Raw genomic sequence first — 110,670 nt, 5'->3', positions numbered from 1 at the left:
GGACCCTCGGAAGTTGGCCAGCAGGCGACGGCGGCCGGAGGCCACTTCGTGCACGTAGACCACGGGCTTGCGCGACTCGAACGACACGTAGGCGAGCTGGCTGCCGCTGGCCGACCAGGCCGGCGAGATGATCGGCTCGGGGCTGGCCAGCGCGGACTGCGCGTTCTCGCCGTCGGCATCGGCCACCCAGAGATTGTGGCGGCTGCCCTCGCGCGTGACGTAGGCGATGCGGGTGGAGAACACGCCCTTCTCGCCGGTGAGCTTCTCGTAGATGAAGTCGGCGACGCGGTGGGCCGCCAGCCGCAGGTCGCCCACGGTGACAGCGTAGCTCTGGCCGCCCAGGTCCTGGCCGCGCACCACGTCCCAGAGACGGAAGCGCACGTCGTAGCGGCCGTCGGCCAGGCGCGTGACGCTGCCGGCCGCGAGCGAATCGGCGCCAGCCGCCCGCCAGGGCGCGACGTCGGGCCGCGAAGCCTCGTCCATCACCACGATGCCGGGCGGGGCGACGGCGCGGAACTGGCCGCTGCGTTCCAGGTCGGCGCGCAGGATGGCCGAGATCTTCTGGGGCGCCGCTTCCTCGCCTCGGAAAGGCAGGATAGCGATGGGCAGCTGCGTCAGGCCGACGCCGGTGACCTCGACCCGGAACTGGGCCCAGGCGGGCACGGCGGCCGCGCCGAGAAGACCAATCAGGTGGCGCCGACGCCAGGGTGCGGAAAAAGTCATGGGGCTTAGTGTCTCCATGGAGCGGATCGGTTCAGTCATGTCGTGAGGTTTTTTGCACCCCCACGGCGAAGTGCGCATTCTTGCGCATCAGCGCGGCGGTGGGACCGGCGGCGAGCGTTGCAGCAGCCACAGTTTCAGATAGCGGTAATAGGTGCCTTCGGCGACAGACACCGCGAGCACGAATCCGAGCGACCCGTCCAGGAAGCCGCGGCGCAGCACGTAGGTGCGGAAGAACGCCCACAGGCCGTGCCCCAGCGCCTTGGCCAGCGAGCCGCGCTTGCCGCGCCGCTGCAGGTCGCGCGCACCGGCCGTGGAATAGCGATCGAGCTTGTCCAGCGACGACTCGAGGTCGCGCATGCTCTCGTGCAGCAGTTCGCCCGCCAGGCGCCCCACGGGGCCGTCGACCATCACTCGCTCGTGCACCAGGTCGTTGCTGAAGCGGCCGGCCTCGCGCCGGAAGAGGCGCACCACCCAATCGGGCGACCAACCCGAATGGTGCATGTACTGGCCGCAGAAACTGGAGCGCCGGTTGACGGCGAACGCGAGGTGCCCCGCGGGCGAGGCGATCGCCTGTTCGATGCGCTGGCGCAGCTGCGGCGTGATCCGCTCGTCGGCATCGATCGAGAGCACCCAGTCGCCGGTGGCCAGGGCCAGGGCGCGGTTCTTCTGCACGCCGAACCCCTGCCAGTCGGCCGCGACGCTCACCTTCGCGCCGGCCGCCCGCGCCAGGTCCACGGTGTCGTCCGTGCTGCCCGAATCCAGCACGATCACCTCGTCGGCGAAGGCCGCCGCGCGAACGCATTCGGCGATGTTGCGGGACTCGTTGCGGGCGATGAGGATGACGGAAAGCGTGGGCATCGAAGGCGAAAGGAAGAGCATGCCCCGCAGGCATAATCCCCTCCTTCTCGGATAGACCGATTATCCCACCCTCATCCATGTCCCCCATGCCCAACGTCGTCGTAGCGGGCGGCGCCGGCTACATCGGCTCGCACATGGTCCGGATGCTGCGCGAAAGCGGTTTCCGCCCGATCGTCGTCGACAACCTCGCCACCGGCCACCGCGATGCGGCAGGCCGTGAAGTGCTCGAGGTCGGCGACATCGGCGACAGCGCCTTCATGGGTGCGGTGCTTCGCGAATACCAGCCGCAGTGCGTGATGCACTTCGCCGCCTCCAGCCTGGTGGGCGAGTCGATGTCGCAGCCCGGCAAGTACTGGCGCAACAACCTGGTGCAGACGCTGAACCTGCTGGACACCATGCTCGAACAGGGCGTGCGGCAGTTCATCTTCTCCTCCACCGCCGCCACCTACGGCAACCCGCAGGAAGTGCCGATCCCCGAGCGCCACCCCACGCGCCCGATCAATCCCTATGGCCACAGCAAGCTGGCGGTGGAGTACGCGCTGGAGGACTACGCCGTGGCCCACGGGCTGCGCTCGATCTCGCTGCGCTACTTCAACGCCGCGGGCGCGCATCCCGACGGCTCGCTGGGCGAGCGCCACGAACCCGAGACGCACCTGATCCCGCTGGTGCTGCAGGTGGCCTCGGGCCGGCGCGAGTTCATCTCGCGTTTCGGCTCCACGCACGCCACGCCCGACGGCTCCTGCCTGCGCGACTACATCCACGTGCAGGACCTGTGCGCGGCGCACCTGGCGGCGCTGCGCAAGCTCGAGGCCGGCGCCGAGACCGCGGTCTACAACCTGGGCAACGGCCGCGGCCATTCGGTGAATGAAGTGATCGAGACGGCCCGCCGCGTCACGGGCCATCCCATTCCCGTGCGCGACGACCCGCCGCGGGCCGGCGACCCGCCGGTGCTGGTGGCCGATGCCGCCAGGGCGAGGGCCGAGCTGGGCTGGACCCCGCAGTACGAGGACCTGGACACCATCATCGCCCACGCCTGGCAATGGGAGCGCCGGCTCCAGCAGGCCAAGCGGGCGGCGTGAGCCGTTCGGCCGCTCCGAAGGCGGACACCGCATCCGAAGGCGGAGGCTCTCCGATTTCCGGGATCGATTTCGCCGCCATCCGCTGGCTGGCGCCCTACTTCGGCGGCGCGAGCCGGCGCTTCTGGGCCATCGCGGCGCTCGCCACCGTGGTCTCGTCGGCCACCGAGCCGCTGGTGCCGGCCCTGATCAAGCCGCTGCTGGACCAGGGCTTCAAGCCCGGCGGCTTCGACCTGTGGATGGTGCCGGCCACCCTGCTGTTGCTGTTCGCCGTGCGCGGCACGGCCGGCTTCATCGCCGACCTGGCGCTGGCCCGCATCACGCAGGACGGCCTGCTCGCCCTGCGCAAGGCCATGTTCGCGCGGCTGCTGGACGCGCGCCTGTCGCTGTTCTCGCAGCAGAACGCCACCACCCTGTCGAACACCGTGGTGTTCGAGGTGCAGAACGGCGCCACGCTGCTGGTCAACTCGGTGATGGCGCTGGTCAAGGACAGCCTGGCGCTGCTGGCGCTGCTGGTCTACCTGCTCTACCTGAACTGGAAGCTCACGCTGATCGTGTTCGCCATCGTGCCCGGCGTGGCCTTCATCATGAGGACGGTCTCGCGGCGCCTCTACCGCATCGCCCGCAGCACGCAGACCGCCACCAACGACCTGGCCTACGTGGTCGAGGAGAACGTGCTGGCCGTGCGCGTGGTGCGCCTGCACGGCGCGCAGCAGGCCCAGGCCGGGCGCTTCGGCGGCCTGAGCACCTCGCTGCGCCGGCTGGCGATGAAGTCCGCCGTCGCGTCGGCCGCCATCACGCCGCTCACCCACATGATGGCCGCGGGGGCGCTGTCGGCCGTCATCTGCGTCGCGCTCTGGCAGTCCCGCGAGGGGCTGACGATCGGTACCTTCGCGTCCTTCATCACCGCCATGCTGATGCTGATCGCACCGATCAAGCGGCTGTCCGAGGCCGCCAGCCCGATCGCGCGCGGCCTGGCGGCCGTGCAGCGGGCGATCGACCTGGTCGAGCACACGCCGGCCGAGTCCGGCGGCCGCCATGCTCCCGGGCGCGCAACAGGCCACATCGAACTGCGCGACGTCACCGTGCGCTACCGCGGCGATGCCGCGCCGGCGCTGGACCGCGTGAGCCTGGTGCTTGAGCCCGGCCACACGGTGGCGCTGGTGGGTCCGTCCGGCTCGGGCAAGTCCACGCTGGCCAACCTGCTGCCCCGCTTCGTCATGCCGGACGAAGGCTCGGTGCGGCTGGACGGCCATGACGTCGCCGACTGGGACCTGCAGGCGCTGCGCGACCAGTTCGCCCTGGTGAGCCAGGACGTGGTCATGTTCAACGGCAGCCTGGCCACCAACATCACCATGGATGCGCCGGTCGATCCCGGCAAGCTGCGCCAATGCGTCCAGGCCGCCAACCTCGCGGACCTGGTGGACTCGCTGCCGCAGGGCCTGGACACGCCCACCGGCCACAACGCCACCGAACTGTCGGGCGGACAGCGGCAGCGCCTGGCCATCGCGCGGGCCCTGTACAAGGACGCGCCCATCCTGATCCTGGACGAGGCCACGTCGGCGCTGGATGCGGCATCCGAGCGCCTGGTGCAGGAAGCGCTGCAGCGGCTGATGGCCGGACGGACCACGGTGGTCATCGCCCACCGCCTCTCCACCATCGAACATGCGGACATGGTCGTCGTGCTGGAACAGGGCCGCGTGGCCGAGACGGGCACCCACCCGGAGCTGCTGGCGCGCGGCGGGCTGTACGCGCACCTGCATGCGCTCCAGCAGGGGGCGGGATGAGGGCTGCGCAGGCGTCGGCGGACACGCGGCCCTCCTCCGGGTGGCTGGACACGCTGCGACGTCCCGCGGTGCCAGCCTTCCCGCCGCTTCGCGGCTGGCGCGACACCGGGATGCAGGTCGCCCTGGCCGGGCTGGGGCTGGTCCTGCCCTTCTCGCCCGCGGGCGTGTCGATGCTGCTGGGGCTGGTGCTCGTGCTTGCGCTGTGTTCGGGCCGGACGCTGTGGGGCACCGCCGCCTGGCGTGAGCCCACGGCCGCCATCGGCCTGCTGCTGTTCGCCTACCTCGCGCTGCACACGGCATTGGCGGGCCCGTGGACGCTCCACGGGCTGAGCGCCGTCAACAAGTACCACGAGCTGCTGTTCCTGCCATTGCTGCTCGCGGCCTTCAGCGTGATCTCGCGGCCGCAGGCCTTCCTGGGGGGACTGGCGGCCGGCAGCCTCGCCTACGCCGTGGCGCACTGGCTGACACCCTGGGCGCCGCAACTGGCCATCGAGCTGGCACAGAAGCGGATTTCGGCCGGCTTCTGCCTGGCGCTGTCGGCCTACCTGCTGGTGCATGAACGGGGTCGCCTGGCCTGGCTGTGGCGGCTCATCGCTGCGGTGCTGGCGCTGACGGTGCTGTTCCGCATCGAAGGGCGCACCGGGCACGTGGTCCTGATGCTGCTGGCGATGGCGGCGGTCTGGAACCTGCGACCGGGGCGCTGGCGGCTGCCGGCCACCGTCGGTGCCTGCGTGGCCCTGGGGCTGATGGCGCTGGCCTCGCCGGCCGTGCAGAACCGCATGCAGGAGACCCTGAGCGGCCTGTCGGCCCCACGGCCGGACGCGAGCACTTCGACCGGCATCCGCATGGCGTTGCTCACCAACGGCTGGACCATCGCGGCCGCCCACCAGCCCTTCGGCGTGGGGTACGGCCGCTACGCCCAGGTCCACGAACCGGTGGCGCGCGAGCGGCTGTCACGCGAGCCGGGCTCGAAGCCGGACCCGGCGGGGTGGGAGGTGCTGGCGAACAACCCCCACAACGAGTACCTGATGCAACTGGCCTGCGGCGGCATCCCCGCGCTGGCCCTGCTGCTGGCCTGGATGGGTGCGGCCGCGCTGCGCCGCGACGCTTCGGGACGATCGCCGCCGGCGCTGGCGGGCCTGGTGCTGGCGTTCGCCATCGGCTGCGCGCTCAATTCGCTCCTGATGGACTTCGTCGAGGGCCACTTCTACATCGCGGTGCTGGCCTGGCTGCTCGCGCGGGAACGCCGCGCCACCGCCTCGAGCACGACCCCATGAACCGCATCCTGGTCGTCTGCACCCGCCAGATCGGCGACGTGCTGCTGACCACGCCGCTGGTGCGCGCCGCGCGGCGCCGCTGGCCGCAGGCGCAGGTCGACGTCCTGGGCTTCGCCGGCACGCTGGGCATGCTGCGCGGCAACCCGGATATCCATGAGCTGATCGAGACGCCGGCGCGGCTCGGCGGGCAGGACTTGCGTGCCCTGGTGAAGCGGCTCTGGCGCCGCTACGACCTGGCGTTGGTGGCGGAGGCGAGCGACCGCGCCCACCTGATGGCCTGGATGGCGGCCCGCCGGCGCAGCGGCCTGCTGCCGGCCCACGGCGGCAGCAACTGGTGGAAGCGCCTCCTGCTGGACCATGCGGTGACCAGCACCGGCGACGAGGGCAGCCGCCATGCCGTGACGGAAAAGCTGGAACTGATGGCGCCCTGGCGTGCGACCGATGAAGCGGCGGTGGTCACCGCGCCGCCCGGCGCGCCGCTGCCGCCCGAGCTGGCATCGATGCTGCGCGATCGACCGGTCGTGGTCCATGTACCCTCGATGTGGCCTTACAAGCAGTGGGCGCCGGAGAAATACGCGACCGTCGTTCGCATGCTGCTCGATCGCGGCCACCAGGTGGTGCTGACCGGGGGTCCGGGCGCGCGCGACCGCGAGTGCATCGCGCCGGTGCGAGAGGTGGCGGGGCCGCCGCGGTTGATCGACGCCTCGGGGCAGCTGGACTTCAACCAGCTGGTCACGCTGCTGCAGCTCGCCGCGCTCTACATCGGGCCGGACACGTCGGTATCGCACCTGGCGGCCGCGGCGGGCACCCCGACGCTGGCGATCTTCGGGCCCACCAATCCGCAGCGCTGGGCGCCCTGGCCGGGGCGGCCGGGCGAGCAGCCGGTGCACTTCCAGCGCGCGGTGCTCAAGCAGTCGGCCGGCAACGTCACGCTGCTGCAGGCCAGCCTGCCCTGCGTACCCTGCAGCAAGGCCGGCTGCGAGGACCACCGGCAAAGCCGCAGCGATTGCCTGGTGGCGATCACGCCGGAGCGGGTGATGGAGGCGGCGCTGGGGATTCTGGGGGAAGAGGAAAGCACGGGATCCCCGCCTGCGCTGGGATGATGGGCCACGGTGGGGGTGACGGGTCGCCTGCGCGTCAGAGCAACACGATGTCGTACTGCTCCTGCCCCATCGCGCTCTCGCTCTGCAACGAGATCGGCTTGCCGATGAAGTCCGACAGGCCGGCCAAGTGCTGGCTCTCCTCGTCCAGGAACAGCTCGACCACCTTGGGCGAGGCCACGATCCGGTATTCGCGCGGGTTGAACTGGCGGGCCTCGCGCAGGATCTCGCGTAGGACGTCGTAGGCCACGGTGCGGGCGGTGCGCACCTGCCCGGCCCCGCGGCATTGGGCACAGGGCTCGCACAGCATGTGCGCGAGCGACTCGCGGGTGCGCTTGCGCGTCATCTCCACCAGGCCCAGCTGCGAGAAGCCCCCGGCCATGGTCTTGACCCGGTCGCGCACCAGCTGCTTTCGGAACTCGGCCAGTACCGCCTCGCGGTGGTCCTCCCGCTGCATGTCGATGAAGTCGACGATGATGATCCCGCCCAGGTTGCGCAGGCGCAGCTGCCGGGCGATGGCGTGGGCCGCCTCCAGGTTGGTCTTGAAGATGGTGTCGTCGAAGTTGCGCGCGCCGACGAAGCCGCCGGTGTTGACGTCGATGGTCGTCAGCGCCTCGGTCTGGTCCACGATCAGGTAGCCGCCGGACTTCAGGTCCACGCGCCGGCCCAGGGCCTTGGCGATCTCCTCGTCCACGTTGAAGAGGTCGAAGATGGGCCGCTCGCCCTTGTACAGCTGCAGCCGCTCGGCCGCCTGCGGCATGAACTCGCGGCCGAAGGCCTGCAGCACCGCGAACTGCTCGCGCGAGTCCAGGCGGATGGTCTGCGTTTCCTCCGTCACCAGGTCGCGCAACACGCGCTGCAGCAGGCTCAGGTCCTGGTGCAGCAGCGAGCCCGAGGGCAGGCGAACGGCGGCCTCGCGGATACGAGACCAGGTCTTTCGCAGGTAGGCGATGTCCTCGGCCAGCTCGGCATCGGTCGAGTCCTCGCCGTTGGTGCGAAGGATGAAGCCGCCCCCGCCGCCGGCCTCGGCCGTGCCGACCAGCTTCTGCAGGCGCGAGCGCAACGCGTCGCGCTGCTCGCTGGGGATCTTCTGCGAAACCCCCACGTGATCGTCCTGCGGCAGGAACACCAGCAGGCGGCCCGCGATGCTGATCTGGGTCGACAGACGCGCGCCCTTGGTGCCGATCGGGTCCTTGATCACCTGCACCATCAGCGGCTGGCCCTCGAACACCTGTTTCTCGATCGGCACCGGCGGCTGGCCATGGCGCGGCGCGCCGTGCTCGTCCTGCCGGGCGCCGTGCAGGTCGGCCACGTGCAGGAACGCCGCGCGTTCCAGGCCGATGTCGATGAAGGCCGACTGCATCCCGGGCAGGACGCGCGCCACCTTGCCGAGGTACACGTTGCCGACCAGGCCACGCTCCAGCGTTCGCTCGACGTGCAGCTCCTGAACCGCGCCGCTTTCGATGATGGCCACCCGTGTCTCCTGTGGGGACCAGTTGATCAGGATGTCCTGCTGCATGTCTTGCTCCTCGGCGCGGACAGGATACCTCAGCGTCTTGCGCGGGCCGGCCTTGCGCGGCTCCGAGCTTCGCCTTGCGCCGATTTCCGATCGATTGCGAGTTCGTCTCGCGAAGCCCGGGGCGAGGGGAAGTGCCCCTGACCTTGGTCGTTGCGTACGGCCACCAAGCAGAAACACTGCACGCCGATGAGTTCACGCTGCAACGTCACAGGTGCATGGCAGGCCGAAACGGTCCGCCCGCGGCTTTCGAAGAAGCCTGCTCCCCTGCGCAAGAACATTCGGGGATTCACGCTCGTCGAGGTGATGGTCGTGGTTGCCCTGGTGGCGCTGATCCTGACTTTGGCGGCGCCTTCATTCACTCGTTTGTTCAACGCGGCGGCCATCTCCAGCGGAGTCAACCAGTTCCTGGCCGACATGAGGTTCGCCCGCAGCGAGGCCGTTCGGCGAGGCGGCGGTGTCGTTCTGTGCAGGAGCGAGGATCCCGAGTCGCCCTCCGCAGCGTGCGCCGCCAGCGCCGGCAGCCAGGGATGGGCGAGCGGCTGGATCGTGTTTCACGACCTGGACGGCAACGGTGCGCGAAACGGGCTCGAGTCCCTCCTTCGGGTCCAAGCCCCGAATTCGGGAATCCACACGATCGCGGCTGACGGCACGCCGACGATCTTCAGGTTCGGCGCCACCGGGCGCTTGCTGGCCCCCGGCTCGGCTGCCAGCTTGCACTTTGGAGGCCCGGAACTGGACGCCAGCCTTCGACGGGTGGTTTGTGTCAGCCCTGCCGGCCGCGCGCGCATTGCCGGGGACGGTACAGCCGCCTGCGGAGTGAACGGCTGATGAACCGTCCTAAATCAGGCCGAGCGGAATCGGGTGCGACGCTGCTGGAGGTGCTGGTCTCCGTGCTGATCCTGTCTCTCGGGATGCTAAGCCTCAGCAGCATGATGGCATTCACCGTGCAGATGCCCAAGCTGTCCGGCTATCGCGCGACGGCGGCAACCATCGCATCCAGCCACATCGAGCGGATCCGAGCCAACCGTGCTGGGTTTCTGGGAGGCGACTATTCCACCAACTCGAGCTACGACGGCTCGTTCAACCCGATCGTCCCCCAGATCTGCGACTACCCGAACTGCACTGCCACGTCGCTCGCGATGATGGACGATGCCGCGACGAAGCTTGCGGCGCGTGAAACGCTGCCCGCAGGAGGCGTCCTGACAACCTGCGACCCCCAGCCGTGCACGGCGAACTCGATGGGGAACATCTGGGTCATCTGGCAGGAGCCTGCTACGCGCGCGATCCTGGATCCTTCGTCCAGTGACAACTGCCCAACGGCTTACGGCAACCCGCGACCCCGATGCCTGTACGCGAGGTTCAAACCATGAGCACACAAGCGGCCGCAGCGCAGCGCATGAGAGGGTTGACGCTGGTCGAACTGCTCGTTTCGCTGACCTTGGGACTGCTGCTCGTTGTTGCCACCACTGCGGGGTACCTGGGTCTGTCCGAGGCCGCCAGGATGGCCGAAGCGCAGGCCCGGATGAATGAGGATGGGCAAGCCGCGCTCGAGGTGCTGACCGCGCATGTGCGCATGGCTGGCGGCAACCCTGACCGGCCCAGCAGATCGCCGGCGACGAGGCGCAATCCCGTCTACCCCAATCCCTTCGCCTTCGCGGTGCGCGGTTGCGATCGGACATTCGCGAACGTGGTCAGCGCCGCGTCGGTGCAGGACTTGACATGCGCGGGCGGAACTACCCCGGCCCCCGACTCCATCGCCGTGACCTACGAAGTCGATCGCTACAACACGGTCACTCAGGGTCCGAGCTGGGACCCGACAGACTGCCTCGGGCGGCCGCTGCCTGCACTCACTGCGACGGTCACCGTGATCGCCCCACCACCTGCGCCGCCCACCGACACGGACATCAGCTATCACGTCGCGGACAACCGTTTCTACATCGACGCTTTCGGGCCGACGGGTTCTCCCAGCCTCTTTTGCAAAGGCAATGGCATGAACAGCGATGCCAGCCCGCTTGTCGAGAACGTGGAAGACCTGCAACTCACTTACGGGACTGTGCCGCCGGGAACTGCCGTGACCAATACGGCCCACATCGCGGGATACCTGGGCGCATCGGACCTCACCGGCCATCCGGCGTTCGGGGGAGCGCCCGAGGCGGAGCGCTGGGGAAAAGTAGCTTCCGTGCGGATCTGCGTCGTCGTCCGCAGCAACAAGCCTGTCGTCCTCGGTGAGGGCTCTGCGCGCTACGTCAAGTGCGACGGGACCATCGACAGCAGCGTGTCCGATTCCTACTTGCGCCGTGCTTACTCCACGACGGTCGTGCTCAGAAACCGCCGCTGAACATGTCAATGATGAAGAGCGATCCAACCGTTCCCGCTCGTCGCACGGAAGCACTCCTTCTACGCGCGACACCTCGCCGCAAAAAGCAACACGGCATCGTGCTGATCGTCTCCATCGTCCTGCTGGTGATCGTGTCGGTCCTGGCCGCCTTCAGCACGAGAAATGCCGCATCCACGGAGAACATTTCAGGAAATGTCCGGCTGACTGAACTTGCTACGCAGGCGGCGGAACTCGCCTTGCGCCACTGCGAAGACTCCGTGGCGGAGGTCATCGCGGTAGGTGCGGGCGCAGCTGCCAGCTATGACACTACGTTCACGCTGGCGAACATCCTTCCTGCAGGGATGGAGGGAGCCTGGCAATCAGCTGCCCAGTGGGACAGTGCCACCTCCCCTGCTTACGTGGTGCCGCTTGCACGCGTGAACCAGTCTGACTTGACGACGACTTACAAGCGACCGCCGGAATGCATGGTGGCGCCGGTTCCCTTCGTGCTGCCGAACGGCTCGATCTCGACGACCGCTGCCTTCATTGTCACGGCTCGGGGTTTCGGTCCGGAAGTCTCGGCAGCCGACGCGGACCGCAGCCGTCCCGTGGGCACCGAGATCTGGCTGCAGTCCCAAATCGAGCTTCAGTAGGAGATCAGGCATGAGATGGAAATGGACCGTGCGCTTGCTTGTGGCCACCGCTCTGGCCGGCGTGGCACCTTGGGCTCTCCCCGAGATCGCGCAGGCACCACTCCTCAACCGCAGCAACTCGGTAGCGCCGAACTTGATGCTGCTCCTTGATACCTCCGGCTCGATGATCGGGACCTCCGGGAGCGGGATCTACGAACACGGCGACCCGAGTGACACTGGCCCGATCGGACCGGGTAGCGTTTGGGGCAGGAATTCTCCGGACATCAACAAGCTTCATTACGACCCCCGTGTTCGCTACTACCCTCGCGTGGCTTACGACGGCACGGCTCTGGCGGAGGATTCTCCGGACCCCAACAATTCAGCTCACCACAGGTGGGACGTCTATTTCCGCATCAACCCCGGACAGCCGTACACGACCGGCAACGATTCCATCGGCAACTACCACCCCTCGTATCAGCCGCACGTGGTGGCGCCAGCGAGCGTGGTGCCGGGCAGCACCGCGCCCTATCCCCAGAACATCGACGCGCGAGTGTCTCCACCACTCACCACGCTCATGCCCAAGTTCGTCAACCGGACCGATTGCGTGGGCGCCACTGCGTGCACCCTGTTCGAAGAACGTGCGAACTACATGAGGTGGAGGAAGTGGTACCGGTCCCGCGCCTTGATGGCCGAAACCGGTCTCGGTTTCGCCCTGCAACCTGTAGTGGCAGACTCCATCCGGCTGGGCTGGGGCGAAATCTACCAGGTCTACAACGCCGGTATGCTGACCGCCGGCGTCTCGAGCTACAGCGATGGCGGAGGCGGCGGCAAGGATCGCTTTTTCAACTGGTTGTACAGCCGTACGTACGCTAACGGCACGCCCAACAAATGGGCAGTCGCCAGAGCAGGGAACTACTTTCGCCGCACCGACAGTGACGGACCGTGGGCCACGACGCCAAACCCGAGTTCGATCACGGTGTCGAGCCCGTCAGGCGGACCGACCGGCCCCGGGGCGGCGGAACTGCCGACGGATCACGCCAGTTGCCGCCGCTCTTTCACCTTGCTGGTCACGGACGGGTACTGGAACATCGGTGGCCCCTCCAATATCGGGAACTTCGATTCCACGAGGATCAGCGTTCCGCAGGTGGCCGGTCCGGACTACACCCAGGACGCCACAGCGCCCTTTACCGATTCCGCGTCCAACACCCTAGCGGACATCGCGATGTATTACTGGGGCACCGACCTGCGCCAGGACCTGCCGAACCGAGTGCCGCAGGTGCAGACCGCCGCGGGACTGAATCCTTCGACGTGGCAGAACACATCCTTCTACGCGGTGACGCTCGGGCTGCTTGGCGACCTTCCGAGAACTGCGGCCGTCACGCAGAGTCTGTACAACGGAACCCAGAACTGGCCGACCCCGGTCTCCAACACACCCAGCACCATCGACGACACGTGGCACGCAACGATCAACGGTCGGGGCGAGTTGATCAATGCGAGGAACGCCCAGGAGCTGACGGATTCCATCTCGCGGGTGCTCAGCGGCGTGGCAGGCACGCCGCAGACGCAATCAGGGGTGGCGGTATCGGCTGTTTTCCTGCGCAACGGCACCCGCAAGTACAAGCCCGAGTACGTGCCGGGCATCTGGTCCGGCAGGCTGTCCGCGGTGGAACTGGATGCGGTGACCGGCAACGAGAAAAACCCCCGCTTGGTTCACTGGGAAGTCGAACGCGGCACCGACTCCAATGGCGATCCGATCAGCACGATTCCCTCCCACAGCGCTCGCAACATCGCCACCTGGACCGGAACCACCGGTGCCAACTTCGATGCAGCAGCGACGGGTTTGCCCGCGAGCCTGGTCAACTACATCCGGGGCGACACGAACCAGGAGATTCGCAAGGGCGGATTCATGCGCAACAGGACGGCGCGCCTGGGCGATATCGTCAACGCGAACCCGGTGTACGTACGCGACAACGTGGACCTGGGCTACGACTCCCTCGGCCTCGGCGACTACCGGGAATTCATGATCGTCAAGATGGCCCGCCCGGGCGTGCTCTTCGTCGGTGCGAACGACGGCATGCTGCACGCCTTCCGGGACAGCGACGGCGTGGAGATTTTCGCCTACGTTCCCAGGGCAGTCTGGCCGAATCTTCACAGGCTGGCAGAGCCCCCTCCGGGATTCCGGCATCGCTACTTCGTTGATGGTCCGCAGTCCGAGACCGACGCTTACCTGGGCGGCTCCTGGCGCAACCTGCTCGTCGGCAGCACGGGGGCCGGCGCGAAGGCGGTATATGCATTGGACGTGACCGATTCCGGCAATTTGCAGCCGGGCAACGTCCTGTGGGAGGTCAGCGATTCGACAACAGGATTCGCGAACCTCGGGCATGTTCTCAGCGAGGTTCAGACGGGCGTTACCGCCGGCGGGCACTGGATCGCTGTCTTCGGCAATGGGTTCGGCAGCGTCAACGGCTACGCGTCCTTGTTCGTCGTCAACCTTCACACCGGACAGTTGATGGCGGAGTTCATCACGCACACGGGCCCGGGTAACGGCATGGGCGGAGTGAGGCTGGTCCAAGATGGCAGCCGCCGGGTCATCGGTGCCTATGCAGGCGATCTGCTGGGCAATATCTGGAAGCTGGACCTGACCGGCGCCCCCGCCAACTGGCGGGTGGGACTGGGTGGCGCTCAACTGTACGCGGCCGGCAGCGGACAGCCGATCACCGCCCCACCAACGGTGGTGCCGCACCCGGACCGCGGTCATGTGGTCGTCTTCGGGACCGGCAAGTTCTTCGAAACCAGCGATGCGTCGTCGCCGTACACCCCCCAGCGGCTGTACGGGATCTGGGACGCGCAGCCGTTCGGCGCCACCAGCACACCTCCGGGGGCGTCGATCAGCGGCACCGGTCGCCTTGTGCAACGCACGATCACCACCACAACCATCGGACAGGCGCAGTACTTCACTGTCTCTTCCGGTCCGGTGGCATGGGGGGACGGCGCGGGGAGCGGCCTGCGCGGCTGGTACCTGGACCTGCCCAACGCCGGACAGAGGATGATCAACCCGCTGGAGCTGCTGGCGGGGACCTTCCTGCTGGCCAGCACCCTCTCTCCTGAGAGCTCCGCGCCTCCGGACGTCTGTGTCGCCACTGGCAGCGGGTCCGGCTGGGTCTACATCATTGACGGTGTCACCGGGTCGGGGCCGACCATCGCCGCGCTCGACACCAATAGTGATGGCCTGATCAATGACACGGATGTCGTTGTGGGCGGCTACCGCGATGCGGTAGACGGCAGGCCTTCCCCGATCCGTCTGCAGTCCCCAGCGAACAGCAACCGGCTGTGCATCGAAACCGCCCAGTCCATTTGCACGCAGATTCGCCTGCAGTGCGGACAGCTCGGCGCAGCGGCCTGCCCCGTCACCCCGACCGCCGGGATCAAGTCGCGCAGCTGGCGACAACTCTTCATGCGGTGATCGACATGCGTAACGGACACGAAGCACGAGTTTCACCCGCACCAGGCGTCCAGGCCCGCACGCATCCCTGCGCCGGTCTCACGCTCATCGAACTGATGGTGGTCGTTTCCATCGTGTCGATCCTGGTCGCGATTGCGCTGCCTTCGTATACCGAGCACGTTGCAAGGGCGAGACGAGCAGACGCACGAACGCAGCTGCTCCAGGTCGCCCAGTTCATGCAGCGGTTCTATGCGGCGAACGACGATTACCAGGCAGACCGGGCGAACAACGCCGTGCTCGACCAGGTTCCCGCCAACCTCAAGAAGTCGCCCGCCGACAGCGATGCCGTCTACACGCTGGAAATACCGCCGGGAACGCTGACGCGGACGAACTTCGAACTGCGCATGAAGCCGGTACCCGGCGGCCCCATGGCGGCCGACAAGTGCGGAACCTTCGCCATCGATTCGCTGGGCATGCGAAGCGTCATCGTCGGCGGCGTCACCCAGAACAGCCTGCGCGACCCCTGCTGGAAGTAGCCGCGGGCCAGCAGCTGCGTCCGGCCGGCGGTTGAGCCGATGAGTTTTGCAGGCCGAGACGGGAAGCCCGGCCCGCTACACTGGGCCGCTTCCGTCCGCCCGCCTTGAACCAGCCCGCCCGCGTCGAACTCGAATTTCTCCAGGGCGGCGGCGCCATGGGTGAGCGCATCCGCGCGTACGACTGGGCCCGGCATCCCCTGGGCCCGCCGGAACAGTGGCCCGGCGCCCTGCGCATGGCATTGAGCCTGTGCCTCAACTCCAGCTTCCCGACGGCCATCTACTGGGGCGAGGAGCTGCACATCCTCTACAACGATGCCTGGTCCGTGATCCCGGCCGAGAAGCATCCCGCGATTCTCGGGATGCCCGCGCGCGAGGGCTGGAGCGACATCTGGGACATCGTCGGCCCGCAGTTCCAGCGGGTGCTGCACACGGGCGAAGGCCTCGCGCTCTACGAGCAGATGCTGCCCATGGTGCGCGGCGGCCGCCCCGGCGAGACCTGGTGGAACTACAGCTTCACCGCCATCCGCCACGCCGACCATCGCATCGGCGGTGTCTTCAACCAGGGCCACGAGATCACCCACGTGATGCTGGCGCGGCGCGAGCGCGAAGATGAGCTTCGCCGCTGGCGCGAGTACTTCCGGCAGGCGCCGGCGGCGGTCGCCTTGCTGCGCGGTCCCCGCCACGTGTTCGAGTTCACCAACGATGCCTACCTGCGGCTGGTGGGCGGCCGCGACGTCACCGGCCTCGAAGTCGCGAAGGCGCTGCCGGAAGTTTCCGAGCAGGGCTTCGTGCGCCTGCTCGACTCGGTGTACGTCAGCGGCGCGCCGTACGTGGGCACCGGCGTGCCGGTGAAGCTGCGGCAGGGCTCGGGCGAAGGCGGCGAGGACCGCTTGGTGGACTTCGTTTACGAACCCGTGCGCGACCAGGCGGGCCGAGTGGACGGCGTCTTCGTGCTGGCCACCGACGTCACGGACCGCGCCCGGGCCGAGCACGCGCTGCGGCTGGCCAACTGGCAGCTGGGCGAGGAACGCGCGCGCCTGGCCGCCATGATCGAGGCCGAGAAGCGCAGCCAGCAGGCGCTGCGGCGCTTCAACGAAACGCTGGAAGCCCACGTGAAGCAGCGCACCGCGGAGCTGAGCCAGGCGCTGGACAAGGAAGCCGCCGTGGCGACGCGCCTGCGAGCGACCTTCGACACGGACCTGATCTTCCAGGGCTACCTCGACCCCGACGGCATGGTGCTGGACGCCAACCCCGCCTCACTGGCGGCGATCGGCTGTGCGTTGGGCGACGTCGTCGGCCGCGAGTTCAGCGAGACCCTCTGGTTCAGCGCCACGCCCGGCCTGGCGGAGATCGTCCGCGATGCGGTCCGGCAGGCGCGGGCGGGCCAGACGGTCCGCCTGGAACGAGAAGCCAACCTGCCCGGGGGCCGCCAGCTGTTCCGCTTCATCATCCGGCCGGTGTTCGACGCGCGTGGGCAGGTGGTCGGCCTCGTGCCCGAGGCGCTTCCGCTGGGTTCGCTGCGTCCCGAAGCGGACTAGAGGCGGAAACCGACGGCCCGCAGCAGCTGCGCCGTCTCGTAGAGCGGCAAGCCCATGATCCCGGGATAGGAGCCCCGGATCCCCGTGATGAAAGCGGCCGCACGTCCTTGCACCGCATAGGCGCCGGCCTTGCCCATCGGCTCGCCGCTGGCGACGTACTCGCGGATGCGGCGCGGCGAAAGGTCCGAGAAGCTCACCCGCGAATCGCTCAGGGCTTCGTGGCGACGCGCGCCCTTCTGCACGGCCACCGCGGTCAGCACGCGGTGCGTGTTGCCGGACAGCTCCCGCAGCATGCGCGCGGCATCGCGCTCGTTCGCCGGCTTGCCGTAGATGGAGCGGCCGAGCGCCACGGTGGTGTCGGAGCACAGCACGGGTGCGGGGGGCAAGCCGCGATCGCACAGGCGCCGCACCGCGGCGTCCAGCTTCAGGCCTGTGACGCGGCGCACGTAGCGCGCGGGGGCCTCGCCCGGCAGCACGGCTTCGATGGATTCCGCGTCCTCGTGGGCACCGGGCAGCAGCAGCTCGTAGCGCACGCCCAGCTGCTCCAGCAGCTGGCGGCGCCGCGGGCTCTGCGACGCCAGGTAGATGAAGTCACTCACGGTGGTAAGGGTGGCCCGCGTTGATCGACCAGGCGCGGTACAGCTGCTCGGCCAGCAGCACGCGCACCATGGCGTGCGGCAGCGTGAGGTCCGACAGGCGGATGCGCTCGTGCGCGCCGGCCCGGAAGGCGGGATCGAGTCCGTCCGGCCCGCCGATGACCAGCGCGACGTCGGCGGCGTCCAGCTGCCAGGCCTTGAGCTTGGCCGCCAGCGCCGTCGTGGCCAGGGACGTGCCGCGCTCATCGAGTGCCACCACCCGGGCGCCGCGCGGGATGGCGGCTTCGATGCGCTCGCGCTCGGCCGCCAGCAGCTGCTCGGTGGTGCGTGATGCGCGCGGCTCGGTCTTGACCGCCTTGAGCTCCAGCCGCAGCTCGGGCGGAAAGCGCTTCGCGTAGTCGTCCCAGGCCGTGGCCGCCCAGTCGGGCACGCGCTGGCCCACCGCGACCACGACCAGCCTCATGCCTTGCGCGAGGGGCTCTTGGCGGTCGTCTTCTTCGCCGCGGTCTTGGTGGGGGTTTTCTTGGCGGGCGCCTTGGCAGGCGTCTTGCCCGCGGGCTTCGCGGCGGCGCGCGGAGCGGCCTTCTTCGCGGGCGCTTTCGCAGGCGCCTTGGCAGCGGCCTTGGCGGGAGGCTTCGCAGGCGCCCTGCCCGGCGCCTTGGCCGCCGCCTTCGCGGCCGCCTTCACCGGGGCACGCACCTGCTCAGCCCGGTCCGCCTTCGCGGCGGCCTTGGCGGCGCTGCTGCGCCTGAGGCTGGTCTTGGCGGGCGCCTTCTTCGCCGCGGGAGCAGGATCGAGAGCGGCGTTGAGCGGCCTGGGCGCGCCGAACTTCAGGCGGATCGGCTTCTCGCCCCAGATTTCTTCCAGGTGGTAGTAGTGGCGGATCGCCGGCTGCATGATGTGCGCGACCGCGGCGCCGCAGTCCACGATGATCCATTCGCCGTTTTCCTCGCCTTCCACGCGCGGCTTGGGAAAACCCGCCTCGCGCACCGCATCGCGGACGCTGGCGGCCAGCGCCTTGGTCTGGCGGTTCGAGGTGCCCGAGGCCACGATCACTCGCTCGAACAATGGCGAGAGGTGCTCGGTGTTGAAAACCTGGATGTCCTGCGCTTTGACGTCCTCCAGTCCATCGACGATGGCTCGCTGGAGCCGCTGGGTGTCTTTCTTCGCGCTGCTTTCTTGGGTCATCAGGTCTTCGTATAGAGGTGGTGCCGGGCAATATAACTTGCGACGCCGGGGGGAACCAGATGGCCGACCCCTTCCCCGGCCGCGACCCGCGCGCGCACCTGGGTGGCGCTGACGGGCATGGACGGGAGCTCGACCGCGGCGACACGCGCGCCCGGCAGGCGGGTGGTGTCGAAGGGCAAGGCATCGGGATCGGGGCGCGCCCGGGCGGCCACGGCCACCGTGGCCAGCTTCAGGATCTCGCCGCTCTCGCGCCAGCTGTCCAGGGCTTCGGCCTGGTCGGCGCCGATCACCAGCACCAGTTCGGCCCGCGGGAATTCGCCCTTGAGCTGGCGCAGCGTATCGACGGTGTAGGTGGGACCGGCCCGGCGCAACTCGCGGTCATCGACCACGGCATGCGGCACTTCCCGGAAAGCTTCCCGCGCCATCGCCAGACGGTGCGTGCCCTCCGTGAGCGTGCGGGCCTTGTGCCAGGCCTGCCCCGTGGGCAGCACCCTCAGTTCGGTGAGGCCAAGTTGCTCGACCGCGGCGCGGGCGAGCGCGACATGGGCCAAGTGCGGCGGATCGAACGCCCCGCCGAAGATGCCCAGCCGCGGCGACGGGCCGTGGAGCGCGTTCAAACCCACTCCCGCGGCTGCAGGTACCGGGTGTAGAGCTGCGCCTCCGGCGTGCCGGCCGCCGGCTCCTGCCGGTAGGCCCAGCTGCACAGCGGCGGCATGGACAGCAGGATGGACTCCGTGCGCCCGCCCGACTGCAGGCCGAAGTGCGTGCCGCGGTCCCACACCAGGTTGAACTCGACGTAGCGTCCGCGCCGGTAGAGCTGGAAGTCCCGCTCGCGCTCACCGTAAGCCAGGTCCTTGCGCCGCTCCAGAATGGGCAGGTAGGCGCCCAGGAACGCATCGCCCACCGAGCGGATCAGCGCGAAGCCGCCCTCGAAGCCGAGCTCCGACACGTCGTCGAAGAAGATGCCGCCGATGCCGCGCTGCTCGTTGCGGTGCTTGAGGCAGAAGTAGTCGTCGCACCACTTCTTGAAGCGCGGATGCTTGTCCGCACCGAAGGGCTCCAGCGCCTGCCGGCAGGCCTCGTGAAAGTGGACGGCGTCCTCGTCGAAACCGTAGCTGGGCGTGAGGTCCATGCCGCCGCCGAACCAGAAAGCCGGCTCGCCGCCCGCCGGGGCGGCAGAAATCATGCGCACGTTCATGTGCACGGTGGGCGCGTACGGGTTGCGGGGATGGAACACCAGCGACACGCCGAGGGCCTCGAAAGGCGCGCCGGCCAGCTCGGGCCGGTGCTGCGTGGCCGAGGGCGGCAGGCGCGGCCCGCGCACGTGCGAGAAGCCGCAGCCGGCGCGCTCGAGCACCGGCCCCTGCTCCAGGATCATGGTGACGCCGTTGCCCTGCAGCGGCTCGCCCGGCGCCTTCTCCCACGCGTCGCGCAGGAAGGCCGTGCCGTCGATGGCGGTGCAGGCCGAGGTGATGCGCGCCTGCAGGTCCAGCAGGTAGGCGCGGACGGCGTCGACTTGCTGCATCAGCCGCGCACGGCCCGGTGGCCGATGTCCCGGCGGAACTGGGCGCCTTCGAAGCGGATGCCCTGCACCACCTCGTAGGCGCGCTGCTGGGCGGCCCTGACGGAGTCGGCCAGCGCGGTGACGCACAGCACCCGCCCGCCCGAGGTGACGACCTCCTTGTCGCGCGGCAGGGTGCCGGCATGGAAAACCACCGCGTCCTCCGCCTCGCGCGGCAGGCCGCTGACCACGTCGCCCTTGCGCGGGTTGAGCGGGTAGCCGGCGGCGGCCATCACCACGCCCAGCGCGGTGCGGCGGTCCCACTGCAGCTCGACCTGGTCGAGCGTGCCGGAGGTCGCGGCCATCATCACGTCGTACAGGTCGGACTTGAGCCGCAGCATGATGGGCTGGGTCTCGGGATCGCCCATGCGGCAGTTGAATTCCAGCGTCTTGACCTGGCCCTTGGGGTCGACCATCAGGCCGGCGTAGAGGAAGCCGGTGTAGGGGATGCCGTCCTTCTCCATCCCGCGCACGGTGGGCAGGATCACCTCGCGCATCGCGCGGGCGTGGACGGCCGGCGTCACCACCGGGGCCGGCGAATACGCGCCCATGCCGCCCGTGTTGGGGCCGGCATCGCCGTCCTGCAGGCGCTTGTGGTCCTGGCTGGTGGCCAGCGGCGTCACGTTGCGGCCGTCGCACAGGACGATGAAGCTGGCCTCCTCGCCCTGCAGGAACTCCTCGATCACCACGCGGGCGCCGCCTTCGTTGTGGGCCACGCCCAGCCGGTTGTCCAGCAGCATGAAGTCGATCGCTTCGTGCGCTTCGGCCGCCGTCATGGCCACCACCACGCCCTTGCCCGCCGCCAGGCCGTCGGCCTTGACCACGATGGGCGCCCCCTGGCGGTCCACGTAGGCGTGGGCCTCGGCGCGGTCGGTGAAGGTCTGGTAGGCCGCGGTCGGGATGCCGTGCCGCTGCATGAAGGCCTTGGAGAAGGCCTTGGAGCTCTCCAGCTGCGCCGCGGCCCGGGTCGGGCCGAACACGCGCAGCCCGTGGGCGCGGAAATCGTCCACCACGCCGGCCGCCAGCGGCGCTTCCGGCCCGACGACCGTCAGCGCGATCTTCTGGGCCAGCGCCCAGTCGCGCAGCGCGGCGACGTCGGTGATGGGGATGTTCTCCAGGCGCGGATCGAGCGCCGTGCCGCCGTTGCCCGGCGCCACGTAGATCTTCTGGATCTTCTTGGACTGCGCCAGCTTCCAGGCCAGCGCGTGTTCGCGGCCGCCGCCGCCGATGACCAGGACTTTCATGCGTAGGGCCGGCCGAACAGCAGCCAGCTCACGTAGCCCACCAGCACCACCAGGATCGGGATGATGGCGGTGACGATGCGGCGCGCCCGCCGCTGAAGCAGCAGCGCCTGGTCGTTGACCTGGGACGCCTTGGCCAGGTTGGCGCGCTGCTCGTCGATCAGCGAGCGCTGGGTGGCCAGGGCCTCCTGCTGCAGGGCGATGGCCTGGCCGCGCAGGCGATTGCCTTCCAGCAGGAGCTGCTCGATGCGCTCGAGCTGCGGGGAATGCTGCTGGTCCATCAGGCCTCCTGGATCGCCGCGTTGTGGAACACGTCCTGCACGTCGTCCAGGTCCTCCAGCATGTCGAGCAGCTTCTGCATGCGTGCCGCGTCGTCGCCGGCCAGCTCGACCGTGTTCTCCGCCCGCATGGTCACTTCCGCGATCTCGGGCTTGAGGCCGGCGGCCTCCAGCGCGTTCTTGACCTTTTCGAAGTCGGCCGGCGCGGTGATGACCTCGATGGCGCCGTCCTCATCGGTGACCACGTCCTCGGCACCGGCTTCCAGCGCGACTTCCATCACCTTGTCCTCGCTGTTGCCGGGCGCCAGGATGAGCTGGCCGCAGTGCTTGAATTGGAAGGCCACCGAGCCCTCGGTGCCCAGGTTGCCGCCGTACTTGCTGAACACGTGCCGCACCTCGGCCACCGTGCGCACCTTGTTGTCGGTCATGGTGTCCACGATCACCGCCGCGCCGCCGATGCCGTAGCCCTCGTAGCGGATCTCCTCGTAGTTCACGCCCTCGAGGTTGCCGGTGGCCTTGTCGATGTTGCGCTTGATCGTGTCGGCCGGCATGTTGGCCGCCTTGGCCTTGTCCACCGCCAGCCGCAGCCGGGGGTTGGCCGCCATGTCGCCGCCGCCCTGGCGGGCCGCGACCATGATCTCGCGGATCACGCGGGTCCAGATCTTCCCGCGCTTCTCATCCTGCCGGCCCTTGCGGTGCTGGATGTTCGCCCATTTGCTGTGTCCGGCCACTTCTTGCTTCCTTGTCGTCCCGCCGACGCGGGCGCGTTGCTATATTGCTCGGGACCGCATTTTACTTTTGACCTATGGCCGACCCGCTGCTGATCGCCCGAAACGGCAATACCGAGTGCTTCCTCCTCCCGGGGCTTGCCAACCGGCACGGGCTGATCACCGGCGCCACCGGCACCGGCAAGACGGTCACCCTGCAGACGCTGGCCGAGAACTTCTCCCGCATCGGCGTGCCGGTGTTCATGGCCGACGTCAAGGGCGACCTGACCGGCATCAGCCAGGCCGGCAGCCTGCCGCCCAAGCTGGCGCAGGTGCTCAAGGACCGCGGGCTGCCCGCGCCCGAGCCCGAGGCCTGCCCCACCACGCTGTGGGACGTGTTCGGCGAACAGGGCCACCCGGTGCGCGCGACGGTCTCCGACATGGGCCCCCTGCTGCTGGCCCGCATGCTCGACCTCAACGACACCCAGTCGGGCGTGCTCAACCTGGTGTTCAAGGTCGCCGACGACAACGGCCTGCTGCTGCTGGACCTGAAGGACCTGCGGGCCATGCTGCAGTACGTGGGCGACAACTCGTCCCAGTTCCGCACCCAGTACGGCAACGTCAGCGCGGCCAGCGTGGGCGCGATCCAGCGCGGGCTGATGCAGATCGAGTCCCAGGGCGGCGACCGCTTCTTCGGCGAGCCCATGCTGGACATCGCCGACCTGATGCAGGCCGCCGGCGGCAAGGGGGTGATCAACATCCTGGCGGCCGACAAGCTGCTGGCGTCCCCCCGCCTGTACGCCACCTTCCTGCTGTGGATGCTGTCCGAGCTGTTCGAGCAGCTGCCCGAGATCGGCGACCCCGAAAAGCCCAAGCTGGTGTTCTTCTTCGACGAGGCCCACCTGCTCTTCAAGGACGCGCCCACCGTGCTGGTCGAGCGCATCGAGCTGGTCGTGCGGCTGGTGCGCTCCAAGGGCGTGGGCGTCTATTTCGTCACCCAGAACCCGCTGGACATCCCCGACAGCGTGCTGGCCCAGCTGGGCAACCGGGTGCAGCACGCGCTGCGCGCCTTCACCCCGCGCGACCAGAAGGCGGTCAAGGCCACGGCCCAGACCATGCGGCAAAAGCCCGGGCTGGACATCGAGACCGCCATCACCGAACTCGCCGTGGGCGAAGCCCTGGTCAGCCTGCTCGACGAAAAGGGCCGACCCAGCATCACCGAGCGGGTCTACGTGCTGCCCCCGGGCAGCCAGATCGGGCCGATCACGGCCGAGCAGCGCAAGGCGCTGGTGGCCGGCTCGCTGGTGGCCGGCGTCTACGAGCAGGTGCAGGACCGCGAGTCGGCCTACGAGAAGCTCAAGGGCCGCGCCGAGCAGGCGCCCCCGGCCACCTCATCGGGCGGCGGCGGTGCCACCGACCAGGCCACGGGCTCGTCCATGGGCGGGCTGGGCGACATCCTGTTCGGATCCACCGGACCCCGCGGCGGCCGCCGCGAAGGCATGGTGGAAGCCATGGCCAAATCCGCCGTGCGCACCATCGGCAGCAGCGTGGGGCGCGAGATCGTGCGCGGGGTGTTGGGCAGCCTGCTTGGCGGCAAGAAGCGCTGAACGCGAAGCCCCCGCCGCGCACTCACATCGTGGCGCCTGCACACAACGCGTGATCGCCGCGCGGCCCACGGTCCGCAGCCCTCGCGCTAAAGTCCCCTCTTTGAGGAGACCTGCATGTCGCCCAACAGCACAGCGCCGCGGCACATCCGATTGACCTCGCACAGCGGGGGCATCGGTGCGCCGGCCCTCCGCTGGGACGCGGCCGATCCAGCCGAACGCGGCCCCATCGTGGGCACGACGACGTCGCGCGCGCACCGCAACGTGATCGGCACGCACAGCGGCTCCTACAGCGTGTACCGCGCGCTGGCGGTGGCGGCCGGGGCGCTTTCGCGCAGCCACCGGGCCGACCTCACCAACACGTCGCCCACCGACGTGATCGGCCCCTATCCGCAGTGGAGCGACCCCGGCCGCATCGTCAGCCTGGACCCCTGGGGCGCGATGGTGGCCGATGTCTTTTCGCAGGAGATCCAGGCCGGCATGGACATCCGCCCGACGATCGCCGTCACCAAGGCCCACGTCATCCTGCCCGAGGTGATCGAGGCGGTGCAGAAGGGCCGGCTCAAGCCGGACGGCCGGATGCTGCTGGCCAACGGCGCGGCCATGGTCACCAAGGCCGCCGTCGAGCCGGTGTGGCACCTGCCCGGCGTGGCGCGCCGCTTCGGCTGCACCGAGAACGACCTGCGCCGCGTGCTGTTCGAGGAGACCGGCGGCATGTACCCCGAGCTGGTCACGCGCGGCGACCTCGACGTGTTCCTGCCGCCCATCGGCGGTCAGACCATCTACATCTTCGGCGAGCCGCGCGACCTGGCCGACCCGCAGGTGGAACTCACCGCCCGCGTGCACGACGAGTGCAACGGCTCGGACGTGTTCGGCTCCGACATCTGCACCTGCCGGCCCTACCTCACCCACGCCATCGAGGAATGCATCCGCGGCGCGCAGCCGCCCGAGGCGGGCGGGCGCGGCGGCGTCGGCCTGATCGCCTATTCGCGCAAGGAAGGCCGCGCGCTGGGCGAAGTCACCAAGTTCCTGGTCTACAACGCCCGCAAGCGCCAGGTCGGCGGCGACACGGCGGACCAGTACTTCGCCCGCACCGAATGCGTGGCCGGCGTGCAGGACATGCGCTTCCAGGAGCTGATGCCCGACGTGCTGCACTGGCTGGGCGTGCGCCGCATCCACCGGCTGGTCTCCATGAGCAACATGAAGTTCGACGCCATCACCCAGTCGGGCATCGAGGTCGGCGAGCGCGTCAACATCCCCGACGAACTGATCCCGGCCGATGCGCGCGTGGAGATGGACGCCAAGATGGCCGCCGGCTACTTCACGCCCGGCGAAGTGCCCGATGCGCGCAAGCTCAAGGAGACCAAGGGACGGGGGCTGGGATGAGCACCGAGAACGACTTCATCCACGAACGCTCGCGCGGCGAGGTCGCCGCCGGCCTGCTGCGCTCCACGGTCGCCGTGCGCGAACGCTGCACGCAGCTGCTGGACCGGGCCCGCGTCGGCCAGTCGGCCTGGTTCACCGTCGACGAAAGCCGCCTGCGGGAGGCGGCCGGGGAAGTGGCGACCATCACGCGGCGCCGCTACCCGAAGCTGCACATCCCGTTCCACAGCCGCTGGCGCCATTTCGAGGCGGGCGGCGTGGACCGCCGCAAGCACCTGGAGGAGCGCCTGGGCCACGTCGCCCCGCAGACGCGGGTCCATGCGATGGTCGACCTCACGGTGGTCAGCGTGCTGCTGGACGCCGGCGCCGGTCCAGACTGGAAGTACACCGATCCCATCGACGGCCGCACCTACACGCGGTCCGAGGGCCTGGCCGTGGCCAGCTTCCACGCCTTCACCGCCGGCATGTTCTCCAGCGACAAGCTGCGGCCGCTGCAGGCCGACGCGCAGGGGCTGCGCTCGCTGGCCACCGACCGGCTGGCCCAGGCCTTCCAGGTGAGCGAATCCAACCCGCTGGTCGGCCTGGAAGGCCGCGCCGTCCTGCTGCGCCGCCTGGGCGAGGCGATGGCCGAGCAGCCGGAGGTGTTCACCGAGGTCGCCCGGCCCTCGGGCCTGTGCGACCTGCTGGTGGGCGACGAGGGCGGCATCACGCACACCGCCGAAGTGCAGGCGCACGACCTGCTGTCGCAGATCCTGGTGTCGCTGTCCGGCATCTGGCCGATGGGCACCAGCATCGGGGGCGTGCCGCTGGGCGACGTGTGGCGGCATGCCGCGGTGCGCGGAGACGGTCCGTCCGATGGCTGGGTGCCCTTCCACAAGCTGTCGCAGTGGCTCACCTACTCGCTGCTGGAGCCCCTGCAGTGGGCCGGCGTGAAGGTGCGCGGCATCGACAAGCTCACCGCCCTGCCCGAATACCGCAACGGCGGCCTGCTGATCGATTCGGGCGTGATCACGCTGCGCGAGCCGGCCACCGTCCACCAGGTCTGGCATCCCGGCGACGAGATCATCGTGGAGTGGCGCGCGCTCACGGTGGCGTTGCTGGACGAGCTGGCCGGGGCGGTCCGCCGCGAGCTCTCGCAGGACGAGGAGCATCTCCCGCTGGCCTGCGTGCTGGAAGGCGGCACCTGGGCCGCCGGCCGCGAGATGGCCCAGCGCACCCGCGGTGGCCTGCCGCCGCTGCAGGTGCACAGCGACGGCACGGTGTTCTAGGAGCTGTCCACCCCCGCTCGGGCTGACGGCGTGGCTATAGTGACGGCATGTCACAAGTCCACGTCGTCGACCACCCTCTCGTGCAGCACAAGCTGAGCCTCATGCGCAAGAAGGAGGCCAGCACCAACAGCTTCCGGCGCCTGCTGGGCGAGCTGGCTTCGCTCATGGCCTACGAGGTCACGCGCGACATGGCGATGCAGGACGTGGAGATCGAGACGCCGATGGAGAAGATGACCGCCCGGGTCATCGACGGCAAGAAGCTGGTGTTCGTCTCCATCCTGCGGGCCGGCACCGGCATCCTGGACGGCATGCTCAGCGTGGTGCCCGGCGCGCGCGTGGGCCACATCGGCCTGTACCGCGACCCCAAGACGCTGACCGCGGTGGAGTACTACTTCAAGATGCCGCAGGACATGCACGAGCGCGACGTGGTCGTGGTCGACCCCATGCTGGCCACCGGCAACAGCGCCATCGCGGCGGTGGAGCGCCTGAAGGAGCTGCAGCCCAAGTCGATCAAGTTCGTCTGCCTTTTGACCTGCCCCGAGGGCGTCGGCGCGATGCAGCGCGCCCACCCCGACGTGCCGATCTACACCGCCGCCATCGATCGCCAGCTCAACGAGCACGGCTACATCCTGCCGGGCCTGGGTGACGCCGGCGACCGGATCTTCGGGACCAAGTAGGCGTCGTCCCCGCGCCGGCGGGGACTCCGCGCAGCGCGCCCGCGTCCCCGCATGCTCGACCTCCTCATCACCAACGCCCGCCTGCCCGATGGCCGCGACGGCATGTCCGTCGCGATCCAGGACGGCCGCATCCGCGAAGTGGCGGCGGGCCTCGACGCCCCGGCGCACGAGACCATCGACGCCAACGGCTGGCTGCTCTCGCCGCCCTTTTGCGATCCGCACTTCCACATGGACGCGACGCTCAGCTACGGGCTGCCGCGGGTCAACGAGAGCGGCACGCTGCTGGAGGGCATCGCGCTGTGGGGCGAGCTCAAGCCGCTGCTCAAGGCCGAGGACCTGGTCGCGCGTGCCCTGGCCTACTGCGACTGGGCGGTGGCCCGCGGCCTGCTGGCGATCCGCAGCCACGTCGACACCAGCGACCCCAGCCTGCTGCCGGTGGAGGCCCTGCTGGAGGTGAAGAAGCGCGTCGCGCCCTACCTGGACCTGCAGCTGGTGGCCTTCCCGCAGGACGGCGTGCTTCGAACGAAAGGCGGCGTCGAGAACCTCGAGCGCGCCCTCGACCTGGGCGTGGACATCGTCGGCGGCATCCCGCACTTCGAGCGCACCATGGCCGAGGGTGCCGCCAGCGTGAAGCTGCTGTGCGAGCTGGCGGCCGAGCGTGGGAAGCGGGTCGACATGCACTGCGACGAGACCGACGACCCGCTCTCGCGCCACATCGAGACCCTGGCCTTCGAGGCGCAGCGGCTCGGCCTGCAGGGGCGGGTGAACGGCTCGCACTGCACCTCCATGCACAGCATGGACAACTACTACGCCAGCAAGCTGCTGCCGCTGATCGCCGAGTCGGGCGTGAGCGTGGTCGCCAACCCGCTGATCAACATCACGCTGCAGGGCCGGCACGACAGCTACCCCAAGCGCCGCGGCATGACGCGCGTGCCCGAACTCATGGCCGCGGGCGTCACCGTCGCCTTCGGGCACGACTGCGTGATGGACCCCTGGTACGGCATGGGCTCGGCCGACATGCTGGAGGTGGCGCACATGGGCCTGCACGTCGCGCAGATGACCAGCCAGCCCGGCATCCGCGCGTGCTTCGACGCCGTGACCACGAACGCCGCCAGGGTGATGGGCCTGCCGGGGTACGGGCTGGAGGCCGGTTGCGATGCCAGCTTCGTGCTGCTGCAGGCGCGCGACGTGACGGAGGCGATCCGCCTGAGGGCCAACCGGTTGAAGGTGTGGCGCAAGGGGAAGCTGCTGGCGGAGACGGCCGAGGTGGCGCCCCGGCTGCACCTCGAAGGTCGGCCGATGGACACCCGGTTCATCACCGTGCGCTGAAGCGCACCGATGAGCTGACACGCGCCGATGCCAGATGCGCTCCGCTCTGACGCGATGACGTCCACCGCCATGGCGTAATTTCCCCATGGCCCTCGCCCTCGCCCGCGTCCGCGCCCTCTGTTTCGACGTCGACGGAACCATCTCCGACACCGACGACCACCTCGTGTCCCAGCTGGCTGGCCTGATCGACGCCGTGCCCGGCGTCAGCGGCCGGCGGGCGGAGCGGCTGGCGCGGCAGACCGTGATGGCGCTGGAGACGCCGGTGCACGGAACCTACGCCCGGCTGGACCAGCTCGGCCTGGACGTGCCGCTCACGCGCCTGCGCGACCGCCTGCGGGCGATCAAGCGCCGCGAAGCGGACCCGGCCCACACGCGCAACCCGGAAGCCATCGACGAAGTGCCGCACGAGATGGTGGCCGGCGTCCAGGAGATGATCGAGACGCTCGCCAGCCACTACCCGATGTCCACCATCTCCACCGGCGGCGCACCGCGCGTCGAGCGCTTCCTGGAGCACTACGGCGTGCGCAAGCATTTCGCCGCCGTGGTCGGCGCGCAGACCACCCGCCGCATGAAGCCGCACCCCGAGCCGCTGTTCTTCGCCGCCCAGGCCATGGGCGTGCGGCCCGAGGAGTGCCTGATGGTCGGCGACACCACGATCGACATCCGCACCGGCGTGGCGGCCGGCGCGCAGACGGTCGGCGTGCTGTGCGGCTTCGGCACCGAGCGCGAGCTGCAACAGGCCGGCGCCGGCCTGATCCTGCTCACCACGTCCGACCTGCTGCGCGTGCTGCAGCCGGCCGACGATCCGCTGGGCAAGTCGGCGCAGCCGCAGGCGGCGTCCTGAGCCTGCGCGGCTCCGGCATTAGGCGAAATACTGCCGCTGGGCCTGGGGGATTCCGCACGAGAATCGCGGAATGCTCAACCGTAGAAAGTTCTCCCGCTCCCTCGTCGGCTCTGCCGCCCTGCTCGCCCTGCCGGCCGTGCGTGCCCAGGGCGAACGCATCCTGCTCGCCCAGTCGGCCCCGTTCTCCGGCCCGGCGGCGCAGCTGGGCATCCAGTTCCACAACGGCGCGAAGCTGTTCTTCGACCAGCTCAACGCCCAGGGCGGCATCCACCGCAAGCCGGTCGAGCTGGTGAAGCTGGACGACGGCTACGAGCCCGACCGCTGCGCCGAGAACACCCGCAAGCTGCTGGCCGACGACCCCGTCGCCCTCTTCGCCTACGTCGGCACGCCCACCAGCCTGGCGGCGCTGCCGCTGGCCACGGCGGCCAAGACCCCGTTCTACGCACCCTTCACCGGCGCCATGGGCCTGCGCGAACCGTTCAACCGCTACGCCTTCCACCTGCGCGCCTCGTACAACGACGAGACCGCGCTGATCGTCAACCAGCTGGTCCAGCTGGGGCGCCACAAGATCGCGGTGTTCCACCAGAACGACGCCTACGGCAAGGCCGGCCTCGACGGCGTGACGCTGGCGCTGGCGGCGCACAACAGCAAGCCGGCCGGCACCGCGACGGTGGAGCGCAACTCGGTCGAGGTGGCCGCGGCCGTCAAGACGCTGGTGGCGCTGCGCCCCGACGCCATCGTGCAGATCGGCGCCTACAAGGCCTGCGCCGCGTTCATCAAGGCGGCCAAGGCGGCCGGCTACGGCGGCACCTTCTACAACGTCTCCTTCGTGGGCACGCAGGCCCTGGCCGACGAGCTGGGCAAGGACGGCCTGGGCGTGGTGGTCTCGCAGGTGATGCCCTCGCCCTACAACCCGGCACGCGCCATCGCGCGCGAGTACGTGGAAGCGTCCAAGAAGGCCGGCGGCGAGAACGTGCCCAACTTCTCCAGCATGGAGGGCTACCTGGCCGCCAAGGTGCTGGCCGACGCCCTGCGACGCGGCCCCGCCCGCATCACCCGCGACAGCGTGGTGGCCAGCCTCGAAGGCCTGGGCCAGCAGGCCTACGGCGGCTTCAACGTCACCTTCTCGGGCAACGACCACGTCGCCTCGAAGTTCGTCGAGCTGTCGATGCTCACCGGCGACGGCCGCGTGCGCACCTGAAGCCGCTCAGGGGGCGCGCCCGCGTCCCCCGCGGTGCAGCAGCAGCTGCGCCGCCACCCCCAGCAAGGTCCACATCAGCATCAGGGCGCCCAGGTTCACCTGCGTCTCGTGCGGCACCATGCCGACGACGAAGCCGCCCAGCGCGCCCAGCAACTGCTGCGACAGGCCCGCGACGGCGGCCGCCGAGCCGGCCAACGCCGGGATCAGGCCCACCGTGCCGGTGAGCGTGGGTGGCACCAGCAGGCCGTGGCCCACGCCCAGCAGCATCAACGGCAGGGCCAGGGCCAGCGGGCTGCGCCAGCCGGCCCAGCCGAGCAGGAGCACCAGCGCCAGGCCCACGAGGATGAGCGCCTGGCCCCAGCCCATGATGAAGCGGTCGCTGCGGTGGTGCGCCATCCGCGTGGTGGCCAGGTTGCCGAAGATGTAGGCGATCGGGATCACGCCGATGTACCAGCCGATCCGGTCCGGCCCCACGCCATAGGCACGCAGCACCAGCGGCGTCCCGGCCAGGAAGCTGTAGAAGGTCGCCGTCGCCGACGACAGCAGCAGCACGTGCAGCAGGAAGGCCGGCTCGCGCGCCAGCCTCGCGTAGCTCGCGGTCAGCGAGCGCAGGCCCCCCGAAGCCGGCGCCGCCTGCGGCCGTCGCGCCGGCAATCCCCACCAGGCCGCGACCATGAGCACCAGCGCGAACACCGTCATCACCATGAAGCTGGACTGCCAGCCCACCCGCACGTGCAGGTGCCCGCCCAGCAGCGTGGCCAGCGGCGGGCACACGCCCATGCTCATGCCGATGAAGGCCATGACCCGCGTGCGCTCGGCGCCCTCGAACAGGTCCTGCACCATGGCGCGCGCGGTCACCATGCCCGCCGCGCTGCCGGCGCCCTGCAGCACCCGACCAAGGGTGAGCGTGGCCAGGTCGGGCGCCAGCGCCGCCAGCAGCGAGCCCGCGCAGGCGATCACCAGCCCGCACAGCAGCACCGGCTTGCGGCCGAACCGGTCGGACAGCGGGCCGTACACCAGCTGCATGCCGCCATAGGCCGCGACGAAGCCGCTGAAGGTGAGCTGCACCGCGGCCTGCGTGGCGCCGAACACGGTGGGCCAGTCCTGCATGGACGGCAGGCAGATCGTCATGGCCAGCAGGCCGAAGGCGAGCTGGGCCACCAGGTTGGCCATCAGCAGCGCGTGGCTGCGGGCCGGCGCGGCGTCGGGAAGGGGTGGCGCTTGCATCAGCTGTTCAACTGGGTCCAGACCTTTTCGAGGCGCTTGACGCTCACCGGCTGCGGCGTGCGCAGCTCCTGCGCGAACAGGCTCACCCGCAGTTCCTCCAGCAGCCAGCGCAGCTCCTGCATGCGGTCGTCGACCTGGCCCTTGCGTTCGGCCACCAGGCGCCAGTAGCGCTGCTCCTGCGGCTTCACGTCGGCCAGGCGGGCGGCATCGCGGGCGGGGTCGGCGCGCAGCTTGTCCAGGCGCAGCGTGACCGCCTTGAGGTAGCGCGGCAGGTGCTGCAGGGCCGCCCAGGGCGTCTGCGCGAGGAACAACCGGGGCACCAGGCGCTGCAGCTGCTGCGCGGCATCGGCCGTGGCGTCCGGATGGCCCTTGGTGTCCTTGACCTTGCGCGCCGCCGTCGCGTACTCGGCCAGGATGGTGGCCGCCAGGCGCGCCACCTCGTTGGCGATCAGCGTGAGCCGGCCGCGGCCTTCGTCGACGCGGCGCTTGAAGGAGGCTTCGTCGGACGGCAGCGGATCGAGCAGGAACGCGCGGTCCAGGGCGACGTCGATGATCTGCTGGCGAAGCTCCTCCTGCGTGCCCAGCGGCATGAAGGCCACCGCCATCTTCTGCAGGTCCGGGATGTTCTTCTCCAGGTACTTGAGCGCGTCCTTGAGCTGCAGCGCGAACAGGCGGCGCAGGCCGACGCGGTGCCGGGCGGCGGCGACCTCGGGTTCGTCGAAGACTTCGATGGCCACGGCATCGCCCTGGTCGATCAGGGCCGGGAAGCCGACCAGCGAGGTCGAGCCCTTGCGCACTTCCATCAGCTCGGGGAGTTCGCCGAAGGACCAGGTCGTGTGGCGGGTTCCTGCGCCTCCCCCCGCCGGGGGGAGGTTGGGAGGGGGGCGCTTCGAGGGCCGCTCGGTTTCACCGGGCTGCGGAGCGCCCCCACCCTGCCCTCCCCCGGGGGGGGAGGGTTCCGAAGACGGCACCTTCAGCCCCGCGAGCGCCTGGAAGGCGCCGCGCGCCTTCGCGCCGAGCTCCGCCTTCAGCGCCCCGAGATTGCGCCCCGTCCCCAGCTGCCGCCCGTGCTCGTCCACCACCCGGAAGTTCATGAACAGGTGGGCCGGCACCATGTCCAGCTTGAAGTCGGTGCGCCTGACGTCCAGCGAGGTCTGGTCGCGCACCATCTTCAGCAGCACCTCCACCAGCGACCCCACCGCCCAGCGCTGCGTCGTCGTCAGTTCCCCCGCCAGCCGCGCCGCCGATTCCGGCAGCGGCACGAACCGCGCGCGGGGCTTTTGCGGCAGGCTCTTGAGCAGCGCCTGGACCTTGTCGCGCAGCATGCCCGGCACCAGCCACTCGGCGCGCTCCTCGCTCACCTGGTTCAGCACGAACAGCGGCACGGTCACGGTCAGGCCGTCGCGGGCGTCGCCCGGCTCGTGCAGGTAGGTCGCCGCGCAGTCCACGCCGCCCAGGCGCAGGGTCTTGGGGAAGGCGTCGGTCGTGATGCCGGCGGCCTCGTGCCGCATCAGCTCGTCTCGCGAGAGCTTGAGCAGCTGCGGGTTCTGCCGGCTCTCCTGCCGGTACCAGCCCTCGAAGGTGTGGCCGTTGTAAACGTCGGCCGGGACCTGCTGGTCGTAGAAGGCGTAGATCAGCTCCTCGTCCACCAGCACGTCCTGCCGGCGCGACTTGTGCTCCAGCTCCTCCACCTGTCGCACCAGCTTGAGGTTGGCGGCCAGGAAAGGCAGCTTGGTTTCCCACTGCCCCGCGACCAGGCCTTCACGGATGAAAATCTCGCGAGCGCCCTGCTGGTCGACCTTGGCGAAGGGCACGCGGCGGCCGCTGTAGATCACCAGCCCGTACAGCGTGGCGCGCTCCAGCGCCATCACCTCGGCGCCCTTCTTCTCCCAGTGCGGATCGAGCAATTGCTTGCGCAGCAGGTGGCCGGCGACCTCCTCCACCCACTGCGGCTCGATGTTGGCGATGCCGCGGCCGAACAGGCGCGTGGTCTCCACCAGCTCGGCGCACACGATCCAGCGGCCCGGCCGCTTCTTCAGGTGCGCGCCCGGGTGGCGATGGAACTTGATACCGCGCGCCCCGAGGTACACGTCCTCGTCTTCCATCTTCCAGCCGATGTTGCCCAGCAGGCCCGCCAGCATCGACTTGTGCAGCGCCTCGTAGCCGGCCGGCTGCGCGTTCATGCGCCACTTGTGCTCGGCCACCACGGTGTGCAGCTGCGAATGGATGTCCTTCCACTCGCGCACCCGGCGCACGTTGATGAAGTTCTGGCGAAGGAGGGATTCGTACTGGCGATTGGAGAGCTTGTGCGCCGGTGCGCCCCCGGCCGGACCTTCCCCGCCACCCCTTGCCGCGTGGATCCATTCCCACAGGCGCAGGTAGCCGGAGAACTCGCTCTTCTCGTCGTCGAACTTGGCGTGCTGCTGGTCGGCCTGGGCCTGCAGCTCCAGCGGGCGGTCGCGCACGTCCTGCACCGACAGCGCGGAGGCGATCACCAGCACCTCGCCCAGCGCGCCGCGCTCGCGGCCCTCCAGGATCATGCGGGCCACGCGCGGGTCGAGCGGCAGGCGAGCCAGTTCGCGGCCGATGCCGGTGAGCTCGTTGGCGTCGTCCACCGCGCCCAGCTCGTTGAGCAGCTGGTAGCCGTCGGTGATGGCGCGGCGCTGCGGGGCCTCGATGAAGGGGAATTCCTCCACGCTGCCCAAGTGCAGCGCCTTCATGCGCAGGATCACGCCGGCCAGCGAGGAGCGCAGGATCTCGGGATCGGTGAAGCGCGGGCGCGAGAGGAAGTCGGGCTCGTCGTACAGCCGGATGCAGATGCCGTTGGCCACGCGGCCGCAGCGGCCGGCGCGCTGGTTGGCGGCGGCCTGGCTGACGGGCTCGACCAGCAGCTGCTCCACCTTGCTGCGGAAGCTGTAGCGCTTGACGCGGGCGGTGCCGGCGTCGACCACGTAGCGGATGCCGGGCACGGTGAGCGAGGTCTCCGCCACGTTGGTCGCCAGCACGATGCGCCGGCCCGCGTGCGTCTCGAAGATGCGGTCCTGCTCGGCCTGGGACAGGCGCGAGAACAGCGGCAGGACCTCGGCCGAACGCGTCAGCGGGCTGTGCGCGAGATGCCCGCGCAGGTGGGCCGCGGCTTCGCGGATCTCCCGCTCACCCGGCAGGAAGACCAGGATGTCGCCGGCGGCGTTGCCCTTCCACAGCTCGTCCACCGCGTCCGCGATGGCCTCGTCGAGCCCGTAGTCGCGCGTCTCCTCGAACGGCCGGTAGCGCTGCTCCACCGGGTACATGCGGCCCGAAACGTAGATCACCGGCGCCTTGCCCCGGGCCGAGGCGAAGTGCTCGGCGAAGCGCTCGGCGTCGATGGTGGCCGAGGTGACCACGATCTTCAGGTCGGGCCGGCGCGGCAGGATCTGCCGCAGGTAGCCCAGCAGGAAGTCGATGTTGAGGCTGCGCTCGTGGGCCTCGTCGATGATGAGCGTGTCGTAGGCCTGCAGCAGCGGGTCGGTCTGGGTCTCGGCCAGCAGGATGCCGTCGGTCATCAGCTTGACCGAGGCGTCGCGCGAGAGCCGGTCCTGGAAGCGCACCTTGTAGCCGACCACTTCGCCCAGCGGCGTCTCCAGCTCCTCGGCGATGCGCTTGGCCACGCTGGAGGCGGCGATCCGGCGCGGCTGCGTGTGGCCGATCAGCCGGCCCTTCTCGCCCGGCCGGGCGTTGAGCTTGCCGCGGCCCATGCCCAGGGCGATCTTGGGCAGCTGGGTCGTCTTGCCCGAGCCGGTTTCGCCGCAGACGATGACGACCTGGTGCTCGGCGATGGCGCGCGCGATCTCGTCCCGCTTGCCGGAGACGGGCAGCGATTCGGGAAAGGTGATGCGGGGAGCGACGGGCAAGGAGGGGACGGCTTCGGCGCCGCGGCGGCGCAAAGCCCCCGATTATCGGGCGGGTTCGGGCACCAGCTCGGCGATCTGCTTGGCCTGCTCGTCGTAGCAGGCCACGCGGCTGGCGTAGCTCCACGCCGTGCGCGACATGGCCTTGGCGGCCGCCACCGCGGTCGGCGCCCGCATCTGCGGTGGCGCCACCAGCACGCCGACGCCGATGTCGGCCACCCAGGTCGTGCGGCTGGCCTCCAGCTCGGCCAATTCCTTGCTGGTGCCCAGGGCCACCGCCCGCGTCAGCCGCTGCACCACCTGGTGCGCCAGCTCGATCAGCGGATCGGCGGCGTGCGGACGGGCCGCCAGCAGCAGGAAGGCGTCGTTGTCCAGCCGCCCCAGTTCCACCCCGGCCGGCAGCACCCGGCGCAGCCGGCTGGCGCAGATGAAGAGGCCATGGTTGTAGGCGGCGCGGCCGTGCAGGTGCTCCAGCGCGTCCAGGTTGGCGATGGAGACCACCAGCACGCCCAGCGGCCAGCCTTCGCGGTAGCCGCGCGCGAAGGCCTCGCCCACGATCAGGTGGGTCTCGTGGTGGGAAGCCAGCCGCGTCACGGGGTCGTAGCTCGGCCCGTGCACCATGGCCTGGCGCACGTCGATCAGGTAGGCGTAGCGCGCCCACATCGCGCTGGCCATGCAGGCGGTGTAGGCGATGGCGGCGAGCGCGCTGGCCGCGTGCACCGGCCACGGCGTGGATTCCGGCGCGAAGGCGTGACAGGTGACGCCGGCGATGGTCAGGGACATGAAGGAGACGCCAGCCACCGCCAGCCAGCCGGCCGAGGCGCCGCGACGGGCGCTGCGAAGCGCGGCCACCAGGCCCAGGACCGCCAGCAGCGCCTGCAGCGCCACGCCCAGCGCCAGCGCCTCGTGCGGCGGCAGCCACCAGCCCAGGGCGACCACCGCCGCCGTGGCCGCGGCCGTGGCGACGACGATGGAGCGGGCTCGCCCTCCCCGCAGCACGCCCAGCAGCCAGAACAGCATCAGCCCCAGCACCGCCGCCGCCAGGGCGGCGGCGTGGGCCTGCAGGCGCAGCAGCGCCTCGCCCGAGGCGCCCGGGATCCAGCCCAGGAAAACCAGCACGTACAGCGCGGACAGCAGGGCGGAGAGCGAGCCGGTGATGGCCACGCGGCGGGCCGAACGGCGGAAGGCCAGCACAGCCGCGACCAGCGACAGGCCGGTCGCGCCGAAGAAGGCTCCCCAGAATCCGATCGACACGCTGTCCATGCGCTTGGCGCTCCTCGATCCGCCGGCGGCGGCCGGACCGTACCTTACACTGTCCGGCTCGCGCCGCCCCTCCTCCCGCTGTCAGTTCTCACAGTCGATGTCCACGGTCTTCAACTTCACCTTCGTGCCCTGGTTCCGTTCGGTGGCGCCGTACATCCACATGCACCGGGGCAAGACCTTCGTGGTGGGCGTGGCCGGCGAGGCCATCGCCGCCGGCAAGCTGCAGTCGATCGCGCAGGACCTGGCGCTGATCCAGAGCATGGGCGTCAAGCTGGTGCTGGTGCACGGCTTCCGGCCGCAGGTCAACGAGCAGCTGCGGGCCAAGGGGCACGAGGCGCGCTACTCGCACGGCATCCGCATCACCGACGAGGTGGCGCTCGACTGCGCCCAGGAGGCCGCCGGCCAGCTGCGCTACGAGATCGAGGCCGCCTTCAGCATGGGCCTGCCCAACACGCCCATGGCCGGCTCCACCATCCGCGTGATCTCGGGCAACTTCATCACCGCGCGGCCGGTGGGCATCGTGGACGGCGTGGATTTCCAGCACTCCGGCGTGGTGCGCAAGGTCGACGTGGCCGGCATCAAGCGCACGCTGGACCACGGCGCCATGGTGCTGCTGTCGCCTTTCGGCTTCTCGCCCACGGGCGAGGCCTTCAACCTCACCATGGAAGAAGTCGCCACCAGCGTGGCCATCGCCCTGCAGGCCGACAAGCTGGTGTTCCTGGCCGAGGTGCCGGGCATCCGCATGAAGCCGGCCGAGCCGGACGCCGAGGACAACCCGATCGACACCGAGCTGCCCCTGGCCGCCGCCGAAAGGATCCTGGCCTCGCTGCCGCCCGCGCAGCAGCCCACCGACGTCGCCTTCTACCTGCAGCACTGCGTCAAGGCCTGCAAGGGCGGCGTGGAGCGCAGCCACATCATCCCGTTCGCGGTCGACGGCTCCATCCTGCTGGAGATCTACGTGCACGACGGCATCGGCACCATGGTCATCGACGAGAAGCTGGAGGAGCTGCGCGAGGCCACCGCCGACGACGTGGGGGGCATCCTGCAGCTGATCGAGCCGTTCGAGCGCGATGGCACGCTGGTGCGGCGCGAGCGCACGGAGATCGAGCGCGACATCGCCAACTACAGCATCGTCGAGCACGACGGCGTGATCTTCGCCTGTGCCGCGCTCTACCCCTACCCCGAAGGCAAGACCGGCGAGATGGCCGCGCTGACCGTGTCGCCCCAGAGCCAGGGGCAAGGCGACGGCGAGAAGATCCTCAAGCGCGTCGAGCAGCGTGCCAAGGCGATGGGGCTGGAGAGCATCTTCGTGCTCACCACGCGCACCATGCACTGGTTCTTGAAGCGCGGCTTCGTGCAGGTCGAGCCCGAATGGCTGCCGGAAGCGCGCAAGCGCAAGTACAACTGGGACCGGCGGTCGATGGTGTTCGTCAAGAAGCTGACGTAGCGGACATCCCCGCAAACCTGGGGAAGCGCATGCAACCAAAAGGCCTCGTTTCCGATTAGACTGGCGCCATGACCGACAACGTCTCGCTCCTCATCCTCGAGCACCTGAAGGCGCTGCGCAACGAGCTGCGCGACTTCAAGGCTGAACTCCGGTCGGAGCTGGAGTCGATCAAGGTCCGCCTGAGCTCCCTGGAAAAGCAGGTCGCGTTCATCCACGATGACATTGCCGGCATCCACAGCCGGCTGGACAGGTTCGACGGCCGGCTCGACCGCGTCGAACGCCGGCTCGACCTGGCCCACTGACCTCTTCAGGCCGCCGCGAACCGCGGCGAGCGCAGCTGCCGCGCGATGATCCCGACGAAGACGATCGCGAACGCCACGAAGGCGATGAACGACCAGTTGGCGATCGACAGCCCCAGGAAAGTCCAGTCGATCTTGGTGCAGTCGCCGCTGCCGCGGAAGATCATCGGGACCGCGCGCTTGAGCGGGAAGGTCTCGATCATCCCGTAGAAATCGCGCCCGCAGGACACGATCTCCGGCGGATTCCACTGCAGCCAGCTCTGGCGCGCCGCGACGAAGGCGCCGAAGCCGGAAGCCGCCAGGCCCAGCACGCTGCCGGTGATCCACGCGCCACGCCGCGGCAGCAGCGCCGCGATGCCGGCGACCAGGCCCACCAGGATCAGCGCATAGCGCTGCACGATGCACATGGGGCAAGGCTCCAGCCCCACGCCGTGCTGCAGGTACAGCGCGAAGGCCAGCATGCCGGCACAGGCGGCGAACACCAGGCCCAGCGTGCGGCGCGGCGCCGCGAACAACCAATCGAACAAGTCCTTCTCCCGATGCGGGGCCGGACCTTGCTCAGGCCGCCCCTTCCACGAACACGCGGGCCCGGCGTGGCGTCACCACCAGCGTCTCGCCCTCCCGGAACCCCAACTCCCTGAATTGTTGCGCAGGAATCTGGGCCTCGATGATCGGGTCCTGACCGCTGGGGTTGGCCGGTTGGGTGTCGTCGGCCGGGATTAGTTCCAGCCGGGCGATCGGCCCGACCACGATGGCGCGCGAAAGCTGCACCACGATGCCCTGGGCGCCAGGCGAATAGCGCTGCACGTCCAGGTCGTGCGGGCGCACGTAGGCGAAAGCCTTGGCGTTCTCCGCGTCGGCATGCTCGGGCGCCTGCAGCTGAAGGCCTTCCAGGTGCACCTCGCCCTGGTGGGCGCGGCCATGGAACATGTTGACGTCGCCCAGGAAGCCGTAGACGAAGGGGCTGGCCGGGTGGTCCCAGACCTCCTGCGGCGAGCCCACCTGCTCGATGCGGCCGGCGTTCATCAGCACCACCCGGTCGGCCACCTCCAGCGCCTCTTCCTGGTCGTGCGTCACGAAGATGCTGGTGACGTGCAGCTCGTCGTGCAGGCGGCGCAGCCAGCGGCGCAGCTCCTTGCGCACCTTGGCGTCGAGCGCGCCGAACGGCTCGTCCAGCAGCAGCACCTTGGGCTCCACCGCCAGCGCGCGGGCCAGGGCGATGCGCTGGCGCTGCCCGCCCGACAGCTGGGCGGGGAAGCGCTCGGCCAGCCAGTCCAGCTGCACCAGGCCCAGCAGCTCGTGGACCTTCTGCTTGATCTGCGCCTCGCTCGGCCGCTGGCCGCGCGGCTTGACGCGCAGGCCGAAGGCGACGTTCTCGAACACGGTCATGTGGCGGAACAGCGCGTAGTGCTGGAACACGAAGCCGACCTGGCGCTCGCGCACGTGCACGTCGGTCGTGTCCTCGCCCGCGAACAGGATGCTGCCGCTGTCGGCGGTCTCCAGCCCCGCGATGATGCGCAGCAGCGTGGTCTTGCCGCAGCCCGAGGGCCCCAGCAGCGCGAGCAGCTCGCCGGATGCGATGTCCAGCGACACGTTGCGCAGCGCGTGGAAGTCGCCGAACTGCTTGCTGACGTTGCGGATTTCGATGCTCATGACATGTCCTTCAGGCCGCGGCGGGCCGCTCCGGCGGCAGTTCCGCCGCCGCCTTCATCTGGCGCTCGTGCTGCCACTCGGCGACGCTCTTGATCGCCAGCGTCACCAGGGCCAGCAGCGCCAGCAGCGAGGCCACCGAGAAAGCGGCCACCGACTGGTATTCGTTGTAGAGGATCTCCACGTGCAGCGGCATGGTGTTGGTCTGGCCGCGGATGTGGCCCGACACCACCGAAACCGCCCCGAACTCGCCCATGGCCCGCGCGTTGCACAGGATCACGCCGTAGATCAGGCCCCACTTGATGTTGGGCAGGGTCACGTGCCAGAAGGTCTGCCAGCCGGTGGCCCCCAGCACGATGGCGGCCTGCTCCTCCTCGTTGCCCTGCGCCTGCATCAGCGGGATCAGCTCCCGCGCGATGAAGGGGAAGGTGACGAAGATGGTCGCCAGCACGATGCCGGGCACGGCGAAAACGATCTTGATGCCGTTGGCGGCCAGCCAGGGACCGAACCAGCCCTGCGCGCCGAACACCAGCACGTAGATCAGGCCGGCCACCACCGGCGACACCGAGAACGGCAGGTCCACCAGCGTGGTCAGGAAGGCCTTGCCGCGGAACTCGTACTTGGCGATGCACCAGGCCGCCGCGACGCCGAACACCAGGTTGAGCGGCACGGCGATCGCCGCCGTGATGAGCGTGAGGCGGATCGCCGACCAGGCGTCCGGCTCCTTCAGCCCCTCGAGGTAGGCGCCGAAGCCCTTGCGCAGCGCCTCGGTGAACACCGCGGCCAGCGGCAGCACCAGGAAGAGGAACAGGAACACGAGGGCCACCCCGATCAGCGTGCGCCGCACCCACGCCGATTCGGTGGTGATCACGCGCCTTTGCGCCAGGTTGCTCATGCCGCCCCCGAGCGCCGCTGCCAGGCCTGCAACCCGTTGATGACCAGCAGCAGCACGAACGAGAGGCCCAGCATCACCGTGGCCACCGCCGTGGCCCCGGCATAGTCGTACTGTTCCAGCTTGCCGATGATCACCAGCGGCGTGATCTCCGAGACCATGGGCATGTTGCCTGCGATGAAGATGACCGAGCCGTATTCCCCGACCGCGCGGGCGAAGGCCATCGCAAAGCCGGTCAGCAGCGCCGGCAGGATGGCCGGCAGGATCACGCGCCTGAAGGTCTGCAGGCGGGTCGCGCCCAGGCACATCGCGGCCTCTTCCAGCTCGCGCTCCGTGTCCTCCAGCACCGGCTGCACCGTGCGCACCACGAACGGCAGGCCGATGAAGATCAGTGCGATCACCACGCCATTGGGGTTGAAGGCCAGCTGGATGCCCAGAGGCTCCAGGTACTGGCCGATCCAGCCGTTGCCGGCCAGCAGCGCCGTCAGCGAGATGCCGGCCACGGCGGTGGGCAGCGCGAACGGCAGGTCCACCAGCGCGTCGACGATCTTCTTGCCGGGAAAGCTGTAGCGCACCAGCACCCACGCGACCAGCAGGCCGAAGAACACGTTGACCAGCGCGGCCAGGAAGGACGCACCGAACGTGAGCCGGTACGAGGCGACCACGCGCGGCGAACTCACCGCGGCCCAGAACTGCTCCCAGCTCAGGGTGAAGGTCTTGAACACCAGCGCCGACAGCGGGATGAGGACGATGAGGCTCAGGTACAGCACCGTGTACCCCAGCGTCAGGTTGAAGCCCGGAAGCACCTTGCGCCCGCCGCCGCGGCGGGCGGGCGACGTGGTGGCGGGGAGCGGCGCGCCCAGGGTGGCGGCGGACCCGGCCATCACTTGACGGTGTAGATCTTGTCGAACTGGCCGCCGTCGTTGAAGTGCACCTTCTGCGCTTCGGACAGTGAGCCGAACAGCTCCTGCACGGTGAACAGCTTCACCGGCTTGAAGGTCTGCGAGTGCCTGGCCAGCACCTTCTGGCTGCTCGGGCGGATCGAGTGCCTGGCGGCGATCTCCTGCGCCTCCTCGGTGTACAGGAAGTCCAGGTAGGCCTTGGCCAGGTCGCCCGTTCCCTTCTTGGCCACGGTGCGCTCGACGACGGCGACCGGGTTCTCGGCCACGATGCTGATGGACGGGTAGACCACGTCCACCTTGCCCTTGCCGAACTCGCGGTTGACCGACTCGACCTCCGACTCGAAGGTGATCAGCACGTCGCCGGTGTTGCGCTGCAGGAAGGCGGTGGTGGCGTCACGGCCGCCGCGGGCCAGCACGGGCACGTTCTTGTACAGCTTGGACAGGAACTCCTGCGCCTGGGCGTCGGTGCTGCCCTTCTTCTTGACGTAGCCCCAGGCCGCCAGGTAGGCGTAGCGGCCGTTGCCGCCGGTCTTGGGGTTCACCACCACGACCTTCACGTCGGGCCGGATGAGGTCTTCCCAGTCCTTGACGCCCTTGGGATTGCCCTCGCGCACCAGGAACAGCATGGTCGACGTGGTCGGGGCCGCGTTGGCCGGGAAGCGCTTGGCCCAGTCCTTGGCCACCACGCCGCGCTCGGCCAGGAACTCGATGTCGGTGGTGGTGTTCATGGTCACCACGTCGGCGTCCAGGCCGTCGGCCACGGCGCGCGCCTGCGCGCTGGAGCCGGCGTGCGACTGCTCGACCTTCACGTCCTTGCCGGCGGTCTTCTTGTAATACGGCACGAAGGCCGCGTTGATGTCCTTGTAGAACTCGCGCGCCACGTCGTAGGAGACGTTCAGCAGGCTCTGCTGGGCGGAGGCGAAGGAGCTGGCGGCAAGGGCCAGGGAAGCGAGGGCGATCTTGAGGGATTTCATGTGCAAATGAGAGCAGAGGCTGCCGGGCAGCCTCGTATCCGTCCGTTATTTGTTCGGCTGAGGTGTCAGGCGCAGGTAGGGCCTGACGGCCCGGAAGCCCTTGGGGAAACGCTGGGCCAGCTCCGCCGGGTCCTGCAGGCTGGGCAGGATCACGACGTCGTCGCCGTCCTTCCAGTTGGCCGGCGTCGCGACCTTGTGGCTGTCGGTCAGCTGCAGCGAATCGATGACCCGCAGGATCTCGTCGAAGTTGCGGCCCGTGCTCGCCGGGTAGGTGAGCGTCAGCCGCACCGTCTTCTTCGGATCGATGACGAACACGCTGCGCACGGTGGCGTTGACCAGCGAGTTCGGGTGGATCATGTCGTAGAGCGTCGCGACCTTCTTGTCCGCGTCGGCCAGGATCGGGAAGGTGACGGTGGTGTCCTGCGTCTCGTTGATGTCGCCCACCCACTCGTGGTGCGAATCGACCGGGTCCACGCTCACCGCGATCGGCTTGACGCCCCGCCTGGCGAACTCGCCGTTCAGCGCCGCCGTCTTGCCCAGCTCCGTGGTGCACACCGGCGTGAAGTCGGCCGGGTGCGAGAACAGCACGACCCAGTCGTTGCCCGCCCACTGGTGAAAGGAGATCGGGCCCTCGGTGGAGTCCTGCTGGAAATCCGGTGCGGTGTCGCCCAAGCGCAGCGTCGGCATTGCTTCTGATCCTGAATAAGAGGAGCAGAAATTGTGGTGGCTGGGTTATGAAAACCCAACGAATCTCTTGTTGTTTGCTTATTCCTGGCTCGTCACTCCCGCGAAGGCGGGAATCGATCCGGTGCTTGCGAAACCAGGCCTACAGCAGCGGCCGCAGCTCCCGCGCCGCGTCCTGCAGCAGCGGCAGCACCTCCCGCGCGAACACCGGCGGCTGCAGCCGCTCCAGCCGCGTCACCACGTTCAGCGCCGCGACCACCCGGCCCTCGAGGTTGCGCAGCGGCACGGCCGCGGCATGGACGCCGAGCTCGTGCTCTTCGCTGGCCACGCACCAGTCCTGCTGGCGGACCTGCTCGATGCGCTGCCTCAGCTGCTGGGGATCGATGGTCGTGTGGGCCGTCAGGCGCGGCAGTTCGCGCCCCTTGAGCCAGGCCGTGAACTCGGCCTTGGGTTTGGCGGCCAGCAGCACCCGGCCGGTGGAGGTGGCGTGCGCCGGCAACCGGGCGCCCAGGTGCAGGCCGTAGGCCAGCATCCGGGTCGGGCCGCTGCGGGCGACGATCACCACCTGGTCGCCATCGAGCACCACGGCCGAGAAGGCCTCGCCGGTGCGGGCGGCCAGCCGGTCCAGCGTGGGCTGGAGCGCCCGCGGCAGCCGGGCCGATGCCAGGTAGCTGCCGGAGAACCTCAGCACCTTGGGCGCCAGCCAGAAATGGCTGCCGTCCGTTTCCAGGTAGCCCAGGTGCGCCAGGGTCAGCAGGTGGCGCCGCGCGGCCGCGCGCGTGAGGCCGGCGCGCTGCGCCGCCAGCGTGGCGTTCAGGCGCTGGCGTTCGGTGTCGAAGCTCTCCAGCACGGCCAGGCCCTTGGCCATGCCTTCGATGAAATCGGCTCGGGCGATCATGCGTCGATGGGGCTGCGCGATGATCGCGCAAGCCGCGCAATGATCGCACAAAGGCCGCGCCCCGCCCTCGCCTCGCGCACCTCGCGCGCCTAAGCTTCGCCGGAACGAACACGCGTGGAGACGAAGCGATGCCCAAGACCCAGGTCGCCATCATCGGCGCAGGCCCCGCCGGCCTGCTGCTCGGCCAGTTGCTGCACAAGGCCGGCATCGAGAACGTGATCCTGGAGCGGCAGACCGCCGACTACGTGCTGGGCCGCATCCGCGCCGGCATCCTGGAGCAGGTGACGGTCGACCTGATGGACGAGGCCGGCGTCGGCCAGCGGCTGCACCACGACGGCATCGTCCACCACGCGATCGAACTGGTGTTCCGCGGCGAGCGGCACCCGATCCAGGTGGACAAGCTCACCGGCGGCAAGGTGGTCACGGCCTACGGCCAGACCGAGCTCACGCGCGATCTGATGGAAGCCCGCAAGGCGGCCGGCCTGCCCACGGTCTACGAGGCCGCGGACGTGAGCCCGCACGGCTTCGACGGCGACAAGCCCGTGGTGCGCTACCGCCATGGCGGCCAGGAGCACGAACTGCAGTGCGACTTCATCGCCGGTTGCGACGGCTTCCACGGCGTTTCGCGCGCCACGGTCAAGGACAAGGTCACCGAGTACGAGAAGGTCTATCCCTTCGGCTGGCTGGGCGTGCTGGCCGACGTGCCGCCGGTGTCGCCTCATGCCATCGTGTACGGCAACAGCGAACGCGGCTTCTCGCTGTGTTCCATGCGCAGCCTCACGCGCAGCCGCTACTACGTGCAGTGCCCGCTGGACGACAAGGTGGAGGACTGGTCGGACGAGCGCTTCTGGGACGAACTCAAGCGCCGCGTCGACCCGCACCTGGCCGCCAGCATCGTCACCGGCCCGTCGATCGAGAAGAGCATCGCGCCGCTGCGCAGCTTCGTCGCCGAGCCGATGCGGTTCGGCCGCATGTTCCTGGCCGGCGACGCCGCCCACATCGTGCCCCCCACCGGCGCCAAGGGCCTGAACCTCGCGGCCAGCGACGTGAAGTACCTGTCCTCGGCCCTCATCGAGCATTACCGCGAGCGCAGCGCGGCGGGCCTGGACCATTACTCCGACCGGGCGCTCCAGCGCGTGTGGAAGGCCGAGCGGTTCTCGTGGTGGCTGACCTCGCTGATGCACCGCTTCCCCGACACGGGTGCGTTCGAGCAGCGGCTGCAGGATGCGGAGCTGGAGTACCTGGTGCACTCGCAGGCGGCGTCGACGTCACTGGCGGAGAACTACGTGGGGCTGCCTTTGTGATCCGTCATCCCCGCGCAGGCGGGGATCCAGGGCGTCCCTCGAGGCCTGAAGGCGGAAGCACTGGATTCCCGCCTTCGCGGGAATGACGAATGAGGCTCGTGGTTTGCGCGCCCGCTCTGCTAGCCTCTGCGCCATGACCGCGCCCCGCCCGCTCGCCAGCGTCCGCATCCTCAGCCTCGCCCTCAACCTGCCCGGCCCGGCCGCCCTGATGCGCTGCCGCCGCATGGGCGCGACCTGCACCAAGCTCGAGCCGCCCTCCGGCGACCCGATGAAGCACTACAACGCGGCCGCGTACGCCGAGCTGCACGAAGGCATCGAGGTCCTCCAGGCCGACCTGAAGGCGGAAGAAGGCCAGTCCGTCCTGCACCGCGAACTGGCCCGCACCGACGTGCTGCTCACCTCGTTCCGGCCGTCCGCGATGAAGAAGCTGGGCCTGGACTGGCCGCAACTGCACAGCCGCTACCCATCGCTCTGCCAGGTGGCGATCGTGGGCGGCCCGGGCGAAGCCGCCGAGGTGCCGGGCCACGACCTGACCTACCTCGCCGAGAACGGCCTGGTGAACGGCACCGAGCTGCCTGCGACCCTGTTCGCCGACATGGGCGGCTCGCTGGCGGCCAGCGAGGCAGTGCTGCAGGCCGCGCTGCTGCAGTCCGAGCGCTACGACGGATCGGGCGACGTGCACCCGCAAGGCCGCCATTTCGAGGTCGCCCTGTCCGACGCCGCCGCCTACCTGGCGCTGCCGCGCCACTGGGGCCTGACGCACCCTTCAGGCGCCGTGGGCGGCGCGCACGCGGGCTACCGCGTCTATCCCTGCCGCGACGGCCGCGTCGCCGTGGCCGCCCTGGAGCCGCACTTCGCCGCCGCCCTGTGCGCGGCCGCGGGCGTGGCCGCATCGGACATCAAGGCCATGTTCGCGCCGGCGACGCACGAGGCGATCGCGCAGTTCATGGCGTCGAAGACGCGCGAGGAGCTGGATCGGATGGCGCTGGAGAAGGACCTGCCGCTGCACACGCTGCAGGGCTGAGGAAGCACTGGATTCCCGCCTTCGCGGGAATGACGGTGATCGCCCTCAGCGCGCCTTGCGCGCCACCGTCTTCCCACCCGTGACCCGAGGCGGCAGCCCCGTATGCTGGGTGAGCATCGCCCCGCGCTTCGGCTGCCCCGCCAGCGTGGAGTTCTTGCGGCGCGCGCTGGTGTAGCCGCCGTCGGTGACGGGCTGGAAGCTGGGCACCAGGTGGTGCTTGCCGTTGCCGATCAGGTCGGCGCGGCCCATGGCCTTGAGCGCGTCGCGCAGCACCGGCCAGTTGTTCGGGTCGTGGTAGCGCAGGAACGCCTTGTGCAGGCGGCGGCGCTTCTCGCCGCGCACGACGTCCACCGAATCCTCCTCGGTCGCCTCACGCCGCACCTTGCGCAGCGTGTTGCGGCCCGAGTGGTACATGGCGGTGGCCGTGGCCATCGGGCTGGGATAGAAGGTCTGGACCTGGTCGGCGCGGAAGCCGTTGCGCTTGAGCCAGATGGCGAGGTTCATCATGTCCTCGTCGCTGGTGCCCGGGTGCGCCGCGATGAAGTACGGGATCAGGTACTGCTTCTTGCCCGCCTCGGCCGAGAACTTCTCGAACATCTGCTTGAAGCGGTCGTAGCTGCCGATGCCCGGCTTCATCATCTTGGACAGCGGCCCGCCCTCGGTGTGCTCGGGCGCGATCTTCAGGTAGCCGCCCACGTGGTGCTGCACCAGCTCCTTGACGTACTCGGGCGACTGCACGGCCAGGTCGTAGCGCAGGCCGGAGCCGATCAGGATCTTCTTGATGCCCTTGAGCGCGCGGGCGCGCCGGTACATGGCGATCAGGTGCCGGTGGTCGGTGTTCAGGTTGGAGCAGATGCCCGGGTACACGCAGCTGGGCTTGCGGCAGGCGGCCTCGATCTCGGGCGACTTGCAGCCGATGCGGTACATGTTGGCGGTGGGCCCGCCCAGGTCGGAGATGACGCCGGTGAAGCCGGGCACCTTGTCGCGGATCTCCTCGATCTCGCGGATCACCGAGTCCTCGCTTCGGCTCTGGATGATCCGGCCTTCGTGTTCCGTGATGGAGCAGAAGGTGCAGCCGCCGAAGCAGCCGCGCATGATGTTCACGGAGAAGCGGATCATCTCCCACGCGGGGATCTTGGTCTCGCCATCGTGCGAGCCGGCCTGGTCGGCGTACGCCGGGTGCGGGCTGCGCGCATACGGCAGGCCGAACACGTGGTCCATCTCCGCCGTGGTGAGCGGGATCGGCGGCGGGTTCAGCCACACGTCGCGGTCCCCATGGGCCTGCACCAGCGCGCGGGCGTTGCCCGGGTTGGTCTCCAGGTGCAGCACGCGGTTGGCGTGGGCGTAGAGCACGGGGTCGGACTTCACCTGCTCGTACGACGGCAGGCGGATGACGGTGCGGTCGCGATTGAGCCTCAGGCGCGGGTTGGGCACGAAGGTCAGGGCCTGCGTGGCCGCCGGCGGTTGGCCGCCCTCCTCCTTCGCGCACGACGTCCCCTGGGCCTTGGCCTGGTCGGACGTCGTCATGTACGGATTGACGTGCTCCTCCACGCGCCCGGGCTGGTCGACCTCGGTCGAGTCGACCTGCAGCCAGCCTTCGGGCGTCTCGCGCCGGATGAAGGCGGTGCCGCGCACGTCGGTGATGCGCTCCACCGGCTCCTTGCCGGCCAGCCGGTGCGCGATCTCCACGATGGCGCGTTCGGCATTGCCGTACAGCAGCAGGTCGGCCTTGCTGTCGACCAGCACCGAGCGGCGCACCTTGTCCTGCCAGTAGTCGTAGTGCGCGATGCGGCGCAGGCTGCCCTCGATGCCGCCCAGCACGATGGGCGCCTCGGGGAAGGCCTCGCGGCAGCGCTGCGAATAGACCAGCGAAGCGCGGTCCGGCCGCTTGCCGCCCTCGTCGCCCGGCGTGTAGGCGTCGTCGCTGCGGATCTTCCGGTCGGCGGTGTACCGGTTGATCATCGAATCCATGTTGCCGGCCGTGACGCCGAAGAACAGGTTGGGCCTGCCCAGCGCCTTGAACGGCTCGGCCGACTGCCAGTCGGGCTGGGCGATGATGCCCACGCGGAAGCCCTGCGCCTCCAGCACGCGCCCGATCACCGCCATGCCGAAGCTAGGGTGGTCGACGTAGGCGTCGCCCGTGACCAGGACGATGTCGCAGCTGTCCCAGCCGAGCCTGTCCATCTCCTCGCGGCTCATCGGCAGGAAGGGCGCCGTGCCGAAGCGCGCAGCCCAGTACCGCCGATAGCTGGTGATCGGCTTGGCGGCGCGCGCGAACAGGGAAACGTCGACGGGGGCGTTCAAGGCAGTGGGTCCGGAGGGGAACCGCGTATTCTACTTTTCACCTCCACCCCGGGCGCGCCTGCGGCAGGGTGTCCTTACCGAATGGAGGACTCCTGTGGCCGCGCTTGCTTCATTTGTCTTGGGGCAAGTGGCCGCGCGCAGCCTCGAGTTCCCGCGGGCTGCGCTCGACAGTGGGCCGGACTTCGGGCGCGGCCTTGTCCAGCGCTTCGCTGCCGGCGGGGGCCTCTTCCTGCGACGCGCCTTCGCCCAGCGTGGTGTGGGTCGGGTCGCCGTCGTGGTTCTCGTTGCTGCCGTGGGCCGGACCGCGGCCGATGCTGGTGCTGCTGCTCATGTCGGGCTCCTTGCCTTGCGCTGCAGTTCCACTCTAGGAGCGGGACTGGCGCCCGGCTGTAGGCTCGCGCCGATACCATCCGTCCATGCCCGAGACGCAGGCCCTGGCCACCGCTGGCGAAGTCGTCCGTTTCTGGAGCGAAGCGGGGCCCGAGCACTGGTTCCGCAAGGACGATGCCTTCGACCGCGATTTCCGCGACCGCTTCCTCGCCACGCACGAAGCGGCGGCGCGGGGGGCACTGGACGACTGGCGGGACACGGCCGAGGGCTCGCTCGCCCTGCTGGTGCTGCTGGACCAGTTCCCGCGCAACGCCTTCCGGGGCTCGGGCCGCATGTACGCCACCGATGCCCTGGCGCGGCTGGTGGCGCAGCACGCCGCGGCGGCGGGACACCCGGCGCAGGTGGCGCAGGCGCTGCGCGCCTTCTTCCACCTGCCGTTTTCGCATTCGGAATGGTTGCCGGACCAGCAGCGGGCCCTGGAGCTGGCCCGCGACTGCGGGCCGGAGTCCGAACGCTGGGCGCGGCACCACCACGACGTCGTGGCCCGGTTCGGCCGGTTTCCCCACCGCAACGACCTGCTGGGCCGCGTGGGCACGGCGCAAGAACGGGCCTTCCTCGCGGATGGCGGCTTCTCGGGCTAGGGCCCGCTCAGTAGAGGGTGCCGAGGCCGGCGAAGGTGCTCAGGCCGCAGGCGCCGCGCTCGGGCGTGGCGGTGATCGAGGCCAGCGGCTGGTGCTGCGTGTCGAGTTCCTCGGCCAGCAGGCCGTGGTGGCTGTCCTCGTGCACCGCGTCGCGCACCAGCGCGTAGGTCGAGGGCGAGATCAGGATGCTGCCGCTGGACGCGCCGGCCGCCACCTGCGCCGCCAGCCCGCTCTCGGCCCCCAGCAGGGTGGCGAAGGCCTCGCCGCCGCGCGAGAAGCGCGCCAGCTGGCAGGAGGCGGTGGTGATGCCCATGCGCAGGCGCAGCGGTGCGGCGCCGTGCTGAAGCGCCATCGCCATGCGCACGCAGTCGACCGCGTCGTCGAAGAAGACCAGGGCGCCGCCCGATTGCGCCAGCCGGTCGCGGATGCCGTGGTGGCGCGCGGCCAGCCACTCCAGTTGCATCTCCAGCGCTTCGCTCGCGCCCTGGGGGTCGCTGCGCGAGCGGGTGTGCTCCACGAACAGCAGGGTCAGGGTGCGACGCTCCATCGAGAAGGGCTGGGTGCCCGCCGGGGCGCCCGCGCAGGCGGCTTCGTCGGCCATCGATTCGCGCGGCTGGGTCTCGGTGGTCATCGCTTCACGTCCTGCCATGTGTTGCCATGGGTAACAACTATGGCGAAACGCTGCCGTGAGCCCGGTAGGCAAATCCGGGGGAGCCTTACGGCATTTGCGTAGGCCCGGCGCGCGCTACTGCGGCCGCACCGCCGCCGCCTGCACGCCCACGCTGAAGGCACCGGCCTCCTTGAGCAGCGCCGCCGCCCGCTGCGCCAGGCCCGTGTCCGCCGTGCGGGCCACCAGCACGATGGCGCCCCGCTCCACCGCCTCGGTCACCACGTCCACGTGGTGGTGGTCGACATTGAGCTTGACCAGGTCGCCGAACACCCGTCCCAGCGCACCCAGCACCGAGGGGTCGCTCTGGCGCCGGGCCCGGCCCACCGTCTTCAGGCGCTCCAGGTCGTGCTCGATGTGCAGGTCGTCGCGCGAGATGCCTTCATGCGCCAGCCGGTGCAGCGCCATCTGGGCGGCGTGGCGATCGTCGAAGGCGGCGAGGATGGTGCTCATGCGATGCTCCTTGCGGGGTTGACGAATTCAGGTGCGGCGGCGCGCACGCGCCGGCTTCAGGCGTTCGAGGTCCAGCGTCACCCAGGTGGGCGCGTGGTCGCTGGCGTGGGGCTGGCCTCGCACCCAGGTATCGACTCCGGCGTCCTGCAGGCAGTTCGCCAGGACCGGGTTGAGCAGCAGGTGGTCGATGCGCAGGCCGGCATTGCGCTGCCAATGCTGGCGGAAGTAGTCCCAGAAAGTGAAGATCGCTTCCTCGGGGAAGCGATTTCGCAACGCATCGGTCCAGCCCTGGGCCAGCAGGCGCGAATAGCACTCGCGGCTCTGCGGCTGCAGCAGGGCGTCCTTGAGCCAGGAGCGCGGGTTGTAGATGTCGAAGTCGGTCGGCACGACGTTGTAGTCGCCCGCCATCACCACCGGGTGCGGGCTGGCGGCCAGGGTGGCGGCATGCTCGATCAGGCGCTCGAACCAGGCCAGCTTGTAGTCGAACTTGGGCCCCGGCTGTGGGTTGCCGTTGGGCAGGTAGAGGCAGCACACGACGATGCCGTCCACCGCCGCCTCCAGGTAGCGGCTGTGCGTGTCGTCGGGATCGCCCGGCAGTTCGCGCCGTACCTCGACCGGCGCGCCACCGCCGCTGAGGATGGCCACGCCGTTCCAGGAGCGCTGGCCCTTCCACAGCGACTGGTAGCCGGCCTCGCGAAGCTCGTTGACGGGAAAGGCGCCGTCCAGCGCCTTGAGCTCCTGCAGGCAAGCCACGTCCGGCTGCTCGCGTTCGAGCCACTCGAGCAGGTTGGGAAGTCGGCTCTTGATCCCGTTCACGTTGAAGGTGGCGATCTTCATCGGCGCCCGATGATGGCTCCGCCACCGAACCCCGGCCGTAGGACCGCGCCCCGTGGGAAGGCCACGTCCTGCGCGGGCCACGGCGTGGCTGGCCCTGCGAACCCGGGAGGGGATCAGGGAACGGGGTGCGGCCGCTCAGGCGGGTCGCGTCACTTCACGCGGCTTCGCCTGAAGGCCTCGGCCCCGCCGCTTCCGCCGCCATCGGGAAAGTCGTGCGGATCCAGGCGGCGCCGCGTCTTCATCGGCGCTTCGATCAGGGTGCTTGCGCTGTTCTCGCCGTGGTCCGGCTTGGCGGGCACGGACGAGGTGGTGTCCGCGCGCGGCTGCGCGTCGCGCGGGTGGCTGGGACGGGTCGGCATCTCGGGAGGCATGGGTCCATCTTGGTCGCGCAGCGCGCGCGCTGCGGTAGGTGCGCCTTGCGGCCAGGCGTAGGAACGCAACGGAAGAACTTTGACCGGCGCAGGACGTCCAACGGCCGCATGCGATCCCCCGGCCTCTTCCCGTGCCTCGCCCTCGCGGCCCTGCTGCCGTGGCAGTCGGCATCCGCCGACCCGCTCAAGTCCGAGGACTGCGGCGCCCGCCTCGCGCAGCTGGACACCGCGCGCAAGCAGGCGCCGGGCAGTGCCGAGGTGGAGACGCTGCGCCACCAGGCCACCCGTGCCTGCCTGGGCGGCGGAGGCGACGCGCGCCGGCCCGCACCCACCGCCCGGGCGCCACTCGTGGTGCCGCCCCCGGTCGTCACGGCCGAACCCGCCCAGCCGGTGCCGCCCGCGCCGCCGTCTCCGGCGATCGAGCGACCGCCCGTCGTGACCTCGTGCGATCCCGCCGGCTGCTGGGACAGCAACGGCACGCGCCTGAACCGCGCCGGCCCGCAGCTGATCGGTCCGCGCGGCGCCTGCACGACCGTGGGCACGACGGTCCACTGCCCCTAGCAGCGGCCTCGGCAGAGGCGACTGACAGCGATTGTGAGACACGGCCTACGCCAGGCACGGACGCGGCATGGCGCAATGCCCTCCCAGGAACACAGGAGCAGTCACACGATGGGTCGAAAAATCGTCACCGAAGCCGACCGCCAGCGGAGTCCCGCGCCCAAGGCCTCGGCGGACTACACGCCTCCGCGCAAATCGGTCGGCCAGAAGGTCAGCCTGGAGCGCGGCACGGCAACGCGCAACAAGAAGAACCCCGGAAAGCGCCCCCACCAGGGCGGCTGATCTTCAAGGAGCACGAATGAAACTGGACATCTATCGCCGGCCCGAGCCGGAGCACAAGCTCTCCTTCATCGCCGTGCCGGCGGGCCAGGAGATCCCCCAGGAAGCGATCAACGTCGACTGGCGGGTCGTGGCCAACAACGTCGAACTGAACGTGGACGGCAACATGCCGGACTACGGCATCGACGACCCCAAGGGCCAGATCAGCGAGAAGGGCTACGCGATCACCAGCGTCTACCACCAGGTCGAAGCGGGCGGCTGACACCGCCACGGCCGGGGTCCGCGCCGCCTGGCGGCGACAATCCCGGCCATGCAGTACACCGTCCCGGTCCGCGCGCTGTGCGAGTTCACCGCCAAGGCCGGTGACCTCGACCTGCGCTTCACGCCGGCGCCCACCGCCCTGGAGGGCATCGCCGGCCATGCGGCCGTCACCGCGCGACGCGGCGGGGGCTACGAACGGGAAGTGACCCTCGAAGGCGAGTTCGCTCGCCTGCGGGTGCGCGGGCGCGCCGACGGCTACGACCCGGGCCGCAACCGGCTCGAGGAGATCAAGACCCACCGCGGCGACCTGGCGCGCCAGCCCGCCAACCACCGGCACCTGCACTGGGCCCAGGCCCGGGTCTACGGCTCGCTGCTGTGCGAGGCGCGCGGCATCGACTCCCTGGTGGTGGCCCTCGTCTACTTCGACATCGCCTCGCAGAAGGAAACGGTGATCGAGGCGGTGCACACGCGCGCCGAACTGCGCGAATTCTTCGAAGCCCAGTGCTCGCGCTTCATCGCCTGGGCCGACCAGGAGCTGGCGCACCGGGGGCTGCGCGACGCAGCGCTCACCGCCCTCGCCTTTCCCCACCCCAGCTTCCGCGAGGGCCAGCGTGACCTGGCCGAAGCCGCCTGGCGCGCGGCGGCGCGCGGGCGCTGCCTGCTGGCCCAGGCGCCCACCGGCATCGGCAAGACCGTGGGCACGCTGTTCCCGGTGCTCAAGGCGCTGCCGGGGCGCGGCGTCGACAAGGTGTTCTTCCTGGCCGCCAAGACGCCGGGCCGCCAGCTCGCGCTGGACGCGCTGGACCGCATCGCCGCGCCGGGCACGCCGCTGCGCGTGCTGGAACTGACGGCCCGCGACAAGGCCTGCGAGCATCCGGACAAGGCCTGCCACGGCGACTCCTGCCCGCTGGCCAAGGGCTTCTACGACCGCCTGCCCGCGGCCCGCGCCGCCGCACTCGCGCAGTCGAAGATGGACCGGACCACCCTGCGCGAGACGGCGCTGGCCCACCAGGTCTGCCCCTACTACCTGTCGCAGGAACTCGCGCGCTGGACCGACGTGGTGGTGGGCGACTACCACTATTTCTTCGACGGCGCCGCGCTGCTTCATGCGCTCACGCAGGAGCACGCCTGGAAGGCCGCGCTGCTGGTCGACGAGGCGCACAACCTGCCGGACCGCGGGCGCGAGATGTACTCGGCGCGCATGGACCCGGCCGCGCTGAACGCCGTGCGCCGCAAGGCGCCGACGGCTGTGCGCCGGGCGATGGCGAGGCTGGCGCGCGAGTGGGACGCACTGGCCACGGCACAGTCCGACGAGTACGCGGCCTACGAGACGCTGCCGCAGGACTGGTTCGACGCCTTGCAGCGCACCGCGTCGGCCATTGGCGACCACCTGGCCGAGGCGCCGCACGAGCCCGCGCCGCAGCTGCAGCAGTTCTGGTTCGACGCGCTCGCCATGCTGCGGCTGGCCGAGACCTTCGGCGAACACTCGGTGTTCGACGTCACGCTGCGCCCCGGGCCGCGCGGCGCGCAGGCCCTGCCCTGCATCCGCAACCTGATCCCCGCGCCCTTCCTCGGGCCCCGCGTGCGCGACGCGAACTCGGCCATCCTGTTCTCGGCCACGCTCAACCCCTTCGACTTCTACCGCGACACCCTGGGCCTGCCCGAGGACACCGCGTGGGCCGACGTGGCCTCGCCGTTCTCGGCCGAGCAGCTGTCGGTGCGGCTGGTGCGCAGCATCTCCACGCGCTGGCAGGACCGCGACCGCTCGCTGGAGCCGATCGCCGGCCTGATCGCGCAGCACTACGCCGGGCAGCCGGGCAACTACCTGGCGTTCTTCAGCAGCTTCGACTACATGCGGCGGGTGTCGACCCTGCTTCGCGAACAGCATCCGGAGCTGCCGGTGTTCGAGCAGGCGCCCGGCATGCCCGAGGCGCAGCGGCGCGAGTTCCTGGATCGGTTTGCGCCGGGCGGGCGTGGCATCGGCTTCGCGGTGCTCGGTGGCTCGTTCGGCGAGGGCATCGACCTGCCGGGCGACCGGCTGGTCGGCGCGTTCATCGCGACGCTGGGGCTGCCGCAGGTCAATCCGGTCAACGAGGAGATGCGCCGGCGCATGGGCCGCGCGTTCGGCGCGGGCTACGACTACGCGTACCTCTACCCCGGCATCCGCAAGGTAGTGCAGGCCGCGGGACGGGTGATCCGCACGCGCGAGGACCGCGGCACGGTGGTGCTGATCGACGACCGGTTCGCCAAGCCCGAGGTCCGGGCCTTGCTGCCGGGGTGGTGGAAGGTCGAGGTTGAAGGCCTGCCGGGGAGCGTCAGCCGGGCTTTCTGACGGTAAAACCTGCCGCCCGGGACGCCTTGCCGTCCCGGGGAGACTCCTGCCCTCGCGGGGAAGTCCCCGCCGTCAGTGCAAGCTCAGCGCGTGCCGCCCGGGCTGCCCGCCGCCCCGCTGCCGCCTTCGGTGCCGCTGGGCGTTCCGCCGGTCGGATTGGGGGTCGTGGTCGTCGGGTTGGCCCGCGTGCTGGCGCCGGTGGGCGACGGCGTGTTCGCCATGGAACCGCTCGAGGTGCCGCTGCTGCCGCTGGTGCCCATGGAACTGCCACTGCTGCCCATCGAGCCGCTGCTGCCTCCCATGCTGGTGCGGCTGGCGCAGGCGGTGGCCAGGGCGGCGGCCAGGCACAGGCCCAGCAAGGCGGGAACACGGGCGTACTTCTTGGAAACCATTTTGCGAACTCCTGAGTTGGATGATGGAGCGCTGTCAATCGCGCCTTCATGCGAGGCAATCCCCATGCCCGACCGCACACGAAGCGGCCGCGCTGCGGAAGAATCTGTCCATGGATGAACCCAAGGTGAACACGCCCCGCCGCGGCTTGGCCGCACTGCTGATCTCGTCGCTGTTCGGTGCCCGCGCGACGGCACAGCCAGCGCCCGCGCCCGCGCCTGGCACCAGACCGGCCCGCATCGGCATCGTGCTGCTGCACGGCATCGGCGCCACCGGGTCCAGCATGGAGCCGCTGGCCGCGCGCTGGCGGCAGGCGGGCTGGACGGTGAGCACGCCCGACCTGCCCTATGGCGGGCCGGCCGCCTTCAGTCGCGACGTCGCCGCCGCCGAAGCCACCGTGCAGGCCGAACTGGACAAGCTGCGGCGCGGCGGCGCCGAGCGGCTGGTGCTGGCCGGCTTCAGCATCGGCGGCTTCTTCGCCGCGCACATGGCCGGCCGCACGCCGGTCGACGCGCTGGTGTCCATCGCCCCCAATGGCGGCTCCGACATGAAGAAGCTCGACGACCAGGTGGCCCGCGCCCGCGAACTGGTCGCCCAGGGCCGGGGCCAGGAGCGCACGATGCTGTACGACGCCGCCGTGGTGGGCTCGGAGCGCTACGAGCTGCCCAACGCGACCCCGGCTGCCTACGTGTCCTGGTACGACCCTGCCGGCGTGATGAACTGGCGCGCCGTGTGGCAGCGGCTGCGGCCCGGGACGCCCGTGTTCCTCGTCGTGCCCACCAAGGACCTGGCCAACCTGCGCAAGGTCAAGCGCGAGCTCTGGGAGGGACTGCCGCCGCACCCGGCCAATCGCCTGTACGAGCCGCGCTCGGATCACCTGGGCGCGTCCCTGGCCTCGGCGGACGAGGCTGCCGCCTGGCTGCGCGAGACGGTCGAGTCACGGGGCTGAACGCCGGTTCGGGGTCTCCTGTCGGAGCGGGCGGACGCGCAAGAGGGCCCTGCTCTTGCACGCGCGGGCCGGCTTGCGGCTTAACCTGCTTTCACCAACCCGTTTGGACAAAGGAGTACCTCCATGAACGAAGAGCAAGTCAAGGGCAAGATCAAGGAAGGCGTGGGCGAAGCCCAGGAGCACCTCGGCCGCGTGACCGGCAACCGCGAGCAGGAAGCCCGCGGCCATGCACGTGAGCAGGAAGGCAAGGTCCAGAAGAAGGTCGGCGACGTCGAAGAAGCCGTCGACAAGGTCGTTCGCAAGCCGTAACGCCTCTTCCGTCATTCCCGCCTAAGCGGGAATCCAGAGCCGTCCCCCTGCAGCCCCCCGCTGCAGGGGGACGTTCTTCATTCCGCCCCGTGCAACTGCGCCAGCAGCTGCAGCGCCAGCCGCTCCAGCCTTTCCGCCAGCCTCGTCTCCGCCGGCCCTGCGGGCTCGGCCCGCGTCTCCAGCCACAGCTGCCGCAGGACGGTAGCTTCCTCCTCGACCGCTGCCTCCGCCATCGCAGCCCAGCGCTGCGTCTCCGGCGCCGCGCGCCGCTCGTGCACCACCGCGAGGTAGCGCACCAGCGCCGACTGCACCAGCGCCTTCATCATCTCGTCGCCCAGCGCGACGCTGGTGAGCCCGGGCTCGGTGCGCCGGTTCTTCAGCGCCGCGCCCACCAGCCCGGCCCCGCCCCCGACCAGCGCACCGATGGCCGCGGCAGCCCCCAGCGTGAGTCCGCCCGTCATCAGGTCCACCGCGGCGCCCATGGCCGCGCCGCTGGCGGCACCGGCCAGGCCCGCCTGCGGCTCATGCACGGCCTGCTGCACGTCGAAGCGCTGCGGCAGCACAGGCTGCCAGCCGGTCGCCGGCAGCACGCCGTCCAGGCCGTGCAAGGACAGCAGCCGCGCATCGTTGGCGGCCTGCCGCTCGCGCAGCCGCGCCGCGATGGCCGCGGCCGCGTCGCGCCGGGCCTCGTGCTGCGCCTCGCGCTCGCCCCGCACCACCAGCTGCCGCACGCCCACCGGCTCGGCCGCGAGCTGGTGGGTCTCGCGCGCGGCCAGCAGCAGTTCGGCCGCGAGCAGGCACATCGATTCGGCCAGCCGTCCCTGCGCGCGCTGGCGCCACGCCTGGCCCAGGCGCTCCATGCCCGGCGCCTTGTAGGGCGGCAGCTGGCGCGCCAGGGCGGCGTGCAGCCGCCGGTCCTCGCGCCAGGTCGGCAGGGCGTGCGCGGGCAGCACCTCGCCCGCCAGGCCGGCGCGCCGCAGCATGGCCGAGGCCTCGGCTTCGTTGCCCTGCCCCAGCAGCCACACGACGGGCAACGCGGGTTCGCGGCAGGCGGCCAGCGCCGCGTCGGTCAACGGCAGGTCGGCGGCCAGCAGGACCAGGTCGACCGGCGCCCGCGGTCCCTTCGCCGGGGCGTCCGGCGCGAGCCAGCGGGACCAGAACGCGGGCTTCGAAGCGGCCGCGGGCCCATTGCCTCCTGCCGGGGCCGCCTGCGCCCTGCACTGCAGCACGTCGCCGCGCGCGGTCGAGAGCACGGTCCAGGCCTCGCGCGGGTCCGCCGGCGGTGGCACGCCCCCGGCCTGCCGCAAGGCTTGTTCGATCACCGTCGTGCGCGCATCGGCCGCGTCCACCAGCAGCAGCGACACACGCGCGGGCCGCACCCGGCCGAGCACGGGCGCGAACGACGCATCCCCCAGGTCGATCGCCAGGGCGCGCGCGCCCCAGCGTTCGCGCCACCACGCCACGGCGGCCAGCAGCAATCGCGGCAGCACCACCACCAGGCCGAGCAGCGCCAGGTAGAGGAAGACCCAGCGCCGCGCCTCCTCGCGCCCCACGCCGGAGCCGCTGGTGAAGTGCAGGCGCGCCAGTTCATCCATGCTGAACGGCTGCAGCGGCGTGAGCGCGACCACCGGCGCGAACAGCGCGCTGAGGAACGCGTGCACCTGGGGCAGGTCCAGCAGCGTGCTCTCCCAGCCGATGCGGTACTCCCGCACCAGCCCGCCCAGCACGATCGACAGCCCCACGCCGATGGCCCAGAAGGCGGCCGAGAGGTGCAGGATGCGCCGCCAGCGCTGAGCCTCCAGCGCGCCCGCGACCTGCCACCAGGCCTGGTGGAAGCGCCGCGCCACCTGGCCGCGCAGCCCGCCCTCGCGACGGGCGAACCAGCGCGGCCACCACCCGGCCCTCTCCTTGGCCGGGCCCGGCGTGCGCAGGGCCAGCACGACCAGCAGGACGTAGACGGCCAGGTTCCAGAACAGGAACGCGAGCAAGGGCGGCGACAGCAGGTTGACCTGCCGCGGGTTGTCGATGCGCTCGATCAGCGCGCCGGCGACCAGCGCGACCAGCGGCAAGGCCCAGGCGATCCAGGCCTGCCAGGCCGGCGGCTGCTGCAGGGAGGCCAGCGCGGGCTGGCGATGGGACAGGAGGTCCAGCAGCCGGTCGGTGCGCGCCAGCAGGTAGGCCTTGGGATCCAGCGGCTCGCCGCGGGCCGGGTCGCCGGTGGCGGCCAGCGCGTCGCGCTCGATCTGCTCGCGCTCCAGCCGGCCGACCAGCTTGCCTTCCGGGTCGCCCGCTTCGAGCGCCTGCGCCAGCACGAGCCGGCGCGCCTGCGCCTCGGGGAGGTGGATCAGTTCGGGGGAAGCGGCAGGGTCGTGCAAGGCTTCGATTCTAGGAAGCCTGGGACCCCACCGCCGGGCAGGCGTGGGCCTAGTGCTTGCCCTTCTCTTCGGCCAGTCGCCGCGCCTCGCGCATCACCACCACGCTGGGCTGCTTCTCGAACGGGGTGGGCGGCAGGCCGATCAAGGCTTGCAGGTAGGCGTGGGCCCGGTTCATGTCCGCGCCGATCATGGCCAGCGCGACCTCATGGTCGGGCTGCGTCTGCGCGATCTCCAGGTAGGCGGCGCGAAAGCGCGCGTAGTCGGCTTCGGCCCGCGCCACGCGGCGCTGCACAGCCTGCATGTTGGCGTACTCTTCACGGGTGTAGCGCATGAGACCCATGCTAGGCAGCAGCCCGCCGCGCAGGTGCAACACCGGTGAAACATCACACCACCGACTGCAACCGTGAAGGTCATCACGGCGCCGGGGGGCGCGAGAGGGCCTGCAGCAGCATCACGGGCGTGCAGGGCTTGGGCAGGACTTCCAGCCCCAGGCGGCCGATCGCGTCGAGCTGCTCCGCATAGCCGGTCATCAGCACCACGCGCAGGGCCGGCCAGCGCTCCCGCACCTCGCGCGCCAGCGCCACGCCATCCAGCTCGCCCGGCATCACCACGTCGCTGAGCAGCACGTCGGGCAGTGTGGCCTGTCGCGCGAGCCAGTCGCGCGCCGCGCGGGCGCGGTCGAAATGCGTGACCCGGCAGCCCATGCCTTCGAGCATCGGCACCAGGGCGTGCGCGACCTCGGCGTTGTCTTCCACGAGCAGCACATTGAGCGACAGCTCCTCCTGCACCGCGGGCAGCGTGTCGTCGCGCACCACCGGCGACGTGTCGGGCGGGAAGAACATCCGCACCGTGGTGCCGCTGTCCGGCGCGCTGGCGATGGTGGCCGTGCCGCCGGCGCGCTGGCACAGGGCGTAGACCTGGCTCAGCCCCAGCCCCGTGCCCTCGCCCACCGGCTTGGTGGTGAAGAACGGCTCGAACACGCGCGGCAGGATCTGCGCGGGGATGCCCGGCCCGTTGTCGGCCACCTCAACCAGCACCATCGGCCCGTCGACCAGCGGCGGGCATTCGTCGGGGGCGGCGTTGCGAGCGCGGATCGAGAGCCGGCCGTTCTGCCCAGTGGCATCGCGCGCGTTGATCGCCAGGTTGAGCAGGCCGAGCTCGAATTCCGCCGCGTCCACCCGGATCGGCCGGGTCGCGCCATCGACCTCGATCGACAGCTCCATGCGGCTGCCCAGCACCGGCCCGAGCAGGTCGCGCACCGCCGGCAGGCGCTGCTGCAACGGCACGTGCTCGGGCACCAGCGCCTGGCGGCGCGAGAACGCCAGCAGCTGCCGCGTGAGCTTGGTGGCCGAGTCCACCGCCCGTCCGATCGATTCGGTGTAGCGGCTGGACGTCTCCGGGTGCTTCCTCTGCAGCAGCACCAGGTTGTTGCTGATCACCATCAGCGCGTTGTTGAAATCGTGGGCCACGCCGCCGGTCAGCCGGCCCAGGGCCTCGAGCTTCTGCGCCTGCAGCAGCGCCTCCTCGACGTGCCTGCGCGCCTCGGTCTCCTGCCGCAGCCGACGGGCGGCCTCCAGCGCCTCGCGGCTGCGGCGCAGGGCCACGCGCGCCGCCCAGAACAGGCCCAGCACCGACGGCAGGCCAAAAGCCGCCAGCAGGCCCATCTCGCGCAGCCATCGCATGCGCATCTCGGCCAGGTCCATGCCGGTGCCCAGGTAGATCGGGTAGTCGCCGACGCGGCGGAAGGCCAGCAGCCGATCGCGGCCGTCCATCGACGACACGCCGCGCACCATGCCCGAGCGGGCGCCTGAGCGGATGCCCGCCATCACCGGGCTGCCCGGGGCCAGGCGCTCCGGCGCGCGCGCCAGCTGCGGCCAGCGCGTGTAGACCTGGCCGTCCTCGCGCAGCATGTTGATCGCCAGGCCGGGCTCGTCGGCCGCCAGGTCGCCGTGGAACTGGTGGAAGTAGTCCGGCCGCAGGCTGACCGACAGCACGCCGCCGAAGCTGCCGTCCGGCTCGGGGCGCGCCACGCTCACGTCGAAGAAGGGCTCGCCGGTGGAGCGCGACACCAGCGGCGCGGAGACGTACAGGCCGCCGCGGCCGTTGCGGTGCCACTGGAAGTAGTCGCGGTCGCTCGCGTCCACGTCCGGCGCGGGGAAGAAGCGGCTGGTGGCCCTGGGCCGCCCATCGGGTCCGAACACCAGGATGTCCTGCAGCTGCGGCTTGTTGGCCGCCATCGCGCGCAGCTGCACGTGGATGGCCGCCTCGTCGCGGCCGAGGCGGTCAGTAGGGCCGGCCGCGATGTCGCCGACGCGCGCCAGCAGCGCCTCGGTGGTGTCCATCACCCTGAGCGCATGCTCGGTGGCGATGCGCAGCGCGCGGTCGAGCCGCACTTCGGTCTCGGCTTGCAGCTGCTGGTAGCGGTACACGCCGACGGCCCCGTAGATGAGCAGCGGAAGGAGCAGGCACAGCCAGGGCAGCCACGCCAGCGTGTCCAGCGGGGGCTGCGCCGCCGGCGCTTGCGCGACATCGCCGCCTGCGGGCGGGCGGGCCGGTTCTACGTGGCGGTGGGGTGGCTCGGCGACGGACATCGGGGCGGATTGTGCGTCGGCGCACTGAACCCCTGAAGCCCGCGGGTCGGATGCGGCGGCCGTGCGGTCACGCTCGTCCGATTGCCGTCAGCTCATCGGTTCGGTGGCAGGCGGATGCGGCCGGTGCCGCCGGGGGCTCGTTCGGCCTGCTGGGCCTGGATGGCGCCGGGGCGCGGGTTCTGGGCCTGGCGGCGCAGCATCTCCTGCAGGGCGCTGCCGGAGCCCTGGCCGCTGCGGCGGTCGGAGCCGCCATCGCCCACGGGGGCGCCCCGGACGGATGCCTTGGATCTGCGCATGCGTGCTGTCCTTCCTCAACGAAAGGATGGACCGGCCACGCCAGGGCGGCTGTAGGCGGCGCAGGTGCGCACGGGTAGGAGACGCCGCTCAGGATGCGCTCCCGCACGCCCTTCGGCCGGGCTCCTACAGCCGCGCCACCCGCCTTCGCACTGCCGGGTCCGGCCGCGGCCGATGGCGGCGCTGCCGACGGCGGCCTACTGTCCATTCACCTCGAAGGGAGTACGCGATGTCCGAAGACAAGGGCCGGTACGGCAGCATGGATGAGCAGCTCATCTGCCTCGAACACGAATGGGAACGCCGCAACTGGATGCAGTGGCTCGGCTGCAGCGAGCGGGAGTTGCAGCATGCGGTGGAGTCGATCGGCGCCGATCCGGACAACGTGCGCCGCTTCCTGCGACAGGCGCGCTGAAAGCGCCCAAGGTGCGCCGGTTATGTGGGCGCGGTAGGCCGCGCGGGGGCGTCAGCCCTGCGCGACGCGCTGGCCGCTGCGGGCCAGCACCGCTTCCAGTGCCGGCAGTTCGACCGGCTTGGTGAGGTGGGCGTCGAAGCCGGCATCGGCGGTGCGGCGGCGGTCGTTGTCGGCGCCCCAGCCGGTCAGGGCCGCGATGAAGACGTCCTCGTAGCGCCGGTCCTGGCGAAGGGCCCGGGCCACCTCGTAGCCGTCCATCACGGGCAGGCCGAGGTCGAGCAGCACCACCTGGGGGCGGAACTGCGCGGCCTGCTGCAGGGCCTCGCGGCCGTCGGCGGCGCCGGCGACCTCGTGGCCGAGCATCTCGAGCAGCGCAACGAGGGTCTCCAGGCCGTCGGGGTTGTCCTCCACCACCAGCACGCGGCGGGAGCCGGCTTCGGCGGAGGGAGCGGTGGCCGCCATGGGGGGGGCGGGAGCGAATGAATCGAAGTTGGTGGGCATTGGCAAAACGGCGGCGATGATGCCACGCGGGCCAGCTCAACAGGAGCCGGAAAACAGGTAAAGACTCGGGTCTGGAGTCGCCACTCCATGCCGATGGGCTGGAGTGCCGACAACCTCACGGCGGCGTCTCCCGGGGGCACGAAACAAAAGGGCCGCAGATGCGGCCCTTTGTATGCATGCCAACCAGGATCAGGCCGCCGGCGCCAGTCCCACCTTGGAGTTGAAGGTGTAGCAGGCCGCCTCGAAGCTGCGGATCTCGTGCAGGGCTTCGCGCAGGCTCATCTCGCCGGCGTCCATCAGCTTGCCCGCCAGGTGCTCGGTCAGGGGCTTCAGGCGCGCCAGCAGGGCCTTGGTCTCGCCGTACAGGCGCTCGCTCTGGGCTTCCATGATGGAGCGGGTTTCCTCGTCCAGCGACTTGCCGCCGTGGCCGTCGTTGTGCAGCGCGCCGAAGTTCAGGCGGGTCTTGCGGTACATGCCCATCTCGCCCACCGCGTGGTGCAGCAGCTTGGTGACGCGCGTGATGTCGTTGTGCGCGCCGTTGGTCGTGCCTTCCTCGCCGAAGAATAGCTCCTCGTTGGCCATGCCGCCCAGCAGCACGCGCACGTCGTGCTCGATGTCGGACTTGGTCTTGAGCAGGTTGGCGCCCTGCTTGTGGAAGACGAAACCCAGCGCGTTGTTGCGCGGGTTGGCCTTGAGCGAGATCTTCAGGGTCTTCATCTCGGCCAGGATGCCGTCCCAGCTGCCGCCCGCCTTGCGGCGTTCCTGCTCGAAGTCGACCAGGAAGTGGCCCCACTCGTGGATGGCGATGACCCGGCGGTCGCGCTCGCGCTCCTTGGTGGTGTTGGTGTTGACGTTGCCCACCAGCACCCGCTCGGCGGCCTGCATCAGGGTGTCGGCACCGATCATGATGCCGGCCTGCACCGCGGTGATGCCCGCCTGGTTGACGATGGTCTCCAGGTCGGCCGGGCTGCGGCCTTCGGTGATCTCCACCAGGTGGCGCAGGTCCAGGTCGGGCAGCACCTTGTCGGCGCGCTGCGACAGGTAGTGCTGGATGATGGCCAGCCGCTCCTCGCGGTTGGGCAGGCGGAAGTCCACCTTCATCTGGAAGCGGCGCAGCATGGCTTCGTCCATCTGCATCTGCTCGCTGTTGAAGTTGGACGCCACGATCCAGATGATCTCGGCGTCGCTCTTGGTGCGCACGCCGTCCAGCACCGCCAGCAGCATGTTCTGCGTGTCGTCGTCGAACTTGCGGTGGCCGCCACGCTTCATGAACAGGTCCTGCGCCTCGTCCAGGAACACGATGCAGCGCTTGCGGCGCTTGGCCATGGCGACGATGCGGCCCAGGGTGTTGGCGCCGCCGCCCACGTAGCCGGTCTCCAGGTTCACGGCCGAGTGGAACAGGATGGGCAGGTTCAGTTCCTTGGCCAGGTAGCTGGCCAGCTTGGTCTTGCCGGTGCCGGCCGGGCCGCTGAACATGACGTTGAACGGCTTGTTGATGCCGTACTCCGCGTACTCGGCGCGGCGCATGTACTGGTCCTTGATCTGCGCCACTTCGCTCTTGATGTCGTCCATGCCGACCAGGTCGGTGAGGGAGCCGTGCACGTGCGAGGGCTCGATGAACTTGAGCGACTTGAACTGGCCCTTGAGCTGGAAGGCCAGGAAGCCCAGCAGGCCCAGGGTGAGCGCCGCCGACAGCACGCCGGACACGCCGGCCTTCCATGCGTCCTTCTCGGATTGCGGGCGCGCGTTGGCGAAGCCCTGGTCCAGGCGGTCGAGCATCTGCAGGCTGGTGGCGTTCAGGTCCGAACGGGGGACGAACGACAGCTTGCCGCTCCACGGGGCCGAGACGGCCTTGTCCGCGAAGATCTTGGTCTCCATGTCCGAGGGGTAGTAGGCGTACTGCTTGCCACCCGAGGACACCAGCACGAAACGCTCGGAGACGTTCCACATCAGCGGCTTGTAGATCACCGTGATGCGGTCGACCGGGTTGTTCTGCACGAAGCTGAGCACCGAGCCGCTGCCGAACACGACGGGTTGCTTGTCGTCGAACGCGGCGATGCCGTCGGCGGCGGCCATGGCCCGCACCTGTTCGGCGACGGCGGCCTGCTTTTGCCACAGCACGAAGGAGTAGATGCCGGTGGCCGGGATCATCAGCGCGACGGCGATGACCAGCAGCTTGACGGCGTTACTCTGGATGACGAACCAGTCCGACACGCGCGAAGCGGCCTTCTTGATGGACAGCCAAAGGCCGCCGTTGGGCTGCTCGTCCTCGCCGAAACCGGCTGCGGAGGTGGAACTGACGGATAGATCAGACATGCGCTTCCTCTCTTGTCAGTGCAATCCTACAGACGCACCCTTTTTCAAGCGAGCCAAAGGGACAAGAAAAGCCGATCCGCGGGGGTCCTCGTGATTTATTCACGAGAGGGGTCGCGAGGGTGGCCCAACCGTGGCGAAAGCGCATGTTTCCAGGGCGGCGGCGGGTGCGCGTTTTCCCTCTGAAAGGCGTGCCCTGACGCTCGCAAACTCGGCAGGAGGAACCGGACGGTGCCGCAGTCGCTCCAAGCAATTGGCCGGGTTTTTTTTCAAGTTTCTTCCCCCGGCTATTTCAGTCCCCCACTCCGCGAGGAGCGGGGGACTTTTTGTTGCCTGACTCATCTATACCGAGTGCCGTTACAACCAGTAGGCGGCGTCCTACCGTGTAACAGCGCCTGCTCCCAACCTCCGCAGTGGGCGGCCTTCCTAGCATCGCCACTCGCGTCGCAAGAACGGCGCTGCACAGGGGGGAAATCCATGTCTCAAGCGGGTCTGTTGATGGGGCTGGCGCCGGGCCAGGCGCTGGAGACGCTGCGCCAGCCGTTGCGCCAGCTGTTCAATGCACCGCGCGTTCGCCGCACCGCGCAGGGCCGGCTCTACGAGGGCGACGGCCAGCCGGCGATCGTCTTCCCCCGCCAGGGCACCGGCCCCGAAAGCACGGCCGCGCTGCGCCGCACGCTCGAGGAGGTCGGCTTCCGGGCCCACGACTGGGGCCACGGCCGAGACGTCGGCCCCCGCGGCATGGGCCTGCAGCGCTGGCTTCGCAAGCTCGAGGAATGCGTCATCGATGTGTTCGAGGTCACCCAGGCACCGGTCACCCTGATTGGCTGGGGCCTGTCGGGCATCTACGCCCGCGAGCTGGCCAAGCGCGCCAACCCGCTGGTGCGCCAGGTGATCACGCTAGGATCGCCCTTCAACACGGCGGCCGACCCGCAACGCCGCTGCCAGGTGGTGGGCCTGCTGGACGCCGGCCCCGAGCGCATGCCGCTGTCGCTGCGCAATGCCCTGCGGCAGCGCCCGCCCGTGCCCTGCACCGCCCTGTTCAGCAAGGACGACGGCGTGGTGCGCTGGGAGCAGTGCGTGGAACGCGAGGACGCCGAGTCCGAGAACATCGAGCTGCCCGGCGTGCGCCACGAGGAACTGGCCAGCCACCCGCAGGCGCTGGAGGTGATCACGCACCGGCTGGCGCAGCCCGAAGACAGCTGGAAGCCCTTCGAGCAGGCCCATCGCCTGTTCTCCTGATTCTTGACATAGTCAAGCAATTGATTGACGATGGGCCATGGCCCATCCGTCCGTCTCGGCCGCGCACGTCAAGGCGGTGCGCGGCTTCAACCGCTTCTACACCCAGCGCATCGGCGTGCTGGACCCTTACCTGGGCAGCGAGTTCTCGCTGACCGAGGTGCGGGTGATGTACGAGCTGGCGCACCGCGACCAGCCCACCGCCAGCGAACTCGGGCGCGACCTCTCGCTGGACGCCGGCTACCTCAGCCGCATCCTGCGCCGCTTCGAGAAGCAGGGCTGGCTGGAGCGCGTGCCCTCGCCCGCCGACGCCCGCCAGAGCCTGATGCGGCTGACGCCGGCCGGCCGCGACGCCTTCGAGCCGCTGCAGCAGCGCTCGCGTGACGAGGCGGCGGCCCTGCTGGCGCCCCTGCCGCCGGCCCAGCGCGACCGCGCCATCGCTGCCCTGCAGACCGTGCAACGGCTGCTCGCACCCGAGGAAGCACCCGCCCGCACGGTGCAGCTGCGCGACCCGCGGCCGGGCGACCTCGGCTGGGTGGTGATGCAGCACGGCGAGGTCTACGCCCGCGAATACGGCTACAGCAGCGAGTTCGAGGCGCTGGTGGCGGAGGTCGCCGCGGGCTATCTCAGGAACTTCGATCCGGATCAGGAGAAGGGCTGGATCGCCGAGCTCGACGGCGAGCGGGTCGGCTCGGTCTTCGTGGTGCGCAAGTCGGCCACGGTGGCGCAATTGCGGCTGCTGATCCTGTCGCCGCACGCGCGAGGCCTCGGGCTGGGCGGGCGGCTGGTGGACGAGTGCATCGCCTTCGCGCGCGACAAGGGCTACCGCAAGCTGGTGCTGTGGACCAACGGCCAGCTGGACGCCGCCCGCGCCATCTACGCCGGCCGCGGGTTCGAACTGGTGGAGACCGAGCCCCTGCAGGCCTACGGACTGGCGCTGGTGGGCGAGACCTGGTCGCTGGACCTGTGAGCGCATGAACCTCGCCCTGTGGGCCGCAGCTGCCACTGGCGTGCAGGTGGGCGCGGCCATCGTGGCCTCGCGCTTCGCGGTCGCCGAAGTGCCGCCGCTGACGCTGGCCATGCTGCGCTACGCGCTCGGCTTCGCCTGCCTGCTGCCGTTTGCCTGGCGGGTGCTGGCGCAGCAGCCGCCCGCGACGCCGCGACCGCCGACGCGCCACCTTGTCGCCATGGCCGCGCTGGGCATCGGCCAGTTCGGCGTGCTGATCGCGCTGCTCAATTTCGGGCTGGAGCGGGTGCCGGCGGCGCAGGCCGCGCTGATCTTCAGCCTGTTCCCGCTGCTCACGCTGGCGCTGGGCACCGCGCTGGGCCGCGAGAAGCCCACCGCGAGCCTGGCCGGCGGCGTGCTGCTGTCCATCGCCGGCGTGGCCTGCACCCTGGTGCCCAAGCTGGAGGCGCGGGGCGCGCTGGGCTGGTGGGGCGAGCTGGCCGTGCTGGGCGCCGCGGCCACGGGCGCGCTGTGCAGCGTGCTGTACCGGCCCTACCTGCAACGCTACCCGGTGGTGCCGGTGTCGGCCTACGCCATGCTGGCGTCGGTGATCGCCCTGGCGCTGCTGGCCTTGCCGGAGGCGTGGCCGGCGCGGGTCTCGGGCTTCGGCGCTCACGCGTGGGGAGCGATCGCCTTCATCGGCGTGTCCAGCGGCATCGGCTACTTCTGGTGGCTCTATGCGCTCAAGCACCTGCCGCCCACGCGGGTGACGGTGTTCCTGGCGCTCAATCCGGTGACGGCGGCCCTGCTCGGCTGGGCGTTCCTGGGCGAGCGGCCGCACGCCTGGACCTGGTTCGCGCTGCTGCTGATCGGCGCCGGTCTGTGGCTGGCCACGCGCGCCGCCGATAATCCGCGGCCATGACCTCCCCGCCCGCGCCGCCTGCCGGCGAGACGCGCCGGCCGCAGCCGGAATCGCTCACGGACCTGTTCCTCTCCTTCACCTTCCTGGCCCTGCAGGGCTTCGGCGGCGTGCTCGCCGTGGTCCAGCGCGAGCTGGTGGAGCGCAAGCGCTGGATGACGCGCGAGGAGTTCGTCGAGGAATGGGCGGTGGCGCAGATCATGCCGGGGCCCAACGTGGTGAACCTGGCGCTGATGATCGGCAGCCGCTACTTCGGGCTGCGCGGCGCGGTGGTGGCACTGGCCGGCATGCTGGCCGCGCCGATGGTGGTGGTGCTGGCCCTGGCGCTGCTGCACGCGCGCTTCGCCGGGCATCCGCAGCTCGCAGGAGCGTTACGCGGCATGGGCGCGGTGGCGGCCGGGCTGATCACCGCCACCGGGCTGAAGCTGTTCCCGGCGATGCGCAAGCACCCCCTGGGCATGACGTCCTGCCTGCTGTTCGGGGCGGCCAGCTTCGTGGGCATCGCAGTGCTGCGCCTGCCGCTGGCCTGGGTGCTGCTGGGCCTGGGCGGGCTGTCCTGCTGGTTCACCTGGCGGGCGCTGGAGCCGGCGCGATGAGCATCGTCATGACCGCGGCCGACTGGGCCAACCTGTTCTTCCACTACCTGGTGCTCTCGCTGCTTTCCGTGGGCGGCGCCATCACGACCGCGCCCGACATGCACCGCTACCTGGTGCAGGAGCGCAGCTGGCTGACCGACCCGCAGTTCAGCGCCTCCGTCGCCATCGCCCAGGCCGCCCCCGGGCCGAACGTGCTGTTCGTGGCCCTCATGGGCTGGAACGTGGGGCTGAACGCCGGCGGCGTCGGGCTGGCGGCGCTGGGGGTGGTGATCGCGATGGTCGGCATCCTGCTGCCCAGCTGCACCCTCACCTACCTGGCGTCGCAATGGGGCCACCGCAACCGTGAGCTGCGCGGCGTGCGCGCCTTCAAGCAGGGCATGGCGCCCATCGTCATCGCGCTGCTCGTGGCCACCGGCTGGGTGCTGGCGACGGGGGCGAAGCCGGACGTGCGCGACGCGCCGCTGTGGGCCCTGGCGCTGGCCGCGGCCCTCATCGTCTGGCGCACCCGCATCCACCTGCTGTGGCTGCTGGGCGCGGGGGCGGTGCTGGGGTGGTTCGGGCTGGTCTAGGCGCGCGCACCGTCATCCCTGCGGAGGCGGGGATCCAGTGCTTCCCTCACGAGGGCTGAATTCGGACGCCCTGGATTCCCGCCTTCGCGGGAATGACGGGAAGGGCTAGGTGTGCGCCAGCAATTGGGGCAGCAGCCCCGCCGCCGTGCCGCGAAGCACCACGTGGGCCGCATCGTCCAGGTCGCTGGGCTCGGGATTGACGACGACCATGCGGCCGTGCGCCGCGGCGGTCCGCGCCAGGCCGGCCGCCGGGTAGACCACGCCGCTGGTGCCGACCACCAGCATCAGGTCGCAGGCTTGCGCGGCCGCCTCCGCCGCCTCGAGCACGTCCACCGGCAGCATCTCGCCGAACCAGACGACCGCGGGCCGTCGCAGGTTGCCGCACACCGCGCAGCGCGGCGGACGGCCGTCGACCGGCGGCTGCGCCGTGCAGCAGCGCCGGGGCGCATCGAGCCACTTGTCCTGCGCGATGTTGCCGTGCAGGGCCAGCACGTCCGGGCTGCCGGCCCGCTGGTGGAGGCCGTCGACGTTCTGCGTGATGAGCGTGAGCCGGCCCGGGTGGCGCAGAGCGAACTCCGCCAGTGCGCGGTGCCCCGCGTTCGGCGCCACGCCCTTCAACTTCTCGCGCCGCATCGCGTACCAATCCCACACGTGGGCCGTGTTGGCGCGGAACGCGTTTTCGGTGGCGAGCTCCTCGGGCCGGAACTTCGCCCACAGGCCCGTCTGCGCGTCGCGGAAGGTCGGCACGCCCGATTCGGCGCTCATGCCGGCGCCGGTGAGCACGGCGAGGCGGCGCGCCGCCCCCACCCACTCGCGCACCTGCGCCAGGCTCATGTCCGTTGCCGCAGGGCCTCGTACAGGCAGATGCCGCTGGCCACCGAGACGTTCAGGCTCTCGACGGCGCCGCGCATGGGGATGGACACCAGCTCGTCGCAGGTCTTGCGAGTGAGCTGGCGCATGCCCGGCCCTTCGGCACCCAGCACCAGGGCCACGGGCGCCTTGAGGTCGGCCTGGTACACGGTGCGCGGCGCGTCGTCGCTGGTGCCTATGCACCAGATGTTGCGTTCCTTGAGCTCGCCCAGGGTGCGAGCGAGATTGGTCACCATGAAGTAGGGCACCGTCTCGGCGGCGCCGCTGGCCACCTTGGCCACGGTGGCGTTCAGGCCGACCGCATGGTCCTTGGGCGCGATGACGGCATGCGCGCCGGCACCGTCGGCCACCCGCAGGCAGGCGCCCAGGTTGTGAGGGTCGGTCACGCCGTCCAGCACCAGCAGCAGTGGCGGGCCCTGCACCTGGTCGAGCAGGTCGTCCAGCGACTTGGCGGCGGGAATGGGTTCCACCCGCGCGGCCACGCCCTGGTGGCCATGGCTGCCGGCCAGCTTGGCGATGCGAAGCGCGTCGGCTTCGATGAGGCGCACGCCGGCCTCGCGCGCGCGGTCGAGGAACTGCCGCATGCGCGCGTCGCGCCGGGCCACCTCGTAATACACCTCGATCACGGACTGCGGGGCGGTCTTCAACCGCACCCCGACCGCATGGAATCCGAACAGGACCTTGGCAGAAGACATCGCCGGATTATCCGGGCGCGCCGCCGAGCCTCGGGCGTTCAGGCCGCGACGCGCCCCGCCTCGATGGTGATGCGGCGTTCGCAGCGCTGCGCGATGCCCTGGTCGTGGGTGACCAGCACCAGCGTCGTGCCCAGCTCGCGGTTGAGCTCGAACATCAGGTCCATCACCCTCTCGCCGGTGGCGAAGTCCAGGCTGCCGGTGGGTTCGTCGGCCAGCAGCACGGCCGGCTCGACCACGAAGGCGCGGGCCAGCGCCACCCGCTGCTGCTCGCCCCCCGAGAGCACCTTGGGGTAGTGGCCCAGCCGCTCGGCCAGCCCCACCCGCTCGAGCATGGCGGCCGCGGCCTTGCGGGCATCGCGCCGCCCGGCCAGCTCCAGCGGCAGCATCACGTTTTCCAGCGCCGTCAGGTTGCCCAGCAGCTGGAAGCTCTGGAAGACGAAACCGACCTTGCGCGCGCGCAGCGCCGCCCGGTCGTCCTCGTCCAGCGCGAACAGGTCCTCGCCGGCCAGCCGCACGGTGCCGCGCGTGGGCGTGTCCAGCCCCGCGACGATGGACAGCAGCGTGCTCTTGCCCGAGCCGGAGGCCCCCACGACGGCGGCGGTCTCCCGCTCGGACAGGGTGAAATCGATATCGCGCAGAATGTCGAGCGTGCCCGTCGAATCGGTGACCGACTTGTGGACGTGTTCGACGGCGATGATGGGATCCGGCATGGAGATGGTTCAGTCTTGAGGCGCAGGCACTTTATCGCGGCAGGCTTAGCGGCAAGTTATGCCGGCGCCGCCTTCGCCGCCCCCGCCACGGTGCTGGTGGTGGGCGATTCGCTCAGTGCGGAGTATGGCCTGCGGCGCGGCAGCGGCTGGGTGGCCCTGCTCGAGCGCCGGATCGCCGGCGAGAAGCTCGACGCGCGCGTGGTCAACGCCAGCATCAGCGGCGACACCACGTCCGGTGGCCGCTCTCGCCTGGCGCCGCTGCTGGCGCAGCACCAGCCCACCCACGTGGTGATCGAGCTGGGCGGCAACGACGCCCTGCGCGGCCTGCCGCTGGAGATGACGCAGTCCAACCTGTCGGCCATGGTGCAGGCGGCCCAGAAGGCCGGCGCGCGGGTGCTGCTGGTGGGCATCCAGCTGCCGCCCAACTACGGCGCCGAGTATGGCAACCGGTTTGCGGCGCTCTACGAGAAGGTCGCGCGCGAGCACAAGGCCGCCCTGGTGCCGTTCCTGCTCAAGGGCGTGGCCGACATCGACGACCCCACGCGCCTCTTCCAGGCCGACCGCATCCATCCGAACGAGCAGGCCCAGGAGCGGATGCTGGCCAACGTCTGGCCGGAGCTGCGAAAGCTGCTGAAGTGAGCGTGCAGAACCTGCCGGCGGACGAGGCCGCCGCCCGGCTCGACGAGTTCGACGCCGTGATCGACGCGCGCAGCGAGGACGAGTACGCCGAGGACCGCCTGCCCGGCGCCGTCAACTGGCCGTCGCTGAACAACGAAGAGCGCGCGCTGGTCGGCACCATCTACAAGCAGGTCAACCCCTTCGAGGCGCGCAAGCGCGGCGCGGCCCTGGTGGCGGCCAACGTGGCCCGCCACCTCGAGCGCGAGGTGTTCGACAAGCCCAAGTCCTGGCAGCCGCTGGTCTACTGCTGGCGCGGGGGCAAGCGCAGCGGGTCGCTGTCGCTGGTGCTGGACCAGATCGGCTTTCGCGTCAGCCTCGTCGAGGGCGGCTACAAGGCCTTCCGCGGGGCCGTGCTGGCCCAGCTGCCGGGGCTGGCCCAGCGGCAGTCCTTCCGCGTGGTCTGCGGACCGACCGGCTCGGGCAAGACCAGGCTGCTGCACGCCTTGGCGGCAGCCGGCGCCCAGGTGCTGGACCTGGAGGGCCTGGCCCACCACCGCAGCTCGGTGCTCGGCCTGATCCCGGGCGAGCCGCAGCCGAGCCAGAAGGCCTTCGACACGCGCGTGTGGGACGCGCTGCGCCGCTTCGATCCGGCCCGGCCGGTGTACGTGGAAAGCGAAAGCCGCAAGGTCGGCAACGTCGCGGTGCACGAGTCGCTGATGGCCGCCATGCGGGCCAGCCCCTGCCTGCGCATCGAGCTTTCGGATGACGAGCGCGTCGCGCTGCTGCTGGAGGACTACGCCTTCTTCGTGCACGACCCCCAGCTGTTCAGCCGCCGTCTGGCGGCGCTCACGGAACTGCGGGGCAAGGCCGTGGTGGAGCGCTGGCAGGCGCTGGTGCAGCAAGGCGAGATGGAAACCGTGGTGCGGGAGTTGCTTCGGTCGCACTACGACCCCGGCTATGCGTCGTCGACGCGGCGGAATTTCGTGCAGTTCGAGCAGGCGCGGGCCTGCGTGCTGCCCGACCGCAGCGCGGCGAGCATGGAGCGGATGGCCCGCGAGATCGTGGCCGCGCCGGGCTGAAGCTCAGGGCTGGGGCGGCTGCTGGTTCGGCTCGGCAGGGCCGGCGGCCTGCCCTTCCCCGCCGTCGCTGCCGTCGTCCGCCGGCGCGCCGGTGCCGGACTTGCGGTCGGCCTTGGCCCGCAGCTTGTCTTCCTTCTTGCGCTTCTTGGCCAATTCCTTCTGCCGCTTCTCGTATCCGTAATTGGGTGTGGCCACAGCTCGTCCGTTCGTAAGAGGATGGGACCAATGTACGCCAAAAACTGGCGGGCACCGACGATGCCCGTGCGGCTCAGCCGAGGGCGGCCAGGGCCTGTTCCAGGTCGGCCTGCAGGTCGGCCGCGTGCTCCAGCCCGACCGAGAAGCGCGCCAGCACGCCGCGATGCTTCCAGGTGCCCAGCTCGGCGCTGCGCATGGACGGCAGGTCGTAGGGGACCACCAGGCTCACCGGCCCGCCCCAGGAGTAGCCGATCCTGAAGAGCTGGAGCGCGTCGCAGAAAGCGTCGACCTGCGCCGGCGAGTAGCGCTCGTGGAACACCACCGAGAACAGGCCGGCCGCCTGCCCGTCGTCGCCGCAAAGCGCACGCCAGTGCTCGTGGCCGGGCGAGCCTTCCAGCGCCGGATGCAGCACCTGCGCCACCTGGGGCTGCTGCTGGAGCCAGCGCGCCAGCGACCGCGCCGCGGCATCGTGCGCCTGGTAGCGCAGCGGCAGGCTGGCCAGCGAGCGCAGCACCGCCTCGACGTCGTTGCCGCCCACGCCGAAGCCGATGCGCATGTGGGTGAACTTCAGGCGCACGTGCAGCGCCTCGTCGCGCGTGGCGATGCTGCCCATCAGCACGTCGCCGCCGCCGCTGGGGTACTTGGTCAGGGCCTGCACCACGATGTCGGCGCCGCTGGTGGGCGTGAATCGATCACCTCGGCCCAGGTCGAAGCCGTTGAAGGCCAGGCCCGCGCCCCAGGTGTTGTCCAGCGCCGTCGTGATGCCGCGCTGGCGGCACAGGTGGGCCAGGTGCGCGAGCGGCGGGAACTCCATCGTCACCGAGCCCGGCGCCTCCAGCCACACGAGCCGGGTCCGCGGGCCCAGGCGCCGCTCCAGGTCGGCCGGGTCCATCGGGTCGTAGCGCTGGTGCGTGATGCCCCACTGGCGCAGCTCGTTCTCGGCCAGCGTCCGGTTGGGGCCGTAGGCGTTGTCCGGAAGCAGGACCTCGTCGCCCGAGGACAGCAGCGAGAAGTCGACGCAGGCGATCGCCGCCAGCCCGCTGGGCACCAGCAGGCAGTGCTTGGCGCCTTCCAGCGTGGCGATGCGTTCTTCCAGCGCGAACGTCGTCGGCGTGCCGTGCAGGCCGTACGTGTAGCCGGTCTTGTGCTTCCAGTCGCGCGCCCGCAGGGCCGCGACGTTGGGGAAGATGATGGTCGAGGCCTTGTAGACCCCGGGCTGCGGCGAGTCGAAGCCGGCGGGCGGCTTGTAGGGGTGGTGGATGAGGTCCGTCGACTTCAGGGTCATCCGACCATGGTAGCGCGCCACCCGGCCGCGACGTCGCGGCTCAGACCTTCCACTTCTCCAGCAGCTTCTCCGGCCCCATGGCGTCATAGCCTTCGAAGGGCTGGTGGATCCACGGGTTGGTGGGCAGGAACTCCACCGAGTAGTCGGCCGTGAAGGTGGACAGGCCCTTGGTCCAGATCACGGCGCTGCGCAGCTCGGTGATCGGCTCGTAGCTGTTCCTCAGCAGGTCCACCACCCGGTGCAGGGTGTGGCCCGAATCGGCCAGGTCGTCCACCAGCAGCACCTTGCCGGCGATCTCGCCCTTGGGCGTGGTGATGTAGCGGGCGATGTCCAGGTGGCCCTGGACCGTGCCGGCTTCGGCGCGGTAGGAGCTGGTGGACATGATGGCCAGCGGCTTGTCGAAGATGCGCGAGAGGATGTCCCCCGGCCGCATGCCCCCGCGCGCCAGGCACAGAATGGTGTCGAACTTCCAGCCCGACTGGTGCACCTTGATCGCGAGCTTCTCGATCAGGTTGTGGTACTCGTCGTAGCTCACGTACAGGTGCTTGCCGTCTTCCGTCAACATCGTCTTTTTCCTCGTGGGGCTCAGGCCAGGTACGGGTGCCGCATCATGATGGTGTGGTCGCGGTCCGGGCTGGTCGAGATGATATCGATGGGCACGCCCGTCACCTGCTCGATGCGCTGCAGGTACAGCCGCGCGTTGACCGGCAGCTTCTCGTACTGCGTCACGCCCACGGTGCTGTCGGTCCAGCCTTGCAGGGTCTCGTAGATCGGCTTGCAGCGCGCGATCTCGTCGGCGCCCAGCGGCAGGATGTCGACGTGCTCGCCATCCAGCTCGTAGCCGGTGCACAGCTGCAGCTCCTCGATGCCGTCCAGCACGTCCAGCTTGGTGATGCACAGGCCCGACAGGCCGTTGACCTGCGCGCTGCGCTTCAGGAGCGCCGCGTCGAACCAGCCGCAGCGGCGCGAGCGCCCCGTGGTCACGCCCTTCTCGGCGCCCACCGTCGACAGGTGGTAGCCCACCGTGCCCGGCGTCTCCCAGTCCAGCTCGGTCGGGAACGGCCCGCCGCCCACGCGCGTGCAGTACGCCTTGGTGATGCCCAGGATGTAGTGCAGCATGCCCGGCCCCACGCCCGCCCCGGCGGAGGCGTTGCCGGCCACGCAGTTGCTGGACGTCACGTACGGGTAGGTGCCGTGGTCCACGTCGAGCAGCGTGCCCTGCGCGCCCTCGAACAGGAGGTTGTCGCCGTGCCGGTGGGCCTCGTTCAGCTCGCGCGAGACGTCGGCCATCATCGGCCGCAGCTGCTTGCCCAGCTCGAGCGCCTCGTCCAGCACCGCCTGGAAGTCCACCGCGGGGGCGTGCAGGAAGGTGGTGAGCACGTGGTTGTGCAGCTCCAGCACCACCTTGAGCTTCTCGGCGAAGCGCTCGGGATGCTTGAGGTCCTGCACGCGCAGCGCGCGGCGCGCGATCTTGTCCTCGTAGGCCGGGCCGATGCCGCGGCCGGTGGTGCCGATCTTCTCGGTGCCGCCCTTCTCGCGCAGCGACTCGCGTGCCACGTCCAGCGCCGCGTGGAACGGCAGGATCAGCGGGCAGGCCTCGCTGATGCGAAGGCGCGATCGCACCTCGACGCCGGCCTTCTCCAGGCCCTCGATCTCCTCGAACAGCTTGGCGGCCGACAGCACCACGCCGTTGCCGATGTAGCAGCGCACGCCCGGCCGCATGATGCCGCTGGGGATCAGGTGCAGCGCGGTCTTCACGCCGTTGATCACCAGCGTGTGGCCGGCGTTGTGGCCGCCCTGGAAGCGCACCACGCCCTGCGCCATCTCGGTGAGCCAGTCGACCAGCTTGCCCTTGCCTTCGTCGCCCCACTGCGTGCCCACGACGACCACATTGCGACCCGTTGTCTTGTTCATGACGGAGAAACCCGGAAAAAAGTGAAATTCAGAGGGGGCGCACGGCCCACTGGCCGTGCTGGGCGACCAGCTCGCGGTCGCAGTGGAACTCGTCCACTTCGCTTTCGTGGCCCGGCAGCACGCACACCACCGTCTCGCCCTCGGCGCGCAGGCGCGAGATGGCGGCGCGCAGCTGCGGCTGCTCGCCCCAGGGCGCGCGGATGGCGGCCTTGAGCGGCCGCTTGGCCACCACGCCCACCAGTTCCTTGAGGTCGAGCGAGAAGCCCACCGCCGGCCGGTTGCGGCCGAACACGGCGCCGACCTCGTCGTAGCGGCCACCGCGCACCAGCGCGTCGCTCACGCCCGGCGTGTAGATGCCGAAGCGCATGCCGCTGTAGTAGGCGTAGCCGCGCAGGTCGGCCAGGTCGTAGGTGACCGCGGCGCCTTCGAGGTGGCGGCCGATCCACTCCAGCTGGTCGAGCGCCTGCGCGATGGCGGGCAGCGGCGGCAGCACGCGGCGAGCCTCGGCCAGCACGGTGGAGTCGCCATACAGGTTGATCAGCGCCGCCAGGCCTTCGCGCGACGCCGCCGGGAAGTCGCGCGTGAGCCGCGCGAGCGAGGACGCATCCTTGGCGGCGAGCGCCCCGTGGACGTCGCGCAGCACCTTCGGGTCGACCGAGGCGCCGTCGAACAGCGAGCGGACGATGCGGGCATCGGCCAGGTCCACCGTCAGCCACGAGACCTGCGTGGCCTTCAGGCAGTCGAGCGCGAGCAGCAGGACTTCGAGGTCGGCCTCCAGGCCCGCATGGCCGTAGATCTCGGCACCGAACTGCAGCGGCTCGCGGGTGGCGTGGGGCCGGTCGGGGCGGGTGTGCAGCACCGGGCCGCAGTAGCACAGGCGCGCGACGCCGGAGCGATTGAGCAGGTGGGCGTCGATGCGGGCGACCTGCGGCGTGGTGTCCGCGCGCAGGCCCATCATGCGGCCGGACAGCTGGTCCACCAGCTTGAAGGTCTGCAGGTCCAGCGCCTCGCCGGTGCCGGTGAGCAGCGACTCCAGGTGCTCCAGCAGCGGCGGCATCACCAGCTCGCAGCCGTAGCCGCGGGCGGTGTCGAGCAGCTGGCGCCGCAGTTCCTCGATGTGCCGGGCCTCGGACGGCAGGACATCGGCGATGTGATCCGGGAGGACCCAGGCGGACATGAAGAAGTGGGGGGCTGTTAAAAGCGGCATTTTACCGGGGCGGGTGCGGCGGCTGAGCTTCGGTCCCCCGACCGTCATTCCCGCGAAGGCGGAAATCCAGCGCTTGCGGCTTCTGCGGCCCTTCCCCGGACGCGCCTGGCTAGGTCGAGAACCAGAGCAGGACCAGCCCCAGCCCCACGCTGCACAACCCGAAGAACCGCAGCTGCCCGTCCTTCAGATCGAGCAGCTTGCGGAAGGTGTTGCGCCAGCCGCCTGGCGCCAGCAGGGGGAACAGTCCCTCGAACACCAGCACCAGGGCGAGGGCCGCCCAGAGCGTGTCGCTGTCCAACTCAGCGACGCGGGGCCGCCGGCTGTGCCGACGCGCCGGCCGGGGCGCCCGGCCCGCGGAAGGCACGGAAGAACTCCGACGCGCTCGGGTCCACCACCAGCACGTCGGCACGCTTGTTGAAGGTGGCGCGGTAGGCTTCGAGGCTGCGGTAGAACTGGGCGAACTGGGGGTCGCGCCCGAAGGCGTCGCCGTAGATGGCGGCGGCCTGGCCATCGCCCTCGCCCTTGATCTTCTGCGCGTCGCGGTAGGCGTTGGCGATGATCACTTCGCGCTGGCGGTCGGCATCGGCGCGGATCTTCTCGCTCTCGGCGGCGCCGGTGGACCGCAGCTCGTTGGCCACGCGGCGGCGCTCGGCTTCCATGCGGCGGTAGACCGACTCGGTGATGGCCTCGCTGTAGTCCACGCGGGTCACCCGCACGTCGATGACGTCGATGCCCCAGGGCTGCCCGCCCCGGACCTGCTCCAGCACCTCGGCCTTCACGTCGGCCATCAGCTGCTCGCGCTGCGACGACAGCAGGTCGCGCACCGTGCGCTTGTTGACCTCCTGGTTGAAGGCGCTGCGCACCACGTTGGAGAGGCGGTTGGCGCCGGTGGCCTCGTCCAGGCCCACGGTGCGGATGTACTGGGTGGGATCGGTGATGCGCCAGCGCACGAACCAGTCGATCACCACCGGCTGCTTCTCGGCGGTGAGCACCGGGGTGGTGTCGTTGCTGTCGAGGTTGAGCAGGCGCTTGTCGATGTAGCTGACGTTCTGGAACGGCGGCGGCAGCTTGAAGTTGAGGCCGGGCTCGGTGATCACTTCCTTGATCTGGCCGAGCGCGTAGACCACGCCGAACTGGCGCTGGTCGACGACGAAGAGCGTGGAGCTGAGCAGGGCCAGGGCCACGAGGGCCGCTGCGCCGATAAATCCGATTCGGTTCATTGCGTGGTGCTCCCGTCAGCGCGACTCGCGTTCGCGGCCGCGGGCATTGGTGTCCCGGTTGCGGACGTCCGGGGACGAACTGGTGCCGGCGCCGCCGCCCGCCGGGGGCGTGGGGGCCGCGGACGGATCGGGGGCCACGGCGGCGGCGCCGCCCTGCGACACCTGCTGCAGGATGCGGTCCAGCGGCAGGTACAGCAGGTTCGAGCCCTGGCGCGAATCGATCATCACCTTGGTGACGTTGGCGTAGATCTGCTGCATGGTCTCCAGGTACATGCGGTCGCGCGTGACCTGGGGGGCCTTCTGGTATTCGGTGAGCACCGAGCGGAAGCGCTGTGCATCGCCCTGGGCCTGGGCGACCACGCGGGACTTGTAGGCCTCGGACTCCTCGCGCAGGCGGGCGGCGGAACCGGCCGCGCGCGGGATCACGTCGTTGGCGTAGGCCGCGCCTTCGTTCTTCAGGCGCTCGCGCTCCTGGCCGGCCTTGTTGACGTCGTCGAACGCGGCCTGCACCTGCTCGGGCGCGCGCACGCCGCCCTGCTGCAGGTTGATGGCCACGACGTCGATGCCGACCTTGTAGCGGTCCAGGATGGTCTGCATCACCGTGCGCACGCGCGGGGCGATCTGCTCGCGCTCCTCGCCGAGCGCGGCGTTCATCTGCATCTTGCCGACCACCTCGCGCACGGCCGTCTCGGCGGCCTGCACCACGGTCTCGGCCGGGTTCTTGCTCTCGAACAGGTAGGCGCGCGCGTCCTTCAGGCGGTACTGCACGGAGAACTTGATGTCCAGGATGTTCTCGTCCTGGGTCAGCATCGCCGATTCCTTGAGGCCGGTCGCCTTGATGACCGTGTCGCGGCCGATGTCGACCGAGCGGATCTGGGTGACGTACACGACCTCGTGGCGCTGGATCGGGTACGGCAGGCGCCAGTTGAAGCCCGCGCCCACGGTCGACTTGTAGCGGCCGAACTGCGTGATCACGGCCTGCTGGCCTTCCTGCACGATGAAGAAGCCGGTGCCCAGCCAGATCAGCAGCAGCACCGCGGCGATCAGGCCGATGCCCACGCCCGCGCTCTTCATGTCGGGCTGGAAGCCGTTGTTGTTGTTGTTGTCGGGCCGGCGGCCGCGGCCGCCGCCGAACAGGCCGCCGAGGCGCCGGTTGAAATCGCGCCAGAGTTCGTCCAGGTCGGGCGGTCCCTGGTTGGGGCCCCGCTCAGGGCGCTGCGGGTCCGGACGGTTGTCCTTGCCGTCGTCGCCGCCGCGTCCCCACCGGGGATCGTTCAGGTTGAACATGCCTCTGAGGCGTCCGCCGAGGGCGGACCCGATGCCGGGCAGGGGGAGCTTCATTCGGGAGTGTTTCTCTTCGTTGTCTGGCTGGATTGTGCCCAATCAGGCGGCGGTATCGTGCAATTCGGGACTTGTCTGAAGGGATTGCGGACGCGCCGCCTCGGCGGCCCGCCCGGCGAGCTCCTGGCGCAGCGTGGGCAAGCCATCGGCGGTGCGGCTGCTGACGAACACGCGGCGCACCGGAGCGCCCTCGAGCTCGAAGACGTCGCTGCGCAGGCGTGGCCGCTGCGAGGGGTCCAGCGCGTCGAGCTTGTTGAACACCAGCAGCTGCGGAACCTGGTCGGCGCCGATCTCGTGCAGCACGCGCTGCACCTCGGCGATCTGCTCGGGGTGGTGCGGGTTGGCCGCGTCGACCACGTGCAGCAGCAGGTCGGCATCGGTCGCCTCCTGCAGCGTGGCTTGGAAGGCGTCGATCAGGCCGTGCGGCAGGTCGCGGATGAACCCGACCGTGTCGGACAGCGAGACGGAGCGGCCGCCCGAGCCGCCCTCGACGTCGTCGAGGTACATCCGGCGCGTGGTGGTGTCCAGCGTGGCGAACAGCTGGTCGGCCGCGTACGCCTGCGCCTTGACCAGCGCATTGAAGAGCGTCGACTTGCCGGCGTTGGTGTAGCCCACCAGCGAGATGTTGAAGGCGCCCTGCCGCTCGCGCTGGCGGCGCTGCGTGTGGCGCTGCTTTTTGACCTTATCCAGCCGGTCGCGCGTGCGCTTGATGGCGTCGCCGATCATCCGGCGGTCGAGTTCGATCTGCTTTTCGCCCGGGCCGCCGCGAACGCCGGCGCCGCCTGTCTGGCGCTCCAGGTGCGACCACCGCCGCACCAGCCGTGTGCTCACGTACTGCAGTCGCGCCAGTTCGACCTGCAGCTTGCCTTCGTGGCTGCGGGCGCGCTGCGCGAAGATCTCCAGGATCAGCAGCGTGCGGTCGTTGACCGGCAGGCCGAGGTGGCGTTCCAGGTTGCGCTGCTGGCCGGGGCTGAGCGACTGGTCGAACAGCACCTCGGTGGCGCCGGTCTCTTCGGCCAGCGCCTTGATCTCGTCGGCTTTGCCGCGCCCGACAAACAGCGCCGCATCGGGCGCCTTGCGCTTGGCGGTCATGCGCGCGACGGGCTCGAGGCCCGCTGTGCGCGCGAGTTCGCCGAGCTCCTGGAGTTCGGCGTCGAAATGCGGCAGGCCGAGGTCCACCCCGACGAGGATCGTGGGGGCGGCGGGTCTTGCTTGGGAGTCGGACAAAACGGGGAATCCGGGGGTATCAGGGATGGACACGCCCGGCGGGGAGCGCACGCACCGCGTGCTCGCGGTCAGCTGGCGGCGGCTTCGTTGCTCTCGGCCGTGGTGAAGTTCACGGCGCGACCGGGGACGATGGTGGAAATGGCGTGCTTGTAGACCATCTGCGTCACGGTGTTGCGCAGGAGGACCACGTACTGGTCGAAAGACTCGATCTGCCCCTGCAGCTTGATCCCGTTGACCAGGTAGATCGACACCGGCACATGCTCACGTCGCAGCGTGTTCAGGAACGGGTCTTGTAGAAGCTGCCCTTTGTTGCTCACGATATTCTCCGTGTTCGGGGTGTTGTTGGAAAACGCACCTTACCACAGCAACACAGCTGTGCAAGTAGTTTGCTTTCGATACGGCAGCACATGGGGACGGACCCATCCGCTTCAAGGGCGCGCTCCGCCGTGGAGCATCGCGCACGCCCTACTCCTTGTCGGCGTAAGGGTTCTTCGAGGTCTTCATCTCGATGCGCAGCGGCGTGCCGATGAGGTTGAATTCCTTGCGGAACCGGCCCTCCAGGAAGCGTTTGTACGCATCGGTGACGTGCTCCAGCGAGTTGCCGTGCACGATGATCACCGGCGGGTTCATGCCCCCCTGGTGCGCGTAGCGCAGCTTGGGGCGGAACATGCCCGCGCGCTTGGGCGACTGGAACTGCACGGCTTCCTGCAGCAGCCGCGTGAGCACCGGCGTGGGCATCTTGGTCATCGCCGACTTGTGCGCCTGCGCTATCGAGGTCCAGACCGGGCCCAGGCCCTGCCGCTTCCTGGCCGAGATCAGGTGCAGCGACGCGAATTTCAGGAAGGCCAGCCGCGCCTCGATCTGGCGCTGCAGCTGTTCGCGCTGGTACTCGTCCACCGCGTCCCACTTGTTGACCGCGAGCACCACCGCGCGGCCGCTCTCCAGGATGTAGCCGGCGATGTGCGCGTCCTGGTCGGTCACGCCCTGCGTGGCGTCCAGCAGCAGCAGCACGACGTTGGCCGACTCGATGGCCTGCAGCGTCTTGACCACCGAGAACTTCTCGATCGCCTCGAACACCTTGCCCTTGCGGCGCAGTCCGGCGGTGTCGATCAGCTCGTACTTCTGCCCGCCCCGCTCGAAGGGCACCGTGATCGCATCGCGCGTCGTGCCCGGCAGGTCGAAGGCGACCAGGCGCTCCTCGCCCAGCCAGGTGTTGATGAGGGTGGACTTGCCCACGTTGGGCCGGCCGGCCACGGCCAGCTTGATCACGCCCTCCTCGGCCTCGCCCGCTTCTTCCTCCTCGTCGGGCAGGTTCAGGGGCTCGAACGCGACCTCCACCAGGCTGCGGATGCCCTGGCCGTGCGCGGCCGAGACGGGATGCACCTCGCCCAGGCCCAGCTCGTAGAACTCGGACAGCTGCACGCCCTCGGTCATGCCCTCGGCCTTGTTGGCCGCCAGCACGGTGGGCTTGCCCAGCTTGCGCAGGTAGTTGCCGATGTCGTGGTCCTGCGCCGAGAGGCCGCCGCGCGCATCGACCACGAAGACCACGACGTCGGCTTCGGCCACCGCCTGCCGGGTCTGCTTGGCCATCTCCGAGTAGATGCCGCTCTCGGCCGTCGGCTCGAAGCCGCCGGTGTCGACCACGATGAACTCGTGCTTGCCGTGTTTGGCGTTGCCGTAGTGGCGGTCGCGCGTGAGGCCGGCGAAGTCGGCCACGATGGCGTCGCGCGACTTGGTCAGGCGGTTGAACAGCGTCGACTTGCCGACGTTCGGGCGGCCCACCAGGGCCATCACGGGTTTCATGGTGCCACCCGGTCTTTCAGTTATTGCGGAACGAAGGCGTGGACGCCGCCCGCGCGCGTGACCACGACCAGGGTGGTGCCCGCCACCACCGGCGCTGCCGCCACGGGGCTGCCGTCGGTGGTGACGCGGGTGCGCAGCGTGCCGTCGTCGCGCGAGAGCACGTGCAGGAGGCCGGTGCTGTCGCCCACGGCCACCGAGCTGCCCACCACGAGGGGCGTGCCCAACCCGCGGTACAGCAGTTTGTCGTGCACCCAGGCACGCTCGCCGGAATCGCGGCGCCAGGCGACGATGCGGCCGTCGGACTCGGTGCCGATGACCATGCGCTCGTCGCCGCTCACGCCTTCGCCGCCGTTGGCCGGCTTGGTCCAGGCCACCGTGCCGCGGTTGGCGTCGACGCAGCCCACCGAAGCCTGGAAGGCCCGCGCGCAGACCGAGTTGCCCACCCGGCTGACGCGGCCGACCAGATCGACCAGGCGCTCGACGTCGTTGGTGCCGCGCGGCGTGGCGATCGGCGCTTCCCAGCGGATGCTGCCGTTGGCCGGGTTCAGCCCCGCCAGGCGGCCGCCCTGCCCCGCCACCAGCGTGTCGCCCACAGCCAGCAGCACGCCGGCCTGGCGAAGCACCAGGGGCTCGCCGGGACGCGACTGGCTCCACAGGCGGCGGCCGGTCTGGCCGTCGAAGGCGATCACCGAACGGTCGGCGGCCAGCACGAAGACGCGGTTGCCCGCCACCAGCGGCGCGGTGTAGGCCTGGGCCGGGATCTTCTCGCGCCAGAGCACCTTGCCGCCCGAGAGCGCGACCACTTCATTGGCTTGCGTCACCACCGCCGCGGTGGTGCCGTCGCTGCCGACGCCGGCGGCGATCGGCGCGCCCACGCTGGCGCGCCACAGGTCGCCGCCGGTGGCCGCATCCAGCACGGCCACCGTGCCGTCGCTGCTGGCCACGGCGAGCTGGTTGCCGCTGACGTTGACGGCCAGCGGGAAGCCCACCTCGCCGACCTTGTTGTTCCACGCCGGCCGGATGCCGAGCGTGGCCGGGTTCGGCGGCAGCTCCGCCGCCTTGGGCTTGTCGGCGCCGCCGAAGAACGGCAGCGAGGAGCAGCCCGCCAGGACCAGGGCCACGGCCGCTGCGGCGATCCCGCGCTGGAACATCCCTTGCGTTGCCGCCCTCATGACTTGGCGGTCCCGGACGTGGCCTCCTTGGCCGGGGCCAGGCTCTTGGGATCCACGCCGAGCGCGGTGAGCTTGACCTCCAGCAGGCGCCGGTACTCGGCGCCTTCGGCCAGGCCCTGGTAGGCCTTGCTGTACTCGGCCTTGGCTTCGGCCTTCTTGCCCTGCAGGTTGTAGATGTCGCCGCGGCGGTCGGCCACCAGCGCCTTGAATTCCTCGGGCACCTCGGCGCCGAGCTGCTTGAGCGCCTCGTCGTAGGCCTTGGTCTCGACCAGCAGCCCCGCCAGGCGCAGGCGCGCCACCGCCTGCAGGCCTTCGTCGGAGGACTTGTCCGCCACCCACTGCAGGGCCGCCTTGGCCGCGTCGGGCTTGCCCTTGTCGGCCGCGGCCTGGGCCACCATCAGGCCGGCCTGCTGCGCGAACACCGTGCTGCCGTACTTGTCCTTGACGTCCGCGAAGCCCTGCTCGGCCCGCGCGAGGTCGCCACCGCGCACCGCGCGCTCCACCTCCTCGTACAGGCCCGAGGCCTTGGACGACTGGGTGCGCTGGTACCACTGCCAGCCGTTCATGGCGGCGATGGAGCCGAACACGACGATCAGCAGCCAGGAGATGAGGTTGCCGTAGGTCTTCCAGAAGTGCTTGATCTGGTCAAGCTGCTCCTGTTCTTCGAGGTCGAGATGCGAGGCCATGGGGTCCTTGTGCCCGGACGGGGCAACCGGGCATTGTAGTGACGAGGGAGATCAGCTCTTCAGGGTCTGGGCCCAGGCGGCCGCATCGGCCAGCGGGCGGCGCTGCTGCGCCCCCGAGCCGTCGCGCAGCGCCTTGACCGTGACGTCGCCGGCCGCGAGCTCGTCGCCGCCGAACACCAGCGCGTAGCGGGCGCCGCTCGCGTCGGCCTTCTTGAACTGCGACTTCAGGCTGCCCAGGCCGTCGGGCCCGGCGGCGTGCTGCAGTACCCGCACGCCGGCGGCGCGCAGCGCCTCCACCGTGGCGATCACCTTGGGCAGCGGCGCGTCGGCCGGCACCACCGCATAGGCATCGGGCGACGCGTCGGGCACGGGCAGGCCCAGCTCCTGGATCAGCAGCAGCAGGCGTTCGATGCCCAGGCCGAAGCCGACCGCCGGCGCCGGCTTGCCGCCCAGCTGGCCGATCAGGCCGTCGTAGCGGCCGCCGCCGCACACCGTGCCCTGGGAGCCGAGCTGGTCGGTCACCCACTCGAACACGGTGAGGTTGTAGTAGTCCATGCCGCGCACCAGGCGCGTGTTGACCCGGTACTCCAGGCCGACCGCGTCGAGCGTGGCGCGCACGGCGTCGAAGTGCGCTTTGGACGCTTCGCCGAGGAAGTCCATCAGCCGCGGCGCGTCTTCGATCAGCGCCTGCATCGCCGGGTTCTTGCTGTCCAGTATGCGCAGCGGGTTGCTGTGCAGGCGGCGCTGGGCGTCGGCATCCAGCGTCGCCGCGTTCTGCTCGAAGTGGCGCACCAGCGCGTCGCGGTGGGCGCGGCGCTCGTCGGGCTGGCCCAGGCTGTTGATCTCCAGCCGCACGTGGCGGCCCTCGACCAGGCCCAGCTCGCGCCAGAGCGAGCGCGCCATCAGGATCATCTCGGCGTCGACGTCCGGGCCGGCGTAGCCCAGGGCCTCCACGTCCAGCTGGTGGAACTGCCGGTAGCGGCCCTTCTGCGGGCGCTCGTGGCGGAACATCGGGCCCAGCGTCCAGATGCGAAGCGGCCCGTTGTACAGGGCGTTGTGCTCGATCATGGCGCGCACGATGCCGGCGGTGGCCTCGGGGCGCAGCGTGAGGCGGTCGCCGTTCATGGCGTCGACGAAGGAGTACATCTCCTTCTCGACGATGTCGGTGACCTCCCCGAGGCCGCGCACGAACAGCGCGGTGGGCTCGACGATGGGCGTCAGCAGGTACTGGTAGCCGTAGCGCGCGAGCACCGTGCGCACGGCCGACTCGAACCATTGCCACAGCGCCGAGTCCGGCAGCTTGTCCGTGCGCGGCACCGAGGCCGGCAGGATGTCGTTCATGCCTTTGACGGCACTGAGTTTGTCAGCCATGGGGGCTTGTCAATCCGGGGATCAGGCGGTTTCGGCGACGGAGCCGAAACGCTTGTCGATGTAGTCCTCGACGATGCGGTGGAATTCGGCGGCGATGTTCTCGCCGCGAAGCGTCAGGGCCTTCTGGCCGTCGATGAACACCGGCGCGGCCGGGGCCTCGCCGGTGCCGGGCAGGCTGATGCCGATGTCGGCATGCTTGCTCTCGCCCGGGCCGTTGACGATGCAGCCCATGACGGCGACCCGCAGGTTCTCGACGCCCGGGTACTTGCTGCGCCACAGCGGCATGTTGGCGCGCAGGTGGTCGTCGATCTGCTTGGCCAGTTCCTGGAAGGTGGTGCTGGTGGTGCGGCCGCAGCCCGGGCAGGCGGTCACGCTGGGCACGAACACCCGCAGGCCCAGCGCCTGCAGGATCTCGGAGGCGATCAGCACCTCCTGCGTGCGCGACTCGCCCGGCTGCGGCGTGAGCGACACGCGGATGGTGTCGCCGATGCCTTCCTGCAGCAGGATGCCCAGCGCGACGCTGGAGGCGACGGTTCCCTTGGTGGCCATGCCGGCCTCGGTCAGGCCCAGGTGCAGCGCGTAGTCGCAGCGGCGCGCCAGTTCGCGGTACACCGAGATCAGGTCCTGCACGCCGCTGACCTTGCACGACAGGATGATCTGGTGGCCGGGCATGCCCATCTCCTCGGCCCGTTTGGCCGATTCGATGGCCGACATGATCAGCGCCTCGTACATCACGCTGCGCGCTTCCCAGGGCTCGGCGCGCGCGTGGTTCTCGTCCATCAGCGAGGCGAGCAGCTCCTGGTCGAGGCTGCCCCAGTTGACGCCGATGCGCACCGGCTTGTTCCAGCGCATGGCGGCTTCGATCATCTGGCCGAACTGCCGGTCGCGCTTGTCGCCCTTGCCCACGTTGCCGGGGTTGATGCGGTACTTGGACAGCGCCTGCGCGCAGTCGGGAAATTCGGTCAGCAGCCGGTGGCCGTTGTAGTGGAAGTCGCCGATCAGCGGCACGTCGATGCCCATGCGGTCCAGCTGCTCGCGGATGTAGGGCACCTGCCTGGCGGCTTCGGGCGTGTTGACCGTGATGCGGACCACCTCGGAGCCGGCCACGGCCAGCTCCTTGACCTGGATGGCGGTGGCGATGGCGTCCTCGGTGTCGGTGTTGGTCATCGACTGCACGCGCACCGGGGCGTCGCCGCCCACGGTGACCACGCGCGAGCCCCAGGCGATGCTGGCCTGGCGGGTGCGTCGGGAAGCGGGAGCGGCCGGCAGGACCGGCAGGCAGGGAGTGGGGAGCATTACTTGATCTCGAAGCGGGCGACGTTGTCGCGCGACACCGGCCGCAGGTCGAACGGCTTGCCGCGCACCTCCACGGCAGTCGTGTTGACGCTGCCGATGGTGACGGCCAGCGGCAGCGTGCCCGTGGCGCCGGCGCTCTCGCCGGCGGCCAGCAGGCGGCGCAGCGAAACGTTGCCCTGCCGGTCGGTGACCTCGACCCAGGACGGCCCACTGGCCTTGAAGACGACGATGCCGGCGGCGGCTGCCGCGGCGGCGTTGGGGGAGGCCACCGGGGCGCTCGCAGGCGCGGCCGCAGGCGTGCCGACGGTGGTGGAGATGGTCGAAGGCTGGGAAGGAACGGTCACGGCGCCCGTGGACGGCACGGCGCCCGGCGCGGCGCCGGCCGGCCGGGGGATGTCCACCATGGTCGTGACCTGCCCTGCGGTGGCCGCGGGCACGACCACCGGTTCGGCCATGGGCACGGCCGGGGTCTCCGCGGCGGGCGCGGCCACCGGGACTTCGCTGCCGCGCAGGTTGGGCAGCAGCAGGATGGCGATGGCGCCCAGGAGCAGGCCGCCGACGGCCAGCGTCACCGGCCGCTTGAGGGATTCCTGCCAGCCCGGCGGGGCGGCGTCGCCAGGCGCCCGGAACGGCGCGCCGATGGCTTCGGTGTCGGGCACCAGGCGCGGCACGGCGCTCTGGGGCAGCCGGTCGAGGATCGGCTGGGCGTCGACCTTGAGCGTGCGGCAGACGCTGGAGGCCAGCGCGCGGGTGAACACCGCATCGGGCAGCTGGTCGTAGCGGTCGTTCTCCAGCGCCTCGAGCTTGCGCACCGGCACCTTGAGCGACACCGCCAGCGCGGCCACGTGCAGGCCGGCGGCCTCGCGCGCGCGGCGCAGCAGCGTGCCCGCGCTCGGGCCGGTGTCCAGGGCGGCGGCCTCACTCATCGAAGGCTCCGCGATCCAGGCGCCCGACCTCGCGCGATTGCGGGAAGCGGCGCTTGAGCTGGTCGGACAGCTGGGCCATGGCGACGCGGTCGCCGAGCTTGCGCTCGACCTTGATGCCCAGCCACAGCGTCTCGGCGTTGGCCAGCTGGCTGTTGTTCAGGCGGCGCACCAGGAACTGCGAGCGCTGCAGCTCGCCCCGGTCGTACAGCAGCGACGCGAGGTTGTAGCCGATGATGGGATTGCCCGCGTCGAGCTCGTAGGCGCGCGCCAGGCTCTTCTCCGCCTCGACCCGCTTGCCGGCGCGATTGAGGCACAGGCCCTGCGTCATGAGCGTCTTGGCACGGTCGCCGTACTGGGGATTGGTGATCGCCTGCTCGAACGCCTTGTCAGCCTCGTCGAAGCGGCGCTGCTGGCAGTACAACCAGCCGAGGTTGTGGACGCTGTTGCCATCGCGCGAGTTGAGCGAGACGGCGCGCTTGAAGCTGTCCTCCGCCTGGCGGACGTCGTTCAGGCGCATGTAGATCAGGCCGCGCAGGTTGTACGCGTCGGAAAAGCTCGGGTCCGCCGCGATCACGTGCTTGAGTTCGTCGAGGGCAACGGTGGTCTGGCCCTGCTCGAAGTAGCCGACCGCAAGCTCCATGCGGATGCGGGCTCGGCGGCGCTCGTCGGTTTCGTCGAAAGCCGTCTGGATCTCGGACGAACCGCCGCTGGCGCCGGTCGCGGCGCAGCCTCCCAGCACCAAGGCCGCGGACAACAGTCCCGCCCACGGCATGGCTGCCGCCAGCAGCCCCACCATCCCCACGCTGCGCTTCATGCTCAGGTCTCCTTGGAGCCGGCGCCGACGGGCACCGGTTTCAGCATCATGGTGCGCTGCTGGGCGATGCGTTGGCCCACGCGGGTGCGGTCCTTGATGTCGCCGGCCAGCTGGCCGCAGGCGGCATCGATGTCGTCCCCTCTCGTCTTGCGCACGGTGGTGACGATACCAGCATCACTCAGCAATTTCGCGAAGGCTGCCACCCGGGTGTTGGGCGATCGCGTCAGCCCGGACTGGGGAAATGGATTAAAGGGAATCAGGTTCAGCTTGCAGCTGACGCCGCGTCCGGCGTGGTGCCGCACCAGGTCGACCAGCTGCGCTGCGTGCTCCGGCTGGTCGTTGACCCCGTCCAGCATGCAGTACTCGAAGGTGATGAAGTCGCGCGGCGCGTGCTCCAGATAGCGGTTGCACGCGTCCAGCAGTTCGGCCAGCGGGTACTTGCGGTTCAGGGGGACGAGGTTGTCGCGCAGCGGGTCGTTCGGCGCATGCAGGGAGACGGCCAGCGCCACCGGGCAGTCCTCGCCCAGGCGGTCCATCATCGGCACGACCCCCGAGGTGGAGACGGTCACGCGCCGGCGCGACAGGCCGTAGCCGTGGTCGTCCAGCATGACGCGCAGCGCCGGAACGAGCGCCGAGTAGTTCTGCAGCGGCTCGCCCATGCCCATCATCACCACGTTGGAGATGACGCGCTCGCCGGTCTTGAGGTGGCCGCGCAGGAAGTGCTCGGCGAACCAGAGCTGGGCGACGATCTCGCCGGTGGTCAGGTTGCGCGAGAAGCCCTGGTGCCCGGTGGAGCAGAAGCGGCAACCCACGGCGCAGCCGGCCTGGGACGACACGCACAGCGTGCCGCGGTCGTCCTCGGGGATGAACACCGCTTCGACGGCGTTGCCGTCACGCACGTCGAACAGCCATTTGATGGTGCCGTCGGCGGACTCGTGCCGGGAGATGACCGGCAGGGCCTCCAGGGTGGCGACGGACTTGAGCTTTTCGCGCAACGACTTGGCCAGGTCGCTCATCTGGTCGAAATCGCGCGCGCCCCGCTGGTGGATCCAGCGGAACAACTGCGTGGCGCGGAAACGCTTCTCCCCCAGCGTCTCGCAGAACGCGGCCAGCCCTTCGAGATCGAATTCGAGGAGGTTGGCCCGGGGGCCAAGCTCAGGACTGGCCGTCATCGCATGCAGTCTCCCGTCAGCGGGAGTAGACGTTCATGCCCGGGAAGAAGAACGAGACTTCGACCTTGGCGGTTTCGGGAGCGTCGGAGCCGTGCACCGCGTTGGCGTCGATGCTGTCGGCGAAGTCGGCGCGGATGGTGCCCTTGTCGGCCTTCTTCGGGTCGGTGGCGCCCATCAGGTCACGGTTCTTGAGGATGGCGTTCTCGCCTTCCAGCACCTGGATCATCACCGGGCCGGAGATCATGAAGTCCACCAGGTCCTTGAAGAACGGGCGGGCCTTGTGCACGGCGTAGAACTGCTCGGCGTCCTGGCGGGACAGATGCGCCATCTTCGCGGCGATGACCTTCAGGCCGGCGGCCTCGAAGCGGGCGTAGATCTGGCCGATCACGTTCTTGGCCACGGCGTCCGGCTTGATGATGGAAAGAGTGCGTTCGATCGCCATTTGGAAGCTACCTGTCGATTTGTTGTGGGAAAGCGCGCCGTTGGTTCATGCCGAGGCGCGAAAGTTCGGCAAAGCCCGATATTTTAACCCGGAGGCAGTACGCCGCCCCCGCAACGAGGGCTTCAGCGGCCGCCGCGGCCGCCGCCGCGACGAGGACCGCCTTGGCCACCGCCGCCGCCGCCGCCGCCGCCACCGCCGCCACCACCTCCGCCGCCGCGGCGAGGGCCACCCCCGCCTCCGCCGCCTCCACCGCCGCCCGGTCCTTGCCGGTGGCGCATGAAGCTGTCGGCACCGATGTAGCCGAACGAGGTCTTCATCGGATCGGGCTGCGAGTTGTTGCCGCCACCGCCACCGCCACCCCCGCCGGAGCGGTCCTTGGACCGGCGCTGCTGCTGGGGCTGGCCGCCGGGACCGCCCCTGCCGCCGGGCTGGCCGTTGCCGCGGTTGCTGCCGTCCGGCCGCGGGCCGCCGCTGCGGTTGCCGCGCCGGCGGTTGTTGCGCGATTTGCCGCCGCCCTCGCCTTCACCCATGCGCTCGCCGGACAGCGGGCCGCCCGAGGCCTGCGTCAACGCGCGGATGTCGCGCTCGTCCAGCTCCAGCCAGGCGCCGCGCTTGAGGCCGCGCGGCAGCACCATGGCGCCGTAGCGGATGCGGATGAGGCGGCTGACCGCATGGCCGAGCGCCTCGAACAGGCGGCGCACCTCGCGGTTGCGGCCTTCCGAGATCGTCACGCGGTACCAGGTGTTGGCGCCCTCTCCGCCGCCATCCTCGATGGCGCCGAACTGGGCCCTGCCATCGTCCAGCTCGATGCCTTCCAGCAGCCGCGCCTTCTCGTCGGAGGAGAGCGCGCCCAGCACGCGCACCGCGTATTCGCGCTCCAGGCCGAAGCGCGGGTGCATCAGCCGGTTGGCCAGTTCGCCCGAGCTGGTGAAGAGCAGCAGCCCTTCGGTGTTCAAGTCCAGGCGGCCGACCGACTGCCACTTGCCCTGTTGCAGCCGGGGCAGCTTGCGGAACACGGTGGGACGGTTCTGCGGATCGTCGTGCGTCACCACCTCGCCCACCGGCTTGTGGTAGGCGATCACGCGGGCGGCGGGCGGCGCGATGCGCACCTTGATCGGCCGGCCGTTGACCTTGATCTGGTCGCCCCACTGGATGCGCTGGCCGATGTGGGCGGGCTCGTTGTTGACCGAGATCCGCCCTTCCATGATCAGCTGTTCCATCTCCAGCCGCGAGCCCAGGCCGGCCTGGGCCAGCACCTTGTGCAGCTTGGGCGTCTCGGCCTGCGGCGCCAGCACTCGCTTGGGCGCGGCGGCCTCGGTGCTGACCTCCTGCTCGTCGAAGCGGCCGGACACCACGTCCTCGAAGCGGATCGGCTCGGCCGGCGGCACCGGCGCGGGACGATCGCGCCGGCCCCTCGGCCGGTCCTCGTCGTCCTCGTCGTCCTCGTCGTCATCGTCACGGTCCTCGCCGTCATCCTCGTCCTCGTCCTCGTCGTCGGAGGAGTTGTCGACGCGCGGGTGGGGCTGGGGCTGTGGCTGGAGCTTGGGTTCGGCCTCGGCGCGAGGGCCGGCCTGCGCCGCGTCCTGCAGGTCCGCCGCGGTTTCGGGCGCGGCCTGCCGAGCCGCCTGTTCCTGGTCTTCCGGAGGAGCGGAGGAATCGTCCGCGGCGGGCTGGTCGGTGGGGTTCATGGGGACTTCAGGTCAGCGCGGCGGGGGCCGCATCGCCGGGTTCGCCCGGCGGAACATCATCGGAGGGGGAAGAGGTGTGGGTGGCGGCCGCGTCGGGGGCCGGCGGCTCGGTGGCAGCGTCGGACGCGGTGTCGGGGCCGTCGATGGCCAGGGCCGGCTGCAGCGAATCGTCGCCGGCGGCCAGGCCGGCCAGGGCGGCGACCTGCTGCGAGGGCGACTCCAGCATCGGCAACTGGTCCAGCGAGCCCAGGCCGAGGTCGTCGAGGAACTGCCGGGTGGTGGCGTAGAGCGCCGGGCGGCCGGCCGCCTCGCGGTGGCCGATCACCTCGACCCAGCCGCGGTCCTCGAGCTGCTTGAGGATCTGCGTGTTGATGGTGACGCCGCGGATGTCTTCCATGTCGCCGCGCGTGACCGGCTGCCGGTAGGCGATGATGGCCAGCGTCTCGAGCGTGGCGCGGGTGTAGCGCGGCGGTTTCTCGGGGTGGAGCCGGTCGAGGTACTCGCGCATCTCGGGGCGGCTCTGGAAGCGCCAGCCGCTGGCCACGCAGACCAGCTCGACGCCGCGCTGCGCCCAGTCGTGCTGCAGGTCCTCCAGCAGCGAGCGGACGGTGTCGGCGCCCAGCTCGTCGCTGAACAGCACGCGCAGCTCGCGCAGCGGCAGCGGCTGCTGCGAACAGATCAACGCGGTTTCGAGGACGCGCTTGGCATCCGCGGTATTCATGTTCTTGCGTACTTCCTGGCTGGATCGGGCGCCGGCGGCGCGCCAGTCATGGGCCCGGTGGGCGGGGCGGCGTCATCGCCGGGGCCGGCCTCCCGCAGGCTGTGCGGCAGGCCCGGCGGGCATGGCGGGAGGCGCCATCGCCGGAGCCGGATTGTAACGCAGCCCCCAGGACGACAGCCCGTGCACCAGGTCGGCCGGAAGGGCCGACGCGAAGTCCAGCGCCTCTCCCGTCATCGGGTGGCGGAAAGCGAGCCGGAAGGCGTGCAGCGCCTGCCGGCCCAGGCCGCTTTCCATGCTGCCGCCGTACAGGGCATCGCCCACAAGCGGGTGCCCCAGGTGCGCCATGTGCACGCGGATCTGGTGGGTCCGGCCGGTGTGCAGGCTGGCCCGCACCAGGCAGCCCTGGTCGGCCGCATCGAGCAGCTCGAAGGTGGTCATCGCGGGCTTGCCCGGATCGTTCGGACCGACCACCGCCATGCGCAGCCGGTTGCGCGGATCACGTCCGATCGGCGCCGTGACGACGCGGGTGGTGTCGCCGCGCCAGCGGCCCTGCGCCAGCGCGAGGTACTGCCGTGTCACCTCGCGCGCGGCGATCAACTTCACCAGGGCGTCCATCGTGGCGCGGGTGCGCGCCACCACCATCAGGCCGCTGGTGTCCTTGTCCAGGCGATGGACGATCCCCGCGCGAGGCAGCAGGCCGGCGCGTTCGTCGCGCGCCAGCAGGCCATTGAGCAGCGTGCCGGTCCAGTTGCCCGGCGCCGGATGCACGACCAGCCCCGGCGGCTTGTCGATCACGAGCAGGTGTTCGTCCTCGTGCACCACGGCCAGCGGCATGGGCTCGGGGCGGAAGGCCAGGCTCTGGGGCGTGGGCCGCAGTTCGACCGCGATCGCGTCGCCGGCCTTCACGCGGTGCGCGGCACGCGCCACGCGGCGGCCGTTCAGGAGGACGGCGCCGCCGTTCACCAGCTGCTGCAGGTAGCTGCGCGAGAACTCGGGCACCAGTTCGGCCAGCGCGTGGTCGAGGCGGCGGCCATGCCGCGCCTCGTCGACGGCGAACTGCCGCAGCTCGGACGCGGCTTCGCCTTCGGCCTCGTCGTCCGCCAGCGGCGGCGCGGGGTCCGGCCCGGGGGGCGCTTCTATAATCTTGTGGCCCTGTTTCAAGAAGGTCTGCGGTCCATGCTTCGTGCGAAATTATCCGGTGTCGTCGGCACCGCGCTCCTGCTGCTGGCGGCCTGCTCCTCCACCCCCGAGGACAAGACGGCGGCCTGGAGCCCGAACCGCATCTACGCCGAAGCGCGCGACGAACTCAACGCCGGCTCGTACGACAAGGCCGTGCCCCTGTTCGAGAAGCTGGAAGGCCGCGCCGCCGGCACCCCGCTGGCGCAGCAGGCCCAGCTGGAAAAGGCCTACGCGCAGTACAAGGCCGGCGAGCAGGCCCAGGCCATCGCCACGCTGGACCGCTTCATGAAGCTGCATCCGGCCAGCCCCGCGGTCGACTACGCGCTCTACCTCAAGGGCCTGGTCAACTTCAACGACAACCTGGGCATGTTCTCATGGCTGGCCCGCCAGGACCTGTCCGAGCGCGACCAGAAGGCGGCCAAGGAATCGTTCGAGGCCTTCCGCGAGCTGGTCGGCCGCTACCCCGAATCGCGCTACACGCCGGACGCGCGCGCCCGCATGACGTACATCGTCAACTCGCTGGCGCAGTCCGAGGTGCACGTGGCGCGCTACTACTACACCCGCGGCGCCTACGTGGCGGCGATCAACCGCGCCCAGTCGGCGCTGGCGGACTACCGCGACGTGCCGGCCCTCGAGGAGGCCCTCTTCATCCTGGTGCGCTCGTACGACGCGCTGGGCATGCCCGAGCTGCGCGACGACAGCCGCCGCGTGCTGGAGAAGAACTATCCCCAGAGCGAGTACCTGACCAAGGGCTCCAAGAGCGACCCTGACCGGCCCTGGTGGCGGATCTGGTGAAGCCCTCAGGCCGCCGCGGCTGAATCCCGCGCGCTGGCCAGCGCCTCGAGCGCTTCTTCGAAATCCTCCTGCGACGACAGCCGCCGCATCGGCGGCAGCGCGGCCAGCAGGCGGCGCCCGTAGCCCATCTGCGCCAGGCGGGTGTCGCACACCACCAGCACGCCGCGGTCGGACTCGCTGCGGATCAGCCGCCCCGCGCCCTGCTTGAGCGCCACCGCTGCCTCGGGCACGAAGTAGTCGTTGAACGGGTTGCGGCCCTGGGCCTGCAGCCGCTGCGAACGGGCCTCCACCAGCGGATCGCCCGGCGGCGGGAAAGGCAGCTTGTCGATCACCACCAGCTCGAGCGCGTCGCCCGGCACGTCCACGCCTTCCCAGAACGAGGCCGACGCCACCAGCAGGCAGCCCGGCCGGCCCGGCCCGGCGCCTTCGCGAAAGCGCTCGATCAGGCGGCGCTTGGGCCACTGGCCCTGCACCAGCACCTCCAGCGCCATCGAGCCCTGGAAGCGCCGCTGCAGCTCTTCGCCGATGCCGCGCAGCGCGCGCAGCGTGGTGGTCAGCACCATGGTGCGGCCGCCCAGGCGCTGGGCCGCCTGCGCCGCCAGCCGAGCCACCGCCAGGCTGTGGCCGGGATCGTTGGGCTTGGGCAGGTCGCGCGGCAGGTACAGCGCGGCCTGCTCGGGATAGTCGAACGGGCTGCCGACCCGCAGCACCTGCGCATCGTCGAGCCCGCAGGGCTCGGTGAACCAGCGCAGCCGCGCGTCGTCGCCCAGCGTGGCCGAGGTGAAGATCCAGGCGCGACCGCCGGGGGCAGAAGGCTCGTCGCCCTGCCCGACCTCGCCTTGCTCCGGCACAGGCGCGGCCTTGAGCAGCCGGGTGCGCACCGCCTGCGCGATGTCCAGCGGCGACTCCACCAGGCGCAGCTGCGGCCCCACGTCGAGCCAGCGCACGGCGTCGGGCGCGGCCGCGGCCAGGAAGCGGGCGCTGCGCTCGGCCAGCGTGGCCGCGCGCTCGTGCAGGCGCACGAAGTCGGGTGCGATCTCGCTCACGGTCGCCAGCGCCTTCATCGCCGTCTCGCAGGCGGCCTGCACGTCCTCCAGGGCATCCAGCCAGTCGTCCTGCGGCACGCCTTCGGGGGCCGGCCCGCTCCAGCGCAGCCGGTTGCCAGCCGTGGTGCGCCCGACCACCAGCCGCAGCTCGCGCGCCGAGCGGTCCAGAGCGGCCGCCACCTCCTGCCAGGGCGCGAGGCCGCGGGCAAGCTGCAGGCCGGCGGCCAGCAGGTCGCGCGTGAAGTCCAGCAGCTGGCCGGTGCCCAGCTGGGCGCCCAGGAACTGCACGCCGGTTTCATTGAGCTGGTGGGCCTCGTCGAACACCGCCACCTTCACGGTGGGCAGCAGTTCGGCCATGCCCGACTCGCGCACCGCCAGGTCGGCGAAGAACAGGTGGTGGTTGACCACCACCACGTCGGCGGCGAGAGCGTCCCGCCGGGCGCGGTTCACATGGCACTCGCGGAACTTCGGGCACTGCGCGCCCAGGCAGTTGTCGCGCGTGGACGTCACCAGCGGGATCACCGGCGAGCGTTCGTCCAGGCCGGGCAGCTCGGCGAGATCGCCGCTTCGCGTGGCCTGGGCCCATTGCTCGACCTTCGCGAGGGCCAGCGCGGCGCTGCGATCGGTGGCGCCCGGGTCGCGCCGGGCGATGTCCAGGCGGTGCAGGCACAGGTAGCTGCCGCGGCCCTTGAGCAGCGCGGTACGCACCGGCAGGCCGAGCGCCTCGACCAGGCGCGGCAGGTCGCGGCCGAACAGCTGGTCCTGCAGCGTCTTGGTGGCGGTGGACAGGAGCACGCGCTCGCCCGAAAGCAGCGCCGGCACCAGGTAGGAGAAGGTCTTGCCCACGCCCGTGCCGGCCTCGACCACCAGCGCGCCGCCCTCCTCGATGGTGCGGGCGACGGCCAGCGCCATGTCGGTCTGGGCGGCGCGGGGGCGGAAAGCGTCGGCCGCGCGCGGCAACGCGCCGTCGGCCTCGAAGGCGCGGCGGACCGCTTCAGTCAACGTCATCGGGGCGGGTTCAGGCAGGTTCCTTGGGGTCCAGGGCCAGCTCGAGCTGGGCGATCAGGTCGCGCAGCGCCAGCCGGCGCTTCTTGAGGCGGCGCAACATGAGTTCGTCCAGGGGCTGCTCCTGCGCCGCCGCGTCGATCAGGGCGTCGAGGTCGGCATGCTCGATGCGCAACTCGATCAGGCGCCGCTCGGGCGAATGCAGGTTGGATTCCACGTTCGATGGTTGCCTTCTCCGCGGAGGAGCTGGCGCGGGTTCACACGATAATAGGGCTCCGCAGTCAATTATCGCGCGCGGCCCGCCGACGCGCGCATCCCTCTCCAGCATGGGCAAAGGCTACCGACTCACCGCAGCGACGGGCATCCACCGGGGTGACCGCGAGTACCAGCAGGACCAGGTCTGCCTCATCGCCCACCCCCGCGTCAGCGGTTGCGTGCTGGCGGTGGTGGCCGACGGCATGGGCGGCCGCAGCGGCGGCCGCAAGGCGTCGGACCAGGTCATGCTCACGGCCCGGCAACTGTTCGAGCGCTACTCGCCCGACCACGACGACGCCGGCGTCCTCCTCAAGCAGGTGGCCCAGGAGGCGCACCTGGTCATCAAGCTCACCGCCATCGCCGCCGAGCAGGAGCCGCACAGCACGATCGCCGCTTTCCTGATCAACCCGGCCGGCGACTGCCACTGGGTGCATGCCGGCGATTCGCGCATCTACCACTTCCACGGCAGCAACATGGTCAAGCGCACGCTCGACCATTCCTACGTGCAGACCCTGGTGGACGCCGGGCAGCTCACCGAGGAAGAGGCCAACGTGCACCCGCAGTCCAACATCCTCATGGGGTGCCTGGGCGCCGAGGAGGACCCGCCGGCCACGCTGCACCACGTGGCGCAGCTGCGCCCCGGCGACTCGCTGATGGCCTGCAGCGACGGCGTGTGGCACTACTTCAGCCCGAACGAGCTGGGTTCGGTGCTGTCCTCGCTGTCCCCGCGCGAGGCCAGCGAGTTCCTGATCGAGAAGGCGCGCTCACGGGGCCGCGGGGGCGGCGACAACCTGTCGCTGGTGATCGTCAAGCTCGAGCCGCTCGAGGGCTGAGCCAGGCGCCCGCGCCGCGCGGGCTCAGGGCGGCACGGGCAGCGGCCGCACATCCTTCCTGGTGGACTCGGCCGCCTTCTTCTCGATCCTGGCCTTGTGTTCCTGCGCCTGCTGCACCCGCTGGTCGTGGCGGCGCTGGTTGGCCTGCGTGTCCGGCTGGGGCGGCGTGTTGGGCGTGCGCGGTGCGCGGGCAGCGCGCGCCGGAGCTGCCGCAGAAGCGGGACGCGAGGCAGGCGACGCCGCCTGCGCAGCCTCGCGGCCACCCTGCTCCTGTGCGGCCGAAGCCGGAGCCGCCGGGGGCGTGGCGGTGCGCTCACGCTGCTCGGCCTCCCGCTGCGCGAGGTCGCGCAACCGCTCTTCCGACTTGCGCTGGCGCTCCACCTCGTTGAGCGCCAGCTCCTGGCGCCGCAGCTGCGCCAGCACCTCGCGCCGCCGCACCTTGGCTTCGCCGATGCAGTCGTTGACCGCGAACTTGCGGTAGCAGGCCTTGTGCGCCTCCTCGAACTCGGCCTCGGCCTGGCGACGCCCCGCCGAAATGCGCGCGCGTTCGGCCGCGTCGTCGGCCGGCTGCTGGGCCCCGCCCGGCAGGGCCGCGCAGGCGGTGGCGAGGAGGAAGGCGATGCGTTTCATGTGAGGCGAGTGTCCACGGTCCGGTGTTCGAGCGCCAGGAATTCGGCCGACTGCATCTCGTTCAGGCGCGACACGGTGCGGGGGAATTCGTGGGCCAGCGGACCCTCCGTGTACAACGCCTCGGGCGGCACGGCGGCGGACAGGATCAGCTTGACCCGGCGGTCGTACAGCACGTCGACCAGCCAGGTGAAGCGGCGCGCCTCGGACGCCATGTTCACCGGCATGTACGGCACGCCGGACAGCAGCACGGTGTGGAACTGGGTGGCGATCTCCAGGTAGTCGTTCTGCGAGCGCGGCCCGCCGCACAGCGTGCGGAAGTCGAACCACACCACGCCGCCGGCCTTGCGGCGGGCGCGGATCTCGCGCTGCTCGATGTGCAGCACCGGGTCCTCGTCGTGGGCCTCGGCCAGCTCGCCGAAGGCCCGGTCCATCTCCGCGTCGGCCTGCGGCCCCAGCGGCGTGTGGTACAGCTTCAGGTGCTCCAGGGTGCGCCGGCGGTAGTCGATGCCGTGGTCCACGTTGACCACTTCCAGCTTCTCGTTGAGCAGCGCGATGGCCGGCAGGATGCGGTCGCGGTGCAGGCCGTTCGGGTACAGGTCGTCCGGCCGGAAGTTGGAGGTGGTGACGAACCCCACGCCGTTGTCGAAGAGGGCCTGCAGCAGCCGGTGCAGGATCATCGCGTCGGTGATGTCGGCGACGTGGAACTCGTCGAAGCAGATCAGGCGGAAGCGCTTGGCGATGCGCTCGCCCAGCGCGTCCAGCGGGTTGACCGTCCCCTGCAGCTCGGCGAGCTCGCGGTGCACCTCGCGCATGAACTCGTGGAAGTGCAGCCGCGTCTTCCGCCGCAGCGGGACCGCGTTGTAGAAGCAGTCCATCAGGAAGCTCTTGCCGCGCCCCACGCCGCCCCACATGTAGACGCCGCGCGGAACCTCCGGTCGGTTGATCAGCTTCTTGAAGACGTTGGAGCGCTGCTCCTTGAACTCCGCCCAGTCCCGCGCGCACCGGTCCAGGGCCTCGACGGCGCGCAACTGCGCGGGGTCGCTCTCGTAACCCCGCGTGGCCAGCTCGGCCTCGTAGGCCTCCCGGACCGAAGGCATCAGCCGCCGCAGGGCCGCCCCAAGGCGGCTGGGCCCCCTCGGGGGGCAGCGAGCCACACGAAGTGGGGGAGCGTGGGGGCCATGGACTAGAAGTTGAGCGTGCGCTTGTCGACTGCGAGCGCCGCTTCCTTCGTGGCCTCGGACAGCGACGGGTGCGCGTGGCAGATGCGGGCGATGTCCTCGGCGCTGGCACGGAACTCCATGGCCACCACGGCCTCGGAGATCAGCTCGCTGGCCATGGGGCCCACGATGTGCACGCCCAGGATCTCGTCGCTCTCGGCATGGGCCAGGAACTTGACCATGCCGGTCGTGTCGCCCAGCGCCCGCGCGCGGCCGTTGGCCATGAACGGGAAGGTTCCGGCCTTGTACTTGACACCGGCGGCCTTGAGCTGCTGCTCGGTCTGGCCCACCCAGGCGATCTCCGGGCTGGTGTAGATCACCCAGGGGATGGTGTTGAAGTTGACGTGCCCGTGCTGGCCGACGATGCGCTCGGCCACGGCCACGCCCTCCTCCTCCGCCTTGTGCGCCAGCATCGGGCCGCGCACCACGTCGCCGATGGCCCACACGTTGGGCAGGCTGGTGCGGCAGTCGTCGTCCACCACGATCGCCCCGCGCTCGTCGAGCTTGAGACCCACGGCCTCGGGGTTCAGGCCGACGGTGTTGGGCACGCGGCCGATCGAGACAATCAGCTTGTCCACCTGCAGCGTCTGCGCCCCGCCCTTGGCATCGGTCCAGGCGATGCTGACGCCCTTGGCGCCGTTGTTCTTGACCTCGCCGACCTTCACGCCCAGCTCGATCTTCAGGCCCTGCTTGGTGAAGGCCTTGTGCGCCTCCTTGGCGATCTGCTCGTCCACCGCGCCCAGGAAGGTGGGCAGCGCTTCGAGGACGGTGACCTCCGAGCCGAGGCGGCGCCACACCGAGCCCATCTCCAGGCCGATGACGCCGGAGCCGATCAGGCCCAGCTTCTTCGGGACCTGCGGGATGCGCAGCGCGCCGTCGTTGGACAGGATGTTCTCCTCGTCGAACGCGGCGCCGGGCAGAGCCCGCGGGTTGGAGCCGGTGGCCACGATCACGTGCTTGCCGGTGATCGTCTCCTCGGAGGCGCCGCTGACCTTGATCTCGTAGCCGGACCCATCGCCCTTCACGAAAGACCCGCGGCCGTGGAAGAAGCTGACCTTGTTCTTCTTGAACAGGTACAGGATGCCTTCGTTGTTCTGCTTCACGACGGCGTTCTTGCGGCCCAGCATCTTCGCCAGGTCCAGTCCCAGGCCCGAGACCTGGATGCCGTGGTCGCCGAAGTGCTTGCCGGCGTGCTCGAAGTGCTCGGACGACTGCAGCAACGCCTTGGACGGGATGCAGCCCACGTTGGTGCAGGTGCCGCCGGGCGCGGGCTTGCCGTCCTGGGTCTTCCACTCGTCGATGCAGGCCGCGGAAAGGCCCAGCTGGGCGGCGCGGATGGCCGCGATGTAGCCGCCGGGCCCCCCGCCGATGACCACGACGTCGAATTGCTTGCTCATGGCTGCTCCCGTCAGATGTCGAACAGGAGCCGCGCGGGATCTTCCAGCGCTTCCTTCATGGCCACCAGGCCCAGCACCGCCTCGCGGCCGTCGATGATGCGGTGGTCGTAGCTCATGGCCAGGTAGTTGATCGGGCGGACCACGACCTGCCCGTTCTCCACCACCGGGCGGTCCTTGGTGGCGTGCACGCCCAGGATGGCCGATTGCGGCGGGTTGATGATGGGCGTGGAGAGCATGGAGCCGAACACGCCGCCGTTGGAGATGGAGAACGTCCCGCCGGTCATCTCCTCGATGCCCAGCTTGCCGTCGCGCGCCTTGGCGCCGAACTCGGCGATCTTCTTCTCGATGTCGGCGAACGACATCTGGTCGGCATTGCGCAGGATCGGCACCACCAGGCCGCGCGGCGAGCCCACCGCGATGCCGATGTCGAAGTAGCCGTGGTAGACGATGTCGTTGCCGTCGACGCTGGCGTTGATCACCGGGTACTTCTTGAGCGCGTGCACCGCCGCCTTCACGAAGAAGGACATGAAGCCGATCTTGACGCCGTGCTCCTTCTCGAACTTCTCCTGGAAGCGCTTGCGCATCTCCATCACCGGGGCCATGTTGACCTCGTTGAAGGTGGTCAGGATGGCGTTGGTCGACTGCGACTGCAGCAGGCGCTCGGCCACGCGCGCGCGCAGGCGGCTCATGGGCACGCGCTGCTCGGGACGCTCGCCCAGCTCCTTGGCCCCCGGAGCGGCGACCTGCTGCAGCGCGGGCGCGGGCGGGCGGGCGGCGGGCACGGGCGCCGCCACGGCGGCCTTGGCCGTGCCGCCGGCGACGGCCTGCAGCACGTCGCCCTTGGTGACGCGGCCGTCGCGGCCGGTGCCGGGCACGGAGCCCGCGGCCAGCTGGTTGTCCGCCATCAGCTTGGCGGCGGCGGGCATCGCGATGTCCGACTTGGCGCCGCCGGCGGGGGCCGCGGCGGCAGCGGCCGGTGCGGGGGCCGATGCCGTGGCCGCCGGTGCGGCCGCAGGTGCCGCGGCGGACGCGCGGGCTTCGCTGTCGATCTTCGCGATCAGCTGCTCGGCCACCACGGTGCCACCATCGGCCACCACGATCTCGGCCAGCACGCCGGCGCTGGGCGCCGGCACCTCGAGCACCACCTTGTCGGTCTCGATCTCGATCAGGATCTCGTCCTGCGCCACGGCCTCGCCGGGCTTCTTCTTCCATTGCAGCAGCGTGGCCTCGGCCACGGATTCGGAGAGCTGCGGCACCTTGACTTCAACGATCGCCATGTTCTTTTCCTGGAGGTTCTTGTCTGTGTGAGGGCCCCGTCATCCCCGCGGAGGCGGGAATCCAGTGCGTCCGCCTTTGCGGCCGGTCATGGGAGCGCTGGATCCCGCCTTCGCGAGGATGACGGCGTGGGCGGCCTATTTCGTCAGCACGAAGCCCTTGAGCTTGGCGAACGCGGCGTCCACCAGGGCCTTCTGCTGCTCCTGGTGCAGGTGCGCGTAGCCCACCGCGGGCGAGGCCGACGCGGCCCGGCCGGCATAGCCGAGCTTCTGGCCTTCCTGCATGTTCTCGTGGATGTTGTGCTGGATGAAGAACCAGGCGCCCTGGTTCTGCGGCTCGTCCTGGCACCACACGAGGTCGGTGACGTTGGGGTACTTGCGCAGCTCCGCCGCGAACACCTTGTGCGGGAACGGGTAGAGCTGCTCCACCCGCAGGATGGCGGTGTCGTCCGCGCCCTTCTCCTCGCGCTTCTTGGCCAGGTCGTAGTAGACCTTGCCCGAGCACATGATGATGCGCTTGACCTTCTCGGCCTTCAGGTCCTTGTTCTCGGGGATCACCGTCTGGAAGCCGCCCTTGACGAACTCGGACAGCGGCGAGGTGGCGTCCTTGTTCCGCAGCAGCGACTTGGGCGTCATGATCACCAGCGGCTTGCGCAGCCCGCGCACCATCTGGCGGCGCAGCAGGTGGAAGATCTGGCTGGCGGTGGTGGGCTGCACCACCTGCATGTTGGTGTCGGCCGACAGTTGCATGAAGCGCTCCAGGCGAGCCGAGCTGTGCTCGGGGCCCTGGCCCTCGTAGCCGTGCGGCAGCATCAGCGTGATGCCGTTGACCCGGCCCCACTTGACCTCGCCCGAGGCGATGAACTGGTCGATGACCACCTGCGCGCCGTTGACGAAGTCGCCGAACTGGCCTTCCCAGATCACCAGCGTGTGCGGGTCGTTGGACGCGTAGCCGTACTCGAAGCCCAGCACCGCCTCCTCGGACAGGATGGAGTCGATGCAGGTGAACGGGGCCTGGTTCTCGGCCACGTTCTGCAGCGGGATGTAGGTGCCTTCGTTCCACTTCTCGCGGTTCTGGTCGTGCAGGACGGCGTGGCGGTGGGTGAAGGTGCCCCGGCCCACGTCCTCGCCCGACAGGCGCACCGGGTAGCCGCTGGCCACCAGCGAGGCGAAGGCCATGTGCTCGCCCATGCCCCAGTCGATGTTGACGTCGCCGCGGCCCATGGCGGCCCGGTCTTCCAGCACCTTGCGCACCAGCGGGTGGACGGTGAAGTTGTCGGGCACCGTGGTGATGCGCTCGGCCAGGCGGCGCCACTCGGCGGTGGGAAGCGCCGTGTCGGCCGAGTCCGTCCACTTCTTGCCCAGGTACGGGTTCCAGTCGACGGCGTACTTGCTCTTGAAGTTGGTCAGCACCGGGTCGACCGTGTGCTTGCCCGCGTCCATGGCGGCGCGGTAGGCCTTGACCATGTCGTCGCCCAGCGTCTCGCCCATGCCCTGGGCCGACAGCTTGTCGGCGTACAGGCGGCGGGTGCCGGGGTGGGCCGCGATCTTCTTGTACATCAGCGGCTGGGTGAGGGACGGCGTGTCCTGCTCGTTGTGGCCCAGCTTGCGAAAGCAGATGATGTCCACCACCACGTCCTTGGCGAACTCCATGCGGTACTCCAGCGCCAGCTGGGTGGCCAGCACCACCGCCTCGGGGTCGTCGCCGTTCACGTGCAGCACCGGCGCCTCGATCATCTTCACGATGTCGGTGCAGTACAGCGTGGAGCGCGCATCGCGCGGGTCCGACGTGGTGAAGCCGATCTGGTTGTTGATGACGATGTGCACCGTGCCGCCGGTGAAGTAGCCGCGCGTCTCGGCCAGCGCCAGCGTCTCCTGCACCACGCCCTGGCCGGCAAAGGCGGCGTCGCCGTGCACCAGCACCGGCAGCACCTGCTTGCCCTTGGGGTCGGCGCGGCGGTCCATGCGGGCGCGCACCGAGCCCTCGACCACCGGGTTGACGATCTCCAGGTGCGAGGGGTTGAAGGCCAGCGAGAGGTGCACCGGGCCGCCGGGCGTGCTGACGTCCGACGAGAAGCCCTGGTGGTACTTGACGTCACCGGCGGGCAGGTCTTCCTTGGCCGTGTGCTCGAACTCGGCGAACAGGTCGGCCGGCATCTTGCCCAGGGTGTTGACCAGCACGTTCAGGCGGCCGCGGTGGGCCATGCCGATCACGATCTCCTGCACGCCCTTGGCGCCGGCCTGCTGGATCAGCTCGTCCATCGAGGCGATGAAGCTCTCGCCGCCTTCCAGCGAGAAGCGCTTCTGGCCGACGTACTTGGTGTGCAGGAAGCGCTCCAGGCCCTCGGCGGCGGTCAGGCGGTCGAGGATGTGCTTCTTCTTCTCGGCCGGGAAGCTGGCCTTGGAGCGGATCGACTCGAGCTTCTGCTGCCACCAGCGCTTGCGGCCCTGGTCGCTGATGTACATGTACTCGGCGCCGATGGAGCCGCAGTAGGTCTCGCGCAGCGCGTTGGTCAGCTCCCGCAGGGACATGCTGTCCTTGCCGAAGAAGGTGTTGCTGGTGTTGAACACCGCTTCCTGGTCGGCGGCGGTGAAGCCGTAGAACGAAGCTTCCAGCTCGGGGATGTTCTCGCGCTCGGTGCGCTTGAGCGGGTCCAGGTCGGCCCAGCGGCAGCCCACGTTGCGGTAGGCGGCGATCAGCTGCTGGACGGCGGTGCGCTTGCGTGCCAGTTCGGAGTCGGCGCCGCCGGCCACCACCACGCGGGTGCCGCCCTGCTTGGCGCGCTCGGCGAACGCGTTGATCACCGGCATGTGCGGCACGTCCTTGGCATTGCTGCCGTCGACGGCGGGCACGTGCTGCAGGGCGTCGAAGTAATCGCGCCAGTTCTCGGGAACGCTCGTGGGATTGGCCAGGTAGTTCTCGTACATCTCCTCGACGTACGGCGCGTTGCCGCCGAACAGGTAGGAGTTGCCGCGATAGGCCGAATAGACGGAGCTCTGATCGCTCATCTTTCGCTACTTTCTGCCCCCCTGGAGGGAGCGTCAGCTGGTTGAGGAAACCTTCCGCGACACGGCTGAACCGGTTGGCGGATGCGACTGTGGGGCTGGAAGGCCGGTGGTTGCGCCGCGATTCTGCCACGTTCGTGGCAGAACCGCTCACGCAACCACCGGCCTGCGGCGGTCCTCACGAGCCCCCTCACCCCGACCCTCTCCCCCGAGGGGGAGAGGGAGCGGATCATGGGTTGAAAAGGTCTTTGATCTGCTGCAGCGCTGAAGGGTCCTCGATGGTGGTCAGGTCGCCCGGGTCGCGCCCTTCGCAGACGGCCTGGATGGCCCGGCGCAGCAGTTTGCCGCTGCGGGTCTTGGGCAGCAGGCTGACGAACCGCACGCGCGAAGGCCGGGCCACGGCGCCGAGCTGCTGGTCGACCACCTTCATGACGTCCCCCTCGAGCTTGAGCGCGGCGGCCGCATCGCCGAGCACGGCCGAGTCCTTGGGGATCGCGAAGGCCATGGCCACCTGGCCCTTCATCGGGTCGGCCACGCCGACCACCGCCACCTCGGCCACGCCGGGGTGGCTGGAGATGCTCTCCTCGATCTCGCGCGTGCCCAGCCGGTGGCCGGCCACGTTGATCACGTCGTCGGTGCGGCCGAGGATGTAGAAGTAGCCGTCCTCGTCGCGGATGCCCCAGTCGAAGGTGCTGTAGACCTGCTTGCCGGGGATGCTCTCCCAGTAGGTGCGCACGAAGCGCTCGTCGTCGCGCCAGACGGTCTGCATGAAGCCCGGCGGGGTCGGCCCCTCGATGACGACCACGCCCTTCTCGTTGGGGCGGACCAGCTCCTCGCCAGTGGACTCGTGCAGGATCTTCACCTTGTAGCCGTACATCGGCACGCCCGGGCTGCCGAGCTTGGCCGGCTTCGGCTCGACGCCGTTGGCGATGGTCAGGATGGGCCAGCCGCTCTCGGTCTGCCAGTAGTTGTCGACGATGGGAACGCCCAGGCCGTCGCCGATCCAGCGGGCGGTGGGCTCGTCCAGCGGCTCGCCGGCCAGGAACAGCCCGCGCAGGCTGGACAGGTCGTACTTCTTCAGGAACGCCGGGTCCTGTTTCTTCAGCACCCGCACCGCGGTGGGCGCGCTGAACATCACGGTGACCTTGTACTTCTCCACCAGCTGCCACCAGATGCCGGCGTCCGGCCGGATCGGCAGGCCCTCGTACATGATGGTCGACATGCCCGCGATCAGCGGACCGTAGACGATGTAGCTGTGGCCCACCACCCAGCCGATGTCGCTGGTCGAGAAGTAGGTCTCGCCGGCGCGCCCCTGGAAGATCAGCTCCATGCTGGCCGCCAGCGCCACCGCGTAGCCGCCGACGTCGCGCTGCACGCCCTTGGGCCGGCCGGTGGTGCCGCTGGTGTAGATGGTGTAGCTGACGTCCGTGGACTGGAGCCACTCGCACGGCACCTGGGCGTCCAGGTGCTTCTCGCGCAGGGGCGCCCAGTCGTGGTCGCGGCCCGCCACGCGTTCCATGGGGGCCAGCCCGCGGTCGGCCAGCAGCACCGCCTGCGGCTTGTACCTGGACAGGCGGATCGCCTCGTCCAGCAACGGCTTGTACGCAATCACCTTGCCGGCGCGCGAGCCGCCGTCGGCGCTGACGATCGCCTTGGGCTCGGCGTCCTCGATGCGCGAGGCCAGCGACACCGAGGCGAATCCGCCGAACACCACGGAGTGGATGGCGCCGATGCGCGCGCAGGCCAGCATGGCGAACGCGGCTTCGGGAATCATCGGCATGTAGATCAGGACCCGGTCGCCCTTGCCCACACCCAGCGACTTGAGCATGGCGGCGGTGCGGTTCACCTCCGCATGCAGCTCACGGAAGCTGTAGACGCGCTCGCCGTCCGTCTCGGTGGACACCCAGATCAGCGCGGGCTGGTCGGGCCGGTCCCGCAGGTGGCGGTCGACGGCGTTGTGGCACAGGTTGGTGGTGCCGCCGACGAACCAGCGCGTGAAGGGCGGCCGGCTGTCGTCGCAGATGCGCCGCGGCGGCTCGTGCCAGTCGATGAGGCGGGCCTGCTCGACCCAGAAGGCATCCGGCGCATCGATCGACCGGCGGTAGAACTCGGCGTAGCCCATCCTTGTCTCCTGCTCGCTGTGGTGCCGCGCCATTGTGGACCGCGGGCTTTCCGCAGGCTGACGCGGCGGCTACTTCACCAGCGCCAGCGCCTCCTTGAACTGCGGATGCTCGGCGCTGCGAAGCCACTCGAACACGACCATCTCGGTGGTCACCAGTTCGCAGCCGGCGCCCGCCAGCCGGTCGAACGCCGCATCGCGGTTGCGTTCGGTCCGGGAGCCGCAGGCGTCGGTGACCACCCAGACCTCGAACTCCTGGTCCAGCAGCTCCAGCGCGGTCTGCAGCAGGCACACGTGCGCCTCGCAGCCGGCCAGCACCAGGCTCGCGCGCTCTTCCTCGGGCGCGGGGACGGCTTTCTGCAGGTGCCTGGGGAGGCTGCGGGCATTGCCCTGGGGCGCGCGCGCCGGAGGCCGCAGCCGGGGCATCAGCTGTTCGGCCGCCCCGAACGTCATCTTGGGCAGCACATGGTCGATCAGTGGCCGGAGCGAGTCGTCGAGCGGGCCCAGGCCCTGCGGGTTCTGCTCGGTGCCCCAGCAGGGCACGTCCAGCAGTCGCGCCGCCCGGGCCAGCCGCAGCGCGTTGGCGAGCACGGCGGGGGCTTCGTGGATGGCGGGCATCAGGCGCTGCTGGTAGTCCACCAGCACCAGTTGCGATTCTTCGGCTTGCAGCAGCATTCGGGCGGTCCTTCAGGGCGCCCGATTATCCCGCCGCGCAAGTTCAGCGCGCAGCGGTCAGCGGCATCGGCGCGGTGGGCGCCAGCGCGCGCTCCCGGGCACTCATGGCGTCGTGGCCGGGCACGCTCATCGGGCGCGAATGCCTTTCGCGCTCGGCCCGCAGGTAGCGGTGGCGGCGTGCCTCGACCTCGCGGTCGCGGACCAGCCGGCGGCTGGCC

The 110,670-nt window shown here is 70.2% G+C and carries 108 protein-coding genes (2 of these 108 running past the window's edge); 39 read left to right on the top strand and 69 right to left on the bottom strand.

The window, feature by feature from the left end; translation table 11 throughout:
* Together tolB and ASG30_RS11795 are read right to left on the bottom strand one after the other, a co-directional pair.
* Positions 1–723: the 5' portion of a Tol-Pal system beta propeller repeat protein TolB gene (gene tolB, locus ASG30_RS11800; RefSeq protein ID WP_055896367.1), read on the bottom strand. It extends 561 nt beyond the left edge of the window; only the first 723 of its 1,284 coding nucleotides appear in the window; it begins with the start codon at positions 721–723; its stop codon lies off the left edge, out of view.
* A gap of 87 nt (positions 724–810) precedes the next feature.
* Entirely contained in the window at positions 811–1,581 is a 771-nt protein-coding gene (locus ASG30_RS11795; RefSeq protein WP_082522101.1) for a glycosyltransferase family 2 protein, read from the bottom strand.
* A gap of 86 nt (positions 1,582–1,667) precedes the next feature.
* On the opposite strand from ASG30_RS11795, the gene galE reads away from it, so the two are divergent.
* Genes galE through ASG30_RS23105 form a run of 4 tightly spaced genes read left to right on the top strand, consistent with a single transcriptional unit; the run spans position 1,668 to position 6,824 of the window.
* Positions 1,668–2,660 (top strand): UDP-glucose 4-epimerase GalE, encoded by a 993-nt coding sequence (gene galE / locus ASG30_RS11790; protein ID WP_055896362.1) that lies wholly within the window; start codon positions 1,668–1,670, stop codon positions 2,658–2,660.
* Positions 2,621–4,444, top strand: a complete 1,824-nt coding sequence (msbA, locus tag ASG30_RS11785; protein ID WP_082522057.1) for a lipid A export permease/ATP-binding protein MsbA — start codon at positions 2,621–2,623, stop codon at positions 4,442–4,444. The genes galE and msbA overlap by 40 nt, the downstream gene beginning before the upstream one ends.
* Complete coding sequence (locus ASG30_RS11780; RefSeq protein WP_082522056.1) at positions 4,441–5,721, top strand: O-antigen ligase family protein; 1,281 nt, start codon at positions 4,441–4,443, stop codon at positions 5,719–5,721. The genes msbA and ASG30_RS11780 overlap by 4 nt, the downstream gene beginning before the upstream one ends.
* Positions 5,718–6,824, top strand: coding sequence for a glycosyltransferase family 9 protein (locus ASG30_RS23105; RefSeq protein ID WP_055896354.1), 1,107 nt, complete (start codon positions 5,718–5,720; stop codon positions 6,822–6,824). The genes ASG30_RS11780 and ASG30_RS23105 overlap by 4 nt, the downstream gene beginning before the upstream one ends.
* A 34-nt stretch (positions 6,825–6,858) precedes the next feature.
* Here ASG30_RS23105 and rng read toward each other — a convergent pair whose 3' ends face one another.
* Positions 6,859–8,340 (bottom strand): ribonuclease G, encoded by a 1,482-nt coding sequence (rng, locus tag ASG30_RS11770; protein WP_055896351.1) that lies wholly within the window; start codon positions 8,338–8,340, stop codon positions 6,859–6,861.
* A 186-nt stretch (positions 8,341–8,526) separates the two neighbouring features.
* Here rng and ASG30_RS11765 point away from each other — a divergent pair, with 186 nt between their 5' ends.
* From ASG30_RS11765 to ASG30_RS11735, 7 genes are all read left to right on the top strand, one after another.
* Positions 8,527–9,168, top strand: coding sequence for a GspH/FimT family pseudopilin (locus ASG30_RS11765; protein WP_082522055.1), 642 nt, complete (start codon positions 8,527–8,529; stop codon positions 9,166–9,168).
* Entirely contained in the window at positions 9,168–9,710 is a 543-nt protein-coding gene (gene pilV / locus ASG30_RS11760; RefSeq protein WP_055896347.1) for a type IV pilus modification protein PilV, read from the top strand. The genes ASG30_RS11765 and pilV overlap by 1 nt, the downstream gene beginning before the upstream one ends.
* Positions 9,707–10,678: a PilW family protein gene (locus ASG30_RS11755; RefSeq protein ID WP_162243730.1), complete on the top strand. Its 972-nt coding sequence runs from the start codon at positions 9,707–9,709 to the stop codon at positions 10,676–10,678. Before pilV ends, ASG30_RS11755 begins: the two co-directional genes overlap by 4 nt.
* Before the next feature lie 8 nt (positions 10,679–10,686).
* Positions 10,687–11,310, top strand: a complete 624-nt coding sequence (locus ASG30_RS11750) for a pilus assembly PilX family protein (protein ID WP_235579785.1) — start codon at positions 10,687–10,689, stop codon at positions 11,308–11,310.
* A 10-nt stretch (positions 11,311–11,320) separates the two neighbouring features.
* Positions 11,321–14,752, top strand: a complete 3,432-nt coding sequence (locus ASG30_RS11745; protein ID WP_082522053.1) for a pilus assembly protein — start codon at positions 11,321–11,323, stop codon at positions 14,750–14,752.
* A gap of 5 nt (positions 14,753–14,757) precedes the next feature.
* Positions 14,758–15,267 carry a type IV pilin protein gene (locus ASG30_RS22970; RefSeq protein WP_082522100.1) on the top strand — a complete coding sequence of 170 codons (510 nt, stop codon included), beginning with the start codon at positions 14,758–14,760 and terminating at the stop codon, positions 15,265–15,267.
* A gap of 104 nt (positions 15,268–15,371) precedes the next feature.
* Positions 15,372–16,805 (top strand): PAS domain-containing protein, encoded by a 1,434-nt coding sequence (locus tag ASG30_RS11735; protein WP_055896336.1) that lies wholly within the window; start codon positions 15,372–15,374, stop codon positions 16,803–16,805.
* Here ASG30_RS11735 and ASG30_RS11730 read toward each other — a convergent pair.
* The 8 genes from ASG30_RS11730 to ASG30_RS11695 are packed head-to-tail and all read right to left on the bottom strand — an operon-like array spanning position 16,802 to position 22,400.
* Positions 16,802–17,404 (bottom strand): Maf family protein, encoded by a 603-nt coding sequence (locus ASG30_RS11730; RefSeq protein WP_055896333.1) that lies wholly within the window; start codon positions 17,402–17,404, stop codon positions 16,802–16,804. The genes ASG30_RS11735 and ASG30_RS11730 overlap by 4 nt on opposite strands.
* A complete protein-coding gene (gene rlmH, locus ASG30_RS11725) occupies positions 17,397–17,864 on the bottom strand; it encodes a 23S rRNA (pseudouridine(1915)-N(3))-methyltransferase RlmH (RefSeq protein ID WP_055896331.1) in 468 nt (155 codons plus the stop codon). The genes ASG30_RS11730 and rlmH overlap by 8 nt, the downstream gene beginning before the upstream one ends.
* Positions 17,861–18,589 (bottom strand): ribosome silencing factor, encoded by a 729-nt coding sequence (gene rsfS / locus ASG30_RS11720; protein WP_055896328.1) that lies wholly within the window; start codon positions 18,587–18,589, stop codon positions 17,861–17,863. Before rsfS ends, rlmH begins: the two co-directional genes overlap by 4 nt.
* A complete protein-coding gene (gene nadD / locus ASG30_RS11715; RefSeq protein WP_055896325.1) occupies positions 18,589–19,206 on the bottom strand; it encodes a nicotinate-nucleotide adenylyltransferase in 618 nt (205 codons plus the stop codon). The genes rsfS and nadD overlap by 1 nt, the downstream gene beginning before the upstream one ends.
* A complete protein-coding gene (hemF, locus tag ASG30_RS11710; RefSeq protein ID WP_055896322.1) occupies positions 19,203–20,114 on the bottom strand; it encodes an oxygen-dependent coproporphyrinogen oxidase in 912 nt (303 codons plus the stop codon). The genes nadD and hemF overlap by 4 nt, the downstream gene beginning before the upstream one ends.
* Positions 20,114–21,394: a phosphoribosylamine--glycine ligase gene (gene purD / locus ASG30_RS11705; protein ID WP_055896320.1), complete on the bottom strand. Its 1,281-nt coding sequence runs from the start codon at positions 21,392–21,394 to the stop codon at positions 20,114–20,116. Before purD ends, hemF begins: the two co-directional genes overlap by 1 nt.
* On the bottom strand, positions 21,391–21,672 hold the full coding sequence (locus tag ASG30_RS11700; protein WP_055896317.1) for a hypothetical protein: 282 nt from the start codon (positions 21,670–21,672) through the stop codon (positions 21,391–21,393). Before ASG30_RS11700 ends, purD begins: the two co-directional genes overlap by 4 nt.
* A complete protein-coding gene (locus tag ASG30_RS11695; protein WP_055896314.1) occupies positions 21,672–22,400 on the bottom strand; it encodes a YebC/PmpR family DNA-binding transcriptional regulator in 729 nt (242 codons plus the stop codon). Before ASG30_RS11695 ends, ASG30_RS11700 begins: the two co-directional genes overlap by 1 nt.
* Positions 22,401–22,474: 74 nt before the next feature.
* Between ASG30_RS11695 and ASG30_RS11690 the strand changes: the two genes are divergently transcribed.
* The 7 genes from ASG30_RS11690 (at position 22,475) to ASG30_RS11660 (ending at position 30,682) form a co-directional block, all read left to right on the top strand.
* Complete coding sequence (locus tag ASG30_RS11690) at positions 22,475–23,983, top strand: helicase HerA-like domain-containing protein (protein ID WP_055896312.1); 1,509 nt, start codon at positions 22,475–22,477, stop codon at positions 23,981–23,983.
* A gap of 114 nt (positions 23,984–24,097) precedes the next feature.
* Positions 24,098–25,366 (top strand): GTP cyclohydrolase II, encoded by a 1,269-nt coding sequence (locus ASG30_RS11685; RefSeq protein ID WP_055896309.1) that lies wholly within the window; start codon positions 24,098–24,100, stop codon positions 25,364–25,366.
* Positions 25,363–26,631 (top strand): URC4/urg3 family protein, encoded by a 1,269-nt coding sequence (locus ASG30_RS11680; protein WP_055896306.1) that lies wholly within the window; start codon positions 25,363–25,365, stop codon positions 26,629–26,631. Before ASG30_RS11685 ends, ASG30_RS11680 begins: the two co-directional genes overlap by 4 nt.
* A 47-nt stretch (positions 26,632–26,678) precedes the next feature.
* A complete protein-coding gene (gene upp / locus ASG30_RS11675) occupies positions 26,679–27,308 on the top strand; it encodes a uracil phosphoribosyltransferase (protein WP_055896301.1) in 630 nt (209 codons plus the stop codon).
* 51 nt (positions 27,309–27,359) lie between these two features.
* Positions 27,360–28,637 carry an amidohydrolase family protein gene (locus tag ASG30_RS11670; protein ID WP_055896298.1) on the top strand — a complete coding sequence of 426 codons (1,278 nt, stop codon included), beginning with the start codon at positions 27,360–27,362 and terminating at the stop codon, positions 28,635–28,637.
* Between the two features lie 85 nt (positions 28,638–28,722).
* On the top strand, positions 28,723–29,481 hold the full coding sequence (locus tag ASG30_RS11665; RefSeq protein ID WP_055896295.1) for an HAD family hydrolase: 759 nt from the start codon (positions 28,723–28,725) through the stop codon (positions 29,479–29,481).
* A gap of 70 nt (positions 29,482–29,551) precedes the next feature.
* On the top strand, positions 29,552–30,682 hold the full coding sequence (locus ASG30_RS11660) for an ABC transporter substrate-binding protein (RefSeq protein WP_055896292.1): 1,131 nt from the start codon (positions 29,552–29,554) through the stop codon (positions 30,680–30,682).
* Between the two features lie 6 nt (positions 30,683–30,688).
* Here the strand turns inward: ASG30_RS11660 and ASG30_RS11655 are convergent, their stop codons facing one another.
* The 3 genes from ASG30_RS11655 to ASG30_RS11645 are packed head-to-tail and all read right to left on the bottom strand — an operon-like array spanning position 30,689 to position 37,059.
* Positions 30,689–31,909, bottom strand: a complete 1,221-nt coding sequence (locus ASG30_RS11655; RefSeq protein ID WP_055896290.1) for a Bcr/CflA family efflux MFS transporter — start codon at positions 31,907–31,909, stop codon at positions 30,689–30,691.
* The gene (hrpA, locus tag ASG30_RS11650; protein WP_442965688.1) at positions 31,909–35,781 is read right to left on the bottom strand and encodes an ATP-dependent RNA helicase HrpA; all 3,873 of its coding nucleotides are present in this window, start codon (positions 35,779–35,781) and stop codon (positions 31,909–31,911) included. Before hrpA ends, ASG30_RS11655 begins: the two co-directional genes overlap by 1 nt.
* A 60-nt stretch (positions 35,782–35,841) precedes the next feature.
* Positions 35,842–37,059 (bottom strand): GGDEF domain-containing protein, encoded by a 1,218-nt coding sequence (locus ASG30_RS11645; protein WP_055896284.1) that lies wholly within the window; start codon positions 37,057–37,059, stop codon positions 35,842–35,844.
* 97 nt (positions 37,060–37,156) lie between these two features.
* Here ASG30_RS11645 and argA point away from each other — a divergent pair, with 97 nt between their 5' ends.
* Complete coding sequence (gene argA / locus ASG30_RS11640) at positions 37,157–38,506, top strand: amino-acid N-acetyltransferase (protein WP_055896280.1); 1,350 nt, start codon at positions 37,157–37,159, stop codon at positions 38,504–38,506.
* Between the two features lie 68 nt (positions 38,507–38,574).
* On the top strand, positions 38,575–38,808 hold the full coding sequence (locus tag ASG30_RS11635) for a hypothetical protein (RefSeq protein WP_055896277.1): 234 nt from the start codon (positions 38,575–38,577) through the stop codon (positions 38,806–38,808).
* A 5-nt stretch (positions 38,809–38,813) separates the two neighbouring features.
* On the opposite strand, the gene ASG30_RS11630 is transcribed toward ASG30_RS11635, so the two are convergent.
* The 7 genes from ASG30_RS11630 to ASG30_RS11600 all read right to left on the bottom strand — a co-directional run bounded on the left by ASG30_RS11630 (position 38,814) and on the right by ASG30_RS11600 (position 44,805).
* The gene (locus ASG30_RS11630) at positions 38,814–39,332 is read right to left on the bottom strand and encodes a disulfide bond formation protein B (RefSeq protein WP_055896274.1); all 519 of its coding nucleotides are present in this window, start codon (positions 39,330–39,332) and stop codon (positions 38,814–38,816) included.
* Between the two features lie 31 nt (positions 39,333–39,363).
* Entirely contained in the window at positions 39,364–40,458 is a 1,095-nt protein-coding gene (locus tag ASG30_RS11625) for a sulfate/molybdate ABC transporter ATP-binding protein (RefSeq protein ID WP_055896271.1), read from the bottom strand.
* A gap of 10 nt (positions 40,459–40,468) precedes the next feature.
* A complete protein-coding gene (gene cysW, locus ASG30_RS11620; RefSeq protein ID WP_055896268.1) occupies positions 40,469–41,350 on the bottom strand; it encodes a sulfate ABC transporter permease subunit CysW in 882 nt (293 codons plus the stop codon).
* Positions 41,347–42,231 carry a sulfate ABC transporter permease subunit CysT gene (gene cysT, locus ASG30_RS11615; RefSeq protein WP_055896264.1) on the bottom strand — a complete coding sequence of 295 codons (885 nt, stop codon included), beginning with the start codon at positions 42,229–42,231 and terminating at the stop codon, positions 41,347–41,349. Before cysT ends, cysW begins: the two co-directional genes overlap by 4 nt.
* On the bottom strand, positions 42,231–43,223 hold the full coding sequence (locus ASG30_RS11610) for a sulfate ABC transporter substrate-binding protein (RefSeq protein ID WP_055896261.1): 993 nt from the start codon (positions 43,221–43,223) through the stop codon (positions 42,231–42,233). Before ASG30_RS11610 ends, cysT begins: the two co-directional genes overlap by 1 nt.
* A gap of 45 nt (positions 43,224–43,268) precedes the next feature.
* The gene (locus ASG30_RS11605) at positions 43,269–43,910 is read right to left on the bottom strand and encodes a peroxiredoxin (RefSeq protein ID WP_055896258.1); all 642 of its coding nucleotides are present in this window, start codon (positions 43,908–43,910) and stop codon (positions 43,269–43,271) included.
* Between the two features lie 139 nt (positions 43,911–44,049).
* Positions 44,050–44,805, bottom strand: coding sequence for an IclR family transcriptional regulator domain-containing protein (locus tag ASG30_RS11600; protein WP_055896255.1), 756 nt, complete (start codon positions 44,803–44,805; stop codon positions 44,050–44,052).
* A gap of 128 nt (positions 44,806–44,933) precedes the next feature.
* Here ASG30_RS11600 and pobA point away from each other — a divergent pair, with 128 nt between their 5' ends.
* Positions 44,934–46,109 carry a 4-hydroxybenzoate 3-monooxygenase gene (gene pobA / locus ASG30_RS11595; RefSeq protein ID WP_055896251.1) on the top strand — a complete coding sequence of 392 codons (1,176 nt, stop codon included), beginning with the start codon at positions 44,934–44,936 and terminating at the stop codon, positions 46,107–46,109.
* Between the two features lie 133 nt (positions 46,110–46,242).
* Positions 46,243–47,133, top strand: coding sequence for a CoA transferase (locus ASG30_RS11590; RefSeq protein ID WP_055896249.1), 891 nt, complete (start codon positions 46,243–46,245; stop codon positions 47,131–47,133).
* Between the two features lie 45 nt (positions 47,134–47,178).
* On the opposite strand, the gene ASG30_RS11585 is transcribed toward ASG30_RS11590, so the two are convergent.
* Together ASG30_RS11585 and ASG30_RS11580 are read right to left on the bottom strand one after the other, a co-directional pair.
* Positions 47,179–49,437 carry a YgiQ family radical SAM protein gene (locus ASG30_RS11585; RefSeq protein WP_055896246.1) on the bottom strand — a complete coding sequence of 753 codons (2,259 nt, stop codon included), beginning with the start codon at positions 49,435–49,437 and terminating at the stop codon, positions 47,179–47,181.
* Between the two features lie 109 nt (positions 49,438–49,546).
* Complete coding sequence (locus ASG30_RS11580; protein WP_055896243.1) at positions 49,547–49,768, bottom strand: hypothetical protein; 222 nt, start codon at positions 49,766–49,768, stop codon at positions 49,547–49,549.
* Positions 49,769–49,853: 85 nt separating this feature from the next.
* Here ASG30_RS11580 and ASG30_RS11575 point away from each other — a divergent pair, with 85 nt between their 5' ends.
* Positions 49,854–50,408: a DUF924 family protein gene (locus tag ASG30_RS11575; protein ID WP_055896240.1), complete on the top strand. Its 555-nt coding sequence runs from the start codon at positions 49,854–49,856 to the stop codon at positions 50,406–50,408.
* Positions 50,409–50,415: 7 nt separating this feature from the next.
* Here ASG30_RS11575 and ASG30_RS11570 read toward each other — a convergent pair whose 3' ends face one another.
* The 4 genes from ASG30_RS11570 to ASG30_RS11555 all read right to left on the bottom strand — a co-directional run bounded on the left by ASG30_RS11570 (position 50,416) and on the right by ASG30_RS11555 (position 52,736).
* Positions 50,416–51,039 carry a hypothetical protein gene (locus ASG30_RS11570; protein WP_055896237.1) on the bottom strand — a complete coding sequence of 208 codons (624 nt, stop codon included), beginning with the start codon at positions 51,037–51,039 and terminating at the stop codon, positions 50,416–50,418.
* Positions 51,040–51,153: 114 nt separating this feature from the next.
* Positions 51,154–51,528 (bottom strand): hypothetical protein, encoded by a 375-nt coding sequence (locus tag ASG30_RS11565; protein ID WP_055896234.1) that lies wholly within the window; start codon positions 51,526–51,528, stop codon positions 51,154–51,156.
* Positions 51,529–51,555: 27 nt separating this feature from the next.
* Entirely contained in the window at positions 51,556–52,365 is an 810-nt protein-coding gene (gene xth / locus ASG30_RS11560; protein WP_055896231.1) for an exodeoxyribonuclease III, read from the bottom strand.
* Between the two features lie 149 nt (positions 52,366–52,514).
* Entirely contained in the window at positions 52,515–52,736 is a 222-nt protein-coding gene (locus ASG30_RS11555; protein WP_055896229.1) for a hypothetical protein, read from the bottom strand.
* 108 nt (positions 52,737–52,844) lie between these two features.
* Between ASG30_RS11555 and ASG30_RS11550 the strand changes: the two genes are divergently transcribed.
* The 4 genes from ASG30_RS11550 (at position 52,845) to ASG30_RS11540 (ending at position 56,166) form a co-directional block, all read left to right on the top strand.
* Complete coding sequence (locus ASG30_RS11550; protein ID WP_055896225.1) at positions 52,845–53,297, top strand: hypothetical protein; 453 nt, start codon at positions 52,845–52,847, stop codon at positions 53,295–53,297.
* 108 nt (positions 53,298–53,405) lie between these two features.
* A complete protein-coding gene (locus ASG30_RS22865; protein ID WP_200947299.1) occupies positions 53,406–53,576 on the top strand; it encodes a hypothetical protein in 171 nt (56 codons plus the stop codon).
* Between the two features lie 16 nt (positions 53,577–53,592).
* Positions 53,593–53,835 (top strand): DUF6139 family protein, encoded by a 243-nt coding sequence (locus ASG30_RS11545; protein ID WP_055896221.1) that lies wholly within the window; start codon positions 53,593–53,595, stop codon positions 53,833–53,835.
* Positions 53,836–53,883: 48 nt separating this feature from the next.
* Positions 53,884–56,166, top strand: coding sequence for an ATP-dependent DNA helicase (locus tag ASG30_RS11540; protein ID WP_055896218.1), 2,283 nt, complete (start codon positions 53,884–53,886; stop codon positions 56,164–56,166).
* Between the two features lie 83 nt (positions 56,167–56,249).
* Here the strand turns inward: ASG30_RS11540 and ASG30_RS11535 are convergent, their stop codons facing one another.
* Positions 56,250–56,558 (bottom strand): hypothetical protein, encoded by a 309-nt coding sequence (locus ASG30_RS11535; RefSeq protein ID WP_055896215.1) that lies wholly within the window; start codon positions 56,556–56,558, stop codon positions 56,250–56,252.
* Between the two features lie 110 nt (positions 56,559–56,668).
* Here ASG30_RS11535 and ASG30_RS11530 point away from each other — a divergent pair, with 110 nt between their 5' ends.
* On the top strand, positions 56,669–57,505 hold the full coding sequence (locus ASG30_RS11530) for an alpha/beta hydrolase (protein WP_055896212.1): 837 nt from the start codon (positions 56,669–56,671) through the stop codon (positions 57,503–57,505).
* Positions 57,506–57,628: 123 nt separating this feature from the next.
* Positions 57,629–57,814 carry a CsbD family protein gene (locus ASG30_RS11525; protein WP_055896209.1) on the top strand — a complete coding sequence of 62 codons (186 nt, stop codon included), beginning with the start codon at positions 57,629–57,631 and terminating at the stop codon, positions 57,812–57,814.
* A gap of 77 nt (positions 57,815–57,891) precedes the next feature.
* Here the strand turns inward: ASG30_RS11525 and ASG30_RS11520 are convergent, their stop codons facing one another.
* The 4 genes from ASG30_RS11520 to ASG30_RS22515 form a co-directional block, all read right to left on the bottom strand.
* The gene (locus tag ASG30_RS11520) at positions 57,892–60,189 is read right to left on the bottom strand and encodes a DUF3482 domain-containing protein (RefSeq protein WP_055896207.1); all 2,298 of its coding nucleotides are present in this window, start codon (positions 60,187–60,189) and stop codon (positions 57,892–57,894) included.
* A 49-nt stretch (positions 60,190–60,238) separates the two neighbouring features.
* Positions 60,239–60,520 (bottom strand): hypothetical protein, encoded by a 282-nt coding sequence (locus tag ASG30_RS11515; protein WP_055896204.1) that lies wholly within the window; start codon positions 60,518–60,520, stop codon positions 60,239–60,241.
* 82 nt (positions 60,521–60,602) lie between these two features.
* Positions 60,603–62,780 carry a hybrid sensor histidine kinase/response regulator gene (locus ASG30_RS11510; protein WP_055896202.1) on the bottom strand — a complete coding sequence of 726 codons (2,178 nt, stop codon included), beginning with the start codon at positions 62,778–62,780 and terminating at the stop codon, positions 60,603–60,605.
* Between the two features lie 92 nt (positions 62,781–62,872).
* Positions 62,873–63,076 carry a hypothetical protein gene (locus ASG30_RS22515; RefSeq protein WP_055896198.1) on the bottom strand — a complete coding sequence of 68 codons (204 nt, stop codon included), beginning with the start codon at positions 63,074–63,076 and terminating at the stop codon, positions 62,873–62,875.
* A 227-nt stretch (positions 63,077–63,303) separates the two neighbouring features.
* Here ASG30_RS22515 and ASG30_RS22765 point away from each other — a divergent pair, with 227 nt between their 5' ends.
* Positions 63,304–63,486, top strand: a complete 183-nt coding sequence (locus ASG30_RS22765) for a DUF3606 domain-containing protein (protein WP_055896195.1) — start codon at positions 63,304–63,306, stop codon at positions 63,484–63,486.
* A 51-nt stretch (positions 63,487–63,537) separates the two neighbouring features.
* Here ASG30_RS22765 and ASG30_RS11495 read toward each other — a convergent pair whose 3' ends face one another.
* Together ASG30_RS11495 and ASG30_RS11490 are read right to left on the bottom strand one after the other, a co-directional pair.
* Positions 63,538–63,948 (bottom strand): response regulator, encoded by a 411-nt coding sequence (locus ASG30_RS11495; protein WP_055896190.1) that lies wholly within the window; start codon positions 63,946–63,948, stop codon positions 63,538–63,540.
* A gap of 228 nt (positions 63,949–64,176) precedes the next feature.
* Positions 64,177–66,303, bottom strand: coding sequence for an AAA family ATPase (locus ASG30_RS11490; protein WP_055896188.1), 2,127 nt, complete (start codon positions 66,301–66,303; stop codon positions 64,177–64,179).
* Positions 66,304–66,777: 474 nt separating this feature from the next.
* Between ASG30_RS11490 and ASG30_RS11485 the strand changes: the two genes are divergently transcribed.
* The 5 genes from ASG30_RS11485 to ASG30_RS11465 are packed head-to-tail and all read left to right on the top strand — an operon-like array spanning position 66,778 to position 70,569.
* A complete protein-coding gene (locus ASG30_RS11485) occupies positions 66,778–67,542 on the top strand; it encodes an alpha/beta hydrolase (protein ID WP_156385502.1) in 765 nt (254 codons plus the stop codon).
* 37 nt (positions 67,543–67,579) lie between these two features.
* Positions 67,580–68,509, top strand: coding sequence for a bifunctional helix-turn-helix transcriptional regulator/GNAT family N-acetyltransferase (locus ASG30_RS11480; RefSeq protein WP_055896179.1), 930 nt, complete (start codon positions 67,580–67,582; stop codon positions 68,507–68,509).
* Between the two features lie 4 nt (positions 68,510–68,513).
* Complete coding sequence (locus ASG30_RS11475) at positions 68,514–69,407, top strand: DMT family transporter (RefSeq protein WP_055896177.1); 894 nt, start codon at positions 68,514–68,516, stop codon at positions 69,405–69,407.
* The gene (locus ASG30_RS11470) at positions 69,404–70,000 is read left to right on the top strand and encodes a chromate transporter (protein WP_055896173.1); all 597 of its coding nucleotides are present in this window, start codon (positions 69,404–69,406) and stop codon (positions 69,998–70,000) included. The genes ASG30_RS11475 and ASG30_RS11470 overlap by 4 nt, the downstream gene beginning before the upstream one ends.
* Complete coding sequence (locus tag ASG30_RS11465) at positions 69,997–70,569, top strand: chromate transporter (protein WP_055896170.1); 573 nt, start codon at positions 69,997–69,999, stop codon at positions 70,567–70,569. The genes ASG30_RS11470 and ASG30_RS11465 overlap by 4 nt, the downstream gene beginning before the upstream one ends.
* 105 nt (positions 70,570–70,674) lie before the next feature.
* Here ASG30_RS11465 and ASG30_RS11460 read toward each other — a convergent pair whose 3' ends face one another.
* Genes ASG30_RS11460 through ASG30_RS11450 form a run of 3 tightly spaced genes read right to left on the bottom strand, consistent with a single transcriptional unit; the run spans position 70,675 to position 72,844 of the window.
* Complete coding sequence (locus tag ASG30_RS11460) at positions 70,675–71,403, bottom strand: SIR2 family NAD-dependent protein deacylase (RefSeq protein ID WP_055896167.1); 729 nt, start codon at positions 71,401–71,403, stop codon at positions 70,675–70,677.
* On the bottom strand, positions 71,400–72,134 hold the full coding sequence (gene rlmB / locus ASG30_RS11455; RefSeq protein ID WP_055896165.1) for a 23S rRNA (guanosine(2251)-2'-O)-methyltransferase RlmB: 735 nt from the start codon (positions 72,132–72,134) through the stop codon (positions 71,400–71,402). Before rlmB ends, ASG30_RS11460 begins: the two co-directional genes overlap by 4 nt.
* Positions 72,135–72,172: 38 nt before the next feature.
* Positions 72,173–72,844: an ABC transporter ATP-binding protein gene (locus ASG30_RS11450; protein ID WP_055896162.1), complete on the bottom strand. Its 672-nt coding sequence runs from the start codon at positions 72,842–72,844 to the stop codon at positions 72,173–72,175.
* A 15-nt stretch (positions 72,845–72,859) separates the two neighbouring features.
* On the opposite strand from ASG30_RS11450, the gene ASG30_RS11445 reads away from it, so the two are divergent.
* Positions 72,860–73,483, top strand: a complete 624-nt coding sequence (locus ASG30_RS11445; RefSeq protein ID WP_082522050.1) for an arylesterase — start codon at positions 72,860–72,862, stop codon at positions 73,481–73,483.
* Entirely contained in the window at positions 73,480–74,541 is a 1,062-nt protein-coding gene (gene mnmH, locus ASG30_RS11440; RefSeq protein ID WP_055896159.1) for a tRNA 2-selenouridine(34) synthase MnmH, read from the top strand. Before ASG30_RS11445 ends, mnmH begins: the two co-directional genes overlap by 4 nt.
* Before the next feature lie 3 nt (positions 74,542–74,544).
* Here mnmH and ASG30_RS11435 read toward each other — a convergent pair whose 3' ends face one another.
* From ASG30_RS11435 to ASG30_RS11330, 22 genes are all read right to left on the bottom strand, one after another.
* Complete coding sequence (locus tag ASG30_RS11435) at positions 74,545–74,736, bottom strand: hypothetical protein (protein ID WP_055896148.1); 192 nt, start codon at positions 74,734–74,736, stop codon at positions 74,545–74,547.
* 73 nt (positions 74,737–74,809) lie between these two features.
* Complete coding sequence (locus ASG30_RS11430) at positions 74,810–76,021, bottom strand: PLP-dependent transferase (protein WP_055896145.1); 1,212 nt, start codon at positions 76,019–76,021, stop codon at positions 74,810–74,812.
* Positions 76,022–76,061: 40 nt separating this feature from the next.
* Positions 76,062–76,586 carry a phosphoribosyltransferase gene (locus ASG30_RS11425; RefSeq protein WP_055896143.1) on the bottom strand — a complete coding sequence of 175 codons (525 nt, stop codon included), beginning with the start codon at positions 76,584–76,586 and terminating at the stop codon, positions 76,062–76,064.
* A gap of 20 nt (positions 76,587–76,606) precedes the next feature.
* Positions 76,607–77,935 (bottom strand): adenylosuccinate synthase, encoded by a 1,329-nt coding sequence (locus ASG30_RS11420; protein ID WP_055896140.1) that lies wholly within the window; start codon positions 77,933–77,935, stop codon positions 76,607–76,609.
* 28 nt (positions 77,936–77,963) lie between these two features.
* A complete protein-coding gene (locus tag ASG30_RS11415) occupies positions 77,964–79,112 on the bottom strand; it encodes an ATP phosphoribosyltransferase regulatory subunit (protein WP_055896137.1) in 1,149 nt (382 codons plus the stop codon).
* 139 nt (positions 79,113–79,251) lie between these two features.
* Complete coding sequence (locus tag ASG30_RS11410; protein WP_055896133.1) at positions 79,252–79,440, bottom strand: DUF2065 domain-containing protein; 189 nt, start codon at positions 79,438–79,440, stop codon at positions 79,252–79,254.
* Position 79,441: 1 nt separating this feature from the next.
* A complete protein-coding gene (hflC, locus tag ASG30_RS11405; protein WP_055896131.1) occupies positions 79,442–80,362 on the bottom strand; it encodes a protease modulator HflC in 921 nt (306 codons plus the stop codon).
* Between the two features lie 15 nt (positions 80,363–80,377).
* Positions 80,378–81,703 (bottom strand): FtsH protease activity modulator HflK, encoded by a 1,326-nt coding sequence (hflK, locus tag ASG30_RS11400; protein WP_055896130.1) that lies wholly within the window; start codon positions 81,701–81,703, stop codon positions 80,378–80,380.
* A gap of 42 nt (positions 81,704–81,745) precedes the next feature.
* On the bottom strand, positions 81,746–82,930 hold the full coding sequence (hflX, locus tag ASG30_RS11395) for a GTPase HflX (RefSeq protein ID WP_055896127.1): 1,185 nt from the start codon (positions 82,928–82,930) through the stop codon (positions 81,746–81,748).
* Between the two features lie 68 nt (positions 82,931–82,998).
* Entirely contained in the window at positions 82,999–83,247 is a 249-nt protein-coding gene (hfq, locus tag ASG30_RS11390) for an RNA chaperone Hfq (RefSeq protein ID WP_055896124.1), read from the bottom strand.
* A 148-nt stretch (positions 83,248–83,395) separates the two neighbouring features.
* Entirely contained in the window at positions 83,396–84,733 is a 1,338-nt protein-coding gene (gene der / locus ASG30_RS11385; RefSeq protein WP_055896121.1) for a ribosome biogenesis GTPase Der, read from the bottom strand.
* A 20-nt stretch (positions 84,734–84,753) separates the two neighbouring features.
* Positions 84,754–85,884 (bottom strand): outer membrane protein assembly factor BamB, encoded by a 1,131-nt coding sequence (bamB, locus tag ASG30_RS11380; protein WP_055896117.1) that lies wholly within the window; start codon positions 85,882–85,884, stop codon positions 84,754–84,756.
* 17 nt (positions 85,885–85,901) lie between these two features.
* A complete protein-coding gene (locus ASG30_RS11375; protein WP_055896114.1) occupies positions 85,902–86,591 on the bottom strand; it encodes a YfgM family protein in 690 nt (229 codons plus the stop codon).
* A 51-nt stretch (positions 86,592–86,642) separates the two neighbouring features.
* A complete protein-coding gene (hisS, locus tag ASG30_RS11370) occupies positions 86,643–87,962 on the bottom strand; it encodes a histidine--tRNA ligase (RefSeq protein ID WP_055896111.1) in 1,320 nt (439 codons plus the stop codon).
* A 21-nt stretch (positions 87,963–87,983) separates the two neighbouring features.
* Positions 87,984–89,258, bottom strand: a complete 1,275-nt coding sequence (gene ispG / locus ASG30_RS11365; protein ID WP_055896109.1) for a flavodoxin-dependent (E)-4-hydroxy-3-methylbut-2-enyl-diphosphate synthase — start codon at positions 89,256–89,258, stop codon at positions 87,984–87,986.
* Entirely contained in the window at positions 89,258–90,184 is a 927-nt protein-coding gene (locus tag ASG30_RS11360) for a helix-turn-helix domain-containing protein (protein ID WP_055896107.1), read from the bottom strand. Before ASG30_RS11360 ends, ispG begins: the two co-directional genes overlap by 1 nt.
* Positions 90,177–90,998 (bottom strand): type IV pilus biogenesis/stability protein PilW, encoded by an 822-nt coding sequence (gene pilW / locus ASG30_RS11355; protein WP_082522048.1) that lies wholly within the window; start codon positions 90,996–90,998, stop codon positions 90,177–90,179. The genes ASG30_RS11360 and pilW overlap by 8 nt, the downstream gene beginning before the upstream one ends.
* Positions 90,999–91,000: 2 nt before the next feature.
* A complete protein-coding gene (gene rlmN, locus ASG30_RS11350; protein ID WP_055896105.1) occupies positions 91,001–92,170 on the bottom strand; it encodes a 23S rRNA (adenine(2503)-C(2))-methyltransferase RlmN in 1,170 nt (389 codons plus the stop codon).
* Between the two features lie 16 nt (positions 92,171–92,186).
* Positions 92,187–92,612 (bottom strand): nucleoside-diphosphate kinase, encoded by a 426-nt coding sequence (gene ndk / locus ASG30_RS11345; protein WP_055896102.1) that lies wholly within the window; start codon positions 92,610–92,612, stop codon positions 92,187–92,189.
* Between the two features lie 122 nt (positions 92,613–92,734).
* Positions 92,735–94,300: a pseudouridine synthase gene (locus tag ASG30_RS11340; RefSeq protein ID WP_082522047.1), complete on the bottom strand. Its 1,566-nt coding sequence runs from the start codon at positions 94,298–94,300 to the stop codon at positions 92,735–92,737.
* 7 nt (positions 94,301–94,307) lie between these two features.
* Positions 94,308–95,021, bottom strand: a complete 714-nt coding sequence (scpB, locus tag ASG30_RS11335; RefSeq protein WP_082522046.1) for an SMC-Scp complex subunit ScpB — start codon at positions 95,019–95,021, stop codon at positions 94,308–94,310.
* 72 nt (positions 95,022–95,093) lie between these two features.
* Positions 95,094–96,182: an RluA family pseudouridine synthase gene (locus ASG30_RS11330; RefSeq protein WP_082522045.1), complete on the bottom strand. Its 1,089-nt coding sequence runs from the start codon at positions 96,180–96,182 to the stop codon at positions 95,094–95,096.
* 15 nt (positions 96,183–96,197) lie between these two features.
* Between ASG30_RS11330 and ASG30_RS11325 the strand changes: the two genes are divergently transcribed.
* A complete protein-coding gene (locus ASG30_RS11325; RefSeq protein ID WP_055896099.1) occupies positions 96,198–96,995 on the top strand; it encodes an outer membrane protein assembly factor BamD in 798 nt (265 codons plus the stop codon).
* 5 nt (positions 96,996–97,000) lie between these two features.
* On the opposite strand, the gene ASG30_RS11320 is transcribed toward ASG30_RS11325, so the two are convergent.
* Together ASG30_RS11320 and ASG30_RS11315 are read right to left on the bottom strand one after the other, a co-directional pair.
* The gene (locus tag ASG30_RS11320; protein ID WP_055896097.1) at positions 97,001–99,049 is read right to left on the bottom strand and encodes an ATP-dependent DNA helicase; all 2,049 of its coding nucleotides are present in this window, start codon (positions 99,047–99,049) and stop codon (positions 97,001–97,003) included.
* A gap of 10 nt (positions 99,050–99,059) precedes the next feature.
* Entirely contained in the window at positions 99,060–99,263 is a 204-nt protein-coding gene (locus ASG30_RS11315; protein ID WP_055896094.1) for a YdcH family protein, read from the bottom strand.
* 109 nt (positions 99,264–99,372) lie between these two features.
* Here ASG30_RS11315 and ASG30_RS11310 point away from each other — a divergent pair, with 109 nt between their 5' ends.
* Positions 99,373–100,134 (top strand): PP2C family protein-serine/threonine phosphatase, encoded by a 762-nt coding sequence (locus ASG30_RS11310; protein ID WP_055896088.1) that lies wholly within the window; start codon positions 99,373–99,375, stop codon positions 100,132–100,134.
* Between the two features lie 24 nt (positions 100,135–100,158).
* Here ASG30_RS11310 and ASG30_RS11305 read toward each other — a convergent pair whose 3' ends face one another.
* The 8 genes from ASG30_RS11305 to ASG30_RS11270 form a co-directional block, all read right to left on the bottom strand.
* A complete protein-coding gene (locus tag ASG30_RS11305; RefSeq protein WP_055896085.1) occupies positions 100,159–100,764 on the bottom strand; it encodes a hypothetical protein in 606 nt (201 codons plus the stop codon).
* Complete coding sequence (zapE, locus tag ASG30_RS11300) at positions 100,761–101,861, bottom strand: cell division protein ZapE (protein WP_055896082.1); 1,101 nt, start codon at positions 101,859–101,861, stop codon at positions 100,761–100,763. Before zapE ends, ASG30_RS11305 begins: the two co-directional genes overlap by 4 nt.
* Positions 101,862–101,947: 86 nt before the next feature.
* A complete protein-coding gene (gene lpdA, locus ASG30_RS11295; RefSeq protein ID WP_055896078.1) occupies positions 101,948–103,378 on the bottom strand; it encodes a dihydrolipoyl dehydrogenase in 1,431 nt (476 codons plus the stop codon).
* 11 nt (positions 103,379–103,389) lie between these two features.
* On the bottom strand, positions 103,390–104,655 hold the full coding sequence (gene odhB, locus ASG30_RS11290) for a 2-oxoglutarate dehydrogenase complex dihydrolipoyllysine-residue succinyltransferase (RefSeq protein ID WP_055896076.1): 1,266 nt from the start codon (positions 104,653–104,655) through the stop codon (positions 103,390–103,392).
* A gap of 135 nt (positions 104,656–104,790) precedes the next feature.
* Positions 104,791–107,661 carry a 2-oxoglutarate dehydrogenase E1 component gene (locus ASG30_RS11285; protein WP_055896073.1) on the bottom strand — a complete coding sequence of 957 codons (2,871 nt, stop codon included), beginning with the start codon at positions 107,659–107,661 and terminating at the stop codon, positions 104,791–104,793.
* Positions 107,662–107,887: 226 nt separating this feature from the next.
* A complete protein-coding gene (locus ASG30_RS11280) occupies positions 107,888–109,780 on the bottom strand; it encodes a propionate--CoA ligase (RefSeq protein WP_055896071.1) in 1,893 nt (630 codons plus the stop codon).
* 69 nt (positions 109,781–109,849) lie between these two features.
* Positions 109,850–110,452 carry an isochorismatase family protein gene (locus tag ASG30_RS11275; protein ID WP_055896068.1) on the bottom strand — a complete coding sequence of 201 codons (603 nt, stop codon included), beginning with the start codon at positions 110,450–110,452 and terminating at the stop codon, positions 109,850–109,852.
* Between the two features lie 43 nt (positions 110,453–110,495).
* A protein-coding gene (locus tag ASG30_RS11270) for a GGDEF domain-containing protein (RefSeq protein WP_055896065.1) crosses the window boundary here: on the bottom strand, positions 110,496–110,670 show its final stretch. It continues 938 nt past the right edge of the window; only the last 175 of its 1,113 coding nucleotides appear in the window; the start codon falls outside the window, past its right edge; it ends in the stop codon at positions 110,496–110,498.

Origin of the sequence: Ramlibacter sp. Leaf400, assembly GCF_001424545.1 — a bacterium.
In the GTDB taxonomy this organism is placed as follows: Bacteria; Pseudomonadota; Gammaproteobacteria; order Burkholderiales; family Burkholderiaceae_C; genus Ramlibacter.
The sequence above is the reverse complement of the archived record's forward strand: the minus strand, read 5'-3'. Positions and strand labels throughout refer to the sequence as shown.

Bases quoted from the DNA above. Each gene is read 5' to 3' on its own strand.
- ASG30_RS11700 (WP_055896317.1), bottom strand. From the start codon at position 21,672: ATGGACCAGCAGCATTCCCCGCAGCTCGAGCGCATCGAGCAGCTCCTG.
- ASG30_RS11555 (WP_055896229.1), bottom strand. From the start codon at position 52,736: ATGCCTCCCGAGATGCCGACCCGTCCCAGCCACCCGCGCGACGCGCAG.
- ASG30_RS11530 (WP_055896212.1), top strand. From the start codon at position 56,669: ATGGATGAACCCAAGGTGAACACGCCCCGCCGCGGCTTGGCCGCACTG.
- ASG30_RS11375 (WP_055896114.1), bottom strand. From the start codon at position 86,591: ATGGCCTCGCATCTCGACCTCGAAGAACAGGAGCAGCTTGACCAGATC.
- ASG30_RS11320 (WP_055896097.1), bottom strand. From the start codon at position 99,049: ATGACGTTGACTGAAGCGGTCCGCCGCGCCTTCGAGGCCGACGGCGCG.
- ASG30_RS11430 (WP_055896145.1), bottom strand. From the start codon at position 76,021: ATGACCCTGAAGTCGACGGACCTCATCCACCACCCCTACAAGCCGCCC.
- ASG30_RS11655 (WP_055896290.1), bottom strand. From the start codon at position 31,909: ATGCAAGCGCCACCCCTTCCCGACGCCGCGCCGGCCCGCAGCCACGCG.
- ASG30_RS11515 (WP_055896204.1), bottom strand. From the start codon at position 60,520: ATGCGCTACACCCGTGAAGAGTACGCCAACATGCAGGCTGTGCAGCGC.
- pobA (WP_055896251.1), top strand. From the start codon at position 44,934: ATGCCCAAGACCCAGGTCGCCATCATCGGCGCAGGCCCCGCCGGCCTG.
- ndk (WP_055896102.1), bottom strand. From the start codon at position 92,612: ATGGCGATCGAACGCACTCTTTCCATCATCAAGCCGGACGCCGTGGCC.
- ASG30_RS11750 (WP_235579785.1), top strand. From the start codon at position 10,687: ATGATGAAGAGCGATCCAACCGTTCCCGCTCGTCGCACGGAAGCACTC.
- ASG30_RS11780 (WP_082522056.1), top strand. From the start codon at position 4,441: ATGAGGGCTGCGCAGGCGTCGGCGGACACGCGGCCCTCCTCCGGGTGG.
- ASG30_RS11665 (WP_055896295.1), top strand. From the start codon at position 28,723: ATGGCCCTCGCCCTCGCCCGCGTCCGCGCCCTCTGTTTCGACGTCGAC.
- ASG30_RS11340 (WP_082522047.1), bottom strand. From the start codon at position 94,300: ATGAACCCCACCGACCAGCCCGCCGCGGACGATTCCTCCGCTCCTCCG.
- ASG30_RS11570 (WP_055896237.1), bottom strand. From the start codon at position 51,039: ATGACCACCGAGACCCAGCCGCGCGAATCGATGGCCGACGAAGCCGCC.
- ASG30_RS11475 (WP_055896177.1), top strand. From the start codon at position 68,514: ATGAACCTCGCCCTGTGGGCCGCAGCTGCCACTGGCGTGCAGGTGGGC.
- ASG30_RS11280 (WP_055896071.1), bottom strand. From the start codon at position 109,780: ATGGGCTACGCCGAGTTCTACCGCCGGTCGATCGATGCGCCGGATGCC.
- hisS (WP_055896111.1), bottom strand. From the start codon at position 87,962: ATGGCTGACAAACTCAGTGCCGTCAAAGGCATGAACGACATCCTGCCG.
- ASG30_RS11540 (WP_055896218.1), top strand. From the start codon at position 53,884: ATGCAGTACACCGTCCCGGTCCGCGCGCTGTGCGAGTTCACCGCCAAG.
- rlmB (WP_055896165.1), bottom strand. From the start codon at position 72,134: ATGTCTTCTGCCAAGGTCCTGTTCGGATTCCATGCGGTCGGGGTGCGG.
- zapE (WP_055896082.1), bottom strand. From the start codon at position 101,861: ATGCCTTCGGTCCGGGAGGCCTACGAGGCCGAGCTGGCCACGCGGGGT.
- ASG30_RS11765 (WP_082522055.1), top strand. From the start codon at position 8,527: ATGAGTTCACGCTGCAACGTCACAGGTGCATGGCAGGCCGAAACGGTC.
- ASG30_RS11485 (WP_156385502.1), top strand. From the start codon at position 66,778: ATGTCTCAAGCGGGTCTGTTGATGGGGCTGGCGCCGGGCCAGGCGCTG.
- rsfS (WP_055896328.1), bottom strand. From the start codon at position 18,589: ATGACCCAAGAAAGCAGCGCGAAGAAAGACACCCAGCGGCTCCAGCGA.
- ASG30_RS22515 (WP_055896198.1), bottom strand. From the start codon at position 63,076: ATGCGCAGATCCAAGGCATCCGTCCGGGGCGCCCCCGTGGGCGATGGC.
- pilW (WP_082522048.1), bottom strand. From the start codon at position 90,998: ATGAAGCGCAGCGTGGGGATGGTGGGGCTGCTGGCGGCAGCCATGCCG.
- ASG30_RS22765 (WP_055896195.1), top strand. From the start codon at position 63,304: ATGTCCGAAGACAAGGGCCGGTACGGCAGCATGGATGAGCAGCTCATC.
- ASG30_RS11285 (WP_055896073.1), bottom strand. From the start codon at position 107,661: ATGAGCGATCAGAGCTCCGTCTATTCGGCCTATCGCGGCAACTCCTAC.
- ASG30_RS11360 (WP_055896107.1), bottom strand. From the start codon at position 90,184: ATGAGTGAGGCCGCCGCCCTGGACACCGGCCCGAGCGCGGGCACGCTG.
- ASG30_RS23105 (WP_055896354.1), top strand. From the start codon at position 5,718: ATGAACCGCATCCTGGTCGTCTGCACCCGCCAGATCGGCGACGTGCTG.
- ASG30_RS11415 (WP_055896137.1), bottom strand. From the start codon at position 79,112: ATGTCCGCCTGGGTCCTCCCGGATCACATCGCCGATGTCCTGCCGTCC.
- ASG30_RS11660 (WP_055896292.1), top strand. From the start codon at position 29,552: ATGCTCAACCGTAGAAAGTTCTCCCGCTCCCTCGTCGGCTCTGCCGCC.
- rng (WP_055896351.1), bottom strand. From the start codon at position 8,340: ATGCAGCAGGACATCCTGATCAACTGGTCCCCACAGGAGACACGGGTG.
- ASG30_RS11745 (WP_082522053.1), top strand. From the start codon at position 11,321: ATGAGATGGAAATGGACCGTGCGCTTGCTTGTGGCCACCGCTCTGGCC.
- hflC (WP_055896131.1), bottom strand. From the start codon at position 80,362: ATGAACCGAATCGGATTTATCGGCGCAGCGGCCCTCGTGGCCCTGGCC.
- rlmN (WP_055896105.1), bottom strand. From the start codon at position 92,170: ATGACGGCCAGTCCTGAGCTTGGCCCCCGGGCCAACCTCCTCGAATTC.
- ASG30_RS11305 (WP_055896085.1), bottom strand. From the start codon at position 100,764: ATGAAACGCATCGCCTTCCTCCTCGCCACCGCCTGCGCGGCCCTGCCG.
- ASG30_RS11635 (WP_055896277.1), top strand. From the start codon at position 38,575: ATGACCGACAACGTCTCGCTCCTCATCCTCGAGCACCTGAAGGCGCTG.
- ASG30_RS11490 (WP_055896188.1), bottom strand. From the start codon at position 66,303: ATGTCTGATCTATCCGTCAGTTCCACCTCCGCAGCCGGTTTCGGCGAG.
- ASG30_RS11420 (WP_055896140.1), bottom strand. From the start codon at position 77,935: ATGAACAAGACAACGGGTCGCAATGTGGTCGTCGTGGGCACGCAGTGG.
- xth (WP_055896231.1), bottom strand. From the start codon at position 52,365: ATGAAGATCGCCACCTTCAACGTGAACGGGATCAAGAGCCGACTTCCC.
- ASG30_RS11480 (WP_055896179.1), top strand. From the start codon at position 67,580: ATGGCCCATCCGTCCGTCTCGGCCGCGCACGTCAAGGCGGTGCGCGGC.
- ASG30_RS11690 (WP_055896312.1), top strand. From the start codon at position 22,475: ATGGCCGACCCGCTGCTGATCGCCCGAAACGGCAATACCGAGTGCTTC.
- ASG30_RS11590 (WP_055896249.1), top strand. From the start codon at position 46,243: ATGACCGCGCCCCGCCCGCTCGCCAGCGTCCGCATCCTCAGCCTCGCC.
- ASG30_RS11600 (WP_055896255.1), bottom strand. From the start codon at position 44,805: ATGATCGCCCGAGCCGATTTCATCGAAGGCATGGCCAAGGGCCTGGCC.
- argA (WP_055896280.1), top strand. From the start codon at position 37,157: ATGTCCACGGTCTTCAACTTCACCTTCGTGCCCTGGTTCCGTTCGGTG.
- ASG30_RS11545 (WP_055896221.1), top strand. From the start codon at position 53,593: ATGAAACTGGACATCTATCGCCGGCCCGAGCCGGAGCACAAGCTCTCC.
- rlmH (WP_055896331.1), bottom strand. From the start codon at position 17,864: ATGAGGCTGGTCGTGGTCGCGGTGGGCCAGCGCGTGCCCGACTGGGCG.
- hemF (WP_055896322.1), bottom strand. From the start codon at position 20,114: ATGCAGCAAGTCGACGCCGTCCGCGCCTACCTGCTGGACCTGCAGGCG.
- msbA (WP_082522057.1), top strand. From the start codon at position 2,621: ATGGGAGCGCCGGCTCCAGCAGGCCAAGCGGGCGGCGTGAGCCGTTCG.
- cysT (WP_055896264.1), bottom strand. From the start codon at position 42,231: ATGGCCGGGTCCGCCGCCACCCTGGGCGCGCCGCTCCCCGCCACCACG.
- ASG30_RS11685 (WP_055896309.1), top strand. From the start codon at position 24,098: ATGTCGCCCAACAGCACAGCGCCGCGGCACATCCGATTGACCTCGCAC.
- ASG30_RS11470 (WP_055896173.1), top strand. From the start codon at position 69,404: ATGACCTCCCCGCCCGCGCCGCCTGCCGGCGAGACGCGCCGGCCGCAG.
- ASG30_RS11755 (WP_162243730.1), top strand. From the start codon at position 9,707: ATGAGCACACAAGCGGCCGCAGCGCAGCGCATGAGAGGGTTGACGCTG.
- pilV (WP_055896347.1), top strand. From the start codon at position 9,168: ATGAACCGTCCTAAATCAGGCCGAGCGGAATCGGGTGCGACGCTGCTG.
- ASG30_RS11325 (WP_055896099.1), top strand. From the start codon at position 96,198: ATGCTTCGTGCGAAATTATCCGGTGTCGTCGGCACCGCGCTCCTGCTG.
- odhB (WP_055896076.1), bottom strand. From the start codon at position 104,655: ATGGCGATCGTTGAAGTCAAGGTGCCGCAGCTCTCCGAATCCGTGGCC.
- ASG30_RS11310 (WP_055896088.1), top strand. From the start codon at position 99,373: ATGGGCAAAGGCTACCGACTCACCGCAGCGACGGGCATCCACCGGGGT.
- lpdA (WP_055896078.1), bottom strand. From the start codon at position 103,378: ATGAGCAAGCAATTCGACGTCGTGGTCATCGGCGGGGGGCCCGGCGGC.
- ASG30_RS11550 (WP_055896225.1), top strand. From the start codon at position 52,845: ATGCGATCCCCCGGCCTCTTCCCGTGCCTCGCCCTCGCGGCCCTGCTG.
- ASG30_RS11275 (WP_055896068.1), bottom strand. From the start codon at position 110,452: ATGCTGCTGCAAGCCGAAGAATCGCAACTGGTGCTGGTGGACTACCAG.
- ASG30_RS11795 (WP_082522101.1), bottom strand. From the start codon at position 1,581: ATGCCCACGCTTTCCGTCATCCTCATCGCCCGCAACGAGTCCCGCAAC.
- bamB (WP_055896117.1), bottom strand. From the start codon at position 85,884: ATGTTCCAGCGCGGGATCGCCGCAGCGGCCGTGGCCCTGGTCCTGGCG.
- upp (WP_055896301.1), top strand. From the start codon at position 26,679: ATGTCACAAGTCCACGTCGTCGACCACCCTCTCGTGCAGCACAAGCTG.
- ASG30_RS11625 (WP_055896271.1), bottom strand. From the start codon at position 40,458: ATGAGCATCGAAATCCGCAACGTCAGCAAGCAGTTCGGCGACTTCCAC.
- ASG30_RS22865 (WP_200947299.1), top strand. From the start codon at position 53,406: ATGGGTCGAAAAATCGTCACCGAAGCCGACCGCCAGCGGAGTCCCGCG.
- cysW (WP_055896268.1), bottom strand. From the start codon at position 41,350: ATGAGCAACCTGGCGCAAAGGCGCGTGATCACCACCGAATCGGCGTGG.
- ASG30_RS11580 (WP_055896243.1), bottom strand. From the start codon at position 49,768: ATGAGCAGCAGCACCAGCATCGGCCGCGGTCCGGCCCACGGCAGCAAC.
- ASG30_RS11535 (WP_055896215.1), bottom strand. From the start codon at position 56,558: ATGGTTTCCAAGAAGTACGCCCGTGTTCCCGCCTTGCTGGGCCTGTGC.
- ASG30_RS11525 (WP_055896209.1), top strand. From the start codon at position 57,629: ATGAACGAAGAGCAAGTCAAGGGCAAGATCAAGGAAGGCGTGGGCGAA.
- ASG30_RS11645 (WP_055896284.1), bottom strand. From the start codon at position 37,059: ATGGACAGCGTGTCGATCGGATTCTGGGGAGCCTTCTTCGGCGCGACC.
- ASG30_RS11425 (WP_055896143.1), bottom strand. From the start codon at position 76,586: ATGTTGACGGAAGACGGCAAGCACCTGTACGTGAGCTACGACGAGTAC.
- ASG30_RS11670 (WP_055896298.1), top strand. From the start codon at position 27,360: ATGCTCGACCTCCTCATCACCAACGCCCGCCTGCCCGATGGCCGCGAC.
- ASG30_RS22970 (WP_082522100.1), top strand. From the start codon at position 14,758: ATGCGTAACGGACACGAAGCACGAGTTTCACCCGCACCAGGCGTCCAG.
- hflK (WP_055896130.1), bottom strand. From the start codon at position 81,703: ATGAAGCTCCCCCTGCCCGGCATCGGGTCCGCCCTCGGCGGACGCCTC.
- ASG30_RS11565 (WP_055896234.1), bottom strand. From the start codon at position 51,528: ATGAGCACCATCCTCGCCGCCTTCGACGATCGCCACGCCGCCCAGATG.
- ispG (WP_055896109.1), bottom strand. From the start codon at position 89,258: ATGCTCCCCACTCCCTGCCTGCCGGTCCTGCCGGCCGCTCCCGCTTCC.
- ASG30_RS11460 (WP_055896167.1), bottom strand. From the start codon at position 71,403: ATGAGCCTGGCGCAGGTGCGCGAGTGGGTGGGGGCGGCGCGCCGCCTC.
- ASG30_RS11605 (WP_055896258.1), bottom strand. From the start codon at position 43,910: ATGCCGACGCTGCGCTTGGGCGACACCGCACCGGATTTCCAGCAGGAC.
- ASG30_RS11495 (WP_055896190.1), bottom strand. From the start codon at position 63,948: ATGGCGGCCACCGCTCCCTCCGCCGAAGCCGGCTCCCGCCGCGTGCTG.
- ASG30_RS11610 (WP_055896261.1), bottom strand. From the start codon at position 43,223: ATGAAATCCCTCAAGATCGCCCTCGCTTCCCTGGCCCTTGCCGCCAGC.
- ASG30_RS11575 (WP_055896240.1), top strand. From the start codon at position 49,854: ATGCCCGAGACGCAGGCCCTGGCCACCGCTGGCGAAGTCGTCCGTTTC.
- scpB (WP_082522046.1), bottom strand. From the start codon at position 95,021: ATGAATACCGCGGATGCCAAGCGCGTCCTCGAAACCGCGTTGATCTGT.
- ASG30_RS11680 (WP_055896306.1), top strand. From the start codon at position 25,363: ATGAGCACCGAGAACGACTTCATCCACGAACGCTCGCGCGGCGAGGTC.
- der (WP_055896121.1), bottom strand. From the start codon at position 84,733: ATGAAACCCGTGATGGCCCTGGTGGGCCGCCCGAACGTCGGCAAGTCG.
- ASG30_RS11510 (WP_055896202.1), bottom strand. From the start codon at position 62,780: ATGTCCGTCGCCGAGCCACCCCACCGCCACGTAGAACCGGCCCGCCCG.
- ASG30_RS11450 (WP_055896162.1), bottom strand. From the start codon at position 72,844: ATGCCGGATCCCATCATCGCCGTCGAACACGTCCACAAGTCGGTCACC.
- ASG30_RS11465 (WP_055896170.1), top strand. From the start codon at position 69,997: ATGAGCATCGTCATGACCGCGGCCGACTGGGCCAACCTGTTCTTCCAC.
- galE (WP_055896362.1), top strand. From the start codon at position 1,668: ATGCCCAACGTCGTCGTAGCGGGCGGCGCCGGCTACATCGGCTCGCAC.
- purD (WP_055896320.1), bottom strand. From the start codon at position 21,394: ATGAAAGTCCTGGTCATCGGCGGCGGCGGCCGCGAACACGCGCTGGCC.